Origin of the sequence: Variovorax sp. CCNWLW235, from assembly GCF_037204085.1 — a bacterium.
GTDB lineage: Bacteria > Pseudomonadota > Gammaproteobacteria > Burkholderiales > Burkholderiaceae_C > Variovorax.
This window is the reverse complement of record NZ_JBBCBW010000014.1, coordinates 55,418-137,302: the sequence shown is the minus strand read 5'-3', so window position 1 is coordinate 137,302 and position 81,885 is coordinate 55,418. Positions and strand designations below refer to the sequence as shown.

Sequence of the window (81,885 nt, the reverse complement as noted above, 5' to 3'; positions counted from 1 at the left end):
CAACTGTTCGTAACTTCTGTTCATGCAAGCTCTCCCCTTCAGGCTCGAGTGTGTTGCACTTCAGAATTGAAACCGCCCTTCTATTTCTCAGTGCTGTGGGCCGGCAATCCGATCCTGTTTGCAATCTCGCTCTTGTTGGTGTGGGACGGGCGAAAGCGCGGCTACGCCATGTGGGCCATGCCGCTGTTCAAGGCAATCGGGCTCATGTCTATCTGTGTGGCGATCGTTGTGTGTGCACAGTGGATGTACTGGATGGAAGACGTAACAAACCGGCAATTAAGGCTGATGTTGGGCACCACATTCGGACGTAGCTTCTGGGGGAGTTCGGTGTACGTCTTTGGATCAGCTGTGTTTGGTGCCGGCTTCCTTGTCCTGTTTTCAGGATGGATCACTGGGTACATACCCCGAAATATGAAGGAGGGAGCGCGATGACCGAGCCCAAGTTCGATAAGAGTTCAACGGTCCAAATTGGAAAGATTTTTCTTTTCAGTGAAGGATCGATCACAGCGATTGCCCACGGCGGCAGCTTCGAAGTCAACGCCGCCATTCTCAGTACGGCGATGCCGCGTCAACGCATTGACACGGTAGAAGTGTTTTCCGACGGACCATCGGCTGTCGTATCTGGCATTAAGCATGGCGCTGCAAGCGCCTCGGTCGGCATATCTTCTGCGACGCTCATCGCAGGCCGCATCGTGTCGGCGGCTACGGTGGTAGGAGGTTTCAATGACGCGATCAACGTTGGCCAACATGTTGTGCAAGGCAATGGAGCTGAGACTGCCACAGAAGGGCTAGGGGTCGCAGGGCAAGCTTCTGGAGCTGCAGCTGGTGCGAAAGCGTTTGGCACCGCTGGCTCGGCACTTGGAGGACCGTTTGTGGGTGCGATAGGCGCCCTTGTCGGTGGCGGGTTCGGCGCCTTCGTTGGCGCTCAAGGCGCCAAGTCCCTCGGCGCCTACCTGACGGGCGGCGACACTCCTGACAAGCTCGGCCCGCCGCTGACCTTACCCAATGACACGGCACTGACACCGGCCGTGACCACGTCGGACGGAAGCCAGTACGCGCTGGTGCAGATCGAAGGCAAATACACCTGGTTCTCGATCCAGGACAACCCCGCCTTGCCCAGTCGCTATGTGGAGGTCGTCAGCGGTGCCAGGGCGGCCGAACTCACCGGCAGCTACCTTCGGGCAGCGGGCTTCGAATCGCAACTGGCCCAGGCTCGGGCAGAGGTCGCCCAGCAGCAGCGCGAAGCTTTGCGGGAAGCATTTGCGCGCAGCGAGATCCAGTCGACCAACAGCATGGGCCTCAACGGCCTGCTGTGGGGCACGCCCTCCGCCATCGGTGCCAACGCCACCCAGACCTGGGCTCGGTCGCCCGAGCCGGGCCAGGCCCTGAACATCCTGGACGTGCGCAATGCCGATGGCTCCGCCAGCCGCATCGTGCAGGAAGTCGACAGAGCGCGCGGCGAGCTTCTCGGCGAGAAAACCTACGAGAACCACAGTGCGTCTCCAGACGGCTTTCGCCTGGTGGCAACCAGCGACTATCAAAGCGGCGTTCACTGGACGCTCAACCGCGAGACGGGTGTCATGGAGCAAGCCGGGGGCACACCCGCCAAGGCTGGCGGCCCATCCGTCGAGGACGGGTTCGCTCCCGACGGCTCGCCTCTGGGACAGGCCGCAACGGTAATTCATGAAGGCAGGGCCCACACGACCATCTGGGCTCGCGATGACGCAACCGGCCACTACACCGAAACCGAGACCATCACCCGGCGCGATGGTGCGGGCAACGTCACGCAGTCGGCAACCGCCGTTCGAAACTACGCGGCCGATGGCACGGAATTGCAAAGTGCGGCGCCGCAGAACCCCGCACCGAACGAAGAGGGCTCTGTCCACGTCATCCCCGGTTCGTTCAGGACGCCTGCGCCTGCACAGGCTCCTGCGCAGCAGGAACCCATTCCCCAGATCACCACGCATGAATCGCGCATCGTGCCCACTCCAGGCGGCATGAGCTTTGCCGAGGCGCACCGGCGCCGCGACGAACCCGAGCAGATTTCGCCGGGCTCGTTGCGGCCCGTGGGCAAGCTGGATACATCCCAGATGGACAAGAGCAGCCCGTTGTACCGGATGCACCTGGCGCAGGAGCAGGCCCATATGCGCGACCTGGAGATTGCGCTGGCGCAGGACAGGGAGCGGTTCAAGAACGAGCCCAAGCTGCCACAGCCCTCGGTGGAGCGCACGCAGGAGCGCGCACAGGACCATTCGCCAAGGCGTTTGCTGGAGGAGGCACCTGTGGCACAAGCGCATGTCAGCGCTGCGCGGCCGGCCGCTGGCGCCGAGGCGATGCACTCGCCGACAACCCACGCCTCAGTGGCGGCCCCGGTGCACTCGAACCCTCAGGGCGATGCCGCAACCATTGCGGCGGCGCAAGCCCAGGTGGCCGCAGCGCAAGCCCAGGCGGCTGCGGCACAGGCCCAGGCCGTTGCGGCGCAGGCCGAATTGGCCGCGACGCGACAGCAGATGGCACGCATGGCTGCAGAGCGCGGACACGACGGCCTGGCGCGGTGGGATGAGCGCGATGAGAGGGATCAGCGCGATCAACCTGGGACGACACAACTCGCGCAAGGCCGAGACAGCCGGCAAGATTTGGAGGCTGGTACGCACGGCAAGCAGATATCAGCCGCTGCCGTGCCTGACACGAGCCGCCCGTTGCTGCGCGAGTTCAGCGACCCGAGTCATCCGCAAAATGCGCTGTACAGCACCCTCAAAGACCTCCTCCCGAAGGGCACCTCCGAAGAACGCCTGGCCCAAGGCACGGCCGCCTGCCACCGGTCGAGAATTACGGAGAAAGACCTGTCGGGTATTTATATTGGCGACACGTCGGTGGTCTTCGCCTCCCGCTCGCTCTTTGCCGTGCCAGCACAGATGGACATCAGCCAGCCCGCACCCAACGTTCAGCAGAGCGATCAGCACATCCTGCGAACCGACCAGCAGCGGGAGCAAATAATGAGCGAGATTCGGACACAGGCCGCAGCGCAAGCCAACCAGCAGCAGGGGCCGGTGATGGGCGGGCGATGAGGACGCACGCTAAGAGGCACATCAAGCACGGCTGCGATCGCACCCTTCCGCTCAGGCCTTCTTCGTGCCTCGTTCGTACCACCCCTGGGACCGGTTGACCACGGCAACCACCAGCAGCATCACCGGCACTTCGATCAGCACACCCACCACCGTCGCCAGCGCGGCGCCCGACTGAAAGCCGAACAGGCTGATGGCCGTGGCCACCGCAAGCTCGAAGAAGTTGCTGGCGCCGATCAGCGCCGACGGACCGGCCACGCAGTGCGCCACGCCCAGCTTGCGGTTGAGCAGATAGGCCAGGCCCGAATTCAGGAACACCTGGATGAGGATGGGCACCGCGAGCAGCGCAATCACCAGCGGCTGGCCGATGATGGCTTCGCCCTGGAAGGCGAACAGCAGCACCAGCGTGAGCAGCAGCGCCGAGATCGACCACGGACCGAGCCGCGCCGCCACCGCCTGGAAGTGCGCCGTGCCCTTCTTGAGCAGTTGCTTTCGCAGCAACTGCGCAATGATCACCGGCACCACGATGTACAGGCCGACCGAAGTCAGCAGCGTGTCCCATGGCACGGTGATCGACGAGAGGCCCAGCAAGAGCGCGACCACCGGCGCAAAGGCCACCACCATGATCGCGTCGTTGAGCGCCACCTGCGAGAGCGTGAAGTACGGGTCGCCCTTGCACAGCTGGCTCCACACGAACACCATGGCCGTGCACGGCGCGGCCGCCAGCAGGATGAGGCCCGCGATGTAGCTGTCGAGCTGCGACGGCGGCAGCAGCGGCGCGAACACATGGCGAATGAAAATCCACCCCAGCAGCGCCATCGAAAAGGGCTTGACGGCCCAGTTGATGAACAGCGTAACGCCGATGCCGCGCCAATGCGCCTTGACCTGCCCGAGCGCCGCGAAGTCGATCTTCAGCAGCATCGGGATGATCATCACCCAGATGAGCACTCCCACCGGCACGTTGACCTTGGCCACCTCCAGCGACGCAATGCCGTGGAACACGCCGGGCAGCCATTGGCCCAGTGCAATGCCGGCCACGATGCACAGCGCAACCCACACCGTGAGATAGCGCTCGAAGAAGCCGATACCCGGTGGCGGTGCGGACGATGCAGGGGCCGTAGCGGCATGGGCGCTCATTTCAGCACTCACAAGCCTGGGCCGCCGCGGGCAGGCAAGCCTCGCCTTGGCAGCAGTTTTCGGTGAGGTAGCCGATGAGCGCGTTCATCTGCTCGAAGGCGGCGCGGTAAATCAGGTTGCGGCCGCTTCGCTCTTGCGTCACAAGGCCGGAATGGGTCAGTTCCTTGAGGTGGAACGAGAGGCTGGTGGCCTGCACGTCCAGCGCATCGACCAGCGCGCCGGGGGTGAGGCCCGCGGGGCCCGCCACCACCAGCGCGCGAAACACCTGAAGGCGCACGGGCTGGGCCAGTGCGGCCAGGGACTTGACGATGTCTTGCTCTTCCATAGTTCAATAATAGTTGCATAATTGCAAGAATGCAATCGCCCACCTCATCCATCACCATCTTTCACAACCCCGCGTGCGGCACCTCGCGCAACACGCTGGCACTGATCCGCAACAGTGGCGAAGAGCCCCGCGTCGTCGAATACCTGAAGACGCCGCCCGGCAAGGAGACGCTGCTCGAACTGCTCGCCGCCATGAAGATGCCGCCCCGCGCGCTGCTCCGCGAAAAGGGAACACCCTATGCCGAACTCGGGCTGGCCGATCCAAAGTGGACGGACGAACAACTGGTCGACTTCATGCTCGCGCACCCCATCCTGATCAACCGGCCCATCGTGGTCACACCCCTGGGCACCCGGCTGTGTCGCCCATCCGAAGAAGTGCTCGACATTCTTCCTTCGCCGCAGAAGGCCCCCTTCACCAAGGAAGACGGCGAAGTCGTCATCGATGCGGAGGGTCGCCGTGTCAAACCCGCTGCCTGAGCTTCCGAACATCGATGCCGCCCTGTTCGACCGGCCCTCGCGCGAGCGCCTCTCCAGCAACCCGCCGGCGCGCCATGCACCGCGCTTTCTGCTGCTGTACGGATCGCTGCGCGACCGCTCCTACAGCCGCTTGCTGACCGAGGAAGCCGCGCGGTTGCTGCAGGCCATGGGCGGCGAGACGCGCATCTTCAACCCGGCCGGACTGCCCCTGCCGGACAGCGCCCCCGACGACCATCCCAAGGTGCAGGAGCTGCGCGACCTGGCGCAATGGGCCGAAGGCATGGTGTGGTGCTCGCCAGAACGACACGGTTCGATGACCGGCATCATGAAAGCGCAGATCGACTGGATTCCGCTGAGCATGGGCGCCGTGAGGCCCACGCAGGGCAAGACGCTTGCGGTCATGCAGGTGTCGGGCGGCTCGCAGTCGTTCAATGCGGTGAACCAGCTGCGCGTGCTCGGGCGGTGGATGCGCATGCTCACCATTCCCAACCAGTCCTCCGTTGCCAAGGCTTTTCTCGAGTTCGACGAAGCCGGGCGAATGAAGCCCTCTTCTTACTACGAGCGGGTGGTCGACGTGATGGAAGAACTCGTGAAGTTCACCCTGCTCACGCGCGATACGGCCGGCTACCTGGTCGACCGCTACAGCGAACGCCGGGAAAGCGCCGAAGAGCTTGCCAAGCGGGTGAACCAGCGCGCGATCTAGGCCATGTTCGCGCCGCGTCCTACGCCGGCATGCAGGCTGTCCGACATCAGCATGCAGAGGCGTAGTTAAGGTGGGTCCGTTCAGGAGGCATGAATGAGCCCATCGAAGCAAAAGCAAACCCGCGCTCCGCGCACCGTTCAGCCCGCAACGAGCCAGGGGGTGCCCGTTGCCAAGAAATCCGAAGGCCCGGTTGCCACGCCCAAGGTCAACGAAGGCGCATCGCTCGGCAAGTCCGCCAACTCTTCCGCCGGCGGCGCGGCAGGACAGTTGACACCCAAGGACTGAAGCGAAAGTGCAGCGAAAAGCCTGGCGCCGGTTGGCCGACAATCGGCGCCCATGAATGCCAAGCCATCGGCAACGGCCCCGGCGAGCCCGCCGCAGCCAGCACCCCGCCCCATCCGCATTGCGGCCACGTTGATCCTCTTGCGCGACGGCGCCAACGGCATGGAAGTGCTGATGCTGCGCCGTGCTGAAAAAGCCGACGACCAGAACAGCGGCGCCAGCGTGTTCCCCGGCGGCGTGGTCGATACGCACGACCGCAGCCTGCACCTGATGTGCAAGGGACTCGATGACGCAGGCGCGAGCAGGCGGCTCGGCGTGGCCGAAGGCGGACTCGACTACTACGCCGCCGCCGTGCGCGAATGCTTCGAGGAAGCGGGCGTGCTGTTCGCCTGCGATGCCGAAGACCGCGTGGTCGAACTCGACCGGCTGCCCGCCGCGCGCCTCGACGCCATGCGGCACGCCGCAGAGCAAGGCACCGACGCGCTGCTGGCCATGTGCGACGCGCAAGGCTGGCGGCTCGCGGTCGACCGGCTCGCCTACTTCAGCCACTGGCTTACGCCGCCCGGCATGCCGCGCCGGTTCGACACCCGCTTTTTTATCGCGGAGATGCCGGCCGGGCAAAGCGTGAAACCCGACGGCCGCGAAACCGTCGAACACATGTGGCTCAAGCCGGCCGATGCGGTGCATCCGGACCGCGGGCTCAAGCTGATGAACGTGACGCGCCGCACGCTCGAGCAGCTGGCCGCATTCGAAACCACCGCCAGCTGCATGGCCCATGCGCGCGGCCTGGCCGGCATTGTGCTGAACATGCCCCGCCTTGCCGACGGACCCGCAGGGCGACGCGCGGTAAACATCGACGAGCCGGCCTACCAGGAAATCGGCCGCCTCGACCCAGACGGCACCGGCCATGCGCGCTATGCACTCGAGGCCGGCCTGGTGATGCAGTTGTCCGCACGCGTGCGGCGCGTGACGGACAGCGCCGGCGCATCGTCGGCGGAGCCGGGTTCGAACAGCTATTTTGTCGGCGGCGAAAGCGGCGCGTGGGCATTGATCGCCCCGCTGCTGCACGGCACGGCGCCGAGCGACCTGCTGCGCAACGCAGCGCCGGGAGAGGTGCGATGGCTGCTCTCGACCGCGCCGCGCACAGCGGCTGCCGAGAAAGCGCTAGAAAGCCTGCGATCGTCGTGGCCTGGTGCCGTGGTGCTGTGGCCTTCTCCTGGCGAATCGCTCGACATGGGCGGCGCCACGCTGGTGGCCCAATCGGCCCCGGGCGACGCTTCACCTGCCGCGCTTCAGTTTCTGCTGCCCGAGGAGCGCACGCTGTTCACCGGCGCAATGGGTGCAGCCGCCGTGCAGGCCGGCGGCGAGGTCGAATGGATCGCGCCTGCCAGCGGCTTCCTGCTGCGGCACGGCGCCTGAGCCGCACACACACGCAAACGCTCACAGCTTGCCGATGGCCGCCTTGAGTTCGTCGATGGACGCGGGCTTGGGCAAGTGCGCATTGAACCCAGCCTCCAGCGCGCGGCGTGCATCGGCGCGCCGGCCAAAGCCGGACATGGCAATGGAGCGCAGCTCGCGCGTCTCCGGCCGACGCCGAACTTCGGCTATGAACTGGTAGCCGTCCATCTCGGGCATGCCGAGGTCGGACACCAGCAGGTCGTAGGCATTCGATTCGAGCAGCTCCAGGCCCTTTTTTGCGCTTGGCGCAATATCGACAATCGCGCCCTCGAGCCTCAGCACCTCGGCAAACGGAGCCAGCGCGTCGGCATAGTCGTCCACCGCGAGCACGCGCCAGCCGCGCAGGCTCACTTCGGCCGGGGCTTTTTCGATCACCGCTTCTACCGCCGCCCCCACGCGGGGCAGCCACACGCTGAACTCGGCCCCCAGGCCCAGCCCCGGTGAATGCACTTCGACGCGGCCACCATGGGCCCGCGTCAGTTCATGCACCAGCGCCAGGCCGATGCCCAGGCCGCCATTGGGAGGCGTCGCGTCGCTGCTGGCCTGGTTGAACATGCCGAACACATGCGGCAGAAACTCCGGCGCAATGCCGCAGCCGCTGTCGGCCACGATCAGCTTGCCGAAGCTCTCGTCGGCGGTGACGCGCACCATGATGCTGCCACCGTCGGGCGTGAACTTCACGGCGTTGCTGAGCAGGTTCCACACGATCTGCTCCATGCGTATGCGGTCGCCGTTGCACAGCACGCCGGCCTCGCAGTTCGAATCCAGCGCCAGCTTCTTGCCGGCCACGTCGTTCACTGCGGCATGTGCCGTGGTCTGCACCAACTCGCCCAGGTCCACGGGCACGCGGTTCAGCCGCAGCTTGCCGGTGCGAATGCGCGAAAGGTCGAGCAGGTCGTTGATGATGCGCGTCTGGCTGGCCACGGCGCGCTTGATGGTTTCGCCCAGCCGCCGCACCGCCGGCACCTCCGCGGTGGCCGGCATGTGCATCAGCAGCTCGGCGTTCATCTGGATGAGGTTGAGCGGCTGCTTCAGTTCGTGCGACATCACCGCAAGAAACTTGTCCTTCAGCTCGTTGGCCGCCTGCGCGCTGAGGCTGGCCTTCTTCTCCTTGAAGAGTCGGTGCTCCTGCGCGAGCTCATGCTGCTTGGTGCCCGTCATGTCGCGCGCAATCTTGGCAAAGCCACCGCCCGCGGCGGGCTCCATCGGCGTGGTCACGCCGCTGCAGAAAAAGCGGCTGCCGTCCTTGCGCTGGTGCCAGCGCTCGTCTTCGGCCCGGCCCAGCTCCACCGCGCGGCGCATCTCGCGCTCGGGCACGCCGTTGGCCTGGTCTTCGGCGGTGAAGATCACCGCCAGCGGCCGGCCGATCATCTCTTCCTCGCTGTAGCCGAAGATGCGCTGGGCGCCGGCGTTCCAAGTGGTGATCTGGCCCTGGTCGTCGCAGGTGACGATGGCAAAGTCGCGCGTGGTTGCGGCCACCATGCGCAACCGCTCTTCGCCCGCGCGCACTCTCTCTTCCGCGGCGCGCAGCTCGGTAATGTCGAAGAAGTTCAGGATCGCGCCTTCGATCTTGTCTTCCGCCGTGCGGTACGGGAGTATTCGCGCCATGAAATGCCGCCCGTCCACGCTGGTCACGTGCCGCTCGGTAATGCGCAGGTCCTTGAAGGCCGAGGCCGTGTCTTCCGCAAGCTCCGGGTAGTTGAGCCGGCTCGTGATGTCGAACAGCGAACGCCCCAGGTCCGACGGAATCAGGTTGAACAGCTTGCTCGCATGCGGCGTATAGCGCTTGATGTGCATGCCCCGGCTCACGAACACCGTGGCAATCTCCGACGAAGTGATGAGGTTCTGCAGGTCGTCGTTGATGTGGCCGCGCTCTTCCACCTTCATCTTGAGCTCGAAGTTCACCGTCACGAGCTCCTCGTTCATCGACTGCAACTCTTCCTTGCTGGTCTCGAGCTCTTCGGTGGCGGAGCGAAGCTCTTCGTTGATGGCCTGCAGTTCCTCGTTGGAGGCCTTCAGTTCCTCGGTCGAGGTTTCGGCGCCTTCGATGGTTTCCTGCAGATGCAGCTTGAGCTGGCGGATCTGGTCTTCCATCTGGCCGATGAGCAGCTCGCGCGCCGCGTCGGCCGGCTCGCCGCCTTCCGGGCGCATGCTGTCTTCCACCTCGTCGAACACCACCAGCGTGAGTTGCGGCGAGCCTTCTTTTTCGTTTTCCTTCTGCTGCAGCGGGCGCACCGTGATGTTCAGGAACACCTGCCGCCCGTCGCCCCGGCTCTGCACCAGCCGCGTTTCCACGCTGCGCGAGGTTTGCGCGGCCTTGAAGAGCGCGGTGCGCAGTTCCAGCCGCAGGTCGGGCCGCACGTTGTTCAGCAGATTGTTCGACGGCTCGCCCCCGGCGCGCTCCAGAAAGCGGCCGACACCGCTGGACAGGTGCAGCACCTCGTGCTCGCTGTTGATCAGCACGCTCGGCGGCGAGAACTGCTCGAGCGCGCGCTGGTGCAGTTCGGCAAAGCTCAGGCGTTCGGGGCGCTTGGGCGAGCGCAGTGCTTCCAGTGGGTCGGGCGAGCCCGCCTTGAACGGCGTATCGCTGATGAGCGGCATGTGGCGCCCGGTCGGCAATTCGGGGTTCGCGCGGTAGATGCGGTTCTTCTTGTCGACTGCGGTGAACAGGCTGCCCACCGCATCGATCGATTCCGAAGTGCCCAGGAACAGGTAGCCACCCGGCCGCAGCGCAATGCGGAACATCTCCAGCACATGGGCTTGCGCCGCACGGTCCAGGTAGATCAGCAGGTTGCGGCAGCAGATGATGTCCAGCCGCGAGAACGGCGGGTCGCGCAGCAGGTTGTGAAGCGCAAAAAGCACCGGCTCGCGCACCGAAGTCGTCACGCGGTACTGGTCCTGCTCGGGCACGAAGAACTGCTGCAGCCGCGACGCCGAGATGTCTTCGGCAATGCCCTGCGCGTAGAGCCCCCTGCGCGCCGTGGCAATCGCCCGCCCGTCGATGTCGGTGGCAAAGATCTGTATGTCGAGCGGCTTGGCCTGCTTGTCGATCTGCTCGCGCAGCAAAATGCTCAGCGAATAGGCCTCCTCGCCGGTGGCGCAGCCCGCCACCCAGGCGCGCACCTGCTCGCCCGGCTGCCTGGCCTCGATCAGCCTGGGAAGCGCATCGAGCTCGAGCGCCTCGAAGGCTCCGGGGTCCCGAAAGAAATTGGTCACGCTGATGAGCATGTCCTGCAGCAGCGGCACCGCCTCTTCGGGATGGTCGTGCAAAAAGTTGCGGTACGCCGGCAGATCGGCCAGTCGGTTCACCTGCAGCCGGCGCTCGATGCGGCGTAGCACCGTCGCGCGCTTGTAGTGCCGAAAGTCGTGCCGCGTGTAGGTGCGCAACAGGCCCATGATTTCCTGCAGCGCTTTTTCTGCCCGCTTGGCCGCTTCGCCCGTGTCGGTCTCATGAAGGAGTTCCGCCTGCCCGCCGTAGGGCATGCGAATGCGCTGCGCGTTGAGCCAATGCTCGACCAGGTGTTCGCCCATCTCGGCCGCGGGCAGCACGATGTCGACCATGCCGGTAGCAATGGCGGCGCGCGGCATGCCGTCGTGCGCCGCGTCTTCGGGCGACTGCGCCATCGCAATGCCGCCGTGCTCCTTCACGCGCGTGAGCCCCACCGCGCCGTCGCTTCCGGTGCCCGACATCACGATGCAGACGGCCCGCTCCTTGTGCACTTCGGCCATGGTGCGAAAGAACACGTCCACGGCCAGGTGCTGGCCCTTCACCCGCTCGCTGGGCGCGGCCTGCAGGTAGCCGTCGTTCATGGTCAGTTCGACGCCGGGCGGAATCACGTACACATGGTCCGCCTCGACCGGCACCGGCTGCGTGACCTGCATCACCGGCATTTGCGTGGAGCGCTGCAGTATCTCGGCCGCATTGCTCTCGTGCCGGGGCGACAGGTGCAGGATGACGACGAACGCCATGCCCGCATCGGCCGGCATCTGCTCGAAGAAGCGTATCAACGCCTCCAGCCCGCCCGCGGAGGCGCCAATGCCGATGACGGGAAAACTCAGCGTGCTGGGCGTGAGCTTGCGTTCATCGGCGGAAGAAGGCGAAGGCGGATTCGATTTGGGCATTGAAAGGTCATTGCGGGGCCAGCGCCCCGGAGCCTGCCGCGCGCGGCATTCGATCCCGAAATTCTGCCCCTTGCGGCCGCCATATTCCGGGTTTGCGGTCGGTTTTTTCCCTGATTTTCGCGGTTTGCGGCGTGCGGGCCGGCCAAGCGTGCAGGTGGCAGGGTTTTCGCGCTGTTCCTACACACCGCGTCGGCTGCATCTTGCCGCCGCCGGACGCCTGCGGCGCATGGTCGCGGTTTTCTCTTCTCCTTATCGAGAACCCACCATGCAAGCCATGCCTTTGCGATGTCTCCTTCCGCTTGCCTTTGGCGCGCTGCTCACGGCGTGCGGCGGCAGCAACACCGGTTCCAGCGTCGATTCGCCGGGTGCCGGCAAGAGCGCGAAAACCGCCACGCTCGAAGCCGGTGCCGCCGCCCTGCAGGACAAGCCGCCGCTCGATGCGTTGAACGCCTACCTGGACGGCTTTCATTTCTACAGCGGCAACATGCAGGCCCAGATGGAAGCGCACCACTACTGCTCGGTGCTGAACGAAGAGCTGATCCAGTGCGTGATCTACGACGGCAATGTGAAGAACGCGAGAATCATGGGCGTCGAATACATCGTGAGCGAGCGACTCTTCAAGTCGCTGCCGCCGCAAGAAAAGGCCTTGTGGCACAGCCATGTGCACGAGGTGAAGTCCGGCCAGCTCATCGCGCCCGGCATTCCGCAGGCCGCCGAACACGAGCTCATGAAAAAGCTCATCGGCACCTACGGCAAGACCTTTCACACCTGGCACACCGACATGCACAAGGAACTCCCTACCGGCGTGCCGCAGCTCATGATGGGATTCACCGCCGACGGGCAAGCCAACGCCGACATGGTGGCGCAGCGCGACAAGCGCTTCGGCGTCGATTCCGCCGAGAAGAAAAAGAACCGCGAAGACATTCCCGCACCTGCCATCGCCGAAGGCGCGGACAGCTGGCAAAAAGGCAAGGCGGTGCAGCTTGCGGACCCCACCGGCAGCGGGCCGCATGGCGCGCACGGGGCACCGCCCCCCGGCAAGTAGGACGATTGCCATCGCCATAGGGTGCGCGCACCGGCCGACGGCACGTCGTCCGACGCATCGCCCGCGGTGCCATGCCTAGCGTCGGAGCGATGCAACCGCCCGCCCTCACCCTCGCATTCGACTCGTCCGCGCGTTCGTCCGCGCATTTGGCACCGCATTCGTCCGCGCGCTCCGCAGCGCAGCCGATGAACATCGGCGTGCTCACCTTTCATCGCTGCATCAACTACGGCTCCTACTGGCAGGCGCGCCTGCTGGTGCAAGCGCTTCGAAACATGGGCCACCGCGCCGTGCTGCTCGACCATCACTCGCACCGCGTGAACATGGCCGAGTGGCGCTGCGCCCTTCAGCCGGTGCTGCCCACCCCGGTTCCTCCCGCGGACCGCAAGCTCTATGCGCACAAGACGCGCAAGTTCCTGGCATCGATCGCCTCGCTCCCGCTCTCGCGCCCGTTTGCGCTGGAGAACCCGCAGGGCGCGGAGGCATTCGACGCCGTGGTGGTCGGCAGCGACGAGGTGTGGAACCTTGCCCATCCCTGGTATGGGCGCTGCCCGCTTTTCTTCGGCGAACGGATCCGTGCCAAGCGGCTCGTTGCGTATGCGGCAAGCTTCGGCAGCTACCCGGCGGGGCAAGGTTTGCCGCAACAGTGGGCAAGCATGCTGCACAACTTTCAGAGCGTGTCGGTGCGCGATGCCAACTCTCGCGCGCTGCTGGGCAAGGCACTGGGCCACACGCCCGAACTGGTGCTCGACCCTTGCCTGCAATTCGCACCGCCGCCGGAATCCGGCGAGCGGCCCCGCAAGAGCGGGCAGGCGCCGCGCCACGTGGCCGTGTATGGCCACAACTTCAGCGACTGGTTCGCGACGCGCATGCGCGAGTGGGCACGCAAGCGCAACATGCGCCTGGTGAGCATCGGCTACCGCAACGACTGGGCCGATACCCAGTGGCTCACCGCCGGTCCCGAAGACTTCGCCCGCTTCATGGCCGACGCGGACGCGGTGGCGACCAACTTCTTTCACGGCTGCGTCTTCGCGCTGCGAAACCGCAAGCCCTTTCTGTGCGAAAACTCGGCCTACCGCGCGATCAAGATCCACGATTTGCTCTTTGCGCTGGGCGCGCAGCACCATCTGGCGGATGCAGGTACGCCGGCTTCGCACTGTGACGCGGTGTTGTCCGAAGCTCTCGCGTCTTCGGTGGAGGCGCGCATTGCGGCCCTGCGCGCTTCGTCGGCAAGCTACCTCCACCACGCGCTGCAGGAAGAACTGGATGTCCTCGCACGGGAGCGCGCCCATGCATGAGCCGCGGCCGCTGCTGACGCCCGGCAGCATCGTGCGCTCCGGCCTTTGCATCGGGTGCGGCAGCTGCGTCGCGCAGTCGCGCAGCGAGCAGCCCGCTGCCTTCGCGGTGGACGGCGAAGCGCCCCGCATGCGGCTCGATGGGCACGGCGAACTCAAGCCCCAGGGCCCCGCGGCATGGCTGCGTCAGGGCCCCGCTGCCTTCTCGCGCACATGCCCTTTCTCTCCGGCAGCGCGCAATGAAACCGAGCTCGCGGCCAACCTGTTCCCCGCTGCCGTTCATGACGACCTGCTCGTGGGCCGCTTCGACGGCGCCTACGTGGGGCATGCCGACGAACAAAACTTTCGCGCGCAAGGCAGTTCCGGCGGCATGGTCAGCTGGACCGCTGCGGAGCTGCTGCGCGCCAGGCTGGTGGATGCGGTGGCCCATGTGCTGCCCGCGGGCGGCGACCGCTTCTTTCGCTACGGCCTCTCGCGCACGCCCGAGGAGATCGGCACCGGCGCCAAGTCGCGCTACTACCCGGTGGAAATGTCGGAGGTGCTCGAGACGATTCGCGCCGTTCCTGGCCGCTATGCCGTGGTCGGCGTGCCCTGCTTCATCAAGGCCGTGCAGCTGCTGCGGCGCGAAGACCCGCTGATGCGCGAGCGCATTGCGTTCACGCTGGGCCTGTTTTGCGGCCACATGAAAAGCGCGCGCCTGATCGAGAGCTTCGCCTACCAGATGGGCGTGAACGTCGAAGACATCCGCAGCGTGGAATACCGGCTGAAAGACGAGCGGCGGCCCGCCAACTGGTACACCGCGCAGTTCGTGCTGCGCGACGGCCGCAGCGTGCAGCGCGACTGGTTCCACCTGGCGGAGGGCGACTGGGGATCGGGGTTCTTCCAGAACGAGGCCTGCAATTTCTGCGACGACGTGGTTTCAGAAACGGCGGACATCTCCTTCGGCGACGCATGGGTGGAGCCCTACGCGTCGGACGGACGCGGAACCAACGTGGTGATCGTCCGTTCGCCGGTGCTGCACGAGCTCGTCGCCAACGCCATGGCGGAGGGGCGCCTGAAACTGGCCCCTGTCGATGCGGCGTTTCTCGCGCAAACCCAGGCAGCGGGCTTTCGCCAGCGCCGCGAAGGCCTGGCCTACCGGCTCAGCTGGCGGCGGCGCGGCCTGCAACCGGTCAAGCGGGTGCCCCCCGGCCGGGCGTTGCCTTGGCGCCGCAAGCTCATCTACCGCATGCGCGCCGCCATCACGCGCTGGAGCAGGCGGCTGTTCGCGGCCGCACGATGGGCGGGCCGCCGTTCGCTCTACGTGCGCTGGGCGCGTGGCGCGCTGTCGCTCTATCACGCACTGGCTTATTCCCGGGGGCGCATCGGTTCATGGGTGGCGCGCCTGGCGCCGGACGATCGCAGCGGGTGAAGCGCTGCGCCGCAAGCTCAGCCGCCACCAACGCCCACGTTCACCTTGCCCGTGCCGCCGCGCTCAGGGCAGGTTTCGCCGCCCTTGCTGCGCCCGCTGCCGCCGCACAGCCGGCACACTGTTTCGCCGGTTCCCGGCACGCCGCGCGGCGCCTCGTCGCCGGGCTGCATGGGCGGGGGCTGCACCAGGTCCACCGATGCGCCCGGGTCTTCTTCGCCCGCGACCGACTCCGAGAATGCGCCGGGCCGGATCTGCTTGACCGAATCCTTGTTCATGCCTGTCTGCCCCGTAAAAAGTGGAACACGGCACAAGCATCTGCTGCATGCAAAGGCACCGCGCCAGCAGACGCCCACAGGCCCCGTCGGATAGCGCCCACAGGCGGCGGCGCTCCGCACGGGCATGCTGCACGAGCCATTCACAACGCATTGCTTTCCATGAGTTCGACCGCGCCTTCGCGACGCACCGCCAAGCGCTCCAAGCCACGCTCGAAGCCACGGGCCGCGCCGCCGCGCACCGCAGTGCAAAAGCCCGACGACGAAAAGCTCGCGCAGCTGCGCGAAGCGCATCGGCGCGGCAAGGTGGTGCTGTTCGTGGGCGCCGGCATCTCGATGGGGCTGGGCCTGCCGCCGTGGTCGGCGCTCATCGAGCACATGGCACGCGAGCTCGGCATCGATGCACGCTCCTTCGGCGACAAGGGCGGCTATCTCACCCTGGCCGAGTACTTCCGCCTCCGGCACGGCAGCATCGGCCCGCTGCGCAGCTGGATGGACCGCGAATGGCACCGCGGCGACGTCCGGGTGGAAAGCTCGCGCATCCACGAACTGCTGGCCAAGGGCCGCTTCCCGATCATCTACACCACCAACTACGACCGCTGGCTGGAGACCGCCTTCGAGCACCACAAGGTGAAGTACACCAAGATCGTAAGCGTTGCCGACCTTGCCAAGCTGCACCCGGGCGTCACGCAGATCATCAAGTTCCACGGCGACCTGGAGGACGACGCCTCCATCGTGCTCGACGAAAGCAGCTACTTCGCCCGGCTCGACTTCGAGTCGCCGCTGGACATCAAGCTGCGCGCCGACGTGCTCGGGCGCTCGGTGGTCTTCATCGGGTACAGCCTGGCGGACGTGAACATCCGCTACCTTTTCTACAAGCTCTCTCGGCTGTGGAAGCAGTCGGTGCCCGACGTGGCGCAGCCGGTTTCCTATCTGTTCTCGCCTTCGGCCAACGAGGTGCAGCAGGCCGTGCTCGCGCAGTGGGGCATCGAGATGATTCCGCTGGCGCGGGACGATCCGTCGAAGGCGCTGATCGAGTTCCTGGAGGCCGTGGTCGGCTAGCCCCGCAGACGCCGGCTCGCCCTAGCGGCGCCTGTCCGGATCGGTCTCGCCTTTGTGCGGCTTGGGCGCGTCTCTGGGCGGCGGCTTCTCGCCCACCTGCATGCTTTGCGAGGCGTTGGTGCCGATGTCGCGCGAGCCCGGATAGCCATGGCGCTTGTTCGCCTCGCGGCCGATTTCGCTTCCCTCTTCAGGACTGTCTTGCCCCACGGCGCGGTTCTGGTCGATGTTCACGGGCGATTGTTCGGGAGGACGGGTCATTCTTTACTCCTGGATACCGGCTTGGCAGCATTGCTCAGCGGGTTTGCGATTCATGATGGCCGGCACCGCGGCGCACCTTGTCCTCCTGGCGCCGAGGCCGCTGTAAGCCACATACCGAGCCCTGCGTGCCGGTAAACCTTGCGGCAAATAACGGAACGCGCGGCAGCCCTTGCCCTTGCCCTTGCCCTTGCCCTTGCCCTTGCCCTTGCCCTTGCCCTTGCCCTTGCTCCGCGCCGGGCACGCCGTATGCCATGGAAAGTGTCGCCTTCAATGTTCCAGATTCACATGTCCCAACATTCCATCGTCGACGACCCGAAGGATCTGAGCCGCTGCGTGCACGACGCGCGCAATGCACTGGCCGCCATCTCCTCCGCGAGCGAAGTGCTCGCCCGGGTTGAACTTCCGCAAGACGTGCTGCACGAAGCGGCCGTCGTGGTGTCGAGGCAGGTACGCCAGCTCTCGGCCCGAATGAACGAGCTCGTCGTCCATGCGCAGCGGGCCGCGGGCGAACCCGGCCGAGCGCTGGTCGTGTCGGACGACGCCAGGCTGCTGGCGGTGCTGAGTGGGCTTCTTTCGGACGCGGGCTACAAGGTCGACCTTGCCGCGAGCAGCGACGGCGGCTACAACGTCCTCATGAAGCGAGCGCCTGAAATCGCGGTGGTCGACGTGCGGACCTCGACCGGCTCGGGGCTGGCGATGGGCCGGCGCGCGCGAGACGCCGGCTTCGAAGGCCGCATGGTGGCCGTGTGGGGCTCCTCGCTGGCGCAAGAGCAGCAGGACAAGGGCGGAATTGCCGGGTTCGATGCCGTGCTTGCAAGGACCTTCGAGCCCTCCGCCCTGCGCGCCGCGATCGCCTGACCGCGGCGGCCTGGGCCTGCTGCTTACTCCTGCTGCTGCGTGTTCGCGGCTCCCTGGGCCCGCGCGCTCAGGCTCTTCGCCCTCGCGTTGCGGGCTTCCTCGGGGGTGAATTCGTGGGCAAGGCCCAGCTCATGGGCGGTGCGCGCCCCCTTCCTGGCGATCTCTCTCTGGCGTTCGGGATCCATTCCCGCAAAGCCGCGCCGGCTGCGGATGCGCCCTTCTTGATCGTTCATCGAATGCTTTCCTTCGCTCCGCGAACACAGTGCGGGCCTGTGCGCGCAACCGCTGCGCGCCGACCTCACACGGGGCAAACGGCGTGCCCGCCCCCTTGCCGGGGTGCGGGCATGGAAAGCCGGGTCGCTCGCTCACTCCTCGGCAATGGCCTCTTCCATGGCCTGCGCCTCGGCCAGCGCGCTGAGCTTGCCGTCCGTGGCTGTTTCCTCGGCCAGCGAGGCTTCGAGCAATGAGACAGCTTCTGTGTGCCCCAGTTTCTTGGCCAGCGTGCACAGCGAGTTGTAGCCCGCAATCTCGTAGTGCTCCACCTTTCGTGCCGCGCCGATCAGGGCGGCGTCGAGCACCGGGCCTTTCTCGATCTGGTCGATCAGCGAATCGCCCTCCTCGACCAGGCCGGCCATGCCTTCGCACTTGATGCGCTTGATCTTGATCTGCAGCAGCTCGGCTATCTGTTCGATGCGCTCGACCTGGCCGCGCGTTTCTTCCAGGTGCGTTTCGAAGGCCGAGGCCAGGCCCTCGTCGGTGGCGGCGCGGGCCAGCTTGGGCAGCGAGCGCGTCATCTGCTTTTCGGCGCTGTAGGTGTCGGAAAGCTCGTGAACGAAAAGGTCGGAGAGGCTCTTGACGGGCATGTGGATTCCTCGAAAAAAAAGTTTGGTGAAAGAAACAAGGCCGATGTTTGTGATGCGTGCGCAGAGACCAAGCAAGGCTGCTTCCCAACGCCTTGTCAGTCTTTGCCGCACGCGCGGGGGGCACGCCGCTTGCCGCGAAAAACGTGCGGTGGTGCCGAAGGGCGCGGCCGTTCATTCATCAGACCCAGACCCAACCCAACGCAAGGAGTCCCCATGTTTTCTCACAACAAGCGACTGCAGTACACGGTGCGCGTGAGCGAGACCAATCCCGGCCTCGCCAACCTCATGCTCGAGCAGTTCGGCGGCCCGCAGGGCGAGCTGGCCGCGGCCTGCCGCTACTTCACCCAGGCGCTCGGCGACGACGACCCGGGCCGCAAGGACATGCTCTTCGACATTTCCACCGAGGAGCTGAGCCACCTCGAGATCATCGGCACCATCGTCGGCATGCTCAACAAGGGCGCCAAGGGGCGGCTGGCCGAAGGCGTGGAAGAGCAAGGCGAGATGTACCGCACCATCACCGGCGCGGGCAACGACAGCCACATCACGCAGGTGCTCTACGGCGGCGGGCCGCCGCTGGTCAACTCCGCCGGCGTGCCGTGGACGGCCGCCTACATCGACACCATCGGCGAGCCCACGGCAGACCTGCGCTCCAACATTGCGGCGGAGGCGCGCGCCAAGATCGTGTACGAACGGCTCATCAACCTGACCGACGATCCGGGCGTGAAGGACGCGCTCACGTTTCTCATGACACGCGAGATCGCGCACCAGAAGTCCTTCGAGAAGGCGCTGTATTCCATCGAGCCCAACTTCCCGCCGGGCAAGCTGCCGGGCGACCCGCGCTTCACCAACGTGTACTTCCGCATGTCCAAGAGCGACGCGGACCTGCGCGGCCCCTGGAACCAGGGCGAGCGCTGGGACTTCGTGCCCGTCACGCAAGAGTCGGGGCCGGTGGACGGCGGCGACGGCCTGGCCACGGTGGAGCTCAGCGATGCGGATGCGCCGGTGCTGCAGCAGATGGCGGCGCGCACGCAGTCGCGCCCCGACGGCGATCCGCTCACCGGCGCGGAGCTTGGCATGGGCGAAGGTCCGGCGCTGCCCGCGGGTGCCGACGGCACCATGCCGCCCAAAAAGAAGTAACGGTGCGGGAACGAAGGGCTCAGCTCGCGTCGAAACTCGCCGGGCTGGGCGCCTTCAACGTGAGCTTGCGCAATGCGGCGCTCACAACCGCGAGCTCGTCGGCCTCGCGCAGCGATTCTTCGGCGTTGCCCACGCCTTCCGCCTTCTGGACCTCGGCCAGCCGCCGCAAAATGGATTCCTTCTCCTGCATGGCGCGCAGGCTGGTCCACAGGGCCGCGTCGGTCACCTGCTCCTGCGTGGCGGCAAGGCTGCGCGCGCTGAAGGCGTGGCCCGTGTGGCAGCGGTAGCGCACAGGGTGCTTGTCGTGCAGTTCGAACAGCACGCCGCCGCAGTCGGGGCAGCTGAACATCGAGGGCTCGCCGATCACCTTCAGGTTTTCCACGGTGCGCTCTCCCAAGGCCACGGCGTACTCGCGGCGCAACGCGGCCGACGGCTCGCAAGCCGGCTGCTCGCGGCGCGGCTGCGCCAGCTGGAACAAAAGCTGCCCCATTTCCCGCAGCCCGACCACGTGGTCCACCTGCACCGCGGCCATCGCGCTCTGCGGCATGCTGGGCTCATGCGCTTCGGCCGGGTCCTGCACCACGGCAATGCCGCCGCAATCCTTGATGGCGCGCAGGCCGGCGCTGCCGTCGTCGAGCCTGCCGGTAAGCACCACGCCCACGGCGCGCGGGCCGCAATCCAGCGCGGCGGAACGGAACAACGGGTCGATGGCGGGGCGGGCATGGTGTTCCTTGGGCCCGCGGGTCAGGCGAATCACCCCGCCCTCGAGCAGCATGTGGTGGTCGGGCGGTGCAATGTAGATGGTGCCCGGTGCGGCCACGTCGCCCTGCTTTGCTTCAACGGCGCGGTTCGGCCCGCGGTCGTTGAGCAGGGAGGCAAGGTGGCTGCGGTGGGCGCCGATGTGCTGCACAAAGAAAATGGGCGCAGGAAAATCGGCCGGCAAGTCAGCGACCAGATCGAGCATTGCATAGACGCCGCCCACGGAAGCGCCAATGAAAATGGCTTGGTTTTGGGGAACAGAGTTCAGCATTCCTGACCAGCAGAAGTACACGAAAAAGTACGTGTCTTCCTTCAGGGCAAACGGCATGCCCGGCGCGCCCTGGGGGTGCGTCCCCCGGGCCGTCAGCCGCCCGCGGCCGCTGCCCCGTCGCGCGCCCGCAGCAGGCGCTGAACGTCTGCCGCGGCCACCGGTTTCACCAGGTGCTCGTCGAACCCCGCCTCCAGCGCCGCAAGCTTGTCTTCGGGCTGGCTCCACCCCGTGGCGGCCACAAGAAGCATGCCGCGCCCCCAGGGCTGTGCGCGAATCCGGCGCGCCACCTCGTGCCCGTCGAGCCCGGGCATGCCGATGTCGAGCACGGCCGCATCGGGCCGGAAGTGCTCCGCCACCCGAAGCGCATCGACCCCGTTGTCGGCGGTTTTTACGCTGAACCCGGCGATCGACAGCATGCGCGCCATGCCCCACAGGGCGTCCACGTTGTCGTCCGCAAGCAGCACGCGCTGCGGTGCGCCCTCCACCGCAGCAGCCGGCGAGGCAGGCTCGGATTTCACATGCCCCGGCGCGGCTTCGGATGCGAGCGGCTCCGCAAGCGGAATACGCACCGTGAACCGGCTCCCATGGCCGAGCCCCTTGCTCTCGCCGGTGACGGTGCCGCCGTGCAGTTCGACGATGTTGCGCACCAGCGCCAGCCCGATGCCCAGGCCGCCGGCCGAGCGCTCGTGCGCATGCACGCTCTGCGTGAACATCTCGAACATCGTGTCGACCGTGTCCGGGTCCATGCCGATGCCGTTGTCCGTGACGGTGAAGATCGCATGGCCGGCATCCGCATCGGCATGCACCGCCAACTGGATCTCGCCTCTCTCCGGCGTGTACTTGGCTGCGTTGGACAGCAGGTTCGAGATCACCTGCGTCAGGCGCATCGGGTCGGCATCGAGCGGAATCTCGGCGGCGAAGATGTCGAGTTCGAGCTTGTGGCGGCCCTGCTCCATCAGCGGGCGGGTCGCCTCCAGCGCCGCATCGACGATGTTCTGCGCCGCGACCCTCTCGCGGCGCAATACCAGCCGGCCGCGGCGCAGGCTTGACACGTCCAGCAGGTCGCCCAGCAGCACCTTCATGGCCGCGGCCTGGCGCCGCACCACGCGCGCGGCGCGCGCCTGCTCCTGCGTGGGAAGCGCCTCGGGCGCCAGCAGTTCGGCGGCGCCGCTGATCGATGCGAGCGGATTGCGCAGCTCGTGCGAAAGCACCGCCAGAAAGCGGTCCTTGGCGGCGTCGGCGGCTTCGAGCGCCTGGCGCGCGGCCTCGTTGGCGCGCAGCGCATCGAGCAGTTCGCCGCGGCTTTGCTCCACCTCCTGCTGCGCCGCGCGCTGCTCGCTCTGGTCGCGCAGCACCTTCACCAGGCCGACGACAGCGCCCTCGCCGTTGTGCATGGGCATGAGGGCGCCGCTGGCCCAGAAGCGCGAGCCGTCCTTGCGCTCGTGCAGCCGGTCGTCGGCCGCCCTGCCGGCGCTGAGCGCGGTGCGGGCCTCTTCCTGCGGGGCGCCCGCCGCGCGGTCTTCCTCGGTAAAGATGATGTCGGCCGAACGGCCGAGGATCTCGGCCTCGGTGTAGCCCAGGAGCCGCTCGGCGCCGGTGTTCCAGCTCTTGACGCGGCGCTCCATGTCGACCGAGAAGATCGCGTAGTCGACAGCGTTTTCGAGCATCAGCCGGAAGCGCTCCTCGCTTTCGCGCAGCGCTTCTTCGGCGGTCCTGCGTTCGCTGATGTCACTGCACACAATGAGCGCGGAATCGGGCTTGCCGCCCGCATCGGTGAGCACCGTCACGCTCTTGTGCAGCCAGATGAAGGAGCCGTCCTTGCGGACATTGCGGCTCTCGCTCTGGAACGGTTCGCCGTACCGGGCCAGCCGCGCGAACAGCGCCGAGATGGCCGGCTTGTCGGCGGCGTGCACCAGGTCGAGCGCGCTCACGCCGGCAAGCTCGTTCTCGCCGTAGCCCATGAGCTCGTGATAGCAGGTGTTGGCAAAGGTGATCTCGCCGTCGAGCCGGGTTTGCGCCACGCCCACCGAGGCCTGGTTGACGATGGCGCTGAAGCGCTCTTGCGACTGCCGCAGCGACTCCTGCGCCTCCTTCCGATCGGTGATGTCCACAAAGGTGAGCACCACGCCGGCAATGCGGTCTTCGATGGTGCGGTAGGGCCGCACGCGCGCCAGGTACCAGTTGCCGGCGCTGTCGCCCACTTCACGCTCGGAGGGCTGCAGCGTCTGCAGCACCTTGCGTGCATCCGCCGCGAGCTGCGGGTAGTCCAGCGGCGTGGTCAGGTCCGAGAGCGGCCGCCCCACGTCGGTGGCAATCAGCTTGAAGATGGCCACCGCGCTGGGCGTGAAGCGGGTCACGTGGAACTCGCGGTCCAGGAACACCGTGGCAATGGCGGTCGCATCCATCAGGTTCAGCATGTCGCTGTTGGCCTGGCCTAGATCGTCCACCTTGCTCTTGAGCTCGTGGTTGACGGTGGTGAGCTCTTCGTTGATGGACTGCAGTTCTTCGCGGCTGGTCTCGAGCTCTTCGGTCGCCGAATGAAGCTCTTCGTTCATGGCGTGCAATTCCTCGTTGCTCGCCTTGAGTTCCTCGGTCGATGTCTCGTACTGCTCCACCGTCTCGCGCAACTGCGACTTCAGGCGCGTCACCTCGCGCTCCAGGTGCTCGGCAATGGGCTCCGCATCCACACGCGGAACCACGATGCTGCCGCGCTCGCCAGCGGGCTCGCCCTGCCGCAGCAGCACCAGCAACCCGCCGCCGATCTCTTCCACCGGCATCACATGCAGCGACACCTCGACTTCGGCCTGGCCCAGCCGCACCTGCACCGGAGCCACTTCGACGGGCTGGCGCCTTTCGTTCACGTGATAGAGCGCGGTCTGCAGCTCGGCCTTCAGGTCGGGCACGATGGCGCGCAGCACGTTGCGCGAGGGCTCGCCGCCGCTGAAGTGCAGGAAAGGCGTTGCCGCGGGCGACACGTGCAGCATCTCGTGGTCCGCATCCAGCAGGATGGAAGGCGGCGCCAGGCGGTCGAGCAGCCGCAGGTGCAGCTCGCCCCAGGTCATGGTGCGGCCGTCGGAGAGCGGCGCCAGCGCGCTGCGCTGCAACTGCGCGAACGCCGCCCCCGGAATCACCGGCAGCGCGCGTTTGACATCCAGCGCCAGCGCGGCGCTGCTGCGGCCGGTGGGCACCGGCAATGCGGCCTTGGGCGCATGGCGATGCGCATAGATGCGGTGCTTCTTGTCGAGCACCGCGAACAGCGGGCTGTCCTCGTCCACTGCCTCCGATGCGCCGACGAACAGCCGGCCGCCGGGCACCAGCGCAAAGTGCAGCGTCTCGAACACGCGGGCCTGCGCCTCCCTGTTGAGGTAGATGAGCAGGTTGCGGCAGGTGGCCAGGTCGATGCGCGAGAACGGCGAATCCTTCAGCACGTCGTGCACCGCAAACAGCACCATTTCGCGCAATTCGCGCCGCACGCGGTAGCCGCGCTGTTCGCGGATGAAGAAGCGCCGCAGCCGGTCTTCAGAGACATCCGCCTCGCTGACCAGCGGGTAGACGCCTTCGCGGGCGGCGCGCACCGCGTCCTCGTCCAGGTCGGTGGCAAAGATCTGGATCGACGGCGGGCTTTCCAGCATGCGGGCATGCTCGCTGAGCAGCATCGCAATCGAATAGGCCTCTTCGCCGGTGGCGCAGGCCACCACCCACACGCGAATGGTGTCGGCCGAGGTCTTGTTGCGGAACAGCTCGTGCACCATGCCTTCCAGCGCCGAAAAGCACTCGCCGTCGCGGAAGAAATTGGTCACGCTGATCAGCATGTCCTGCAGCAGCGCGCCAGCCTCGCCGGGGCGCGTGCGCAGGCAGTCCAGGTAGGCGGCAAGGTCGCTCACGCCGTTTACCTGCATGCGGCGGCCGATGCGCCGCAGCACGGTGGCCCGCTTGTAGTTGACAAAATCGCGCCCGCTGCGGCTTCGCACAAAGGCCAGCACCTCGCGGAATGCCGCCTCGTCCACGTCGGGCGCGGGCGGTGCGTCGTCTTCGCCGTCCGGCAACTGCTCGGGCGGCAGCTTGAGCTGCCGCTCGATGCGGTAGTAGGCGTGAATGCGCGCGCCCATTTCGCGCACGGGCAACACCCAGTCGATCATGCCGGTGGCAATGGCCGACTGCACCATGCCGCTGTGCCGGGTTTCCTGCGGCTCCTGCGCCACCGTCAGGCCGCCGCGTTCCTTGATGCGCTTGATGCCGATGGTGCCGTCGCTGTCCACGCCCGAAAGAACCACCGCAATGGCATGGGCCCCGTGGGTATCGGCCAGCGTGCGAAAGAAGAAGTCGACCGCCATGTGGCGGCCCTGGCCCGGCGGAAGCGCCGCCAGTTCGATGAGCTCCCCGCGCGTGCGCAGCGCCTTGCCGGGCGGAACCACATACACCGTGTCGGGCTCGATGCGCTCCCTGCCGCCGACCAGCACCACCCGCATGCGGGTGGACCGCGCCAGCACCTGCGCCAGCGCATGCTCGTGCGCCGCGGGCAGGTACAGAACGACCACGAAGGCCATGCCCGTGTCGGCAGGCATCGCCTGCAGCAGCTCGCCCACGGCCTCGATGCTGCCGGCCGAGCCGCCGATGCCGACGACGGGCAGCATGCGATAGCCGCGCGAGGGCACGGCGTCGTCGATCTGATCGCCCAGTGCTTCCTCCGCATGGTCGGGGGTCATTTCATCCAATGCGCTATCTCCTTAGTGCTCTCCGGCAAACGGCGTACCGGCTCGGCGGCGCTGCCACCGGCACGCAGTTTGCCGGGCGGTGAACGCCTTGCGCGAGACCTTCGCCGAGCGAGAACCTTCACGCACCCGGAGACACGCATGAACGAACTCAGCAGCTATTTCGCCCGCTATCCGCTTGAAAACCCGGCGAATTATCTGGGAACAGACTTCGATCCCGCAGGCGCCGCAGCCTACAGGTTGCGGCTGCGCGGCTGGAAGGAACGCTATCGCACGCGAATGCGCGCGGCGTCCGCCGCCGCAGGCCCGTCCTTATGCTCCCGCCGGAACACGCCGTCGCAGCCGCCGGTGCCTTCTCATTGCTGGTACTCCTTCAGCCGGTTGTAGAGCGTCTTCATGCTGATGCCCAGGAGCGCCGCGGTGCGCTCCTTGTGGCGCCCGCAGCGCTCATAGGTGGCAAGAATGACGCGCCGCTCCACATCCGCGAGCTGCGTGCCCACTTCGATCACGATCTGGTCTTCCCCCGCATCGGGGGGCGCCGCAGCGCCGTCACGGTGGCCGTTGAGTGCGGGGGCTGCGAGCGGCCGGCCGCGCGTTGCATCGGGCTCCGGTCCGGCGTCCGCGACGTCTCCGGCGGGCAGCCATTCCTCGTCGATCTCGTTGCCGGAGGCCATGACCCACGCGCGCTGCACCACGTTGCGCAGTTCGCGCACGTTGCCCGGCCAGCGGTGCGCGGCCAGCCGCGCCAGCGCGCCCGGCGTGAAATGCTTGCTGCCGCCTTCCTGGCGCGCCAGGTCTTGCAGAAAGCTCGTGGCAATGAGGGCGATGTCGTCGCCGCGTTCGCGCAGGGGCGGCAGCGCGATCGGAAATACGTTGAGGCGGTACAGCAGGTCTTCGCGCATGGTGCCGCGCGCCACCGCCTCGCCGGCATCGCGATTGGTGGCCGCGATGATGCGCACGTCGGTCTGCTGCACCTGGGTGGAGCCCACCCGCATGAAGGTGCCGCTCTCCAGCACGCGCAGCAGTTTTACCTGCAGCTCGAGCGGCATTTCGGTCACCTCGTCCAGGAACAACGTGCCGCCGTGCGCGCGCTCGAAAAAGCCCTGGTGCTGGCGCTCGGCCCCGGTAAAGCTGCCGCGCTCGTGGCCGAAGATTTCGCTCTCGACGAGGTGCGGCGACAGCGCGCCGCAGTTCACGGCAAGAAACGGCTGCTCGCGCCGCCGGCTCAGGTCGTGCACCGCGCGGGCCACCAGCTCCTTGCCGGTTCCGCTTTCTCCGTGGATGAACACGGTCACCGCGGTGCCGGCCACGCGCGAAATCTGCCGGTACACGCGCTGCATGGGTTGCGAGCGGCCGATCAGGTGGCCGAAGCGCCCGGTCTCGCGCCAGAGTTCCTGCACCTCGTCGAGTTCGGCGCGCAATTGCGACGGGGCGATCAGCCGCGACAACAGGCCCTTGAGGTGCTGCGGATTGATCGGCTTCACCAGATAGTCGGCCGCGCCGAGCCGCAGCGCCCTGATCGATGTCTCCAGGCTCGCCTGCCCCGTCATGAGGACCAGCATGGTGTCGCTCACGATCTCCGGGTCGTTCAGCAGGTCGAACCCGTTCCCGTCCGGCAGGTGCAGGTCGAGCAGCAGCAGGTCGGGCCGCTGCATTGCGACCATGCGGCGTGCAGCGGCGATCGAATGCGCGCACATCACGGTGTGCCCCTCGCGCGCGACCAGGGCGGCAATCATCCGCGCCGAATCTTCGTCGTCTTCAACAATAAGTGTGTGGCCCAACTTCGTACCTGGCTTGACGCCTGTGCTGCACTGCGAACGAGTGCCTGCCTCGGATTTCGCTCGGTCTTGCGCTCGAATCTCCCATGCCGAATCTTGCTCCGACCGGCGGGAAACGCCGGACGGTTCAATCGTTCAAGCCCTGTGCGAATTCGTGCACTTGCTCTGTCAGAGAGGTCATACGCGCCACCTGCCGCTCCAGCACTTCCAGCGCTTCGCGCCTTGTGTCGGTGTCGTCGGAGGTCCGCAAAAGTTCCAAGGCCACGGCCATGGCGCCCACCGGGCTTCGAAGATCGTGTTCGAGGCGCTGCGCGCACAGCGCCTGGCGGTACATGCGCGCCTTATGCAACGCCAGCTTTTCTTCTGCAGCCCGCGCGGCGCGGGCCTTCTGCCGGAACGCGAGCCCCAGCCCCGCAAATCCCGTCATGGCGAGGCAAGCGCCGACCAGCAGCACCGGCCACGCCGGGGGCTGTTCCCTGTCTCCCGATGAAATTTTCATGGCGTGAGTTTGCGACAAACGCACCACCCCTGTCTGCCCCGGGAGAACCGCAAGATTTACCGCAAGGCTTCCAACGCACCGGCAGCAAAGGCGCGTTCGAACGCCATTTATGCGTACTTTAAAACTAGTTTTCGGCCTTGCGAACGCTGAAATACCTTGGCACGACCGTTGCGCAGCAATCCCGCCACCGGGATCGGAGGCGCTACGGAGAAACATGAACACGTCGATTGTTTTGCAGGCCCGCCAGGTGCAGGCCCCCATCTTTTCCCCCCGCCTGCAGCAGGCCGTACGGCTGCTGCAGATGTCCTCGCAGGAATACGCGCAGGCGCTGCGCGACGCGGCCGAACTGAACCCGTTTCTCGAAATCGATCCGTCCGCGCAAGAAGGCCACGAATCCGTTGCCGAAACCGTGCCGGCCGCGGCCGATGCCGCCGCGGACATCGAAGCGGCGGCGGCCTTCGACCGGATCACCGCGGCACCGGCCTCGGGCGATCGGCACCTGTCCCATGACGAAAGCTTCGACCTGATGCAGCGCGTGCCGCTGCCGGATTCGCTGCGCGCCCACTTGCACGGGCAACTCGGCGTGCTGCGCATTTCCGCCCGCGAGATGGCGTTTGCGCGTGCCATGGTCGAGGCGCTGGACGACGACGGCTACCTTCGCATCTCGCTCGAAGACGTGGGCGCCGCCCTCGGAGAAACCGGCGCGGATGCGGAGCGCGAATTGCGCACGGCCCTGCGGCGCGTGCAGGCGCTCGAACCGGCGGGCGTGGCAGCGCGCAGCGTGGCCGAGTGCCTTTGCCTGCAACTGGAGGCTGCCTCAGTGCATGGGGATGAACCCGACACGGGCGCCCGGCAACTCGCGCGCCGGATTCTCGAAGCGCACATCGGCCTCCTTGCCACGCATGACGTGGGCAAGCTTGCCAAGGCGCTCGATGCGGCGCCGCAGGAAGTGCAGTGCGCAATCGATTGCATCCGGCGCCTGAACCCGCATCCGGGCTGGCAATTCGGCGAGACCGAGGCCCGCATGGTGATACCCGACGTGACCGTGAAGAAGGTGCGCGGCACCTGGCGGACTTCGCTCAACGCCAGCGCCCTGCCGCGCGTGAAGGTGAACTCGACCTATGCGCAATTGCTCGAGAAACACGGCGCAGGCCAGTGCGCCGCCATGAAGGAATGCCTGGAGCAGGCGCGCTGGATGGTGGGCAGCGTGTCGCAGCGGGCATCCACCATTCTCGACGTGGCCCGCGCCATCGTCGCGCGGCAGAAGATGTTCTTCGAGCATGGTCCGCTCGCCATGAAGCCGCTCGGGCTGCGCGAGATCGCCGAGGAAGTGGGCGTGCACCCGTCCACCGTGTCGCGCACCGTGCACAACAAGTACATGGCCACGCCCGCCGGCGTTTTCGAGCTGCAGCATTTCTTCTCGCGCGGCCTCGAGCACGCTGCCGGCGGTGCGAGCGCGCCGGTGGCATTGCAGGGGCTCATTCGCGAGCTCATTGCGGTTGAAAAGCCGGTGGCGCCGCTGAGCGACGCGGCACTGGCGCGCCAGCTGGCGCAGCAGGGCTTTCGCATTGCGCGCCGCACCGTGACCAAGTACCGCCAGAGCATGAACATCGACCCTTTCGAGCGCCGCCGCGCCCAAGGGGGAGAAATAGGGGCTGCGGCCTAGTCCGCATAAGGAGACAACATGTCCATCGAATTTCTGCGCGTGCTCGCGAAGCACCCTGCGCCTGTGACGCTGACCAACCCCCACGACATCGACAACCTGATGGTGCTGCGGGCCGCCGGCCTGGTTGCGGCCCTGACCTTCAAGCCCGATGCCGGAGGCCGCGAGGTGGGTCGCTTTCTCGCGCTGACGCCCGACGGCCGCAGCGCGCTCGGCGCGGCGAACGACGGCTCGACCTGCGGCGTGCAGGCCATTCCGGAATTGCAGCAGTTGCCACAGTTGCCGCAGTAAAGAGAGGGGTACCGCATGTCCTACCGCTATCTCGAAAGGCTGGCCCGCAAGCGCCTCCCCATCTTCGTGGCACGGCCTTCCAAGGTTCGCGCGCTGCGGCGGCTCGCGGCCACCGGTCACGTCGACGTCCGCTTCTATCCGCCCGATTCCTGCGACGGGCAGTTCGGCGAAGTACGGGCGCTCACACCCGTCGGATGGAACGCGATTCGCGGCGCCGGTTCACCCGCCGCGGCGGAGCACCCGCAATGAACGAAGAGCAGCGCCACGAATTCGTCTACCGCGGCTGGCGCTTTGCCTATTGCGCCCGCCGCATGAAAACCGGCGTGTACCGCCCCGAGGTCGTCTGCCTAGGCGAGGGAACGAACACGCAGGAACTCATGCTGCCCAACGACACCGACGAGATCGCCTACGCCACTGAAGCGGAGGCGCTGCGGCATGCGCAGCAGCAAGCCATGCGCTGGGTGCACGACCGCACGGGCGACGGCCAGGGCCAGCTCTGAAGCACCCGCCGCGAGCCGCGGCAACAGCCCGCTCAGCGGCGCCCTGCCGACTGTGCATTGGCGCTGCGCATCATGCAGGCGGCGCGGCCTTCGGCGGTGATCGCCGTCACGATGGCGCGTTCGATCCGTCGCTCGCCAGTGCGCAGCACAACCGTCGGCTCCGTCATTGCCTGCAGCAGCGAGGCACTGCGCAGCGCAAGAATCTTGTGAATGTCGTCGGGCTCCGAGCACACCACGGGCATCTGGCGGCGGGACAGGAATTCAAGCAGTTCATAGCACTCGCTGGCATGGCCCATGCGCGATTGCGATCTTTTCATGACAGGACGTCCAAGGCGTTGAAAAGAAAGAAAGAGAGGAAGGAAGAAGAAAGAGGGGCCAACGCGAGCGGCAAGCGGCATGCCCGCATCGCGCCGGGCACGCGCGTTGCCACGAAGAAGCGGCTGCCCCGCTCCTGCGGGCGGGCCCGAAAAATCATCACCCTCAAGGAGTACATCGATGACCATCCAAAGCACTGCATTCCGATTCGGCATGGCCGCAATGGCCGCTTGCGCATTTGCTGCGACTCTTCCCGCGGCGGCGCAAAGCGCAAGCTCGCGCGGCGACCAGGCCACGGAAACCCGCAGCGCCGCCGGCAAGTCGGACCAGGCAGGCAAGCCCTCGAAGGGCGACCAGCGCATGATGAGAGACATTGCGCAGGCCAACCTCGCCGAGATCGAAACCGGAAAGCTGGCGCAGGAAAAAGCCTCGAAAGACGAGGTGAAGCAGTTCGGCAAGACCATGGTCGACGACCACACCAAGGCGCTGAGCGAGCTGCAGGAAATCGCATCGAAGAAAGGCGTGGAGCTACCGACCGAACCCGACGCCAAGCACAAGGCCACCGCTACCGCGCTGAAGGCCCTGAGCGGCGAGACCTTCGACAAGCAGTACATGTCGATGGCGGGCCTTTCCGACCACAAGAAGACGCATGAAATGCTGCAGAAGGTACAGCGCAATGCGGCCGATGCGGACCTGAAGGCCTATGCGGCCAAGACGCTGCCCGTGGTTCACGGCCACCTGACGACCGCGCAGGGAATTACCGGCAAGAAGTAAGAAAAGAAGGAAGGAAGGAACAGCCGGCCGAGAGGTCGCCCTACTCGTCCGGCTGCCCGGTATCTTTCGAAGGGCGCTCGATGCGGTCGAGCACCCGTTCCGGCGAAACGTTCTCCCGGAGTTCGTCGAGCTCCGGGTCGTGCGCCGCCGGAATGTCCATGCGTTTTGCGATCTCCGTGACCAGGGTGATGACCTTCGTGATCTCGTGCTCGCCCAGCAGGCTGATCTGAAGATCGAGGTCGGCGCGCTGGTCCGCCAGCGCCGCCATGCGGTTCTGGCTGATCATCACGAAGGTGGAGATGAAGATGGCCTCGACCGACGCCACCATGGCCAGCACCACGAAGGTGGGGTCGAAGGCTCGCACCATGGGCACCCACCCCAGGTTGACGACGATCCACCCCCCATAGATCAGCAGATGCAAGTACACGAACTTCATGCTGCCCGCAAAGCGGGTAATGGCGTCGGCAATCCGGTCCTGCAGGCCGGTCGATATCTTCTGCTGCTGGCGCCGCCGCACCAGCGCGGCAATGTTGCGGTCGACCACGCCCGCGACGGGCGGCTCTCCGGCCCGGCCTTCCTGGCCTGGTTCAGCCGCCGCCACGGATCACTCCCGTGGCCGACTCGTATTGCGAACCATAGATGGCGCGTGCGCCCTGCGCCTGCGCATCGGGCACGCACAAATAGATCTCGTGACCCGGCCGCGCCTCGACGCGAAGCCCGCTGGAACGCAGCATGGCCTCCACGCCGGCATGGTTGGGTGCCCACCAGTTGGTCGGGTCGTTGGCAAGCCGGTGTTCGATGAAAGCCATGCGCGGCCATCCGCTCTCGAGCAGCGGCGTGCGGTCGTCGATGTTGCAGTCCGCCGTGTCGGTATAGACCGAGTCGCCCGGCATGGTGAGCGTCTGGAACATCATGATGCGGCGCGTGCGCTCGGCCAGCAGGTCGAGCGCGAGCAGCGGATAGCGCAGGTGATAGAAGACGCCCATGAACCAGACAAGGTCGAAGGTTTCGGCGGAGCGCGCCAGGTCGTACACCTGCATTTCCCGAAACTCCACTTGCGACTCCATGCCCAGCTGGCCGGCGGCCCACCGCGCCTGCGCAAGGTAGTGCGCATCGACATCGATGCCCAGCACCGAGGCACCGCGCCGCGCCAGCTCGAAGCTGTAGAAGCCGGCGTTGCAGCCCACGTCGAGCACTCGCCATCCGCTGAGGTCTTCCGGCACAAAGGGCTTGATCTCCTGCCACTTGAAGTTGGGAAAGTCGCCGCCGAGAAAATGCTTGGGCAAGGTTTGCACGCCCCCGGGCAGGTGCAGGTTGTGGAACCAGGGGCCCAGCGCCTCGATCTGCTGGCGAGCGGAGTCTCCGCCTGGTTCGGCTGCCGTGGTGGCGGCGGTGGCCGCGCTTGATTTCTGGTTGTTGTGCATGTGCATGCCTCCTCTTTTCATGCCGCCTCGCGCACTTGCAGCAGCGTGCGGGCGTAGCCTTCGAGCTCGGCGGCGCGGTGGGCGGCGGTGTGCTCCGAAAGAATGCGCCGGCGCGCGCGCTCGCCCACGGTGCGGCGCTCTTCTTCCGGCAGTTCGCGCAGGAGCCGCAGCACTTCGCCGGGCGAATCGGCCAAAAAGATCTCTTCGCCCGGAACGAGCAGCGATTCGATGCCGTCCCAGCGGTCGCTGATGATCGGCGTGCCGCACGCGGCCGCTTCGAAGATGCGCACGCTGGGCGACCAGCCGGCCTGGATCATGTCGGCGCGGGTCACGTTGAGCGTGAAGCGCTGCCGGTTATAAAAATCGCGGTGCATGGCCGGCGGCAAGTGCGCCGTGTAGCGCACGTTCCGCGGCCATTCGATGCTGACCGGGTACTGCGCCCCGGCCACTTCGAAGCGCCCCTGAGCCCATTGGCGCGCGGGCTCGAGCAGCAGCGCTTCGAGCGTGGGCTGGCGGTCGTCGCTGTAGGTGCCCATGTAGCCGAGGTCGCAGTCCCGCGCCACGGGTTCGGGGTAATACAGCTCCGGGTCGACCGAGCAGTAGAGCATGCGCGCGGCGGGCGAGCCGAACTCGCGCTCCAGCCGGTCGAGCGTGGGGCCGCCGGTGAAAGACAGGTACATGTCGTAGCCCGCAATCTGCCGCGCCTGCAGGTAGGTGGTGCCTCCGCGTGCGAGCGCGGCCAGCGTAACCGGCGTATCGATGTCGTAGAAGGCGGTGCGGCCCGGTGCCTCGGCCTGCACCCAGTCGCCGACGGCCACGCCGTCAGGCACGAAAGAGCCGACGATCACCAGGTCGGCCTCGCCGATCTGCGCCGCATGGTCGCGCTGCAGGCTGGCAACGTCGGCATACAGCGCGGTACGGCCAAAGGGTGGATCGGGCAGGTCGCGGTGCCCGGCATACCAGGGCACGTCGCGTTCGAGAAACAGCACGTCGTGCCCGCGGCGCGCCAGTTCGCGCACAAGGCCGCGATAGGTGGTCGCGTGGCCGTTGCCCCAGGAGGAAGTGATCGAGAGCCCGAGGATGACGATCTTGAGCGGTGAAGCCTGCATGCTCATGCCACCTCCAGCGCGTGTGCGGCGTCGCGGCCTTCGAGCAGCGCCTCCAGCTGCGCGGCGCGGTGCGCATAGGTGTGCTCGGCCAGCACGCGCCGGTATGCGGCCTCGCCGATGCGGCGCGCGCTGGCGGCGTCGAGCTGGCGCACATGCGCCGCCACATCGTCGCCATTTGCAGCCACCAGCACTTCCTTTCCGGGCTCGAGGAAAAGCTCGATGCCCTCCCATGCATCGGTGATCAGGCAGGCGGCGGAGCCGGCCGCTTCGAACACGCGCGTGGCCGGCGAAAACCCGTAGCGCGCCATGCTGTCGCGGCTCACGTTGAGCACGGCCATGGGCGTGCGGTTGAATGCGTTGTGGTCGGCGGTGTAGACATGGCCGACGTAGCGCACGTTGCTGGGCATGGCCTTGTCGCTCCAGCCGCTGCCGCCCAGCAGAAAGCGCTGCTCGGGCAGCAGGCTGGCGGCGCGAAGAAAGAACTCTTCCACACGCGCCTCGCGGTCGGGCAGGCGGTTGCCGAGAAAGCCCAGGTCCGCCTCGAAGCGTGCATCTGGCCCGACCGGGTGATGCGTGGAGGGATCGAGTGCGTTGTAGATCGGAATGCAATCGCGCGCGCCCGCACGGCGGTAGGCCTGCACCACCGGGTCGCCGCCGCCGTAGGTCAGAACCATGTCGTAGCGCGGCACCAGCGCATGGAAAGGGTCGGCCGCATCGGCCTGCAGCCGGTCGAGCGTGGCGGGTGCATCGACGTCCCAGAACACGACGCGCGTGCCCGGGCCCTGCAAGTCGAGCACGGCCTCTTCGAGCAGCGCATCGAACACGCCCACGCCGCTGGCCTTCACCACCAGGTCGGCGCCGCGTGCATGCTCGACCATGCGGCGCGCATTGGCATCGCCCTCGCCCGGATAGACGATGACCTCCGCCCAGTCGGGGTCGTCTATGTCGCGGTGCTGCTGGCGGCCGAAGGCATCGGGCTCGTAGAAGCGCACGCGATGGCCTCGCTCGTGCAGCGCGCGAACCATGCCGCGGTAGTAGGTGGCGGCGCCGTTCCAGTAGGCCGACACGAGGCTGGAGGCAAAAAAGGCGATGTTCATCTTTTTCTTCATGCGGGAATGCTCCGGAGGTGAGTGGGCTCGGCTTCGAGCTCGGCGTGAATGGCCAGTAGCTCGTCGACGCGGTGGGCGCAGGTGTGGCGGGCAAGCACGGTCTCCAGGCCCTGCTCGCGCAGCGCGCGCGCCAGGTCGGGGTCGTGCAGCACGTCGCGCAACTGGCGGCGCATGGCGCCGCCGTCGTTGGCCACCAGAAAATCGCGACCGGGCGTGAACAGCCCTTCGGCATCGTTCCACGGCGCGGAAACCAGCGGAATGCCGCAGGCCAGCGCCTCGAACACGCGAATGGTCGGAATGCCCGGCAGCGCCTGGACGTAAGGCCTGCGCGGCACGTGCACCGTGACGCGGTGGCGGGCAAAGACACGCGGCGCCCGGTAGTTGGGGAGCCACCCGCCAAAGTGGACGCGGGCCGCACGCAGGCGGTCGAGCGCCCTGTCGGGGTAGCGCACGCCGTGCACGCGCGCCTTCAATCGCAAGTCGTGCACCGGCTGCAGCAGGAACTCGTCGAGCTCGGCCTCGCGCTCGTCGTCGCCCCAGTTGCCGATCCAGACCAGGTCGCCCTCCTCCACTTCATCCGGTATCGGGTGGAAGTGGCGGATGTCGGCGGCCTCGTGCCAGGTCCACGCACGGCGCGCCCAGCCCTTCTTTTGATAAAGGTCGCGGATCACGTTGCCGAAGGCCAGCACGCCGTCGTAGTGCGCGAGGTCGTAGCCGGCCATGCTCTTTTCTTCGGTGACCGAACGGTGGTGCGTGTCGTGAAAGAAAAGCCGGTAGCTGCCGCCGTCACGTCGGTGAAGGCCGATGCGGCGCACCAGTGCATGGTCGTTCCATTCATGCACCAGCACCACGTCCGCGTCTTGCAGCGCCTCGTCGAGATCGAGCGTGGCGGGGTCATAGGTGGTGCTGTGCAGTTCCGGGTACACCCGCGCAAACTCTTCGAGCGGCGCCTGTCCGTGCTCGGCCTGCAGGTTGGTGCGGCTCCATGCGCCGTGCGGCTCGTACACCGCAAGCTCGTGGCCGCGCGCAAGCAGCTCGCTGCACACGCCGCGCAAAAAGTGCGCATTTCCATGGTTCCAGTCGGAAACGAGCGAATGGCAGAACATCACGAAGCGCATGCGGCCTCCTTTGTTTTTCTTCGGGCCCGCCCCGCGCCACCCGCGCGGGACGTTGCCGCCGCGAGCAAGCGGCCGTAGGCGGACATGTAGGTTTCTGCCATGCGCGCCGGCGTGAAATGCCGCGCACGCTCCGCAGCCCGGCGCGCCATCTGCTGGCGCAGCGGCGCATCGTCGATCAGCCGCATCAGGGCCGCATGCAGCGCATCGTGGTCGTCCGGCTGCACATACAGCGCGGCGTCGCCCCACACTTCGCGCAGGCTCGGCACGTCGCCCAGCACCAGGGCGCATTGCGAAAGCGCCGCCTCGAGCGCCGAAAGGCCGAAGGGCTCGTAGCGTGCGGGCAAGGCATAGATCGATGCGCGCGCGAACTGGGCGGCCATGGCGTCGGGAGCCAGCTCGCCGAGCCACAGCACGCCGGGCGCCTGGATGCTTTTCTCGCCGGCACCCGGTGCCGATGCCGGTCCGGCCACGCACACCGGCCAGGGCAAACGCGTGGCCACGGCCTGCAGCGCCGACACGTTCTTGGCGGCGTCCCACAGCCTGCCGGCCGAGAGAATGACCGGCTCCTTGTCGCCCGGAGCGAACATGCCCGCGCTGCGGCCGTTGGGCAGCACCAGCCCGCCGTGGATGTAGCCATAGTCGAGCGCGAGCGACGAGAGCATGGCTTCGGTCGGCGCGCCGACGAGGTCGGCGCCGTCGAGCCCTTGCCGCACCGTGCGCCGGTAGGTGTCCCAGCTCGCCGGCGCAAGCTGGCGATGCACCGCGCGCCACCACGAGGCCACGCACGAATGAGCCACCACGAGCTTCGGTGCCGCGAACGGAAGCGCGCCGAAAGCGAACTGGTTCAGGTGCACCACGTCGGGAGCCAGTTCGCGTTCGAGCCCGAGCAGCCACTGGCCGGCGCGGCGCACGTCGTCCCACGGGTTCTCCATCCACTCGAGGCGCCACTCGCCCGCGTGCAGTTCCAGGCTCGCGAGCGATGCAGCCTGCGCGCGCTGGGCCGGCGTGGGTAGCGCGCCCATGGTGGCCAGCGACACACGCACGCCCCGCTCGGCGAGCGCAGCGGCAAGCTCCAATGCGTGGCTCCAGACGCCGCCGACCGTGTCGGCGGTCATCAGTACATGGCGCGGCGCTTGTTGCGGTGTTTCAGCGTTCATAGATCGCATCCAGCACGGCCGCCACCTCGGTCAGCCGCTCGATCTCGGGATCGAAGGCACCGCCGTTCGCGAGCGCGCGCGCCCAGTGCACGGCGGCGCGCCCGCCCCAGTCGTCGGGCGGCGACGCGAGCGGTATTGCACGCGTGCCGTCGAAACGCTCGGCGACGAAGTCGTAGAAGGAGCCGCCGACGTTGCGGAACGAGGCTCCGCCGCGCGTGCCGTGAAAGTTGGCTTCAATGACGGCGTCCCGGCCCGCCGGCAGGTTCCACGAGCACGCGAGCCGCGCCACGCAACCGCCCGCAAGATCGATCTGCGCCACCGCATGGTCTTCGACGACCGCCGAAGGCAACGCCAGGCGCCGGCCGCCCGCATGAAGGCGGCTCGACACCGCCTCGACACGCGGAAAGCCCAGGGTCCAGAGCGCCAGGTCGACCATGTGGATGCCGAGATCGATCACGCAGCCGCCACCCGAAAGCACCGGGTCGCGGAACCAGGGCTTGTCGGGGCCGTAGGCGTTGTGGAACACTAGGTCGACGGCATACACATCGCCGATTTCCCCAGCGGACACCAGCTCGCGGATGCGCTGCATGCCCGCCGTGCGCCGGTACGACAGGTCGACGCCCAGCAGCCGGTCGGCGCGCCTGGCCGCGTCGATCACGCCCCTGGTCTCCTCCGCGGTACGTGCCAGCGGCTTCTGGCAGAACACTGCCACGCCGCGCGCAAGCGCCGCCTCGGCCTGCCGCGCATGGAGCGCGCTTGGCGTGGCGATCACGAGCCCGTCGAGATCGCGTTCGAGCAACGCATCGAGCGAGCGCAAGCTGGCCGCGCCGGGCGCCAGCGCGCAGGCGGCTTCGCATGCATCGACCTGCGCATCCGCCACTGCAGCGATTTCCGCCAAGCCGTCTTTCGCAATGGCTTCCATGCGGTTCCTGCCGATCCAGCCGACGCCCAGAAAGCCGAGCCGGGGCCGTCGAAGCGGCGCTGCCTGCGTGCCCGCGGACGGCGCAGTCGCCAGCGCCGGCTCCAGCGCATTCATCATGTGCGCCGTCCTCACGTGGTCACCACCGCTTTCAGAAAACCGTCGGGCCGGGTGCGCGTGAGCTCCAGCGCCTCGCCCAACCGGTCGAGCGGCAGGCGGTGCGTAAAGAGCGGCTCGGCATCGAGCACGCCCGCGGCCATCATGTCGACGGCTTCGCGGATGCCCTGCACGTACATGCGCGGGTCGCGTTCATGCGCGTTGATCACATCGATGCCGCGCCAGTTCCACATCTGCATGTTGACCTGGCGAGTCCCGTCCTGGTGATAGCCCGCAATCACGAGGCGGCCGCGCTCGCCGGTGATCTCTCCGGCCAGGTCGAGCGGCCACTGCAGGCCGACGGCCTCGATGGTGCGTTCGCACATCTTCTCGCCGGTGAGGCGCTTCACCTCGTCCAGGATGCGCCAGTGGTCGTCCATCACGATGGTGTGCGCGGCGCCCGCGTGGCGCGCAACCTCCAGCGCAAAGGGCCGGCGCGATATGGCAATGACCCGCGCGCCCGCCTGCGTGGCAAGCCGCGTGAGAATGGCCCCGAGAAACCCGATGCCGACGATGGCCACGGTCTGGCCGGCGCGGATGTCGCTGCGGCGAAAGATGTTGACCGCGCAGCCCAGCGGCTCGCCGGGCATGGCCACATCGGCGAGCGAAGCCGGCAACGGCACCACCGAGCCCGCATCGGCCACGTCGTATTCGGCATGCGCGCGGTAGGTGAGCGCGGCCACGCGGTCGCCCACGGCCAGGCCGTTGACGCCCTCGCCCACCGCCGCCACGCGGCCCCAGCCTTCGTGGCCCGGCGCACCGGCCGGCTGCGGGTATTCGAACCATGAGCGGCCCTCCCACAGCGGCAGGCTCGATGCGCAGACGCCCGAGCCCTCGAGCTTGAGCAGCACCTGGCCCGCAGCCGGCTCGGGCGTATCCACCTGCCGCAGGACAGCCTGTCTTGGCGAAGCAATGACACTGGCGAACATGCTCACCTCCCGGCCGCTGCAAGCACCGGGCGGCGCTGGCCGCTCTTGCGGGCGGTGGCGGGTTGCGCCCGCATCTCGCGCAGCCACTGGTGCAGCCGCTCGATGCCGTGCTGCGCATCGACGGCGGGTCGCCAACCCGTGGCGGCCTCGAAGCGGCGCGTGTCCGAGACGTAGTAGCGCTGGTCTCCGGTGCGCCAGTCTTCATGCGCGGTTTCGGGGCGCCTGCCTTCGAGCACTTCGATCTGGTCCAGCAGGTCGAGCAAACTGATCACGTTGCGCGGCCCGCCGCCGATGTTGAAGGCGCCGCCGGCCAGCTTGCCGATATGGCGCTGCGCCAGCACGAATGCATCGACCAGGTCGTCGACGAACAGGATGTCGCGCACCTGCTTGCCGTCGCCGAATAGCGTGATGGGTTCGCCGTCGAGCGCGCGCAACAGGAAGTGCGCCACCCAGCCCTGGTCTTCGGTGCCGAACTGGCGCTGGCCGTAGATGCAGCTCATGCGGAAGACCACGGTCTTCATGCCGTAGCTGCGCGCGTAGTCGTGCACGTACTGGTCGGCCGTTCCCTTGGAGCAGCCATAGGGGCTGTGAAAGTCGAGCGGCCGCGCTTCGGAGATGCCGTGGCTTGCAATGTCGGACGTCACCGGTCCATAGCGCTGGCCCTCGAGCTTGAGCTCCACGTCTTCCAGGCCGCCGTAGACCTTGTTGGTCGATGTCATCAGCACCGAGGGCGGCACCGGCTGCGCGCGGGCCGCCTCCAGCACATTGAGCGTGCCCAGCGCGTTCACCGCAAAGTCTTCGCGAGGGTCGACCAGGCTCGTGGTCACCGCGACCTGCGCCGCAAAATGAAAGACGTGGTCGGCCCGCGCAACCGCCCGCTCCACCGCGGCGGCATCGCGAATATCCGCAACAGCCACGTCGAGGCCGGTCGCATGGTTCTGCTGCAGCCAATCGAGGTTGCGTTCCACGCCGGGGCGCGAGAGGTTGTCGAACACCAGCACGCGGCGGCCTTCGGACAGCAACCTGTGTGCGAGGTTGGCCCCCACGAAGCCCGCGCCACCCGTGATGAGCGTGACCCGATCCTTGCCGTTGAGCGCGCGCCGGGGAGTGAGTACTGCGTCCCGGCTGTTCATATGGCCAACCCGCGCGCGGAAAGCTCTGCACTCGCTTGCGCCACGCGGTCGACCGCCGCTTGCCCCTCCAGCCAGGCTGCGAGCTCGGCCAGGCCGTCTTCCAGGCTCACGCGGGGCGAATAGCCCAGCACGCGGCGCGCCTTGGATATGTCCGCATAGCAGTGGCGTATGTCGCCGACGCGGTACTTGCCCGTGATTTCGGGCAGCAGGTTTTCCTTGCCCACGGCCTCGGCCACGCGCTGCGCGATGTCTCGCACGCTGTAGGCCTCGCCGCTGCCGATGTTGAACACCTCGCCAGCAGCGGCCGGCATTTCGAGTGCAAGCCGCGAGGCGCGCGCAATGTCGTACACGCTCACGAAGTCGCGCTGCTGGTGCCCGTCTTCGAAGATCTTGGGAGGACTGTCGTTGAGCAGGCGCGACGCAAAGATCGCGAGCACGCCGGTGTACGGGTTCGAGAGCGCCTGCCGCGGTCCATAGGCGTTGAAGAAACGCAGCGCCGCGGTTGGAATGTTGTACGCCCGGCCGATCATGAGGCACATGCGCTCCTGGTCGAACTTGGACAACGCATACACCGACGCAAGCGCAGGTGCCTTGTCTTCCGGCGTGGGCGCGGGCACCAGTGCGAGGCCGTCCTCGTCGCGCCATTCCCAGTCGCCGCGCCGCAGCTGCTCGAGCGTGCGCTCCTGCACCGTGCGGAGCTCGCCGCTTGCGGTGCGGTAAAGGCCTTCGCCATACAGGCTCATGCTCGATGCGACGATCAGTTTCTTCACCGGCTTTTCGATCAGCGCCTCCAGCAGCACCGCGGTGCCCAGGTTGTTCACCCGCGTGTAGTGCGCCACCTCGTACATGCTCTGGCCCACGCCGACCGCCGACGCGAAGTGGTAGACCGCGTCGACGCCCTTGAGCGCATTGCGCACCGCGGCCGGGTCGCACACGTCGCCGACGACGAGTTCGATGTCGGCCTCCAGGTAGTCGGGCCTGCGCCCGCTGTCGCCATGCACCTGCGGCGCAAGGTTGTCGAGAACGCGAACGCGATAGCCGTGGGAGAGAAGCTCGTCTGCGAGATGCGAGCCAATGAAACCGGCGCCGCCGGTGATGAGAATTTGCTGCGACATGAAACCCCTTTTTGTTTGAGCCGGCGGCGAATCGTCGAGGGAGAAATCTTCTTTTTCAACGCCTTGGCGAAGGCCTAAATTCGACGAAAAATTGCCGCCTTCATGTGCGAAGGTACTTACCTGTGTGTAGGCGCGATGCCCGGTTACTCCACTGCAGAGTTGGGTCTGTGCATCGAGGGTGTTTCGCGTGCGCGCGAGGCTTCAAACGAGCGTAGATTGCGAAGGAACAAAGCTTCGGCTTGTGTTCAATCACGTCCGCCCCGCGCATGCGCGGCGGCTCTCGCAAAGGTCTCCAACATGAGCAAGATACGTGTCGCAATCGTCGGTGTGGGCAACTGCGCCTCCTCGCTGGTGCAGGGTGTTCATTTCTATGGCAACGCCCAGGGCACCGACTTCATTCCCGGCCTGATGCATCTCGATCTCGCGGGATATCGCCCGTCGGACATCGAGTTCAGCGCGGCCTTCGACGTGCATGCGCAAAAGGTCGGGCGCGACCTGGGCGAAGCCATCTACGAGGCGCCCAACAACACCATCCGCTTTGCCGATGTGCCCAGGCTCGGCGTGCCGGTGCACCGCGGCCCCACGCACGACGGCATCGGCACCTACCTGAAGGAGGTAGTGCCGCTCGCGCCGGGCAAGGCGCAGAACGTGGCGAAGATCCTGAAGGAGACGAAGACCGACGTGGTCGTCTCCTACCTGCCAGTGGGCTCCGAGAAGGCGACCGAGTGGTATGCACAGCAGGTGCTGGAGGCCGGCTGCGCCTTCGTCAACTGCGTGCCCGTGTTCATTGCATCGCGGCCCGAGTGGGAAAGGCGCTTTGCCGAACGCGGCCTGCCGATCATCGGGGACGACATCAAGTCGCAGGTGGGCGCGACCATCGTGCACCGCATTCTTACCGACCTGTTCAGGAAGCGCGGCGTTCGGCTCGACCGCACCTACCAGCTCAACTTCGGCGGCAACACCGACTTTTTGAACATGCTCGAACGCGAGCGGTTGCTGTCCAAGAAGATCTCCAAGACGCAGGCCGTCACGAGCCAGCTCGGGCATCCCATGAAGGCCTCCGACGTGCATGTGGGCCCAAGCGACCACGTGCCGTGGCTGGACGACCGCAAGTGGTGCTACATCCGCATGGAAGGCACCACCTTCGGCAACGTGCCGCTGCAGTGCGAGGTCAAGCTCGAGGTGTGGGACTCGCCCAACTCCGCCGGCGTGGTGATCGATGCGGTGCGCTGCGCCAAGCTCGCGCTCGACCGCGGCGTGGGCGGCGCGGTGCTGGCGCCTTCGAGCTATTTCATGAAGTCTCCGCCGCAGCAGTTCACCGACGACGAGGCGCGCGAGCTGGTGGAGGCATTCATTCGCGGCGACGCCGAAGCCGCCGCCCCGCCCGAACGCAAAGCTCGCGCGCATGAGCATGCGCCGCGCCACACGAAGAGGAGCAAGCTCGCATGATCGAAGCCGTCAAGTTCTGGAACGAGCCCAACAACAAGTCGCACTGGGACCTCGAGCTCGACCCCGACTGGTCTGCCTATGCGCAGATGGTCAAGCTGGCATCGAGCGCGGTGCGCGCGGAGAGCGGCACGCTCACGCAGGTGCTCGGCGGCATCTCACCCATCGACGCGCACTTCATGGTCGGGCTGCGCGACCGCGGCGTGCTCGACGGGCTCGATGCGGTCGCGGTGCACGGCTTTCCGCTGGACTGGAACAACTGGCAGATTCATGAGTGGCCGCGCCGCATTGCCGAGATCGAGGCCGTGACGCACCTGCCGGTGTGGGTGACCGAAGTGGGCGTGTCGACCTTCGGCGCTGAAGAGGTGCAGGAGTTCGGGCTGCGCCGCACGGCGGAGCTGCTGATCGGCCGGGTGCCGCGCATCTTCTGGTATTCGCTCTACGACCTGCCCCAGGCCTGGCCCGCAACCACGCGGCACCGCGAGGCCGAGGGATCGAGCTATTACCGGCACTTTCACATGGGCCTGCTGCGCGAAGACGGCACGCCCAAGCTTGCATGCGAGCAGTTTGCGAGCTACACGCCCTCGATGGGCATTTGCCAGTGGTTCCACTTCGAAGACCACCGGCTCGACGACGCGGTGCGCTGGCTCGAACGGCTGGGCGTGCGCCACCTGCGCACCGGGCTGAGCTGGGCCGACAGCTTCCGGCCGAACGCCGAGCGCTGGTTCGACCGCCAGATGCGTGCGCTGGAAGACTTCGACGTGACGCTGACCTTCTGCTTCACGCCCGAGCACCGCGGCATTGCGCCGCACCACACCAGCCCGCCGCAGCAACCCGAGGAGTTTGCCGAGTTCTGCGCGAGCATGGTCCGGCGCTATGCGTCGAACCGGGCGTGCACGGTGTTGCCCTTTGCGGCCGCGGGCACCACGGCGCCGTCGCGCATGCCCGCGAGCTGAGCGGGCGACAGCTCTCCGGCCGAGAGCAGGCCATCGAAGTATTCGATGGTGTTGCGGAGGCCCTCTTCGAGCTGCACGTTCGGCTGCCAGCCGAACATTTCCTTGGCAAGGCGGATGTCGGGCCGACGCTGCATGGGGTCGTCCGAAGGCAGCGGCGCGAACGCGAGCTTGGACGACGAGCCCGTGAGCCGGATGACCTGCATGGCAAGCTCGCGCACGGTGAACTCGACCGGGTTGCCGATGTTCACCGGGCCCGGCCCGCCGGGCGAAGCGTCCATGAAGCGGTTGAGCCCTTCCACCAGGTCATCGACAAAGCAGAAGCTGCGGGTCTGCAGGCCCTCGCCGTAGATGGTGATGGGGTCGCCGCGCAGCGCCTGCACGATGAAGTTGGACACCACGCGCCCGTCCCGCGGATGCATGCGCGGGCCGTAGGTGTTGAAGATGCGCGCCACGCGAATGTCCACCTGGTGCTGGCGGTGGTAGTCGAAGAACAGCGTCTCGGCGCAGCGCTTGCCCTCGTCGTAGCAGCTGCGCACGCCGATGGGGTTGACCTTGCCCCAGTAGCTCTCGGGCTGCGGATGCACGTCGGGGTCGCCGTACACCTCGCTGGTGGAAGCCTGCAGGATGCGCGCGCGCACCCGCTTGGCAAGGCCGAGCATGTTGATGGCGCCATGCACGCTGGTCTTGGTGGTCTGCACCGGGTCATGCTGGTAGTGCACGGGCGAGGCGGGGCACGCCAGGTTGTAGATCTGGTCTACCTCGACATACAGCGGAAAAGTAATGTCGTGGCGCATCAGCTCGAAGTGCGGATTGCCGAGCAGGTGCTCCACGTTGCGCCGCGTTCCGGTAAAGAAGTTGTCTGCGCACAGCACGTCGTGGCCTTGCGCCAGCAGCCGCTCGCAGAGGTGGCTCCCGAGAAAGCCAGCGCCTCCCGTCACGAGTATGCGGCGTTGGGAGTTGTAGACACGCATGATCGAAGCTCCTGTTGTGTGTTTGTCTGTCTTTGTTCAGCGGCCGATGGCCAGGTAGTCGAAACCCTGCGACCGGATCTCGGGGTCGTACAGATTGCGTCCGTCGAAGATCAGCGGCTGCCTGAGCGCGGTCTTCAGCGCGCTGAAGCTGGGGCTCTTGAAGGCCTTCCAGTCCGTGAGGATGACCAGCGCGTCGGCGTCTTCCGCGGCCTGCATCGGGTTCTCGACGTAGCGCAGGCGCGCAATCAGCTCGGGCATGCCGTCCAGGTCGCCCGCAAGCACCCTGCGCGCTTCGGCAATGGCCACGGGGTCGTGCGCAACCACTTCAGCGCCACGCACCAGCAGCGCCTTGATCACCAGGCGACTCGGCGCTTCGCGCATGTCGTCGGTGTCGGGCTTGAAGGCCAGCCCCCACACGCCGAAGCGGCGGCCGCGCAGGTCTTCGCCGAAGCGGCGGACGATCTTTTCTATGAGCACCTGCTTTTGCGCATCGTTCACCGCGCGCACCGCCTCCAGCACCTGCAAGCGCTGGCCGTGCGTGGCGGCGGTGTGCACCAGCGCCTGCACGTCCTTGGGAAAGCAGCTGCCGCCGTAACCCAACCCCGCATACAGAAAGCTGTAGCCGATGCGCGGATCGGAGCCTATGCCGCGGCGCACCTGCTCGATGTCGACGCCCACTTTTTCTGCAAGATTTGCAAGCTCGTTCATGAAGCTGATGCGCGTGGCGAGCATGGCGTTGGCCGCGTACTTGGTGAACTCGGCCGCCTTCACGTCCATGTGGATCATGCGGTCGCGCTGCCGGTTGAAGGGCGCATACAGGCGGGTCATCACTTCCCTGGCATGGCGCCCCGCGTCGCCGGGCTCGGTGCCCACCACGATGCGGTCGGGCCGCATGAAGTCATCGACGGCCGCGCCCTCTTTCAGGAATTCGGGGTTGGACACGATGGCGACCGGGACCCCCTGCAAGCCGCTGCCCGCGGCGTGGTCGCCGTTGCCGCGGCGCTCTGAAAGCTCTTCCTCGATGGCTGCGCGCAGCTTGCCGGCGGTGCCCACCGGCACGGTGGACTTTTCGACCACCACCTTGAAGCCCTGCATATGGCGGCCGATGCTGCGGCCGGCGGCTAGCACGTATTGCAGGTCGGCACTGCCGTCTTCGCCGGGCGGCGTGCCGGCCGCGATGAAGATGAGGTCGCCGTGGTGCACGGCCCGGGCCACGTCGGTCGTGAAGAGCAGGCGGCCGGTGCGCACGTTGCGCTCGATGAGCTGCGGCAGGCCTTCCTCGTGGATCGGCACGCCGCCCGATTGCAGGATTTCGACCTTGCGCTGATCGACGTCGAAGCAGACGACTTCATTGCCGATCTCCGCCAGGCAACTGCCCGTGACGAGGCCTACGTAGCCGGTACCGAGGACTGAAATTTTCATGGGGAGAGGACGGATGAGTGCCGATGTTCGTGGTGGTGCAAGCGTGCTGAAAAAACCTAGCAGAAATTTTTCGACGAAGGAACAGGACAGCACCGTGGTGCATGGTTGACTGCATTGATGAGCGCAAATAACGTGGCGCATCGAAAACAGAGGCGGCGCCCTTCGGGCATGCCGGTTGCCATGAAATTTTTTCGACGACTGCGAACGATGACGACGACCTGGACACCCAACTTCAGCTGGATCACGCAGGAGCTTGCCGTCGGCGGCAGCTTTCCGTCGGAGCGGGCCGAAGAGCTCGCCTCCGCGCATCGCATTCGCGCGGTGGTCGACCTGCGCAACGAGGCCAAGGACGACGAGGCCGTGCTGCACCGGCACGGCATGACGCTGCTGCATTTGCCGACCGAGGACATGTGCGGCGTCGATGCCGCGCAGCTCGATGAAGGCGTGGCCTTTGCCAGCGCCGCGCTCGACCGCGGCGAGCGCGTGCTCATTCACTGCGAACACGGCATCGGCCGCTCGGCCACGCTCGCGCTGTGCGTGATGGTGTTTCGCGGCGCCCGCCCGCTCGATGCGCTCGAGCAGATGAAAAGCCGCCGGGCGCTGGTGTCGCCCTCCCCCGCGCAGTTCGCCTGCTGGAGCGAATGGCTCGCGCGCCATCGCGAACTGAACCGCGCACCGTGGGAGGTTCCGGACTTCGATGCGCTCCAGGCCATTGCGTACCGCCACATGCGGATTCGCTGATGCTGGTCTATGGAGACGCGACGCGGCGTGAGCCGGCCGCCCGAAAGCTGGCGCGGCTGCGCGGCCAGCTTGCGGATGCGCGGGCTTCGCCGGCGGGCATTGGCAGGCACAGCTTGCTCATCGATGCGCTCATCGAAGCGGGTGAACTGGTTCAGGGCGTTGCGGATGCGCGCTTTCGTGCGGCCGGAAAGCGCGACGCGCCATCGCCCGAAACGGATGCGGCCATGGCGCTCACCATGGCGGTGGCCAGGCTGTGCGCACAGTCGTGGGAGGCAGCCTTTGCGCACGATTTGCAGCAAGGTCCGCTGGAAGATCTTCTCGCCGCGTGCGAGGCACCGCTTTCTTCCATCGAGCTGGAAGTGAAGCAGCCAGAAGGCTACGCGTTCTATGCGCTCTATCCGGAAGGCCACTTCGCCGCCGCCAAGCGGCTGCGGCCCGGGCTCTGGCGCGTAATCGGCCTTCGCAGCATCGGCACCAGCCTGGCCGCGATTACGGCGGTGGCGCTCGATGCGCCTGCGCCGCTCACACTGAGGCCGGTCGGGCATCCCTTCGATCGCCGTGTCTCGCTCGGCGACACGCCGCTCGCAAGGCCCAGCGCGCACCACGCCATCGTCGACGAAGGGCCGGGTCTCTCGGGATCGTCCATGGCGGGCGTGATACGGCAGCTGCGCGATGAAGACGTGCCCGTGGACCGCATCCATCTCTTCCCCGGCCACGCGAACGGCCCGGGGGCGCAGGCCAATGATGAAACGCGCGCATTGTGGAAGCAGGCGTCGGTGCACGTGGTCGGGTTCGACGAACTGATCTTGCACGCCGAGCATCCCGCGCATCGGCTGCAGGGCTGGGTCGAGGCGCTGGTCGGCCCGCTTCAGGCGCCGCTCGCCGATGTCACCGGAGGTGCATGGCGCCGCACGCATGGCGATCATGGCGATGTGCCTCCCGCGCATCCATGGCAGGAGCGGCGCAAGTTTCTGGCCCACAGCAGCGGCGGCGAGACCTGGCTGGTGAAGTTCATCGGCCTGGGCCACGCCGCGCGCCAGCGCTTGGGCTGTGCGACGAGGTTGGCGGAGGCCGGCTTCTCCCCTTTTGTTGCGGGCCTTTGCCATGGCTTCATGGTGGATCGATGGCACGGCGAGATGGCGCCGCTGTCGCCCACTCGCCTGCAATGCGCGGAACTGCGGGCGCGCATGGGCGAGCGCCTTGCCGACTACATCGCTTTTCGCGCGCGCAGCTTTCCTGCCGCGGAGGAAAACGGCGCGTCGCTGCAGGCACTGTATGAAATGGGGCGGCACAACAGCACCGAGGCACTTGGCAGCGGGCTGGCGGCCGCGTGGGATCGACTCAAGGGACAGGCCGAGCGGCTGCAGGGCCGCGTGCGCCGCGTGATGACTGACAACCGCATGCACGCATGGGAATGGCTGGCGGACGACAGCCGCATCCTCAAGACCGATGCGGTGGACCACCACGCGGGCCACGACCTGATCGGCTGCCAGGACGCGGCTTGGGATGTCGCCGGTGCGCAGGCCGAGTTGGGGCTGACCGCCGAAGAGCTGAGCCGGCTGGTCGACGGCCTCTTGCGGCGCGGCTGCCGGATCGACCCGGAGTTGCTGGGCTTCTACGCGCCGGCTTACCTTGCCTTCCAGTTGGGCCACTACCGCCTGGCGGCACAGGACGCTCGCAGCCACGATGAGCAAAGTCGCCTCGAGTCGCAATGCGAGCGCTACACCCAGGCGCTGCGCGACCAGCTCGCAAGCAGCTGAGAAGTCACTCCAGAGCGCCTGCGAACATAAGTCCTCAGCCCACCGGGCTCGAGGAGCCTGTATGTAGTCTGCGCTGCCAGCCACACGAGAAACGTTCCTACGCGAAGCGCCCGGGGCCGCCCTGAATCTGCGATTGGGTGAACACACCGGCTCGACAACCATTTTCCCCGTGGGTGCGAGTTTGGCGGCGGCCATGGTGGTCGCCGCCTTTTTTGCGGGCGTATCGCTTGTTCGAAGATGACGACTCTTGATCTGCTGTTTGCGCGAGGCCCCAGGATGCGGCCCGTGCGCCGGGTGCTTGGTTTCTGCATCGTCGCACTGGGACTGGGCCTCCTGGCCTTCGAGGCGGCCGAGGCGATCTTGCGCGGCGATGCACGGGTGCGCGGCGCCTTGCTGGGCGGCAGCCTGGCAGCACTGGCCACCGCGCTGGGCACGCTGCCCGTGGCTCTTTCACAGCAGTTCTCTCAGCGCAGCTGCGACACCATGCTGGGCTTTGGCGCCGGCGTGATGCTTGCCGCCACTTCGTTCTCGCTGGTGATACCGGGCCTGGAGGCCGCACGCGCCCAGGGGGCCGGCGCCTGGGCCGCCGGAGGCATCGTGGGCGGAGGCGTGCTGCTCGGCGCGGCGCTGCTGCTGGCCATCGACCGCATGGTTCCCCATGAGCATTTCGTGAAGGGCCTCGAAGGGCCCAAGGCCATGAAGCTGAAGCGGGTGTGGCTCTTCGTGCTGGCCATTGCGCTGCACAACCTGCCCGAAGGCCTGGCGATCGGCGTCGCTTTCGCGGGCGCAGACCCTGTGGCGGCCACCGCGCTGGCCACGGGCATCTCGATCCAGGACGTGCCCGAAGGCATGGTGGTGGCGCTTGCGCTGCGCGGCGTCGGCTACGGGCGTTTCATGTCGGTAGGCCTCGGCGTGGCTTCAGGCCTGGTGGAGCCGGCCATGGCCGTGTTGGGCGCCACGGTGGTCACGCTGACCGCCAGCCTGCTGCCCTGGGGCCTTGCCCTCGCAGCGGGCGCCATGCTGTTCGTCATCAGCCACGAGATCATTCCGGAGTCGCACCGCCAGGGACACGAGGCCTTTGCCACGGGCGGCCTGATGGTCGGCTTTGTGCTGATGATGGTGCTCGACACGGCACTGGGGTAAAGAAAGGGCACGCCATATGACTGCACTGGACCTTTTGAACCTGGACGTGCTCCTTGCGCGCAGCGTGCTTCTGCGCGCCGACTACCTGCAGGCGCAAAGCCGGATCACCGAGGCGCTTGCCAAGGGGAACGGCGACCCGGGCCGCGGACCGGGCGACAGGGACTTCGAGGAACTGGCTCTTGCGATGAGCCGCTCGCTCTCGGCCGACGCACGCTATCTCTGCACTCTTTCGTTCATGGTGCGCGGCATCATCGAGCGCGCAAAAGCCATGGCCTGACCGCTCAGGCGCCGCCGAGCGCGGGCTTGCCGATCATGAGCCAGAACAGCGCAAGAAAGAGAAAGAAGGCCGGCACGCCCAGTGCCACCCACCACTTGAAGAGAAGCCAGTAGCGCGGCGGCAGCGGCCTATTGCCCTCGGCCGCTTGCGCCGCCAGGTCTCGCAGCCGCATCTGCAGCCAGACGACCGGCAGCCAGCACGCGATGGCCAGTGCGTAGCAGGCCAGCGAGGCCGCAAGCCATGGCGTGGAGAGCGGCATGCCCATGCGATGCACCAGCCACAGGCCCGTGGCCGGCTGCAGCACGGCAGTGGTTGCGGTGAAGAGCCAGTCGGCACGCACCACCATGCGCGAGACGACTGCTATGGCCCGCACGTCGCCCGACAAAGTGGTGGCCAGCAGGTAGAAGGCCGAGCCGATGCCGGTACCGAACAGCAGGGTCGACGAGATCACGTGCACGTACTTCAAGACAAGGTATTCCATGGTGCGGCTTTCAAGGAGGCTTTCAAGAAGGCGTTCGAGGCGGCTTGGGTGCAGCATGCGTGCCGCGGCGGTGCGTGGGCGGCTCCATGGCCCAGAGCAGGCCGATGGCCGCGCACATCGGCAGGTTCTTGGAGAGCGGGCCGAAGGGATGCAGCCAGAACTCCGGCATGGCCCATGTGATGGCCGCCGTGTAGAAGGCGATCAGCGCCAGCTGCAGCGGCCACAGCACGCGGCTGCGCCACGCGGCGGGCAGCGCGAGCGTGCCGATGCCCAGGGCCAGGTCGAACACCGCGGCGCCATTGAGCAGCAGCTCGGCCCACGCGGCGCTCGCACCCACGCGCGCCAGCAGCGCCAGGCTCTGGTCGCGCGGATAGAGCCCGATGGAGACGACGAAGGTCCAGATCCACACCAGCGCAACGGACCAGCGCAGCAGCGGCAGCATCCATTGCAGCCACGCGGCGCGGCGCAGCGCCGGCACGCCATGGGCGGGGATGAAAGCCCGGTGCGAGCGCGGCGCTCGCCCGAGCCAGCCCACCAGGTCCGCGGCGGGCGCGGCATTGCCCTGCAGCAGCATGCCCGCGGTTTCGGCGTCCAGGAAGCTGCCCTTCCACCGCCCGGCCAGCATCGCGCCCCACCGGAACAGGCTCTCGGGCAGCGGCAGCACCCACGCCTCGTGCGCATAGCCGAGCTGCCGGCGCAGATCGGCCAGGTAGCTGCGCAAGCTCACCGGCTCGGGGCCCACGAAGGCGATGGTGCGGCTGCCCACGGGCCGCGCCTCGGCCAGCGCCAGTACACCGGCCACCACGTCATGCAGGTGAACCGGCTGCAGCCATTGGCGGCCACCGCCGGGCAGCAGCAGCACCGGCATGACGGCCAGCGCGGCGAAGAGATTCGCGCTCGCCCCCTCGTCGCCCCACACCAGCGAAGGCTGCACGATGGCCGACGCCACCTGGCAGCGCCGCAGGTGCCTGTCTGCGGCGCCCTTGCTGCGGTAATAGCCACTGGCCCCGGCGGGCGTTGCGCCCAAGGCCGAGACCTGGATCACCAGCGCAACGCCCACCGCGGCGCAGGCATCGAAAAGCTGTACCGGCCCCAGGTGATGAACGGCATCGAACTCGCCGGCGCGGCGCTCGCGCAGCATGCCGGCCGCGTTGATGACCACGTCTCCCGGGCGCAGGTGTTCCGTCCAGAACGAAGCGGGGGGAACCTCCGCCAGGTCTGCGGAGATCCATTGCGCATGGGTTTGCGGCCAGCCGGCCTCCGCGCGTGCCTTGTCCGCGTCGCGCGCGGTGCACAGCAGGTCGGCCCCGCGGTGCGCGAAGGCTTGGGCGAATGCGCGCCCGAGAAAGCCGGATGCGCCGACGATCACTACCCTCACTGTTCGCCCTTCCCCATGCCTCGGCCAGCCGGGCCTCACCGCGTGCGCTCGCGGTTCGCCACCGCGCAGCCGAGCGCCAGGCCAACAGCAAAGCTGGCGTACACCGCGGCCATGGCGCCCTTGGACAGGTGGTGCTCGAACCCGGGAGTCAACCGCCGGGGTGTGGCCAGGTAGTCGACTGCGCATGCAGTGGCCGCGGCAATGCCGGCGCTCCCCAGCGCGGCCGGCGCCGATTGCGCGGGTCGCCGGTTGGCATGAAGCCACGCATAGAGAACCGCCCAGAAGGTGGCCGAGCCGTGGTGAATGGCATAGCCGAGCACCGTATGCCGCAATGACGGCGACCTGCGGAACAAGGCTTCGCGGTCCCACACCCAATGGCTGGTGGCATTGGTGGTTGCAGCGGAACTGCCGGTCTCGTAGCGCCCCAAGATCGCCAGCGCAACGCTCGACGCCACGCTGGCGAACGCGCCCGCGATCAGGCCGGTCTTTATGGCCGATTTCGCACGGCTTCCGGTCGCCGCGTCCGTGGCCGAAGAATTTGTCCTTGCGCTGCTTTGCATGCCCGAATCTTTGACGCCTGGTTGCTTTGCGCGAGTGCGGCACGGAGCACAAACGCGTAGGCCGGCGCCGCATTGCTGCGGCGGCGTGCGCTTTGGGCACTTCGGGCGTTTCGCGACAGGGGTGCGCGCCGCTGTCCGACACCCCTGGCCCGCGAGCCGATGCAGCGTTGTCTCACTGCACTGAAAGGTGATCGAGATGAAGGCTCAACAAGCGAGAAGTGACGAGCGCGACAACAAACGGGTTTTTCGGTGGGGCGTGGGCGCGGCCATCGTGGTGTTTCTGCTGGCACTGCTCTACAACCTGCTGACTCAGACGCGGGAAGAAGGCCCGGTGAAGCCGGACACCCCGACGCAGAGTGCGCCGCAGACCACGGCGCCGTCGACTACTGCCCCGGCCGCGCCGGCTGCGCCGTCGAAATAGGCGCGCATTGGTATCGCGCGGCGGCCTGCGTCAGGAAGACGCGTTCCAGCTGAGAAGGCCCTTTTGCGTGGCCTCGCAAACTGCTTGCGTGCGCGTCTTGACGGCCAGCTTGCAGTAGATGCTCTTGAGCTGGGCGCCGATGGTGTGGGCCGAGCGGTGGCTCTCTTCTGCAATCTGCCGGTTGGTCTTTCCCTGCGCGATCAGCCGCAGCACGTTCAGCTCGCGGGGGGTCAGCGGCCCTTTGGGCGCGATGCGCTCGGTGTGCAGCAACTTGTCTGCACGCTGCGCGTCGGCGGTAAACAGCTTGGCTTCGGGGTGCGCGGCAATGCCGTCGAGGATGCGGCGTGCGATCTGCGATGCCGACAGCGAGTCGCCGAGCTCGATCGAGCGCATCAGAAAGGCCAGGTCTGTTGCGTTTGCCTGCGTGAAGAGGTGCCGCACAACCCCTGCGGCGGCCGTGGCGGCGCTCATCGGCCGGCCGCCGGCAACAGTGGGCTCGAGCGGCTCGTGCTAGCCGGGTTCGGGAACATGGATCTGAAGACCTTCACGTTGCAAGCTCCGCGCGTTGATGAAACCCGATGCTATGGAAAACACCTCTTGCGCGCACGCGCTTTCGAAGTGCCGATGTGTGTCTGTTCACATCTGGCAGAGGGAAACCGGCCCGTATCCCCTGCGGATGGGCTCCAGGCTTCAATCGTTGGAAGATTCAGGGTCCGATGCAGCGGCCGGGTGCCCGCAGCCGCCGTGCTCGTCCGGCAGCGGTTCGAAGTCTGTTGCGGCAAAGTCCGAAGACACGTGCAACCCGTGCTCGTCGCGGCGCACCAGGCCGCGGTCTTCCATGTTGCGCATGGCCTTGTTGACCACCTCGCGCGAAAGCCCCGCATACGATGCGATCACCGCCTGCGTGATGCGCTTGTCGTAGCCGCCGGTGGTGGAAGGCGCCAGCTGGCTCAGTTGATGCAGCACGCGGCCGACCAGGTCTTCGGAGGGCAGCGACGAAATTCGCCGGAGCTGGCCGCGCATTGCGCTCAGGCGCTTCATGGCCAGCTCGAGCAGCTTCAATGAAATTTCCGGATGCAGCGCGCACAGCCTGCGCATCTCCGAAACCGGGATCAGGTACACCGACGAAGGAAGCGCAGCGACCAGCGACTGTGCCACCTGGTAGCGGTCTTCGCTGAAAGAAGAGCCGAAGAAGAAATCGTCCTGCCGGATGAATTCGGTGGTGACATCGTCGCTGGTGCTGCCATGCGCCACCACGCGCAGCAGCCCGCCTGCCACGCAATAGATGCAGTCGGTCCACTCGTCGGCGGCGAGCACGGTTTCATTGCGCCGGTAGGAGCGCAGTTCGGTGGCCTGGACCAATGCCGCGCGCTCCGCCTGCGGCAGACCGGCGACCAGCGTATGCAGATACATGCCCGGATGGTGCCCGAGAGAGCCGCCCGCGCGGTACCCATGAATTGGGGATGCCGGAAGAATTGCAATCCGGGCATGGCCCCGGCCATCTGTTTCCGAACTGCCGCTCGAGCGAAATGTGAACTAAGTCAGCCTTTTCATCGCCTTTCGCGGTCAATTCTCAGGAATTGTCACGGCCCGGATTTTCCCTTGCCTATCTCTCCAATCATCGCGCTCCTCACAGGGAGCCCGGGCTTCGGACGGCAGCGAATGCAGCACATGCGCGCCGCCAAAGCCTATTGAAAAAATGGAGAGAGATCATGAATGCATGGTTGAAGGGAGGCGCATGCGCCGTTGCATTGCTCAGCAGCGCAGCCGCGGTGCAAGCGCAGGTCAAGATCGGCAATAACCCGCTAGGCATCAATCCTGGCTCAGTGCTCGAAGTCGAAAGCCCGGACCGCGGGGTGCTGATTCCGCGTATTCCCGTGGCCGACCGCAACACGTGGGGCCTGAACGGCGGCGTTCCCGTCGAGGGGATGATGATCTACAACAGCCTGGCCACGGGGGGTGCGAACGGGCTGCAGGAAGGCCTGTCGGTCTGGAAGAACGGGCAGTGGATCAGCGTGGACGAAACGCCGTACATGCACATCAATTCCACAGCCGTCGGCAATTCGACCTTGTCGAACTCGGGCGCCACCGGTGCCAATGCGATTGCCATCGGCCCCAATGCCCTCGCCTCGGGCGCCGGCAGCCTGGCCGTAGGCACCGGCGCCACCGCGGCGGCCGCCAATGCCGTGGCCGTTGGAACAGGCGCCAGCGTCACGCAGGCCGGCGGCGTTGCGCTGGGCTCCGGTTCCGTGGCCTCGACGGCGGCCGGTGTGGCGGGCTACGTGCCGCCCACCGCCACGGCGGCGCAGGCGGTGGCCATCGGTGCCACCACCAGCACGCTTGCAGCGGTATCCGTGGGCGACGCGGCCAACGGGCAGTTCCGCCAGATCACCGGCGTGGCCGCGGGCTCGGCCGACAGCGACGCGGTGAATGTCTCGCAGCTCAGGGGCGTTCAGGCGACGGTTTCGAACATCGACCAGACCGCGGTCAAGTACGACGCCAACCCGGACGGCTCCCCCAACTACAACAGCGTGACGCTGGGCGGCGGCAGCGCGACCGGCCCGGTCGCCTTGCACAACGTGGCACCGGGCGTTGCCGGTACGGATGCGGTCAACGTCAACCAGCTGAACAGCGGCATTGCCGGCGCCAACGCATACACCGATGCACGCGCCAGCCAGCTCAACAGCCGGATGGACGGCATCGCGCGCAACGCCTATGCGGGCATTGCCTCCGCCATGGCGGTGCAGATGCCGGCGAGCTACGTACCGGGAAAGACAGTGATGCGCATCGGCGCGGGCGTCTTCAAGGGCGAAAGCGCGGTGGGCGTGAGTTTTCGCCGCACGGCGGACAACAACGCCTGGAGCCTGACGGGCGGCGTGGGGGTGAGCCGCGCCGGCGCGGCCGCCACGGTGGGCGTCGAGTGGGTGTTCAACTGATCAAAGGGAGTGCTTCCATCATGAAAAATCAAATGAACTCCTTCTGCGCACGGGCGCTTCCGCTCGCAATGGCTGCATGCCTGGCCTTTGCGCTTGGCGGCTGCGCCAGCCCCAGCCACACCATTTCTCCCAAAGCGCAGGCGAATGCGGCCCGCGAAAATCCGCCGGCCCCCAAGGACGAGGATTTTCCGGCGCTGGACTCGGCCAAGTGGTCGCAGGGCACGTTCCCGAGCATCGAGGCGCTGCGCGCAATGCGCACCGGCATGGGCAAGGACCAGGTCCGCGAGCTCTTGAGCTGGCCGCATTTCAGCGAAGGCCTCGGCGGCGTGCGCGAGTGGAACTACATCTTTCATTTCCGCACCGGCAAGGGGGCCGAATACGTCACCTGCCAGTACATGGTGCGCTTCAACAAGGACGTGCTGACCCACGGCATGTACTGGAAGGGCCCCAACTGCGCCGGGTTGCTGAACCCTCCTGCGGCCGCCATGGTTCCCGCCGTGGTGCCCGCGCCCGCGCCGGTACCGGTGCCGAGCCCGGCGGCAAGACACATGAGCCTGGGTGCCGATGGCTTGTTCCGCTTCGACGGGAGTGGCCTGAACGACATACTGCCCCAAGGGCGAAGCAAGGTGGAAGCGCTCGCCGCCGACATCAAGCGGAACTTCAAGGCACTGAAATCGCTGCAGATCACGGCCCACACCGATCGCCTGGGTTCGGACGCCTACAACCAGGGCCTCTCGATGGCGCGCGCGCGCACCATCCGTGAGCTCCTGGTGCAGCAGGGCATCGACCGCGGCGCCATCGGGGTCGCGGGCATGGGCGAACGGGAGCCGGTGGTGGACTGCCCGGGCCTTCGCTCCACGCCGGCACTCATCGGCTGCCTGCAACCGAACCGCCGCTTCAACATCGAAATCTCGGAATGACCGGGAAGCCGTCGGAAGGCCGGCAGCGGTGCTTTCGACGGCATTTGGACTGAACGCAACGAATGACGACCGAAACGGAACACGCCTTGTCCGTGGCTCTTCTGGATACACAGGCAGAGCGCAGAACGACCTTGGAGGACAAGCTGGTTCTGCTGGGCCACCAGCCCATCGTGTTCGCCGATGTGTCGGAGCTGCTGATCACGCTGTGCATCGGACAGCGCTTCGACCTGTTGCTGCTGACGCTGCATGACCAGAAGCTGCACAGGAGCCTGTCCGAGGTATGCAAGCGGCTGCGCATCCCGACGCTCCTGATGGTCGAAGACGCCCAGTGGGGCGCCCTCGCGCCCCGGAGCGAAGACTCATCCTGGGACGACGCCATCGATTTCGATGTACTGGAAACACGAATCCAGGAGCTGGACTGGCGGATCCGCTCGCTCTTCAAGGGAGGGCACGCGCCCGCGCAGCTGCCTTGGCTGGAAAGCGAAATGACCTGGGGCGACTACAAGTTCACGCCCGACTCCACCACCGTGCGGTACCGCGGCCGCGACATCCATCTCACGCAACTCGAACTGGCCTTCGCGGTCGAACTGTTCCGCAATATCGGACGCGTCCTGACGCGAGACTGGCTGCTGAAGAAGCTCTGGACAAACAAGCCCCGGCTGGATGGAACCCGCACAGTGGACGTCTGCGCAACGAAGGTGCGCAAGAAGCTCGATCTGCGTTACGAAAACGGGTTCGTGCTGCGCGGCATCTACCGGCAGGGCTATCAGCTCGTCTCTGTCTCCCCGTCCACCGGCAGATAGAGCGGCAGGTTGAGCACGAACGTCGTGCCTGCGCCCGGTACGCTGAAGCCCTCGAGCATGCCGCCGTGCCGCTCGGCCACCGCACGCACGATGGCAAGGCCGATGCCATGCGACCGGCCGACTGCATGGGCGCGGGAATCGCCTTCGTCGCCGCCCCGGCCGGCGGGCCCCGGAGATCGGGCGCCCGGGTTTTCAGCACGCCCCGATTGCCCCGGCCTCAGCAGTTCCTGCATCTGCCCGGGGTCCATGCCCTCCCCTTCGTCGCGCACCGCCACATGCACGCGGCCGGGTTCCGCATCGGCGCTTACGCGCAGTTCGATGGCGCGGCCGGCCGCACTGTGGCGAATGGCATTGCGCAGCAGGTTGACGATGGCTCGCGTCAGCAGCGCGGCGTCGGCCCACAGCATCGCGTCCTCGGCTTCCAGCCGAGACGAAAGAACGATGCCGCGCGACCGTGCATGGGCCCACACCTGGTCCATGGCGTCGAGCACCACGGCACCGGCCGGCACCTCGGCAAAGCGATAGGTATGCAGGCGCGCCTGCATCAGGTCGACCAGCCCGTCCGCCAGGGCCAGGGAGCGTTCGGCCTCGCGGCGCACGTTCTGCACCAGTTGCCTGGCGTCCATCCCGTGGGCACCATCCGCATGCAGGTCGAGCAAGCCGAGGATGTTGATCTGCGGGGTTCGCATGTCGTGCGACATGAAGCTCAGCCATTGCTGGCGGTCGCGCTCGGCGCGGCGCTCGCTCGTCAGATCGCGCAGCACCACCATCCAGCTCGTCGTTGCGCCGCGAACATCGGTCAGCGGTGCGGCACGGGCACGAAACACCTGCCCGTGCACGGTCGTGTACTCCCTGTCGACGTCGACCGACCAGTGCACGGCTGCACTGGACGCGACCTGCGGCTCGCGGCCTTCGCATTGCGACAAGACGGAAAGCACAGCGCGGCCATTCAACGGGTCTTTTCTTGAACCGCCGCCCGGTACATCGGGAACCAGGAGCGAACGCGCAGCGACGTTGCTTTGCGTGATGGTGCCGTCTTCGGCGCAGACCAGCAGTGCCACCGGCAGCTGCCGAAAGCCCTTGGCGAGCAAGGCCTGCATCTGGCTGAGGCGGTCGATGGCACCGTCGAGCGCCAGCGTCTGGGCTTCGACGCTGTCCCATGCCGTTCTGGACACGCGGCGCTCAGGCTCGAAGACGCTCGCAGGCACAGCGTTGAGCGCGGCCACGCGAGCCCCGAAGAATGCGAACAGCGCATCCAGCCGGCGCCAGCTCCACAGGAAATACGCCAGAGCAATACCGAGCAAGGGCGCCGTGGGCGGCAGCCACAGGTGCTGGCGCGAGAGAACGACCAGGCACAGCGCCAGGCAGCTTGCCGCCAGGATGACCGCGACGGCCCACCCGCTGCGCGCCACCCACAGGAACAGCACCAGGGCAAGGAGCACCGGCACCGAGATCCACAACACGAGCAGCGGTCCACCCGCAAAGCTCACAGCGCGGCCGTTGCGCAGCGCATCGATGGCGTTGGCATGCACTTCGATGCCCGAGAGCTGCGTCATCGGGCCGGCACCGGCCACCGGCACTCCCTCGCCCAGGTTGGAGCTAGCAATGGCGCCGACGAGCACCAGCTTGCCGCGCAGCAGCTCGGGAGGCACCTCGCCTTTCAGCACGCTGATGTAAGGCACGGTGCGCCATGTTCCCGCCCGGCCCGCGAACGGCACACCGAATGCGTCCTGCCGCCCGTTGCCTTTCGCGCCCCGCGGCTGCGGGCCGGCACCAGGCAATTGCTGCGGGCCTGCCACCGAGGAGCCGCGCAAGCTGCCTGCCACCTTGACGCCGACATAGGCCTGCACCGCATCCGGCGAGCCCTCGAACATGAACATTCGCCGTGCGACGCCGTCGGCGTCGGTGGCCATGACCGCGTGGCCCGTGGCCCGCACGTTCCGGGCGAACATGCCGAGCGGTTCGCGAAAGCCGCCGGCTTCGCCCGGCAAGCCGTCTTCGGCGGCGACGTAGCGCAGCGGAAGATAAGCCGGCACCTTTGCGAGCGCCTCGGCCAGCAAGCGGTCGTCCTCCGGCACCGGCGAGGCCTGGTCCAGGAACAGGTCGAGCAGCACGGCGGCCGGCTCGTGCGGCGCCAACTGCTCGAGGAGCCGGGCGTGCACGCTGCGAGACCAGGGCCATGGCCCGAGTGTCTTGAGGCTGCGTTCGTCGATGCCCACGATCAGGACGTCGAGCGAGGGCTCCGGCTGCCGCGCGCTCATGGCCCAGTCGTACAACGTCAGGTCGGCCTGCACCAGGCTGGGCGAGCGCTGCAGCCATACCAGTGCCGGCGGCAGCACCAGCGCCATGAGGAGCCATTCGGCAAAGAAGCGGCGCCGCACGGCTCAGCGACCGGCGACCGGCGGGGCAGGCACTTCGAAGCTGCCTTCATGAACACTGGCGGCCTCGCCCTCCGCCGCGCCCAGTGCGCGGCTGCGCCAATGGTATGTGCCGGGCACGTCGAAGGGGCCGACGATCACTCCGCCTGCAGAAGCAACCCGAATGTTCGCGAGCACCGGAATGAAGGCGGGCGTGCGCGCCAGCTCGAACACGTATTGCTGATGCCCACGCGCAGGCCAGCGGATTTCATAGCGGCCATCTTCCATGCGCCGGCTATCGGCGGGCGGCGCGCTGCCGCGCACGTAGACGATGCTCTCGCCCGGCATGCCTTCGATCTGCTGCGCGTCCAGGGCTGTCAGCCGCAAGTGATAGAAGCCCGCATCGATGTCGCTCGGCAACGCGAAGCCGCCTTCTTTGGACAACGCGTCATGCACGACATGCAGGAAGCGGTCGTCACCCGCCAATTGCATGCGATAGGCCTGCGCCTGCGCCACGGGCAACGCGAGTACGCCCCGGGCTTGGCCCTGCGCGCGTTGCGGCGGCGGCGCCAAGGTTCTTGCCTCGAACGCCCCTGTGCCTTCGAGCACGGCGCCGCGGCCGGCTTCCAGCATGAGCACCTGCCGCTCGTCGTTCGAAACGGACACCGAACCCTCGATCACTTCCGCCGTTGCGGCACCGTCCTCGTCGCGTGCACGGAAATGCGTGCCGCGCACGCTCAGCCCCACGCGGCGATTGCGGATCTCGAATTCCCGGCCGTGCTGCTTTTCGACATAGGCCTCGATCCGTCCGCCAAGCAGCTGCAGGCGGGTTGCCTGGTCGTCGGCCGCCAGCACCCGCATCGCACTGCTCGAGGGCATGACCAGGCGGCTCCCACCGGCCGTTCCGAGGCAGAGAAACGCTTCCTTGTCCGTGATCAGGACGTCGCCAGCTTCCACCGCAACGCCGATCGCCAGCGGGCTCGGCTCCGCGTTGCCGCGCTTCAGCCATGCCGTGCCCACGAGTTCCACCACGGCGGCGACCGAGCCGCTGCCCGGCATGGCGGGCGCGCGCGGCGCTGCGGTCTTGCGCGCGGCCGGGCTTGCCTGCGGCGCATTGCTCAGCTGCAACACGCGCCCCGCCTGCAGCCGGCGCGGAATCGGCACTGCATTCTTGCGCTGCAATTCGGGCCACCTCAACGGCGACTGCATGTGCTGCCTCGATATGTCCCACAGCGTCTCGCCGGGCCGGACGACGTGCGTGCCTTGCGCCTGCACCGCGCCCACGCACACCACCGACGCGGCCAGCGCAGCCAGCCGCCTCACGCCCATGCGGCGGCCTCGGGCCGCCCGTCGTGCACCAGCTCCAGGCGGTAGCCCAGCCCGTACACGGTCTGCAGCCGCAGCCCCCTCGCCGCATTCAGCCCGAGCTTGGTACGCAGCCGGTAGATGTGGGTGTCGATGGCACGGGTGGGCGCCTCGCCGTGGTGGCGGGTGCATTCGAGCAGGTAGGCGCGGGAGACCGGCCTGCCCATGTTGCGGAACAGTGCGAGCGCCAGGCGAAACTCGCTGTCGGTCAGCAGCACGTGCTGCGCCGGCCCGGTCTCGTCGTCCTCGAGCCGCACGCTGGACAGCGCCCTGTCGAACACCCAGGCGCCGAAGCGCTCCACGGGAATGGATGCGGCCGGCTGCTGCCGCGTCATCAAACGGCGGGCTCGCGCCACCAGTTCCATCGCGCGGAATGGCTTGACCACATAGTCGTCGGCCCCGGCATCGAAAGCCCCCGCCACGTCGCGCTCCGACGAGCGCGAGCTCAGCATGAGCACGGGCACCCAGCTCTCCTGTCTTTGACGCAACCACCGCAGCAGTTCGATGCCGTCGAGATCGGGCACGTTCCAGTCGAGCACGAGCAGGTCGAAGGTTTCGCGCCACAGCGCGCGGCGCAGGTCCGCACCACGCTCGAAAGGAACGCAGACCGCCGGCTCATCGCTCGTGGAGAGCTGACGTTCGATGGTGTGAACGACGTGGCCCATCTGGGCCGGCTCATCTTCTAGAACAGCGATGCGCATTTGAATTCGAGGTCAATAAACGACTACAAGAGTTAACAGATTGTGACCTCGCCACCCCTTGATGAATGTCGCGAATCGTCGCGAAACTCGCGGTTTTGCGACATTTTCTGCATACGATCAAAGAAGCGACATCGCGCGCGGCAACCGCTCCCTTCTCTTCTGCAGCCATGACACCCTCGACCTTCCCGCCATTGCTCTCGGCGCTTGCCATGAGCTCGGTCTTGCTGCTTGCGGGCTGCGCCAGCCAGGGTGTGCCCGTGGTCTCCACGGCTTCTTCGAGCACAGCCACGGAGTTGCCCGCTCCGCCGAGGAATGAAGATTTCCCGAAGCGGGAAAACGCCGTGCGGCCGCAGGGCACCTTCCCCCGGCTCGAGGCCTTGCGCGCGATGCGCACCGGCATGGGCAAGGACCAGGTCCGCAATCTCCTGGGTTCGCCGCATTTCAGCGAAGGCGCGTTCGGCGTGCGCGAATGGAACTACATCTTTCACTTCCGCACCGGCGCGGGCCCGGAATACGTCACCTGCCAATACATGGCTCGCTTCAACCAGAACGCACAGACCAGCGGGCTGTACTGGAACGACGCCGATTGCGCGATGCTGGTCGTTCCGCCTGAGGTGAAGGCTGTTGCCGTGGTGGCCGCGCCGGCACCCACGCATCGGGTGATCCTGGACACCGACCGTCTCTTTGCCCCGGGGGGCGGATCACCGGCGGACCTGCTCCCCTCGGGCCGCGCCAAGCTCGAAGACCTGGCCATCGAAATCAAGCGCAATTTCGGTCGAATGCGTCATGTGGCCGTGAAGGGCCACACCGACCGGCTGGGTGCCAGAACGCACAAGGCCTCGCTGTCGCAGCAACGCGCCGACACCGTGCGCGGGCTGCTTGTCGAACAGGGCATCGACGGCAGGCTGGTTCGCGCAACAGGCATGCAAGACAGCGAGCCCCTGGTGCAATGCGCGAAAGCAACTGGAACCCAGGCGCTGACCGGGTGCCTGCGCCCCAACCGGCGCATGGAAATTGAAGTGGCGGGAGAGCCCTGACCCCCGGCTTGCAGCTACGTCGCGGAACTTTTCATGGCAGGAAGATCCGCTGCGGGCTTCTCGTGCGCCGCATAGGCCGGCAATGCCAGGCAGAGAACAAGCGCAAGGAACATCACGAGCACCGTTGCGACATAGGCGAGCACCGGGTGGCGTTGGGGAAAAGAGAGGAGCATGTTGAACAACCGTGAATGAGAGAACGAGTCCTGGTGCGCGCATGGGCCTCTGCCGCTTGCGCTGACCATTCGCTTGGGGAGCGAATGCTGCCAAGGGCGTGCCAATTCTCGAACGGCGGGCGAGATTTATTCAGATTCGGGGCATTGCAAGGTGTGCAAAAGCGGCGCTATTTCACACTCCAGACACTTGGGCTAACCGCTACGGCCTTGCCTTGGCCGCGCGCCGCAAGCATTCGATGAGCTGCTGCGTGCTGGGCGTGCGCCTTCGGCCGCGCATGGTGATGAGGCCGACGGGCGGCAGCTCGATAGGCACCTTGAGCGGCAGCACCAGCAGCATGCCCTGCTGCTGGAAGTGCCGCGCCACGGAGCGCGCCATGAAGGCCACGGCATCGCGTTGCTGCAGAAAGCTGACCTGCGCGAGGAACGATGCCGATTCGATGATGTCGGCCGGCGGGTGCACGCCGTCGCGAAAGAACATCTGGTCGAGCTTGACGCGCAGCGACGCCCAGGGCGGCGGCATCACGCAGCGCTCCTTGGCCAGGTCGGCCCAGTTCAACCGCCGCTTCGCAGTCAGTGCATGGCCGGGCCGCGCCACGGCGGTCATGGGCTCTGCAAGCAGGGCCTCGGTTTCGAGGTCGGGCGCCGCATAGCCGGGCTCCAGCCGGCCCACGAACAGGTCGAGCTCACCCAGGCGCAGCTTGGGAAGCAGCCGCGTGAGGTCGCCCTCTTCCACCAGCACAGTGGTTTGCGATGACCGCGTCTTGAGCATTTCGACCGCGCGGGCCATCAGCACCGGCATGGCCACCACCATGGCACCCACGCTGGTGCGGCCCGCCGCACCGCTGGCCACGGCGGCGATCTCGTCGCGCGTGCGGTCGTAGTCGGCCAGCACCGAGCGCGCAAAGCGCACCACGCTTTCGCCATAAGGCGTGGGCTCGGTGCCGCGCGTGGAGCGCTCGAACAACGCCAGGCCGAACATGCGCTCGATTTCGACCAGCGACTTGGAGACCGCCGGCTGCGTGACGGAAAGGAATTCGGCCGCACGCCCGAGGTGGCGGAACTGGTCGAGCGCCACCAGCATCTGCAGGTGGCGCAGCTTGAGGTTGGAACGCAGGACGCGGTCGATCTGGCTCATCGTGGGTGCTCGCGGGCTTTTTTACTTCATAACCTCCAGGCTATGAAGAGAGTCCGCTATTTCATTGGATTGCAATGATTGTCTACTGAAGAATGCGCCTTGATTTCTCGAAAACAAATCGTCGGAGACAACCCCATGAATTTCAATCGCTCCCTGCAGCGGCGCCAACTGGTGCTGGGCGGCCTTGGTGCCGCCGCTCTTGCCACGGCCGCCGGCCGCGCATTCGCAGCCGACTATCCGGACCGCCCCATCACCTTCATCTGCCCCTGGCCGGCCGGCGGCACGGCCGACCGTTCGATGCGCGCCATCTGCCAGATTGCGGCGCGAGAACTCGGCCAGCCCATTGCGCTGGAAAACCGCGCCGGCGCTTCGGGAATGATCGGCACCAAGGCCCTGGCCTCCGCCAAGCCCGATGGCTACACCATCGGGCAGATTCCCATCTCGGTCACGCGCTTTGCGCAGATCGGCACCGTGCAGGTCGACCCGCTGAAAGACCTGAGCTACCTGGCCCGCACCTCGGGCCAGACATTCGGCATTGCAGTGCCGGCGAGTTCGCCTTTCAAGTCGCTGCGGGACATGCTGGCGCAGGCCAAGGCCAAGCCGGGCGTGATCAGCTATGCCCACGCCGGCGTCGGCGGCGCCACCCACGTGGGCATGGAGCAGTTCGCACAGGCGGCGGGGGTCAAGTTCAACGCCATTGCCTACAAGGGCGGCTCGGCGGCGCTGCAAGACGTGCTGGGCGAACAGGTCGACATGCTGGCCGACAGCAGCTCCTGGGCCCCGCATGTCGAAAGCGGCAAGCTGCGCCTGCTTGCCACCTGGGGCGAGGCGCGCACGCCGCGCTTCAAGGACACGCCCACGCTCAAGGAGCTGGGGTTCGACGTGGTGGTGGAGGCGCCCAACGGCATTGGGGCACCGCGCGGACTGCCGCCCGCGGTGGAAAAGAAGCTGCGCGACGCTTTCCGCGTGGCCGTCAACAGCGATGAGTTCAAGAAGGTGGCCGACAGCATCGACGCCCCGGTGATGTACCAGGACGGCCCCGACTATCGGAAGTATGTCGAAGCCGTGTACCGCCAGGAGACCGACCTGATCCGCAAGCTCAATCTCAAGGAACTGATGGAGAAGGGTTGATGAACGACAGCCCCCTGCTCCGCCTGCACCCGAACGACAACGTACTGGTTGCCAAGACACCCATCGCCCTGGGCGAGACGATTGCCGAGTTCGGCGTGCGGGCGCGCGCGCAGATTCCCGCGGGGCACAAGATCGCGTCGCGCGGCATTGCGGCCGGCGAGCAGGTGAAGAAGTACGACACCGTGATCGGCGTGGCGTCGCGCAACCTGGAGGCTGGCGACTACGTGCACAGCCACAACCTCACGCTGGTCGATTCGTACCGCGACCCTGGCTTTTGCCAGGACGTGCGGCCGGTGGACTACGTGCCTGAGGCCCAGCGCGCCACCTTCATGGGCTTTGTGCGCGCCGACGGCCGCGTGGGCACGCGCAACTTCATCGGCATTCTGTCGTCGGTCAACTGCTCGGCCACGGTCATCAAGCGCATTGCGGCGCACTTCACGCCCGAGCGGCTGGCGGCGTTTCCCAATGTGGACGGCGTGGCCGCGTTTGCGCAGACCAGCGGCTGCGGCATGTCTTCGCCAAGCGAGCATTTCGACGTGCTGCGCCGCACGCTTGCCGGCTACGCGCGCCACCCCAACCTGGCCGGCGTGCTGATCGTGGGCCTGGGCTGCGAACGCAACCAGGTCGATGCGCTGGTCGACTCGCAGGGGCTCCAGCAGGGCCGGCTCATGCGCACGATGGTGATGCAGGAAGTGGGCGGCACCCGGCAGACGATCGAAGCCGGCATTCGCGCCATCGAGGAAATGCTGCCGGAGGCCAACGCGGCGCAGCGCACCCGCGTGGGCGCCAACCACCTGAAGATCGGCCTGGAGTGCGGCGGGTCGGACGGCTTCTCGGGCATCACGGCCAACCCGGCGTTGGGCGCGGCCATGGACGTGCTGGTGCGCCACGGCGGCACCGCCATCCTCTCTGAAACGCCCGAGATCCACGGCGTCGAATTCATGCTCACACGGCGCGCCGCAACGCCCGAGGTCGGTCAGAAGCTGCTCGACCGGCTGGCCTGGTGGGAGCGCTACGCGGCCGGCCAGAACGCGCAGTTCAACGGCGTGGTCGGGCACGGCAACCAGGCCGGCGGGCTGGCCAACATCTTCGAAAAATCCCTTGGCTCGGCCATGAAGGGCGGCACCACGCCGTTGCAGGCGGTGTACGAATATGCGGAGCCCATCGACAAGACCGGCTTCGTCTTCATGGATTCGCCGGGCTACGACCCGGTGGCCGTGACCGGGCAGATTGCCAGCGGCGCGCAGCTGATCTGCTTCACCACCGGGCGCGGTTCGATGTTCGGCAGCAAGCCGGCACCGACCATCAAGCTGGCCAGCAACACGCCGATGTTCAAGCGCCTGGAAGAAGACATGGACATCAACTGCGGCGTGGTGATCGACGGCGAGCTCTCGGTGCCCGAACTGGGACAACAGATCTTCGAGCAGATATTGCGCCATGCCTCCGGCGAACGCACGCGCAGCGAAGCGCTGGGCCTGGGCGACCACGAGTTCGTGCCGTGGCACCTTGGCATCGTGAGCTGAACTTCTATTTTTCAAATGCCACTTACCCTTTCTCGCCCCCAACTGCAACGCACGGCCAACTTCATCGCAGGCGAATGGTGCGACGCCGCCGGCCGCACGCTGGACGTGACCGACCCCGCCACCGGCGATCTGATTGCGCGCGTGCCAGATTCCGGCGCCGAAGCGGCGCGTGCTGCGGTCGATGCGGCGCATGCGGCCTTCCCCGCGTGGCGCCGCACGCCGGCCAAGCAGCGCGCGCAAATCCTCAAGCGCTGGAACGACCTGGTGCTTGCGCATCAGGACGACCTGGGCCGCCTGATCTCGCGCGAACAGGGCAAGCCGCTGGCCGAAGGCATTGGCGAGGTTGCCTATGCGGCAAGCTACATCGAATGGTTTGCCGAAGAGGCCACGCGCGCCAACGGCGACGTGATTCCCGCCCCTGTGCCCGGCCGGCGCATGTTCGCCATGAAAGAGCCGGTGGGCGTGGTCGCCGCCATCACACCGTGGAATTTTCCGGCCGCAATGATCGCGCGCAAGATTGCGCCGGCCCTGGCCGCGGGCTGCACCGTGGTGTGCAAGCCGGCGGAGGACACACCGCTCACATCGCTGGCGCTGGTGGCGCTTGCCGCGGAGGCCGGCGTGCCCGCGGGGGTGCTCAACATCGTGACGGCCTCGCGCGAGCGAACGCCCGAGGTGGTCGACGTGTGGCTGGACGATGCCCGGGTGCGCAAGATCACCTTCACAGGCTCCACCCCCGTCGGCAAGCACCTGGCGCGACGCTCAGCCGATACGCTGAAGAAACTGTCGCTCGAACTGGGCGGCAATGCGCCCTTCATCGTGTTCGAAGATGCCGACATCCGCGCCGCGGTCGATGGCCTCATGGCCGCCAAGTTCCGCAATGGCGGACAGACCTGCGTCTGCCCCAACCGCGTGTTCGTGCATGAAGCCGTGCACGACGAGTTCGCCGAACTGTTGGCGGCACGCGTCTCGGCCTTGCGGGTAGGCCCGGCGAGCGACCCGGGCTCGCAGATCGGCCCGATGATCAATGCGCGCGCGGTCGAAAAGATCGAGCGGCATGTGCAGGACGCCCTCGCCCGCGGTGCGCGCCTGATTGCAGGCGGCACACGGATGCCTGCATTGGGGCCGAACTACTTTGCGCCCACCGTGCTGGTGAACGCCGACGCAACGATGGCCTGCGCCTGCGAAGAAACCTTTGGCCCGGTCGTTCCCCTGACGCGCTTCGCCGACGAAGCCGACGTGGTGGCCCAGGCCAACGACACGCCTTTCGGATTGGCGGCGTACTTCTATTCGCGCGACGTGCGCCGCATCTGGCGCGTGGCCGACGCACTGGAGGCCGGCATCGTCGGCATCAACGAAGGCGCATTGGCCGCGGAGGCGGCGCCCTTCGGCGGCGTGAAGGATTCCGGCTACGGGCGCGAAGGCTCCGTGCATGGGCTGGACGACTACATGCACACCAAGTACGTATGCCAGGGCCAGCTGGACTGAGCTTGCTTCACACCGACAACACCTGCCAAAGAGACATACCCATGCCCGCCCACAACTCCTTCAAGACAGCATTGGCCGAGCGCCGGCCGCAAACCGGCCTCTGGCTTTCGATGGCCGACCCGTATATGGCGGAGGTGAGCGCCACCGCCGGGTTCGACTGGCTGCTGATCGACGGCGAACACGCGCCCAACGACCTGCGCTCGACCCTTGCAGCACTGCAGGCCGTGGCGCCGCACCCCGCACAGCCGGTGGTGCGGGCGGTTCACGGCGACACGGCGCTCATCAAGCAACTGCTCGACATCGGTGCGAAGAACCTGCTGGTGCCGATGGTCGACACGGCGGAACAGGCGCGCGCATTGGTGTCGGCCACGCGCTATCCGCCACTGGGCATTCGCGGCGTCGGCAGCGCCGTGGGGCGCGCATCGCAGTGGAGTGGGCGCACCGACTACCTGGACATTGCCGATGAAGAAATCTGCCTGCTCGTGCAGGCGGAAACCGTGACGGCGCTCTCCAACCTGGGGGAAATCTGCGGCGTGGATGGCATCGACGGCGTCTTCATCGGCCCAGCCGACCTGGCCGCGTCCATGGGTCATCGGGGCCGGCCCGGGCATCCGGAGGTGCAAGCTGCCATCGAAGCCGCCATGCGGACCATCGTGGCGTCCGGCAAGGCGGCGGGCACGCTCACCTCAGACCCGAAGCTGGCGCGCCGCTACCTCGAGCTCGGCTGCACCTTCGTTGCGGTGGGCGTCGACCTGCTGCTGTATGCCGGTGCCGCACGAAAGCTGGCGGCCGACTTCAGCGGCGCGCCAACAGCCGCCGAGCCGGCGTCTCGCGCGGCCTACTGAAGCCCACACGTCCTCCAGCACAGCGGCGCATCGGGTCACCCTTCCTGATTCCAGTAGCCGCCGTTCATCAGGCTTTCCCGCACCATCGCGCGGGCGCGATGCAGCCGGCTCTTCACCGCCTCGACGCTCAGGCCCAGGCTTGCCGCGACTTCGGGGGCGGTCAGTTCCTCGACGTCGCGCAAGACCAGCGCAACGCGGTAGGGCTCGGGAAGCGCGGCAATCGCCTTCGTCAGGTCGAGCCGCAGGTCGGTGGGAATTTGCGGCGCTGCGGTTTCTGCAGCGGAAGGCTCCGAAAGAGCGCCGCCTGAAGAGCTGCGCCTGAATATGCGGTAGCACTCGCGCTCGACGATGCGGAACAGCCAGGTGGCAAAGGCGGCCACCGTGCCGAGCGTGCCGATCTTTGTGTGCAGCTGCCACAGCGCCACCTGCACGGCATCTTCGGCATCTTCGCTGTTCGCGCATGTCCGGCGCGCGAATCGCTTCAGATCGGGCTGGCATACGGCGAGCAGTTGGGACAGCGCCCGCTCGTCTCCCGCGCATGCAGCCTCGATGAGCGGTGCGGACGCACGGATCATTTCGCCGCGCCCGTCGCTTTTCGGCCGAGCATCGCGCAGGCCGGGCAGAAGCCGACGATGGCGGTGGACGCAAGCACTCCGGCCGTGGCAAACCCCAGGAGGCGAAGCGTCCCGGCTGGCAGAAAGTAGAACGCGCCTGCTGCGGCGAAGGCGCCCAGGCACATGCGAACGATTCGCTCCCAGGCGGGGAGATTGCGTTTGAAATGGAACACGTTGAACACTCCGGTTGATGTTGACCCTTGCATAGAGGGCGCATCACGGCCAGAAGGATTCAGGAACTTTAAAAGAAATTCCGGCCCGGGCCGCAAAGCCCCGGGCCAGTTCCACGGCGCCGCGGTTTCAGTCGGCGGTGGCGCCCGACTTCTTCACCAGCTCGGCCCAGCGCGGAATCTCGCGGGCCATGTGGTCGCGCAGTTCTTCAGGCGTGCTGGCCGCAATGTCCATGGCCAGCTGGCCCGAGAGCTTGGCCTGCACGTCGGGCTGCTTGAGCGCCTTCACGATCTCGGCGTTCAGGCGCTGGATGATGGGCTTGGGCGTGCCCTTGGGCGCGTACACGGCCTGCCATGACGACATCTCGAAACCCGCCACGCCCGATTCGATCATGGTCGGCAGCTCAGGCACCAGCGCAATGCGCTTGCCGGTGGTCACGGCCAGCAGCTTGAGCTTGCCGCTCTTCACCAGGGGCAGCGCAGCGGTCACCTGATCGAACATGAAGGGCACCAGGCCCGATGCAACATCGGTCATCGCGGGCGGCGTACCTTTGTACGGCACGTGCGTGAGCTTCACGCCGATCATGTCGGCGAACATCTCGCCGGCCAGGTGCGTCGATGTTCCCGCGCCCGAAGAAGCGAAGGTGCGCTTCGATTCGTCTTTCTTGAGCAGCGCAATCAGCTCGGCCACCGAGTTCACGCCGAGTTGGCTGTTGACGATCAGCACGTTGGGCAGCCGGCCAACCAGCGACACCGGCTCGAAGTCCTTCATCGGGTCGTAGGGCAGCTTCTTGTAGAGGCTGGCGTTGATGGCGTGCGTGCTGATGGTGCCGCCGAACAGCGTGTAGCCGTCGGGCGCGGCCTTGGCCACATAGGCGGCGCCGATGCCGCCGGCCTGCCCTGGCTTGTTGTCGACCACCACCGACTGGTGCAGGCTCTCCTGCAGCTTGTTGGCGAGGATGCGGCCCACGATGTCGGTCGATCCGCCGGCCGTGAACGGCACGACGTAGGTGATGGTCTTGGCGGCTGGCCATTCGGTTTGCGCGAGCGCCAGGGCGGGGGCAAGCGCGAATGCGGATGCGGCGAACAGCAGCCGCGCGGCGCGATGAATGAAGGGCATGGTCTTGTCTCTCGTTGTCGTTGTCAGATGAATGGAAGTTGGCGTCAGCGGCCGTGGGCCTGCCGCCAGGCAGCGAACTCGGTGCGGCTTTGCTCCTCGGTCGGCGGATAGAGGCCGAGGATCGAGCGGCCTTCGAGCACCTTCTCCTGCACGAAGTCTTCGAAGACGGTCATCTCCGTGGCCTCGGCCGCAACTTCGTCGGCAATGTCCGCCGGAATCACGATGACGCCCTCGGCATCGCCCACCACCACGTCACCTGGCCACACGGCCACGTCGCCACAGCCGATGGGCACGTTGATGTCGATGGCCTGGTGCAGCGTGAGGTTGGTCGGCGCGCTCGGGCGCTGGTGGTAGGCGGGGAAGCCCAGCTTCGCGATGTCGGGGCTGTCGCGAAAACCTCCGTCCGTGACCACGCCGGCCACGCCGCGCTTCATGAGCCGGCTCACCAGGATGCCGCCGGCCGATGCGGCGCGCGCCTCCTTGCGGCTGTCCATCAGCAGCACCGCGCCCACAGGGCATTGCTCCACGGCCTGGCGCTGCGGATGGCTGCGGTCGTTGAACACGGTGATCGGGTTCAGATCTTCGCGCGCAGGCATGTAGCGCAGCGTGAAGGCCTCGCCCACCATGTTGGGCAGCGCCGGGTTGAGCGGGTGCACGTTCTGGATGAACTGGTTGCGCAGGCCGCGCTTGAACAGGGCCGTGCACAGGGTGGCGGTGCTGACCTGCATCAGCTTCTCGCGGGTTTGGGGATTCACGTCGGGGTCTCCGTTTGCTTGGTCGTTGGTTCGGTACAGGAACAGCGGTCTTCAGAAAATGTCGGGCTCGGGCACCGGCTTGCCGAACGCGGTTTCGAGAAAGTCGAAGTCGCAGCCTTCGTTGGCCTGCAGGATGTGGCGGCCGAACATCCATCCGTAGCCGCGCTCGTAGCGCGGCGGCGGCGGTGTCCATGCGGCTTTGCGGCGGGCCAGTTCCTCGTCGCTCACTTCCAGGTGAATGCGTCGTGCGGGCACGTCGACGGAGATGCGATCGCCTGTGCGCACCAGCGCCAGCGGGCCGCCGACGGCTGCTTCGGGCGAGCAGTGCAGCAGGCAGCCGCCGTAGCTTGTGCCGCTCATGCGCGCGTCCGACAGGCGCAGCATGTCTTTCACGCCCTGCTTCAGCAGCTTGGTGGGAATCGGCAGCATGCCCCACTCGGGCATGCCGGCGCCGCGCGGGCCGGCATTGCGCAGCACCAGGATGTCGTCGCCGGTCACGTCCAGTTCGGGATCGTCCACCGCCTTCTTGAGCGCAGGGTAGTCGTCGAACACCAGCGCTCGGCCGGTGTGCTGCAGCAGGTGCGGCGCACATGCGCTCGGCTTGATCACCACGCCATCGGGGGCGATGTTGCCGCGCAGTACGGCGAGCGCGCCTTCGGCGTAGATGGGGTTGTCCAGAGGCCGGATCACGTCGTCATTGAACACCTCGGCACCTTCGATGTTCTGGCCGATGGTGCGGCCGTTGACCGTGCGCGCCTCGGTGTTCAGGTGGCCGCGAATGCGCTCCAGCATGGCGGGCAGGCCACCCGCGTAGAAGAAGTCTTCCATCAGGTAGGTGTCGCCGCTCGGCCGGATGTTGGCGACCACCGGCACCCTGCGGCTTGCGGCATCGAAGTCGTCCAGCGTGACCGGGTGGCCGGCGCGGCGCGACATGGCGATCAGGTGAACGATGGCGTTGGTGCTGCAACCCATGGCCATGGCGCAGGCAATGCCGTTTTCGAAGTTGGCGCGCGTGAGCATCCTGGCGGGCGTCAGGTCTTCCCACACCATTTCGACGATGCGTCGGCCGCATTCGGCGCTCATGCGCACGTGGTTGGCATCGGCGGCCGGAATGCTCGATGCGCCAGGCAGCGAAAAGCCCACGGCTTCGGCAATGCCCATCATGGTGGCCGCGGTGCCCATGGTCATGCAGGTGCCATGGCTGCGCGCAATGCCGGCTTCCATCTCTTGCCAGGCTTGGTCGCTCAGCTGGCCGGCGCGGCGCTGGTCCCAATATTTGAACGCGTCCGAACCGGAGCCCAGCACCTGCCCCCGCCAGTTGCCGCGCAGCATGGGGCCGGCGGGCAGGTAGATGAACGGGAGGCCCATGCTGAGCGCCCCCATGGTGAGGCCCGGCGTGGTCTTGTCGCAGCCACCCATCAGCACGGCGCCGTCGATGGGATGGCTGCGCAAGAGCTCTTCTGTCTCCATTGCCAGGAAGTTGCGATAGAGCATGGTCGTCGGCTTGACCATGCTCTCCGACAGCGAGATGGCCGGCAGCTCGAGCGGAAAGCCGCCGGCCTGGAAGATGCCGCGCTTGACGTCGTCCACACGCTGCTTGAAGTGCGAGTGGCACTGGTTGGCATCGCTCCAGGTGTTGACGATGGCGATGATGGGTTTGCCGACCCAGTCGGTGGGCGCGTAGCCCATCTGCATCACCCGCGAGCGATGGCCGAAGGAACGGAAGTCGTCGGGTGCGAACCAGCGGGCGCTGCGCAGGGTGTCGTAAGAGCGTGGCATCGGAGGGGCTGAAGCGAAAGGGCTGAGGCGAAAGGGCTGAAGCGTGGTCTTCGTGGAATCAACTACATTAAAACACTAATATATCAGTTCAGCAAAGCGAGAATTCCGCCGAATGACCGCCCTCACCCGGATCCGACTCGACCGCACACGCCTCGCAGCACCCCAAGTGCTCGAAAAGCTGCGCGACGCCATTCTTTCGCTCGAACTGGTGCCCGGCACGGTGCTGGTGAGGCAAGAGCTGGCCGACAGGTTCGGCGTAAGCCAGACACCCGTGCGCGAGGCCTTGCTGCGCCTGGCCGAAGAAGGCCTGGTGGACGTGTTTCCCCAGCACGCGACGCTGGTGAGCCGCATCGACATCGACGCGGCCCGGCAGGCGCACTTTCTGCGCCGCTCCATCGAGCTGGAGATCGTGCACCAGCTGGCCGAGCAGGCAACGCCCGACCTTGTGGCGCAGCTGAAAACACAGATCGCGCTGCAGGCGACCTTGGCGGCGGAACGGCAGTACAGCGACTTCGTCGGCGCCGACCGCAAGTTTCATCACCTGATGTACGAGGCCGCTGGTGTGCCGAGCCTGTGGGACATGGTGAGCCGCGTCTCGGGCCACGTCGACCGGCTGCGGCGCCTGCACCTGCCCACCGCGGGCAAGACCGAGGCGATTCTTCGCGACCACCGCGCCATCGTGCGGGCCATTGCGCAGGGCGACAGTGCCGGCGCGCAGAAGGCGCTGCGCGAGCACCTTTCGGGCACGCTGAGTTCGCTGCCCGAAATTTGCGCGCGGCATCCCAGCTTTATCGTGCCGGGGAGCTGAAGGCCGGACCTCCGCGATTCGCTTGCGAATGCGCGCCGCGGGCAACAGGCCGCTAAGCCGTGCCGGGCTCTGGCCAGCGGTGTCGCGTGCCGCCCGAGCGGCGGTTGGCCTTTTCCACCACGGCGCCCTGCGCACTCAGCGCGTTCCCGCGCTCTTCGAGGTGACGCAAGCACTGCAGAAAGATGTCCAGGTGCGCGGGCTCGATGCCGTCGAGCAGATCGGTGTTGAGCCCCGCGATGCGCGGAAACACCTTTTCGTAAAGCTCCCGGCCCGAGGCGCTCAGCCGCACATGCACTTCGCGCCGGTCGTCGGCGTCCTGCCGGCGCACCACCAGCTTCTTTTCGACCAGGCCCCGCAGGCCGCGCGAGGTGCGCACGCGGTCCAGGTGCAGCTGCGCGGCCAGTGCGGACGACCGCATCTCGCCCTGCTGCGCGAGCGTGGCAATCATTCCCCATTCGCGGCGCGTGATGCCGAAGCCGCCCTCCACCAGCCGCGTGGCCATGCCGCTGCTGGTGCGCACCGCGCGCGAGAGCCGATACAGCAGCAGGTCGTCCAGGGAACTGGGCGCGCGCAAGGCGCCTGCATCGGGAAAAGCTTGCATACCTTGCGTGCTGTGGATGAAAAGGTTCTAACGGGTGCGATGAGGCGACGGCGCAGTGTGACTCGCATGCCTCAGTTGGCAATTGATGGATTAGATCAACTGATTGTTGCTTACGTATAAACCAGTAACAAATTACACGGGTTGAAACGAAGCGGGCCGGCGATTGTCGCCGTGAAAACCTGCGCGCACCCGTTCGCCAATAACGCCGCAGGAGGACCCATGTCTGTTTTTCTTTCCCGCCGAAAGCTCACGGCGTGGTGCCTGGCGCTCGGCGCCTGTGCCGCCCCCCTCGCCCATGCCCAGGCACCCGTTCTGGACGGCCCGCTCACTCTGGTGGTGGGCTACACCGCCGGCGGCAGCACCGACCGCGTCGCGCGCCTCGTGGCCGAGCGGCTGGGCCCGAAGCTCGGCGTGGCAGCCACGGTGGAAAACCGCCCGGGCGAAGGCGGCCGGCTGGCAGCCAAGGAGGTCAAGCGCGCGCCGGCCGGGCAGAACGTGCTGATGCTCGGCAACCCCGCCGTGATGGTGGTGGCACCGCTCGTGTTCAAGGACGCAGGCTACGACCCGGACAAGGACTTCGTGCCGGTGTCGCAGGTCAGCAGCTACGACTTTGCGCTGGCCGTGGGCAACAAGCTGCAGCTCGACCGCGCGATGTTCCTGGTGGGCCGGCTCTGGGCGCATCCGGAAGAGGCCGTCTTCGGCGTGCCCGCAACCGGCAGCCTGCCCCACTTCTTCGGCCTGATGGTGGGCGATGCGCTCAGCGTGCAGCCGCAGATCAAGGGGTACGGCGGATCGGCGCCGCTCTCGGCCGACCTGAGCGGCGGCAACCTGCCCATTGCCATCGACACGCTCGACTCGCTCTATGCCCAGCACCTGGCCGGCAAGATCCGCATCCTGGCCGTGTCGGGCAAGAAGCGCGTGAGCTTCGCCCCGGCCATTCCCACCTTCCGCGAGGCCGGCATGAAGATCGATGCCGACGGCTGGAACACCTTCTTCGCGCCCTCCACGATGCCGCCTGCCAAGGTGCAATTGCTGGCCACGGCAATCCGCGAGGTGATGCAAGACCCGGCGCTGCAGAAGGCCGCCAATGCCTCCTACATCACGCCCATCGTCAGTACGCAGGCCGAGACCGTGCAAATGCTCAAGGCCTTTCGGCAGCAATGGGAGCCGGTGGTGCGCCGGTCTGGCTTCCAGCCCTGAGCCGTGGCGGAGTCTTCCTGTCATGGGGTTCGGCGTTCAGGCCCGGCGTCGCGACGTCCTACACGCCGATATTACGGATGACCGCTGGACGCCGAAGCAAGTTGGCTATGCTCGAACTCCAAAATAGAAAGGCTCCCCATGAAGAAACTACTCGCTGCACTCTTCGCAACCGCAATGCTCGGCGGCTGCGCTGTCTACACCGACGGCCCGGGACACGGTGGCGGCGGCTACGGCAAGCAATGCCCGCCCGGACAGGCAAAGAAGGGCAACTGCTGATCCTGAAATTGCCGGACGCACGCGCGTCCGGCATTCAGTGGGGGCCGGAACGCCCTATCCTGTAAAGCGCGTGTCGGACAGTGTCCTGTGATGTATGCCGATGAGTCGGACAGGCACGAAAATGTGCGGCATGAGCGCTCATCTCCTCCCAGCCAGCGACACCGGCGCCTCCTGCGCACACCAGGTGCAGTTCTACGACGACGAGAAAATCCTGATCGCGTCGGCAGCCGACTTTCTGGCCGAAACCCTGGCTGAAGGCGGTTGCGCCCTGGTTCTTGCCACCGAGGCGCATCGCCGCAGTTTCCGCATGCGCCTGTCCGGGGTTTGCCCCGACGACAACATCGTCTTCGTGGACGCGGCGGAAGCGCTCGGGCAAATTGTGTTGAACGGCAAGCCCGACGAACGCCTGTTCAACCAGCTGGTCGGCGGCCTGCTCGACACACTGCAAGGCCGCGGAAAGCTCCGCATCTACGGCGAGCTGGTCGCTCTTCTTTGCGCGGACGGCAAGCATGAAGATGCGCTCTTGCTGGAGGGCTACTGGAACCGCCTGGGCACCCGGCGCGAGTTCGAGCTTTTCTGCGGCTATCCGCTCTCCGTATTCCCGGGCACGGCGCACGCCGCCGTGTTCCGCCATGTGTGCCAGGCGCATTCCCGGGTGATACCCATCGGCGGCACGGCCATCATGGCGCCCGCCGAGATCGCGATGCTCCAGCAAAAGGTGCTGTCGCTCGACGACGAGGTGCTGCGCCGGCGCCAGGCGGAAGAATCCACGCGTGCGCGCGAGCGCGACCTGGCCGACTTCGCGGAGAACGCCGCGGAAGGCCTGCACCAGGTGGCGGCCGACGGCACGATCCTCTGGGCCAACCGGGCGGAGCTCGAGCTGCTGGGCTACAGCGCCGACGAATACATCGGCCAGCACATTTCGCGTTTTCATCTCGACCAGCCAGTCATCCAGGACATTCTCAAGCGGCTCAGTGGCGGTGAAACGCTGCGCAACTATCCGGCCCGCCTCGTCTGCAAGAACGGCGCCATCAAGCACGTTCTCATCCAGTCGAACGGCCGATTCGAAAACGGGGTGCTGCGCTACACGCGCTGCTTTTCGCGCGACGTTACGGAGCGTGTGGCGCGCGAGGAAGCCGAGAGCGAACGAAACGACCTGCTGCGCCAGGCGCCTGTTGCCGCGGCCTTGCTGGTGGGCGCCGAACACCGGTTCGAACTGGCCAACGATGTCTACAAGTCGATGGTGGGCAAGTTCGACCTCGAAGGAAAAACCTACGAGCAGGCACTGCCCGAGCTTTGCGCGCGCGACGACACGCTGCGCATCTTGGACGAGGCCTTCGAATCGGGACGCCCCTACGTGGCCGAAGAACACCTGACACTCGTCGAGCGCGCCGGCAGCGGGCGCTTCGATGAACGCTATTTCAAGCTCAGCGTGCAGCCGCTGAAGCGGGTCGACCGCCTGTACGGCCTGATGCTGATTGCCGTGGACGTGACCGACTTGGTCGCCGCACGGCGCGGGCAAGAGCGGGCGAGCGCCGAGCGCGAAGCGCTGCTGCGCGATCTCGAACGCGCCAGCCGCGCGAAGGACGAATTTCTTGCGGTGCTCGGGCACGAACTTCGCAACCCGCTGGCGCCGATCGTCACCGCGCTCGAGTTGATGAAGCGACGCGGAGACCTCAAGACCTCCAAGGAGCAGGACGCCATCCACCGCCAGGTGCAGCACCTGATCCGGCTGGTCGACGACCTGATGGACGTGTCGCGCGTGACCCGGGGCAAGTTGACGCTGCGCGAAGAAACAGTCCCGCTGGCATCGGTGATGGCAAAGGCCGTCGAAATGGTGAGCGTGCTGATGGAGCAGCGCCAGCACACGCTGAATGCCGTCTATCCCGACAGCGCGATGCTCTGGCATGGAGACCCCACGCGCCTGGCGCAGGTGATCAGCAATCTGCTGACGAACGCCGCGCGCTATACGCCCGTGGGCGGCGTCATCCGCCTGGAAGCGCGGCAGGAAGAAGGCAGCGTGGTGATCTCGGTGACCGACAACGGGCGGGGCATCGAAGCAGACGCGTTGCCCAAGGTCTTCGACCTGTTCTACCAGGGGGCGCAGACCATCGAGCGCGCCGCGGGCGGGCTCGGTGTGGGCCTGGCGCTGGTCAAGAGCCTGATTGCCGCGCACAACGGCACGGTGGAAGCCCGCAGCGCCGGGCCGGGACAAGGCAGCGAGTTCACGGTTCGCCTGCCCCTGCCCTCCAGCGACCAGCTGAAAGCCGTTGCGCCCAAGGCGCTGGCCATCTCGCGAGGCACGGGCCTTCGCCGGAGGGTGTTGATCGTGGACGACAACCAGGATGCCGCGGACCTGCTCGGCGCGATCTTCCGGGAACATGGGCACGACGCGCGGGTGGCCTACGACCCGGCCGCGGCCCTGACGCTTGCTCCATCGTTCAAGCCGGAGATCGCTTTTCTGGACATCGGCCTGCCGGTGATGGACGGCTACGAGTTGGCCGCGCTGCTGCGAAAAGAACTGGGTGAAGCCGCGCCCCTCAAGATTTTTTCGCTGACCGGATTCGGCCAGCCGGCCGACCGCGAAAAAAGCATGCGTGCCGGCATGGACGGCCACTTCGTGAAACCGGTGGAAGAAGCCCAGGTGCTGCAGGCTGCACTGTCGGTCGACAGGGCCGAACGAGCCCAGGCTTGACGCTAGTGCCGGCCTGAGTGCGCTGCGCCGGCTTACTTGCCGGCTGCAATGTGCCGCTTGTGCAGCGAGCTGGGCGCGTTGATGCTGGCGTCTTCATCGACGCCTATGCCCAACCGGTCTACCAGCTCGCCGCCGAGCCAGGCAGTGACCATTGCAATGGCCGCACCCGCAAAGGCCCACACCATTTGCCCCAGGCCCGGGGCGTAGTCCCTGTCGCGCAGGAAAAAGCTCAGCGCGAACAGCAGCAGCACGAGCACATTGCCGCCGCCGTGCATTGCGCCGATGCGCTTGGCCCGCGTGCCCGCCGGAATGCCCAGCCAGTCGATGGTGCCGAAAGGCGCGGCAAGAAGCCCGCCGACAAGGCCCGCCGCAATCATCCAGTAAGAGACCGCCGCCATGACCGGGCTGTTTCCGACCAGGTAGACGATGTCGAACACCACCGCCGTGGCGAGAAGCCCGAGCGGAAACACCACCAGCATCTGGTGTACCGGATGGCCGAGTAGACGAGCTCTTGCGTGCATGGGTCACCTCCATTGGCTGAAGCCGCTAAAGCCGGTATGTGAGCCACAACCGAGTTCCGCCCGCGCAAGCAACAGCCGCCAGAGCGGGTCGGTACTTTCCTACTCCAAGGCTCAGGCCCGCCCGCGCGGCACTGCCTGCAAATGGCTGGCCGCTCACATGCTCAAGCGGAATTTTCAACCCCGTTTTATGGGCGATGGATGACGCCCCGCCGCTGCCGATGCAGCACCCTTTGCGCATGGACAAGTTCTTTGCAACCTTTGCGAATGCCACGGCGCGCGCAGCCGGCAGTCCATTCGCCTTTCTGCTTTGCATCGCGCTGGTTGTTGCCTGGGCGGCCTCAGGTCCCTTCTTCCAATTTTCGGAAAACTGGCAGCTGACCATCAACACCGGCACCACCATCGTCACCTTCCTCATGGTGTTCCTGATCCAGAACACGCAAAACCGCGACGGGGTTGCGCTTCAGACCAAGCTGGACGAGCTGATTCGCTCGTCCGCAGCGGGCGACGAGTTCATCGGCATCGAGAAGCTCACCGACAAGGAGCTGGCCGTGCTCCACGAAAAGTGCGAAGCGGCTGCGAAGAAGAGCCATGCGGCCCTGGACAAGACACGGGATGAGCGTGCGCGCCGCGCCCACAAGGACGCCTCTGAAACAGCAACTCGAGCGGAAAGCACTACATGAAGAAATCCATCTGGAAACTGTACGGCTATGGCTGGGTCACCCTTGGCTTCTTTCTCTTGTCGTTGATCGGGCACTGGGTCTTCGGCTGGTTCGCGTATGTGGACGAGCAGAAGAATTTCGGCGCTCCGCCGGAGATGTCGGGCTACCTCATCCAGATGTCGAGAGACACGCTGGAAAACTGGCAGTCCGAGTTCCTGCAGCTCATCTGGCAGATCGGCGGACTGGCGTTTCTTCTGTATGTCGGCTCTCCGCAATCGAAGGAAGGCGACGACCGCATGGAGGCCAAGATCGACGCGATCCTGGCAGCGGTGGACCCGAAGAACGCCGATGCCTTGATCGACGAGATCGACCAGGAATATGCGGGGAGGCACACCGACCAGCGCTGGACGAGGATGGCCAAGCAAGGCTCGTCGAAGTAGCGCGAAAAGGCGAGCCCTCGAAGCCGCGTCAAGACTTGGCGCGTGCGCTCTGCTCCCGGAACGCCGCCTCGCCCGCGGCCGACACCTCGGCCCATTTCTTGTCGGACACGGCATCGGCGGTATAGCTGTCGTGCCAGTTCCACCACTTGTAGGTCGGCGTCTGCGGGTAGCCCCCGGGCGAGTCTTCCCACACCTCCTGGCGGCCCAGCGGCGTGATGTCGAGGTAGTTCCAGGTGTTGCCCATCTGCTCGTCGCCGCGGTTGTTCAGGAAGTAGGTTCGGAACACGCGGCCGCCGTCGCGGTAGAACACGTTCGTGCCGTGCCATTCGTCCACGCCGAAGTCGGCATCGAAACTGTCGGTGAGCGTGAACCACGGTATCTGCCAGCCCATGCGCGCCTGGAGCCGCGCAATGTCCTGCTGGGGCGCGCGCGAGACGAACACGAGCGTGGTGTCGCGTGCGTTCAGGTGGGCCACATGGGCCACCTGGTCGGCCACCATCGAGCAGCCCCGGCAGGCGTGCTCCGGCCAGCCAAACACGCCGGGCTCGAAGAAGGCTCGGTACACGATCAACTGGCGCCGTCCTTCGAACAGGTCTGCCAAGCTGGCCTTGCCCCTAGGCCCTTCGAAGGCATAGGTCTTCTCCACGACCATCCATGGCATTCGCCGGCGCTCGGCGGCCAGGGCATCGCGCGCGCGGGTTTGTGCTTTTTCCTTTACCAGCAGCTTTTCGTAGGCGGCTTGCCATGCCTTGGGCGACACGACGGGAGGCGTGTTCATGGCGG

The 81,885-nt window shown here is 66.7% G+C and carries 81 protein-coding genes (1 of these 81 running past the window's edge); 39 read left to right on the top strand and 42 right to left on the bottom strand.

Annotated elements, in window-relative coordinates; translation table 11 throughout:
• Both V9L21_RS16950 and V9L21_RS16945 read left to right on the top strand, forming a co-directional pair.
• Positions 1-432 (top strand): hypothetical protein (locus V9L21_RS16950; protein ID WP_337313790.1); only part of this gene is annotated, 432 nt, incomplete at its 5' end.
• Entirely contained in the window at positions 429-3,068 is a 2,640-nt protein-coding gene (locus V9L21_RS16945; RefSeq protein ID WP_337313789.1) for a hypothetical protein, read from the top strand. The genes V9L21_RS16950 and V9L21_RS16945, both read left to right, overlap by 4 nt.
• 51 nt (positions 3,069-3,119) lie before the next feature.
• Here V9L21_RS16945 and arsB read toward each other — a convergent pair whose 3' ends face one another.
• On the bottom strand, positions 3,120-4,202 hold the full coding sequence (arsB, locus tag V9L21_RS16940) for an ACR3 family arsenite efflux transporter (protein ID WP_337313786.1): 1,083 nt from the start codon (positions 4,200-4,202) through the stop codon (positions 3,120-3,122).
• Position 4,203: 1 nt separating this feature from the next.
• The gene (locus V9L21_RS16935) at positions 4,204-4,527 is read right to left on the bottom strand and encodes an ArsR/SmtB family transcription factor (RefSeq protein WP_337313784.1); all 324 of its coding nucleotides are present in this window, start codon (positions 4,525-4,527) and stop codon (positions 4,204-4,206) included.
• Between the two features lie 29 nt (positions 4,528-4,556).
• On the opposite strand from V9L21_RS16935, the gene arsC reads away from it, so the two are divergent.
• The 4 genes from arsC (at position 4,557) to V9L21_RS16915 (ending at position 7,407) form a co-directional block, all read left to right on the top strand.
• Positions 4,557-5,003 carry an arsenate reductase (glutaredoxin) gene (gene arsC / locus V9L21_RS16930; protein WP_337313782.1) on the top strand — a complete coding sequence of 149 codons (447 nt, stop codon included), beginning with the start codon at positions 4,557-4,559 and terminating at the stop codon, positions 5,001-5,003.
• Positions 4,969-5,706: an arsenical resistance protein ArsH gene (gene arsH, locus V9L21_RS16925; RefSeq protein WP_337313780.1), complete on the top strand. Its 738-nt coding sequence runs from the start codon at positions 4,969-4,971 to the stop codon at positions 5,704-5,706. Before arsC ends, arsH begins: the two co-directional genes overlap by 35 nt.
• A 93-nt stretch (positions 5,707-5,799) precedes the next feature.
• The gene (locus V9L21_RS16920) at positions 5,800-5,991 is read left to right on the top strand and encodes a hypothetical protein (protein ID WP_337313778.1); all 192 of its coding nucleotides are present in this window, start codon (positions 5,800-5,802) and stop codon (positions 5,989-5,991) included.
• Between the two features lie 51 nt (positions 5,992-6,042).
• Positions 6,043-7,407, top strand: a complete 1,365-nt coding sequence (locus V9L21_RS16915; protein ID WP_337313777.1) for an NUDIX domain-containing protein — start codon at positions 6,043-6,045, stop codon at positions 7,405-7,407.
• Positions 7,408-7,428: 21 nt separating this feature from the next.
• On the opposite strand, the gene V9L21_RS16910 is transcribed toward V9L21_RS16915, so the two are convergent.
• Complete coding sequence (locus V9L21_RS16910) at positions 7,429-11,568, bottom strand: chemotaxis protein CheB (RefSeq protein WP_337313775.1); 4,140 nt, start codon at positions 11,566-11,568, stop codon at positions 7,429-7,431.
• Positions 11,569-11,833: 265 nt separating this feature from the next.
• On the opposite strand from V9L21_RS16910, the gene V9L21_RS16905 reads away from it, so the two are divergent.
• The 3 genes from V9L21_RS16905 to V9L21_RS16895 all read left to right on the top strand — a co-directional run bounded on the left by V9L21_RS16905 (position 11,834) and on the right by V9L21_RS16895 (position 15,316).
• Positions 11,834-12,613: an OBAP family protein gene (locus V9L21_RS16905; protein ID WP_337313773.1), complete on the top strand. Its 780-nt coding sequence runs from the start codon at positions 11,834-11,836 to the stop codon at positions 12,611-12,613.
• Positions 12,614-12,702: 89 nt separating this feature from the next.
• Positions 12,703-13,908, top strand: a complete 1,206-nt coding sequence (locus V9L21_RS16900) for a polysaccharide pyruvyl transferase family protein (protein ID WP_337313771.1) — start codon at positions 12,703-12,705, stop codon at positions 13,906-13,908.
• The gene (locus tag V9L21_RS16895; protein ID WP_337313769.1) at positions 13,877-15,316 is read left to right on the top strand and encodes a Coenzyme F420 hydrogenase/dehydrogenase, beta subunit C-terminal domain; all 1,440 of its coding nucleotides are present in this window, start codon (positions 13,877-13,879) and stop codon (positions 15,314-15,316) included. The genes V9L21_RS16900 and V9L21_RS16895 overlap by 32 nt, the downstream gene beginning before the upstream one ends.
• 17 nt (positions 15,317-15,333) lie before the next feature.
• On the opposite strand, the gene V9L21_RS16890 is transcribed toward V9L21_RS16895, so the two are convergent.
• Positions 15,334-15,591, bottom strand: coding sequence for a hypothetical protein (locus tag V9L21_RS16890; RefSeq protein WP_337313767.1), 258 nt, complete (start codon positions 15,589-15,591; stop codon positions 15,334-15,336).
• Between the two features lie 159 nt (positions 15,592-15,750).
• Here V9L21_RS16890 and V9L21_RS16885 point away from each other — a divergent pair, with 159 nt between their 5' ends.
• Positions 15,751-16,650, top strand: coding sequence for an SIR2 family NAD-dependent protein deacylase (locus V9L21_RS16885; RefSeq protein ID WP_337313765.1), 900 nt, complete (start codon positions 15,751-15,753; stop codon positions 16,648-16,650).
• A 21-nt stretch (positions 16,651-16,671) separates the two neighbouring features.
• Here the strand turns inward: V9L21_RS16885 and V9L21_RS16880 are convergent, their stop codons facing one another.
• Positions 16,672-16,908: a hypothetical protein gene (locus tag V9L21_RS16880; protein ID WP_337313763.1), complete on the bottom strand. Its 237-nt coding sequence runs from the start codon at positions 16,906-16,908 to the stop codon at positions 16,672-16,674.
• Positions 16,909-17,193: 285 nt separating this feature from the next.
• Here V9L21_RS16880 and V9L21_RS16875 point away from each other — a divergent pair, with 285 nt between their 5' ends.
• Entirely contained in the window at positions 17,194-17,766 is a 573-nt protein-coding gene (locus tag V9L21_RS16875; RefSeq protein ID WP_337313761.1) for a hypothetical protein, read from the top strand.
• A gap of 23 nt (positions 17,767-17,789) precedes the next feature.
• Here V9L21_RS16875 and V9L21_RS16870 read toward each other — a convergent pair whose 3' ends face one another.
• Together V9L21_RS16870 and V9L21_RS16865 are read right to left on the bottom strand one after the other, a co-directional pair.
• On the bottom strand, positions 17,790-17,999 hold the full coding sequence (locus V9L21_RS16870) for a KGG domain-containing protein (RefSeq protein ID WP_337313759.1): 210 nt from the start codon (positions 17,997-17,999) through the stop codon (positions 17,790-17,792).
• A gap of 132 nt (positions 18,000-18,131) precedes the next feature.
• The gene (locus tag V9L21_RS16865; RefSeq protein ID WP_157613264.1) at positions 18,132-18,629 is read right to left on the bottom strand and encodes a YciE/YciF ferroxidase family protein; all 498 of its coding nucleotides are present in this window, start codon (positions 18,627-18,629) and stop codon (positions 18,132-18,134) included.
• Between the two features lie 213 nt (positions 18,630-18,842).
• On the opposite strand from V9L21_RS16865, the gene V9L21_RS16860 reads away from it, so the two are divergent.
• The gene (locus V9L21_RS16860) at positions 18,843-19,766 is read left to right on the top strand and encodes a manganese catalase family protein (protein WP_337313755.1); all 924 of its coding nucleotides are present in this window, start codon (positions 18,843-18,845) and stop codon (positions 19,764-19,766) included.
• Positions 19,767-19,785: 19 nt separating this feature from the next.
• Here the strand turns inward: V9L21_RS16860 and V9L21_RS16855 are convergent, their stop codons facing one another.
• Entirely contained in the window at positions 19,786-20,796 is a 1,011-nt protein-coding gene (locus V9L21_RS16855) for a chemotaxis protein CheB (RefSeq protein ID WP_337313753.1), read from the bottom strand.
• 92 nt (positions 20,797-20,888) lie between these two features.
• Positions 20,889-25,502 carry a PAS domain S-box protein gene (locus V9L21_RS16850; RefSeq protein ID WP_337313795.1) on the bottom strand — a complete coding sequence of 1,538 codons (4,614 nt, stop codon included), beginning with the start codon at positions 25,500-25,502 and terminating at the stop codon, positions 20,889-20,891.
• 147 nt (positions 25,503-25,649) lie between these two features.
• On the opposite strand from V9L21_RS16850, the gene V9L21_RS16845 reads away from it, so the two are divergent.
• A complete protein-coding gene (locus V9L21_RS16845; protein WP_337313751.1) occupies positions 25,650-25,895 on the top strand; it encodes a hypothetical protein in 246 nt (81 codons plus the stop codon).
• Here the strand turns inward: V9L21_RS16845 and V9L21_RS16840 are convergent.
• Together V9L21_RS16840 and V9L21_RS16835 are read right to left on the bottom strand one after the other, a co-directional pair.
• Positions 25,865-27,289, bottom strand: a complete 1,425-nt coding sequence (locus V9L21_RS16840) for a sigma-54-dependent transcriptional regulator (protein WP_337313750.1) — start codon at positions 27,287-27,289, stop codon at positions 25,865-25,867. The genes V9L21_RS16845 and V9L21_RS16840 overlap by 31 nt on opposite strands.
• 124 nt (positions 27,290-27,413) lie before the next feature.
• The gene (locus V9L21_RS16835) at positions 27,414-27,785 is read right to left on the bottom strand and encodes a histidine kinase dimerization/phospho-acceptor domain-containing protein (protein ID WP_337313748.1); all 372 of its coding nucleotides are present in this window, start codon (positions 27,783-27,785) and stop codon (positions 27,414-27,416) included.
• A 214-nt stretch (positions 27,786-27,999) separates the two neighbouring features.
• Between V9L21_RS16835 and rpoN the strand changes: the two genes are divergently transcribed.
• From rpoN to V9L21_RS16815, 4 genes are read left to right on the top strand one after another with little or no spacing between them, the layout of a single operon-like run.
• Positions 28,000-29,451, top strand: coding sequence for an RNA polymerase factor sigma-54 (gene rpoN / locus V9L21_RS16830; protein WP_337313746.1), 1,452 nt, complete (start codon positions 28,000-28,002; stop codon positions 29,449-29,451).
• An 18-nt stretch (positions 29,452-29,469) separates the two neighbouring features.
• A complete protein-coding gene (locus V9L21_RS16825; protein ID WP_337313744.1) occupies positions 29,470-29,739 on the top strand; it encodes a hypothetical protein in 270 nt (89 codons plus the stop codon).
• 15 nt (positions 29,740-29,754) lie between these two features.
• Positions 29,755-29,988, top strand: a complete 234-nt coding sequence (locus V9L21_RS16820) for a hypothetical protein (protein ID WP_337313742.1) — start codon at positions 29,755-29,757, stop codon at positions 29,986-29,988.
• Positions 29,985-30,239 carry a hypothetical protein gene (locus V9L21_RS16815; protein WP_337313740.1) on the top strand — a complete coding sequence of 85 codons (255 nt, stop codon included), beginning with the start codon at positions 29,985-29,987 and terminating at the stop codon, positions 30,237-30,239. The genes V9L21_RS16820 and V9L21_RS16815 overlap by 4 nt, the downstream gene beginning before the upstream one ends.
• A gap of 32 nt (positions 30,240-30,271) precedes the next feature.
• Here V9L21_RS16815 and V9L21_RS16810 read toward each other — a convergent pair whose 3' ends face one another.
• On the bottom strand, positions 30,272-30,556 hold the full coding sequence (locus V9L21_RS16810) for a hypothetical protein (RefSeq protein WP_337313738.1): 285 nt from the start codon (positions 30,554-30,556) through the stop codon (positions 30,272-30,274).
• 178 nt (positions 30,557-30,734) lie between these two features.
• Here V9L21_RS16810 and V9L21_RS16805 point away from each other — a divergent pair, with 178 nt between their 5' ends.
• Positions 30,735-31,328 carry a DUF4142 domain-containing protein gene (locus tag V9L21_RS16805; protein WP_337313736.1) on the top strand — a complete coding sequence of 198 codons (594 nt, stop codon included), beginning with the start codon at positions 30,735-30,737 and terminating at the stop codon, positions 31,326-31,328.
• Positions 31,329-31,368: 40 nt separating this feature from the next.
• On the opposite strand, the gene V9L21_RS16800 is transcribed toward V9L21_RS16805, so the two are convergent.
• Genes V9L21_RS16800 through V9L21_RS16755 form a run of 10 tightly spaced genes read right to left on the bottom strand, consistent with a single transcriptional unit; the run spans position 31,369 to position 41,497 of the window.
• Entirely contained in the window at positions 31,369-31,929 is a 561-nt protein-coding gene (locus tag V9L21_RS16800; protein ID WP_337313734.1) for a DUF1003 domain-containing protein, read from the bottom strand.
• Positions 31,916-32,758, bottom strand: a complete 843-nt coding sequence (locus V9L21_RS16795) for a TIGR04290 family methyltransferase (RefSeq protein WP_337313732.1) — start codon at positions 32,756-32,758, stop codon at positions 31,916-31,918. Before V9L21_RS16795 ends, V9L21_RS16800 begins: the two co-directional genes overlap by 14 nt.
• An 11-nt stretch (positions 32,759-32,769) precedes the next feature.
• Complete coding sequence (locus V9L21_RS16790) at positions 32,770-33,867, bottom strand: CgeB family protein (protein WP_337313730.1); 1,098 nt, start codon at positions 33,865-33,867, stop codon at positions 32,770-32,772.
• On the bottom strand, positions 33,864-34,970 hold the full coding sequence (locus tag V9L21_RS16785; protein WP_337313728.1) for a CgeB family protein: 1,107 nt from the start codon (positions 34,968-34,970) through the stop codon (positions 33,864-33,866). Before V9L21_RS16785 ends, V9L21_RS16790 begins: the two co-directional genes overlap by 4 nt.
• The gene (locus V9L21_RS16780) at positions 34,967-36,088 is read right to left on the bottom strand and encodes a CgeB family protein (protein ID WP_337313727.1); all 1,122 of its coding nucleotides are present in this window, start codon (positions 36,086-36,088) and stop codon (positions 34,967-34,969) included. Before V9L21_RS16780 ends, V9L21_RS16785 begins: the two co-directional genes overlap by 4 nt.
• A complete protein-coding gene (locus V9L21_RS16775) occupies positions 36,076-37,245 on the bottom strand; it encodes a glycosyltransferase family 4 protein (protein ID WP_337313724.1) in 1,170 nt (389 codons plus the stop codon). Before V9L21_RS16775 ends, V9L21_RS16780 begins: the two co-directional genes overlap by 13 nt.
• Positions 37,235-38,284 (bottom strand): Gfo/Idh/MocA family protein, encoded by a 1,050-nt coding sequence (locus V9L21_RS16770; RefSeq protein ID WP_337313722.1) that lies wholly within the window; start codon positions 38,282-38,284, stop codon positions 37,235-37,237. The genes V9L21_RS16775 and V9L21_RS16770 overlap by 11 nt, the downstream gene beginning before the upstream one ends.
• An 11-nt stretch (positions 38,285-38,295) precedes the next feature.
• Positions 38,296-39,249, bottom strand: coding sequence for an MDR/zinc-dependent alcohol dehydrogenase-like family protein (locus V9L21_RS16765; RefSeq protein ID WP_337313720.1), 954 nt, complete (start codon positions 39,247-39,249; stop codon positions 38,296-38,298).
• A gap of 2 nt (positions 39,250-39,251) precedes the next feature.
• Positions 39,252-40,382, bottom strand: a complete 1,131-nt coding sequence (locus V9L21_RS16760) for an NAD-dependent epimerase/dehydratase family protein (RefSeq protein WP_337313717.1) — start codon at positions 40,380-40,382, stop codon at positions 39,252-39,254.
• On the bottom strand, positions 40,379-41,497 hold the full coding sequence (locus tag V9L21_RS16755) for an NAD-dependent epimerase/dehydratase family protein (RefSeq protein ID WP_126748702.1): 1,119 nt from the start codon (positions 41,495-41,497) through the stop codon (positions 40,379-40,381). The genes V9L21_RS16760 and V9L21_RS16755 overlap by 4 nt, the downstream gene beginning before the upstream one ends.
• A gap of 297 nt (positions 41,498-41,794) precedes the next feature.
• Between V9L21_RS16755 and V9L21_RS16750 the strand changes: the two genes are divergently transcribed.
• Both V9L21_RS16750 and V9L21_RS16745 read left to right on the top strand, forming a co-directional pair.
• A complete protein-coding gene (locus V9L21_RS16750; protein WP_337313714.1) occupies positions 41,795-42,946 on the top strand; it encodes an inositol-3-phosphate synthase in 1,152 nt (383 codons plus the stop codon).
• The gene (locus tag V9L21_RS16745; protein ID WP_337313712.1) at positions 42,943-43,899 is read left to right on the top strand and encodes a beta-xylosidase; all 957 of its coding nucleotides are present in this window, start codon (positions 42,943-42,945) and stop codon (positions 43,897-43,899) included. Before V9L21_RS16750 ends, V9L21_RS16745 begins: the two co-directional genes overlap by 4 nt.
• On the opposite strand, the gene V9L21_RS16740 is transcribed toward V9L21_RS16745, so the two are convergent.
• Together V9L21_RS16740 and V9L21_RS16735 are read right to left on the bottom strand one after the other, a co-directional pair.
• Positions 43,818-44,870 (bottom strand): UDP-glucuronic acid decarboxylase family protein, encoded by a 1,053-nt coding sequence (locus tag V9L21_RS16740; RefSeq protein WP_337313711.1) that lies wholly within the window; start codon positions 44,868-44,870, stop codon positions 43,818-43,820. The genes V9L21_RS16745 and V9L21_RS16740 overlap by 82 nt on opposite strands.
• A 36-nt stretch (positions 44,871-44,906) precedes the next feature.
• Positions 44,907-46,292 (bottom strand): UDP-glucose dehydrogenase family protein, encoded by a 1,386-nt coding sequence (locus tag V9L21_RS16735; RefSeq protein WP_337313709.1) that lies wholly within the window; start codon positions 46,290-46,292, stop codon positions 44,907-44,909.
• A gap of 207 nt (positions 46,293-46,499) precedes the next feature.
• Between V9L21_RS16735 and V9L21_RS16730 the strand changes: the two genes are divergently transcribed.
• The 4 genes from V9L21_RS16730 to V9L21_RS16715 all read left to right on the top strand — a co-directional run bounded on the left by V9L21_RS16730 (position 46,500) and on the right by V9L21_RS16715 (position 50,213).
• Entirely contained in the window at positions 46,500-47,033 is a 534-nt protein-coding gene (locus V9L21_RS16730; RefSeq protein WP_337313707.1) for a protein-tyrosine phosphatase family protein, read from the top strand.
• Positions 47,033-48,793 carry a hypothetical protein gene (locus tag V9L21_RS16725; RefSeq protein WP_337313705.1) on the top strand — a complete coding sequence of 587 codons (1,761 nt, stop codon included), beginning with the start codon at positions 47,033-47,035 and terminating at the stop codon, positions 48,791-48,793. The genes V9L21_RS16730 and V9L21_RS16725 overlap by 1 nt, the downstream gene beginning before the upstream one ends.
• 237 nt (positions 48,794-49,030) lie before the next feature.
• Positions 49,031-49,936, top strand: coding sequence for a ZIP family metal transporter (locus V9L21_RS16720; protein ID WP_443305042.1), 906 nt, complete (start codon positions 49,031-49,033; stop codon positions 49,934-49,936).
• A 16-nt stretch (positions 49,937-49,952) separates the two neighbouring features.
• On the top strand, positions 49,953-50,213 hold the full coding sequence (locus V9L21_RS16715; RefSeq protein ID WP_337313703.1) for a hypothetical protein: 261 nt from the start codon (positions 49,953-49,955) through the stop codon (positions 50,211-50,213).
• Positions 50,214-50,217: 4 nt separating this feature from the next.
• Here the strand turns inward: V9L21_RS16715 and V9L21_RS16710 are convergent, their stop codons facing one another.
• Genes V9L21_RS16710 through V9L21_RS16700 form a run of 3 tightly spaced genes read right to left on the bottom strand, consistent with a single transcriptional unit; the run spans position 50,218 to position 52,632 of the window.
• Positions 50,218-50,694, bottom strand: coding sequence for a DUF2269 family protein (locus V9L21_RS16710; RefSeq protein ID WP_337313701.1), 477 nt, complete (start codon positions 50,692-50,694; stop codon positions 50,218-50,220).
• A gap of 22 nt (positions 50,695-50,716) precedes the next feature.
• Positions 50,717-52,072, bottom strand: a complete 1,356-nt coding sequence (locus V9L21_RS16705) for an SDR family oxidoreductase (RefSeq protein WP_337313700.1) — start codon at positions 52,070-52,072, stop codon at positions 50,717-50,719.
• 35 nt (positions 52,073-52,107) lie between these two features.
• A complete protein-coding gene (locus tag V9L21_RS16700) occupies positions 52,108-52,632 on the bottom strand; it encodes a hypothetical protein (RefSeq protein ID WP_337313698.1) in 525 nt (174 codons plus the stop codon).
• A gap of 196 nt (positions 52,633-52,828) precedes the next feature.
• Between V9L21_RS16700 and V9L21_RS16695 the strand changes: the two genes are divergently transcribed.
• The gene (locus V9L21_RS16695; protein WP_337313696.1) at positions 52,829-53,053 is read left to right on the top strand and encodes a hypothetical protein; all 225 of its coding nucleotides are present in this window, start codon (positions 52,829-52,831) and stop codon (positions 53,051-53,053) included.
• Positions 53,054-53,083: 30 nt separating this feature from the next.
• Here V9L21_RS16695 and V9L21_RS16690 read toward each other — a convergent pair whose 3' ends face one another.
• Together V9L21_RS16690 and V9L21_RS16685 are read right to left on the bottom strand one after the other, a co-directional pair.
• On the bottom strand, positions 53,084-53,524 hold the full coding sequence (locus tag V9L21_RS16690; protein WP_337313694.1) for a helix-turn-helix transcriptional regulator: 441 nt from the start codon (positions 53,522-53,524) through the stop codon (positions 53,084-53,086).
• A gap of 219 nt (positions 53,525-53,743) precedes the next feature.
• Positions 53,744-54,466, bottom strand: a complete 723-nt coding sequence (locus tag V9L21_RS16685) for a Crp/Fnr family transcriptional regulator (RefSeq protein ID WP_337313692.1) — start codon at positions 54,464-54,466, stop codon at positions 53,744-53,746.
• A gap of 299 nt (positions 54,467-54,765) precedes the next feature.
• Between V9L21_RS16685 and V9L21_RS16680 the strand changes: the two genes are divergently transcribed.
• The 3 genes from V9L21_RS16680 (at position 54,766) to V9L21_RS16670 (ending at position 57,712) form a co-directional block, all read left to right on the top strand.
• On the top strand, positions 54,766-55,989 hold the full coding sequence (locus V9L21_RS16680; protein ID WP_337313690.1) for a YadA family autotransporter adhesin: 1,224 nt from the start codon (positions 54,766-54,768) through the stop codon (positions 55,987-55,989).
• A 20-nt stretch (positions 55,990-56,009) separates the two neighbouring features.
• Entirely contained in the window at positions 56,010-56,909 is a 900-nt protein-coding gene (locus V9L21_RS16675; protein WP_337313688.1) for an OmpA family protein, read from the top strand.
• Positions 56,910-56,971: 62 nt separating this feature from the next.
• On the top strand, positions 56,972-57,712 hold the full coding sequence (locus V9L21_RS16670) for a response regulator transcription factor (RefSeq protein ID WP_337313686.1): 741 nt from the start codon (positions 56,972-56,974) through the stop codon (positions 57,710-57,712).
• Here V9L21_RS16670 and V9L21_RS16665 read toward each other — a convergent pair.
• The 3 genes from V9L21_RS16665 to V9L21_RS16655 are packed head-to-tail and all read right to left on the bottom strand — an operon-like array spanning position 57,676 to position 62,135.
• The gene (locus V9L21_RS16665) at positions 57,676-60,093 is read right to left on the bottom strand and encodes a CHASE2 domain-containing protein (RefSeq protein ID WP_337313684.1); all 2,418 of its coding nucleotides are present in this window, start codon (positions 60,091-60,093) and stop codon (positions 57,676-57,678) included. The two genes, V9L21_RS16670 and V9L21_RS16665, sit on opposite strands and share 37 nt — an antisense overlap.
• 3 nt (positions 60,094-60,096) lie before the next feature.
• Positions 60,097-61,398, bottom strand: coding sequence for a FecR domain-containing protein (locus V9L21_RS16660; RefSeq protein ID WP_337313682.1), 1,302 nt, complete (start codon positions 61,396-61,398; stop codon positions 60,097-60,099).
• Positions 61,389-62,135, bottom strand: coding sequence for a response regulator transcription factor (locus V9L21_RS16655; protein ID WP_337313680.1), 747 nt, complete (start codon positions 62,133-62,135; stop codon positions 61,389-61,391). The genes V9L21_RS16660 and V9L21_RS16655 overlap by 10 nt, the downstream gene beginning before the upstream one ends.
• 167 nt (positions 62,136-62,302) lie before the next feature.
• On the opposite strand from V9L21_RS16655, the gene V9L21_RS16650 reads away from it, so the two are divergent.
• Positions 62,303-63,172: an OmpA family protein gene (locus V9L21_RS16650; protein ID WP_337313678.1), complete on the top strand. Its 870-nt coding sequence runs from the start codon at positions 62,303-62,305 to the stop codon at positions 63,170-63,172.
• Positions 63,173-63,186: 14 nt separating this feature from the next.
• Here V9L21_RS16650 and V9L21_RS16645 read toward each other — a convergent pair whose 3' ends face one another.
• Together V9L21_RS16645 and V9L21_RS16640 are read right to left on the bottom strand one after the other, a co-directional pair.
• Positions 63,187-63,354: a hypothetical protein gene (locus V9L21_RS16645; protein ID WP_337313676.1), complete on the bottom strand. Its 168-nt coding sequence runs from the start codon at positions 63,352-63,354 to the stop codon at positions 63,187-63,189.
• Positions 63,355-63,544: 190 nt separating this feature from the next.
• The gene (locus V9L21_RS16640; protein WP_337313674.1) at positions 63,545-64,480 is read right to left on the bottom strand and encodes a LysR substrate-binding domain-containing protein; all 936 of its coding nucleotides are present in this window, start codon (positions 64,478-64,480) and stop codon (positions 63,545-63,547) included.
• A 135-nt stretch (positions 64,481-64,615) separates the two neighbouring features.
• Here V9L21_RS16640 and V9L21_RS16635 point away from each other — a divergent pair, with 135 nt between their 5' ends.
• From V9L21_RS16635 to hpaI, 4 genes are read left to right on the top strand one after another with little or no spacing between them, the layout of a single operon-like run.
• Positions 64,616-65,611 (top strand): tripartite tricarboxylate transporter substrate binding protein, encoded by a 996-nt coding sequence (locus tag V9L21_RS16635; RefSeq protein WP_337313673.1) that lies wholly within the window; start codon positions 64,616-64,618, stop codon positions 65,609-65,611.
• Positions 65,611-67,134 carry a UxaA family hydrolase gene (locus tag V9L21_RS16630; RefSeq protein WP_337313671.1) on the top strand — a complete coding sequence of 508 codons (1,524 nt, stop codon included), beginning with the start codon at positions 65,611-65,613 and terminating at the stop codon, positions 67,132-67,134. The genes V9L21_RS16635 and V9L21_RS16630 overlap by 1 nt, the downstream gene beginning before the upstream one ends.
• A 15-nt stretch (positions 67,135-67,149) precedes the next feature.
• Entirely contained in the window at positions 67,150-68,619 is a 1,470-nt protein-coding gene (locus V9L21_RS16625; RefSeq protein ID WP_337313670.1) for an NAD-dependent succinate-semialdehyde dehydrogenase, read from the top strand.
• A 41-nt stretch (positions 68,620-68,660) separates the two neighbouring features.
• On the top strand, positions 68,661-69,464 hold the full coding sequence (gene hpaI / locus V9L21_RS16620; RefSeq protein ID WP_337313668.1) for a 4-hydroxy-2-oxoheptanedioate aldolase: 804 nt from the start codon (positions 68,661-68,663) through the stop codon (positions 69,462-69,464).
• A gap of 35 nt (positions 69,465-69,499) precedes the next feature.
• Here the strand turns inward: hpaI and V9L21_RS16615 are convergent, their stop codons facing one another.
• The 5 genes from V9L21_RS16615 to araD form a co-directional block, all read right to left on the bottom strand.
• Complete coding sequence (locus tag V9L21_RS16615) at positions 69,500-70,039, bottom strand: RNA polymerase sigma factor (RefSeq protein WP_337313666.1); 540 nt, start codon at positions 70,037-70,039, stop codon at positions 69,500-69,502.
• Positions 70,036-70,260, bottom strand: coding sequence for a YgaP family membrane protein (locus V9L21_RS16610; protein WP_337313664.1), 225 nt, complete (start codon positions 70,258-70,260; stop codon positions 70,036-70,038). Before V9L21_RS16610 ends, V9L21_RS16615 begins: the two co-directional genes overlap by 4 nt.
• A gap of 118 nt (positions 70,261-70,378) precedes the next feature.
• Positions 70,379-71,368, bottom strand: a complete 990-nt coding sequence (locus tag V9L21_RS16605; RefSeq protein ID WP_337313662.1) for a Bug family tripartite tricarboxylate transporter substrate binding protein — start codon at positions 71,366-71,368, stop codon at positions 70,379-70,381.
• A gap of 44 nt (positions 71,369-71,412) precedes the next feature.
• Positions 71,413-72,123: a ribonuclease activity regulator RraA gene (locus V9L21_RS16600; RefSeq protein WP_337313660.1), complete on the bottom strand. Its 711-nt coding sequence runs from the start codon at positions 72,121-72,123 to the stop codon at positions 71,413-71,415.
• Positions 72,124-72,174: 51 nt separating this feature from the next.
• Positions 72,175-73,902 (bottom strand): L-arabinonate dehydratase, encoded by a 1,728-nt coding sequence (gene araD / locus V9L21_RS16595; RefSeq protein WP_337313658.1) that lies wholly within the window; start codon positions 73,900-73,902, stop codon positions 72,175-72,177.
• Between the two features lie 112 nt (positions 73,903-74,014).
• Between araD and V9L21_RS16590 the strand changes: the two genes are divergently transcribed.
• Positions 74,015-74,710, top strand: coding sequence for a GntR family transcriptional regulator (locus V9L21_RS16590; protein ID WP_337313656.1), 696 nt, complete (start codon positions 74,015-74,017; stop codon positions 74,708-74,710).
• 52 nt (positions 74,711-74,762) lie between these two features.
• Here the strand turns inward: V9L21_RS16590 and V9L21_RS16585 are convergent, their stop codons facing one another.
• On the bottom strand, positions 74,763-75,311 hold the full coding sequence (locus V9L21_RS16585) for a MarR family winged helix-turn-helix transcriptional regulator (protein ID WP_337313654.1): 549 nt from the start codon (positions 75,309-75,311) through the stop codon (positions 74,763-74,765).
• 219 nt (positions 75,312-75,530) lie between these two features.
• On the opposite strand from V9L21_RS16585, the gene V9L21_RS16580 reads away from it, so the two are divergent.
• The 3 genes from V9L21_RS16580 to V9L21_RS16570 all read left to right on the top strand — a co-directional run bounded on the left by V9L21_RS16580 (position 75,531) and on the right by V9L21_RS16570 (position 79,482).
• Positions 75,531-76,511 (top strand): tripartite tricarboxylate transporter substrate-binding protein, encoded by a 981-nt coding sequence (locus V9L21_RS16580; protein ID WP_337313651.1) that lies wholly within the window; start codon positions 75,531-75,533, stop codon positions 76,509-76,511.
• 138 nt (positions 76,512-76,649) lie between these two features.
• Positions 76,650-76,787, top strand: coding sequence for a hypothetical protein (locus V9L21_RS16575; protein WP_337313649.1), 138 nt, complete (start codon positions 76,650-76,652; stop codon positions 76,785-76,787).
• 130 nt (positions 76,788-76,917) lie between these two features.
• The gene (locus tag V9L21_RS16570; RefSeq protein ID WP_337313647.1) at positions 76,918-79,482 is read left to right on the top strand and encodes an ATP-binding protein; all 2,565 of its coding nucleotides are present in this window, start codon (positions 76,918-76,920) and stop codon (positions 79,480-79,482) included.
• Positions 79,483-79,514: 32 nt separating this feature from the next.
• Here the strand turns inward: V9L21_RS16570 and V9L21_RS16565 are convergent, their stop codons facing one another.
• On the bottom strand, positions 79,515-80,003 hold the full coding sequence (locus V9L21_RS16565) for a DUF2231 domain-containing protein (RefSeq protein ID WP_337313645.1): 489 nt from the start codon (positions 80,001-80,003) through the stop codon (positions 79,515-79,517).
• Positions 80,004-80,239: 236 nt separating this feature from the next.
• Between V9L21_RS16565 and V9L21_RS16560 the strand changes: the two genes are divergently transcribed.
• Positions 80,240-80,683: a low affinity iron permease family protein gene (locus V9L21_RS16560; RefSeq protein ID WP_337313643.1), complete on the top strand. Its 444-nt coding sequence runs from the start codon at positions 80,240-80,242 to the stop codon at positions 80,681-80,683.
• Positions 80,680-81,102 carry a DUF6766 family protein gene (locus V9L21_RS16555; protein WP_337313641.1) on the top strand — a complete coding sequence of 141 codons (423 nt, stop codon included), beginning with the start codon at positions 80,680-80,682 and terminating at the stop codon, positions 81,100-81,102. The genes V9L21_RS16560 and V9L21_RS16555 overlap by 4 nt, the downstream gene beginning before the upstream one ends.
• Positions 81,103-81,130: 28 nt before the next feature.
• On the opposite strand, the gene V9L21_RS16550 is transcribed toward V9L21_RS16555, so the two are convergent.
• A protein-coding gene (locus V9L21_RS16550; protein WP_337313639.1) for a DUF899 domain-containing protein crosses the window boundary here: on the bottom strand, positions 81,131-81,885 show its 3' portion. Its footprint extends 40 nt past the window's final position; only the last 755 of its 795 coding nucleotides appear in the window; its start codon lies beyond the right edge, outside the window; the stop codon is at positions 81,131-81,133.

Bases quoted from the DNA above. Each gene is read 5' to 3' on its own strand.
- V9L21_RS16700 (WP_337313698.1), bottom strand. From the start codon at position 52,632: ATGCAAAGCAGCGCAAGGACAAATTCTTCGGCCACGGACGCGGCGACC.
- V9L21_RS16715 (WP_337313703.1), top strand. From the start codon at position 49,953: ATGACTGCACTGGACCTTTTGAACCTGGACGTGCTCCTTGCGCGCAGC.
- V9L21_RS16695 (WP_337313696.1), top strand. From the start codon at position 52,829: ATGAAGGCTCAACAAGCGAGAAGTGACGAGCGCGACAACAAACGGGTT.
- V9L21_RS16880 (WP_337313763.1), bottom strand. From the start codon at position 16,908: ATGACCCGTCCTCCCGAACAATCGCCCGTGAACATCGACCAGAACCGC.
- V9L21_RS16685 (WP_337313692.1), bottom strand. From the start codon at position 54,466: ATGTATCTGCATACGCTGGTCGCCGGTCTGCCGCAGGCGGAGCGCGCG.
- V9L21_RS16640 (WP_337313674.1), bottom strand. From the start codon at position 64,480: ATGAGCCAGATCGACCGCGTCCTGCGTTCCAACCTCAAGCTGCGCCAC.
- V9L21_RS16915 (WP_337313777.1), top strand. From the start codon at position 6,043: ATGAATGCCAAGCCATCGGCAACGGCCCCGGCGAGCCCGCCGCAGCCA.
- V9L21_RS16690 (WP_337313694.1), bottom strand. From the start codon at position 53,524: ATGAGCGCCGCCACGGCCGCCGCAGGGGTTGTGCGGCACCTCTTCACG.
- arsC (WP_337313782.1), top strand. From the start codon at position 4,557: ATGCAATCGCCCACCTCATCCATCACCATCTTTCACAACCCCGCGTGC.
- V9L21_RS16825 (WP_337313744.1), top strand. From the start codon at position 29,470: ATGTCCATCGAATTTCTGCGCGTGCTCGCGAAGCACCCTGCGCCTGTG.
- V9L21_RS16630 (WP_337313671.1), top strand. From the start codon at position 65,611: ATGAACGACAGCCCCCTGCTCCGCCTGCACCCGAACGACAACGTACTG.
- araD (WP_337313658.1), bottom strand. From the start codon at position 73,902: ATGCCACGCTCTTACGACACCCTGCGCAGCGCCCGCTGGTTCGCACCC.
- V9L21_RS16575 (WP_337313649.1), top strand. From the start codon at position 76,650: ATGAAGAAACTACTCGCTGCACTCTTCGCAACCGCAATGCTCGGCGGC.
- V9L21_RS16865 (WP_157613264.1), bottom strand. From the start codon at position 18,629: ATGCCCGTCAAGAGCCTCTCCGACCTTTTCGTTCACGAGCTTTCCGAC.
- hpaI (WP_337313668.1), top strand. From the start codon at position 68,661: ATGCCCGCCCACAACTCCTTCAAGACAGCATTGGCCGAGCGCCGGCCG.
- V9L21_RS16655 (WP_337313680.1), bottom strand. From the start codon at position 62,135: ATGCGCATCGCTGTTCTAGAAGATGAGCCGGCCCAGATGGGCCACGTC.
- V9L21_RS16735 (WP_337313709.1), bottom strand. From the start codon at position 46,292: ATGAAAATTTCAGTCCTCGGTACCGGCTACGTAGGCCTCGTCACGGGC.
- V9L21_RS16670 (WP_337313686.1), top strand. From the start codon at position 56,972: ATGACGACCGAAACGGAACACGCCTTGTCCGTGGCTCTTCTGGATACA.
- V9L21_RS16775 (WP_337313724.1), bottom strand. From the start codon at position 37,245: ATGAACGCTGAAACACCGCAACAAGCGCCGCGCCATGTACTGATGACC.
- V9L21_RS16580 (WP_337313651.1), top strand. From the start codon at position 75,531: ATGTCTGTTTTTCTTTCCCGCCGAAAGCTCACGGCGTGGTGCCTGGCG.
- V9L21_RS16910 (WP_337313775.1), bottom strand. From the start codon at position 11,568: ATGCCCAAATCGAATCCGCCTTCGCCTTCTTCCGCCGATGAACGCAAG.
- V9L21_RS16565 (WP_337313645.1), bottom strand. From the start codon at position 80,003: ATGCACGCAAGAGCTCGTCTACTCGGCCATCCGGTACACCAGATGCTG.
- V9L21_RS16625 (WP_337313670.1), top strand. From the start codon at position 67,150: ATGCCACTTACCCTTTCTCGCCCCCAACTGCAACGCACGGCCAACTTC.
- V9L21_RS16820 (WP_337313742.1), top strand. From the start codon at position 29,755: ATGTCCTACCGCTATCTCGAAAGGCTGGCCCGCAAGCGCCTCCCCATC.
- V9L21_RS16755 (WP_126748702.1), bottom strand. From the start codon at position 41,497: ATGTCGCAGCAAATTCTCATCACCGGCGGCGCCGGTTTCATTGGCTCG.
- V9L21_RS16780 (WP_337313727.1), bottom strand. From the start codon at position 36,088: ATGCGCTTCGTGATGTTCTGCCATTCGCTCGTTTCCGACTGGAACCAT.
- V9L21_RS16710 (WP_337313701.1), bottom strand. From the start codon at position 50,694: ATGGAATACCTTGTCTTGAAGTACGTGCACGTGATCTCGTCGACCCTG.
- V9L21_RS16870 (WP_337313759.1), bottom strand. From the start codon at position 17,999: ATGAACGATCAAGAAGGGCGCATCCGCAGCCGGCGCGGCTTTGCGGGA.
- V9L21_RS16900 (WP_337313771.1), top strand. From the start codon at position 12,703: ATGCAACCGCCCGCCCTCACCCTCGCATTCGACTCGTCCGCGCGTTCG.
- V9L21_RS16635 (WP_337313673.1), top strand. From the start codon at position 64,616: ATGAATTTCAATCGCTCCCTGCAGCGGCGCCAACTGGTGCTGGGCGGC.
- V9L21_RS16570 (WP_337313647.1), top strand. From the start codon at position 76,918: ATGAGCGCTCATCTCCTCCCAGCCAGCGACACCGGCGCCTCCTGCGCA.
- V9L21_RS16745 (WP_337313712.1), top strand. From the start codon at position 42,943: ATGATCGAAGCCGTCAAGTTCTGGAACGAGCCCAACAACAAGTCGCAC.
- V9L21_RS16560 (WP_337313643.1), top strand. From the start codon at position 80,240: ATGGACAAGTTCTTTGCAACCTTTGCGAATGCCACGGCGCGCGCAGCC.
- rpoN (WP_337313746.1), top strand. From the start codon at position 28,000: ATGAACACGTCGATTGTTTTGCAGGCCCGCCAGGTGCAGGCCCCCATC.
- V9L21_RS16675 (WP_337313688.1), top strand. From the start codon at position 56,010: ATGAAAAATCAAATGAACTCCTTCTGCGCACGGGCGCTTCCGCTCGCA.
- V9L21_RS16845 (WP_337313751.1), top strand. From the start codon at position 25,650: ATGAACGAACTCAGCAGCTATTTCGCCCGCTATCCGCTTGAAAACCCG.
- V9L21_RS16590 (WP_337313656.1), top strand. From the start codon at position 74,015: ATGACCGCCCTCACCCGGATCCGACTCGACCGCACACGCCTCGCAGCA.
- V9L21_RS16810 (WP_337313738.1), bottom strand. From the start codon at position 30,556: ATGAAAAGATCGCAATCGCGCATGGGCCATGCCAGCGAGTGCTATGAA.
- V9L21_RS16835 (WP_337313748.1), bottom strand. From the start codon at position 27,785: ATGAAAATTTCATCGGGAGACAGGGAACAGCCCCCGGCGTGGCCGGTG.
- V9L21_RS16765 (WP_337313720.1), bottom strand. From the start codon at position 39,249: ATGTTCGCCAGTGTCATTGCTTCGCCAAGACAGGCTGTCCTGCGGCAG.
- arsB (WP_337313786.1), bottom strand. From the start codon at position 4,202: ATGAGCGCCCATGCCGCTACGGCCCCTGCATCGTCCGCACCGCCACCG.
- arsH (WP_337313780.1), top strand. From the start codon at position 4,969: ATGCGGAGGGTCGCCGTGTCAAACCCGCTGCCTGAGCTTCCGAACATC.
- V9L21_RS16785 (WP_337313728.1), bottom strand. From the start codon at position 34,970: ATGAAGAAAAAGATGAACATCGCCTTTTTTGCCTCCAGCCTCGTGTCG.
- V9L21_RS16850 (WP_337313795.1), bottom strand. From the start codon at position 25,502: ATGACCCCCGACCATGCGGAGGAAGCACTGGGCGATCAGATCGACGAC.
- V9L21_RS16860 (WP_337313755.1), top strand. From the start codon at position 18,843: ATGTTTTCTCACAACAAGCGACTGCAGTACACGGTGCGCGTGAGCGAG.
- V9L21_RS16920 (WP_337313778.1), top strand. From the start codon at position 5,800: ATGAGCCCATCGAAGCAAAAGCAAACCCGCGCTCCGCGCACCGTTCAG.
- V9L21_RS16740 (WP_337313711.1), bottom strand. From the start codon at position 44,870: ATGCGTGTCTACAACTCCCAACGCCGCATACTCGTGACGGGAGGCGCT.
- V9L21_RS16895 (WP_337313769.1), top strand. From the start codon at position 13,877: ATGTCCTCGCACGGGAGCGCGCCCATGCATGAGCCGCGGCCGCTGCTG.
- V9L21_RS16805 (WP_337313736.1), top strand. From the start codon at position 30,735: ATGACCATCCAAAGCACTGCATTCCGATTCGGCATGGCCGCAATGGCC.
- V9L21_RS16795 (WP_337313732.1), bottom strand. From the start codon at position 32,758: ATGCACATGCACAACAACCAGAAATCAAGCGCGGCCACCGCCGCCACC.
- V9L21_RS16555 (WP_337313641.1), top strand. From the start codon at position 80,680: ATGAAGAAATCCATCTGGAAACTGTACGGCTATGGCTGGGTCACCCTT.
- V9L21_RS16725 (WP_337313705.1), top strand. From the start codon at position 47,033: ATGCTGGTCTATGGAGACGCGACGCGGCGTGAGCCGGCCGCCCGAAAG.
- V9L21_RS16650 (WP_337313678.1), top strand. From the start codon at position 62,303: ATGACACCCTCGACCTTCCCGCCATTGCTCTCGGCGCTTGCCATGAGC.
- V9L21_RS16660 (WP_337313682.1), bottom strand. From the start codon at position 61,398: ATGGGCGTGAGGCGGCTGGCTGCGCTGGCCGCGTCGGTGGTGTGCGTG.
- V9L21_RS16585 (WP_337313654.1), bottom strand. From the start codon at position 75,311: ATGCAAGCTTTTCCCGATGCAGGCGCCTTGCGCGCGCCCAGTTCCCTG.
- V9L21_RS16935 (WP_337313784.1), bottom strand. From the start codon at position 4,527: ATGGAAGAGCAAGACATCGTCAAGTCCCTGGCCGCACTGGCCCAGCCC.
- V9L21_RS16905 (WP_337313773.1), top strand. From the start codon at position 11,834: ATGCAAGCCATGCCTTTGCGATGTCTCCTTCCGCTTGCCTTTGGCGCG.
- V9L21_RS16885 (WP_337313765.1), top strand. From the start codon at position 15,751: ATGAGTTCGACCGCGCCTTCGCGACGCACCGCCAAGCGCTCCAAGCCA.
- V9L21_RS16770 (WP_337313722.1), bottom strand. From the start codon at position 38,284: ATGATGAATGCGCTGGAGCCGGCGCTGGCGACTGCGCCGTCCGCGGGC.
- V9L21_RS16790 (WP_337313730.1), bottom strand. From the start codon at position 33,867: ATGAGCATGCAGGCTTCACCGCTCAAGATCGTCATCCTCGGGCTCTCG.
- V9L21_RS16720 (WP_443305042.1), top strand. From the start codon at position 49,031: ATGACGACTCTTGATCTGCTGTTTGCGCGAGGCCCCAGGATGCGGCCC.
- V9L21_RS16875 (WP_337313761.1), top strand. From the start codon at position 17,194: ATGTCCCAACATTCCATCGTCGACGACCCGAAGGATCTGAGCCGCTGC.
- V9L21_RS16730 (WP_337313707.1), top strand. From the start codon at position 46,500: ATGACGACGACCTGGACACCCAACTTCAGCTGGATCACGCAGGAGCTT.
- V9L21_RS16605 (WP_337313662.1), bottom strand. From the start codon at position 71,368: ATGCCCTTCATTCATCGCGCCGCGCGGCTGCTGTTCGCCGCATCCGCA.
- V9L21_RS16680 (WP_337313690.1), top strand. From the start codon at position 54,766: ATGAATGCATGGTTGAAGGGAGGCGCATGCGCCGTTGCATTGCTCAGC.
- V9L21_RS16945 (WP_337313789.1), top strand. From the start codon at position 429: ATGACCGAGCCCAAGTTCGATAAGAGTTCAACGGTCCAAATTGGAAAG.
- V9L21_RS16750 (WP_337313714.1), top strand. From the start codon at position 41,795: ATGAGCAAGATACGTGTCGCAATCGTCGGTGTGGGCAACTGCGCCTCC.
- V9L21_RS16890 (WP_337313767.1), bottom strand. From the start codon at position 15,591: ATGAACAAGGATTCGGTCAAGCAGATCCGGCCCGGCGCATTCTCGGAG.
- V9L21_RS16855 (WP_337313753.1), bottom strand. From the start codon at position 20,796: ATGCTGAACTCTGTTCCCCAAAACCAAGCCATTTTCATTGGCGCTTCC.
- V9L21_RS16815 (WP_337313740.1), top strand. From the start codon at position 29,985: ATGAACGAAGAGCAGCGCCACGAATTCGTCTACCGCGGCTGGCGCTTT.
- V9L21_RS16760 (WP_337313717.1), bottom strand. From the start codon at position 40,382: ATGAACAGCCGGGACGCAGTACTCACTCCCCGGCGCGCGCTCAACGGC.
- V9L21_RS16615 (WP_337313666.1), bottom strand. From the start codon at position 70,039: ATGATCCGTGCGTCCGCACCGCTCATCGAGGCTGCATGCGCGGGAGAC.